The following is a 115343-nucleotide window of genomic DNA, read 5'->3' on the forward strand; positions in this document are numbered from 1 at the left end:
CGCCCGCGTGCTTGGTGAAGTCGGCGGTGCCAACGAAGCTGAAAGCATCGCGCAGCGTCGTCGCCGAATTGGCGTCGATCGCGCTGAGGTCGATCTTGTCGCCCTGGTCCGCGCCGAGCACCACGCTCGCCGAGGTCGCAGCGGTTGCGCCGAGGTTTCCGGGAAGGAAGCGATAGGTATCAGCCCCCGCGCCGCCGTCCATGACATCGCGCCCACCGCCGCCGTACAGCACGTCGTTGCCGGCATCGCCGAACAGCTGATCGTCGCCGGTGCCGCCATAGAGCGTGTCGTCGCCCGCGCCACCGCGCAGGATATCATTGCCGCCGCCGCCGGTCAGGATGTTGTTGGCGGAATTGCCGGTGATCGTGTTCGCCCCCGAATTGCCGGTTCCGTTGATTGCCGCGGTGCCATCCAGCCACAGCGACTCGACATTGTCGGACAGCGTGTAGGTGACGGTCGACCGGACGATGTCGTTGGTCCCCTCGCCGGGCAGTTCGATCACCTTGTCGTTGACGTTGTCGACGAGATAGGTGTCGTCGCCCGCACCGCCGTACATGGTGTCCGCACCAAGGCCGCCATCGAGGATGTCGTTCCCGGCATTGCCGTACAACGTATCGCTTCCGTCCCCGGCCCACAGATAGTCGTTGCCGGAACCGCCCGTCATGACATTGGCGCTGCTCGTGCCCATGCCGATGAAGTTGCTCGATCCGAGATAGCGTAGATTCTCGACGTTGTTCGACAGCATGTAGAGCGTGAGCGTCGTGTCGACCTGGTCGGTCCCGCCATTGGCGAGCTCGGTCACCTGATCCGCGTAATTGTCGACGACGTAGGTGTCGTTGCCTGCACCACCGGTCATCTTGTCGGCCCCGACCCCGCCGTTGAGATAATCGTTGCCATCCCCGCCAAGCAACGTGTCGTTGCCCGCGCCCCCGGTCAGCGTGTCGTTGCCCGCGCCGCCCGACAGCGTGTCGCTCCCGTCGCCACCGGTGATCACGTTGTCCGAGGCATTGCCCGTGCCGACGAAGGCGGCTGCTCCGGTGTAGGTCAGATTCTCGACGTTGTCGGAAAGCGTGTAGCTGGTCAGCGCGGTCCGGACCTCGTCGGTGCCGCCACCGCTGAGCTCGGTCACGACGTCGCCGGCATTGTCAACGACATAGGTATCGTTGCCCGCGCCGCCCGCCATCTTGTCGGCACCCGTGCCGCCGTCGAGCAGATCGTTGCCGGCACCACCGGTCAACGTGTCGTTCCCGGCACCGCCCGACAGCGTATTGCCGCCTGCGCCGCCCGTGATGACATTGTCGAGCGCGTTGCCGGTGCCCGTGAAGGCGGCCGAGCCGGTGTAGGTCAGGTTCTCGAGATTGTCGCCGAGGGTAAAGCTCGCGAGCGTCGTGCGGACGAGATCGGTCCCGCCGCCGGCCAGTTCGGTGACGACATCACCCGCGTCGTCGACGACATAGGTATCGTTCCCCGCGCCGCCGGTCATGCGATCGGCACCCGTCCCGCCGTCCAGCGTATCGTCGCCGTTGCCGCCGACGAGCGTGTCATTGCCTGCCCCGCCCGAAAGCACGTTGCCGTACTTCCCGCCGGTGATGACGTTGTCGAGCGCGTTGCCGGTGCCGGTGAACGCCGCCGCGCCACTGTACGTCAGGTTCTCGACATTGTCGCCGAGGGTATAGCTGGCCAGCGTCGTACGGACCTCGTCCGTTCCATCGCCCGCCAGTTCGGTGACGACATCGCCTGCATCGTCGACGATATAGACGTCGTTGCCAGCACCGCCGAGCATCGTGTCCGCCCCGCTTCCCCCATCGAGATAGTCGGCATCCCCACCGCCGACGAGCCGGTCCTGCCCGGCTCCACCGCTGAGCGTGTTCCTCGAGGCGCCGCCGACGATGACGTTATCGAGCGCATTGCCGGTACCGACGAACGCACCCGTGCCTGCGAAGGCGAGGTTCCGCGTGGTTGCGTCGAGCACATATTGGCCGAGCGTCGTCGCGACATCCATCCGGTCGGTCGAGAACACCGTGTCGGTCGGTGCCGCTGCGACCTTACCGGCCTTCGCGAGCGCAACCAGCGCGTCGTACTTCACGCTGCCGGTGTCGTAGGTGCTGGTCAGCGCGCCCCATTCGCCATACTTCGAGTCGTAACCGACGTTGTTGAACGCGTTGAGCAACTTGCCGCCAGCAGCGGAAAAGTCCGCCACTGCCTGTTGATAGGCCGTCGCCATTCGCGGATCCTTGCTCAGCTTCTCGAGGAAGGCCTGAATCTCGGGCTGCGCTGCGGCGGAATATTGATAGGACGTGGTGTGGACTCCAGCCTCGTACGAAACCAGATCCAGCCCCCATTTCGCTGCCACCCCCGCCTGATAGTTGACCGTCGATTTCAACGAGGTGATGTCGTTCATGATTGCAGCGAAACCTGCCGCGAGCCCGTCACTCCCGGCCCGCGCCCAGCCTAGCACCGTATCTTCACTGACGTTGCCGAGGTTGAAATAGTTGGTGATCGCATAGTCATCGAACAGCGTCGACACGTCCCCGACGCGCTGGACCCCCTTTATGATCGACGACTCCAGTCCGCGATAGCCGGTCTGCGTCGCCAGGACCGTACGGGCTCGCGTTGGGTCATCGCCAAAGACCGACTTCGCGATCGCTGCAATCTGCGCCGAACGATAGCCGTAGAATTGCACCCAGCCGTCGCTGACATGCTCGGCGGGGTTGTTGGGATCAATGACGCCGTCGCCATTGACATCCTTGCCGAACAGTTGGTCACCCATGCTCAAGGCGTAATGAGACTGCGAGAACGACCAATTCCAGACCTCGTTCGAATATTCGATTTGGACTTTTAGCCCTGCATCGAGATGATCATGGACATAGGACAATGTCTTGGCGACATAATCGTCATTGGCCTGGGTCGGGATGTTGATCCACATATCGGTACGTGTCTTGTTCGCCAGCGCGACCAGCACTTCGATCGGAGCGCTGCTCGTATTGCCGTTGGCGCTGTACGACGCGCTCGTTGGCGTTACGCGATCGGACCAGTTGACGACCGTCGAGTTGTTGGTGTTCGACCAGTCCATGTACCGCAGCGTTGAGAAAGGCTCGACTTTTTCGAGGAAAGCCGGGTTGAAGATTTCCCCAGAGTCGAACAGGGCAAGCTGATCCTGACGAACGATGTTGATTTTTGTAATCGGGTTTGCCGGATCGACCCCCCAGTTGGTCAACTGCTCCTGCCCGGTGCCCGAATATTGAAAGACGATCTCACCGGGCTTTTGACTTAAAATCTTGGAGTACAGGAACGTGAAGCTGGCATTTCCCGTGTAGCGCATGACATAGACGTCAGACGTAGCAAGCGCCGATGGGTCGAGCTCGAGCATCGTGTACTGATTCATGGCACCGGCCGCCAGCGCCGTCGGGTAGCCATTGGCATCCAGTGTCGGCCCGTTTACGGAAGCATATTTACTATCGCGCGCCACCCAGGTCGACGAAGTCTTGAACCGATCCAGAAACGGAAACTGATTGCCGTAATAGCTCAGGCCGTTCAGGTTCATACCGATTTCAGCAGCGGACATGGCTAAGACCCTCGAATAATTACGCTTTCTTCGTCGTTACACCAAGGTGTGTATGAGATTTGATAGTTTCTATGGTAAACAGTGGCTTAAGCACTGGCTTACAGCAATCTAAGCGATGGTACCGTTCGTCTCATTCCGATCCCCACGGCTGGCTCAGACAGCGCTTGGCTAGGCCTGCAAACCTCCTTAGGGTTTCCAGCAACGCCGCATTCCGTCGGCATCCGGATGATCGAGCGAACGCATGTTACTAGCTGCAAAGAACCTTGTCTATCTGCAAGCAATGCTTCTCATCGGCTGGTCGATATTTTACTATTCTCTGCAAAGTTCAAAGCGCTCTGTAGTAGGTCATTTTCCGGTTCTGGTACTATCGGCAATGTCTGCCGTCTTATTACTTTCACCCGTTTATAGCATTACGAGCGCAGTGTTTTTCCTGTTCCCGATCGTGGCATGCCGGACGCGCAAACAGCTACTGATCGTCATGACGATCGGCATGTTGGCCACCCCTGCGCTCCAGACCCAGGTTCAGGCGGGTGGGCTTTGGTTGTTCACCTGGTCGCTGCAATCGACGTTCGGCCTCGGTGGTTTGATTGCGCTGTTCACGACACGCAAGGACCCTGTAACGGGACGATCGGGGATGAACCTCGCACTCCTTCTGTTCTTGACATTAGTAATTGCAATCGCAACACGAGAGACCGCTGTCTCGAATTGGACGCGACAAACTGTTATGCTTGTCTGTACGTACGGGGTCCCGGCATTTGTCATTGCAAACTGCTTGCGGTCCGAGGTCGGTCGCCAAACGCTGCTTGTCACTCTAGCGGGCTTGGGCTGCATGTTGGCGGTGGAGCTTGTTTACGAAGCCCGCGCGCACTGGCCCCTCTACGCTGGCCTTGCAGACCGATACGGATTGGTTCGGGGCGGGGTATTCATCGTCAAGTTCCGGGGCGGGGCGATGCGGGCCTATGGACCAATGGATGAAGCAACCAACGCCGGCTTCACGTTGGTAATCCTCTTTGCAGCCGCGCTAGCGTGCAACACGCTCTTCAAAAAAGGTGGCTTCCGCTACCTCATTCCCGCGATCATATTGTTGGGCGTGGCAGCACCACAATCCCGCGGCGCCCTGATCGGCGCGGGCGTCGTCATCCTGGCACAGGCATTCTACCGTTACGGGGCTGCGGGGTTGGGCAAGGCGGTCGCGATCCTCGCTCCGATTGCAGCAGTCTATTATGCCCGGCGGTCTGCCACAGGACCGCTTACCGACGCCGAAAGCACCAGCGATTACCGATCACAACTGTTCACGCGCGGAATGCAGGAATTCTGGCATCATCCGATCGCCGGCGAGACGATGGCCCGTGTATACGCCCAAATGGACGATCTCCGCCAAGGCGAGGGAATCGTAGATTTCGTGAATACTTATCTGTATTTTGCACTGGCGACTGGTATCATCGGCTTTATTGCTTTCTGCTTTGTCCTGCTCCTGCCTATCGGACAATTGCTTACGAAGCGACGGAACTTGCTTGCAGACCCGGCAACGGGAGCATTTGCCGGCTTTGCCTTCGCTACTTTCGTCGCTGGCAGCGTGATGCTTATCTTCACTTCGATTCAACAGCATCCAATGATCCTGATGCTGGCGCTCGCCGGAGCGGTTTCCGCGATTCAGCGCCCGCGCAGTGTTTCTTTGGGCCGCCAGGCAACCCGCGCGCCAGCGATACAGGCCTGGCCGGTCCTCTAAACGTCGTCAGAACAGTCGGGCGCCGCGCGGTTAAATAATCTGGCATTCAACGGCGTCTAAACCGGCCGCCCACGGGACCAGACCTTTTACCGCTTTGACGATGGTCCGCCTGAGCGGGAGCTTCCCGCGGGCCGGCCGATTTCCCTGGCCTTCATGCTTTCACCCAAACTGGAGCCGGCACTCGGCCAATCAGAAATACAGATACCAGACCACGCCGCCCATGGCCGCGATCGTCGCCAGGCAGATCCCGTCGACCTTGCCCGAGAACAGCCCATCGCGCGCCGCGACATAGGCCACGTAGGCATAGCCGACGAAAGTCGAAACCGCGGCACCGACCAGCATCCCGACCACGCCCCCTGCATAAAAGCCCGCCACCGTCCCGAGGATCTTCGTGACCATGAAGACCGCCATGAGATTGGCATGCAGCCGCACCTTCCCCAGCGCCAGAAAGGCGCTCTGGTAGCCCGACGATACGACCGCGATGGGTCCCGTGACACAAAGCAGCGCCATGTATCCGGCGGCCGCGTGATAGCGGGAATCGTACAGCGTCCAGATCAATGGCCCCGACGCCAGCGCGAGCAGGAAAAAGACGGGGAGCGTCAAGAGAAGGACGCGCAACCGGATCTTGGCGAACGTCCCGAGAAACCGATCGTGCCCCTCCCCGCGCGCCTCCGCCAGCGCCGGGAAACCGACCACGCCTTGGACCTGGCCAGCCAAATCCGACGGCATTGCCGCAAAGGTCTGCGCGATCCCGAGGATGCCGAGCGTTTCGATCGGGATCAGGCCGCCTTGGATCGCACGCAGCCCCTGTCCGCCGAGATAGGTGAACATCGTCGAGACGAAGATCCAGCGCCCGAAATTGAAGAGGTTACTGACGGTCTTGGGGTCGAGATAGAAGCGGTGGCGGTGCCCCGGGAGCAACACGAAGCTCAGCACCGTCCAAATCACCGAGCCGATGATCGTGCCATAGGCCAACGCCCAGACCGAACCCATTTGCCATGCCAGCAGCGCGGTCACGATCAGCGTGACGAACTGGCCGACGACCTGAACGGTCGTCAGCGCGCCGAGATGCAGGCGCTTTTCGCGAACCGCAAGCATCGTCGACTGGAAGCCGGTGATGAAGGCGGACGACCCCATGACGATCATCAGACCAAACAGCGTCGGTTGCTTGTAGATCAGCGCTACCGGCCAGGCCAGCAGGCAGCATACGCCCCAAAGGATCGCGCCACGAATGACCTGAACCGTCCAGGCGGTGTTCAGGAAATTCTCCGTCGCGCCATCCGCACTCTGCACGATCGCCGGCTTGATGCCGACGTCACTGAACATCCCGAGCCCGATCATGATGACATTGGCCAGCGTCATCAGTCCGAAGGCCTCGGGAAACAGCAGCCGCGTGAGAATGATGTTGGAAGCGAGCTGCATAACGCGCTGCGTCCCGAACCCGGCCACGGCCCAGGCGCTGGCGATGGTGGCCCGTTGCCGCAACGTCTCCGCATTGGATACCAGGCTCGTCAACCGCGCTAAAATCATGAGGGAACCCGTCGCTGGAAGATGATTGGCAAGGCAACCGTCCGGCTCTGCCGTTCCACCCGCCCCCGTATCGGGCGTGCTGGAAAGGCAATGCGCACGAACGCCAGGATAGCCATGGAGGCCGCCCGCCTATATAGCCGGGGCATGGTCATCGATAGACGAAATATGCTGCGCTGGTCGGGTGCAGCCACGGGCGCCCTTCTTTTCGGATCCTGCGGCCGGGCGTCCGCGGACGGTTCGGGCTGGCCGGGCCCATCCGTCCCGCCGACCACGATACCGAAATTGCCGATCGGTATGAACCTTGCCGCCTTTTCGGACTATGCGGACGGCTTTCCCTTTCGCAACCTGATGTGGGGTGCCCGCCCCTGGATGACGCACAACGCCGACGGTAGCGGCGGCTGGAGCACCAATCAGGAAAGCACCGTCACGTTTGACGCCAATGGATATCCGCTTGAAATTCCTGTGAAGGGGGTTGGCGGACGTCCCCCGCAATCGGTCTTCACGCTTCTCCCGAATACCTTGAAGCCTGGCAAGTATGTCATGCTGTACGATGGCGACGGCAGCATCGCCGGAGTGATGGAGACCCGTGTCGTCAGCCAGAGCAAGGGACGAGTGCTGCTCCAGATGTCCCACAACCGGAAAATCAACGAGGGCATTTCGATCGCGCGCTCCAACCCGGCGGACCCGGTGCGCAACATTCGCATCGTGGCGCTGGCCGACGAGCATGTCGATTTGGCCGCGAATCCCTTCCTGCCCGAATTCGTCAAGTTCTGCAGCGCATTCCATGCGTTGCGCTTCATGGACTGGGGCGCGACGAACGGGTCGGTCGAGGAGGAATGGGCCAGCCGTCGCCGTCCGACCTTCTATACCATGATCGGGACCAGCGGCGACCCGGGCGAAACGGGGGAGCATGCGATGACCCCGTACCAGCGTCGCTTCTCCGGGGGTGCAGCGCATGAAGTGATGATCGCGCTGTGCAACAAGGTCGGTGCAGACGCCTGGTTCTGTATTCCGCACCGTGCGACCGACGAATATATCACCGAGTTCGCGAAGCTGATCCACGCAAAGCTCGATCCCAAGCTGAAAGTCTATATCGAGGTCTCGAACGAGATCTGGAACTGGCAGTTCAAGCAGGCGCACTGGATGCTGCACTCGCGACGTCTCGGCGACCTGGTTGAGGCGAAGGGCGGCAAGGCCTGGGATGATCCCGCCAAGACCAAGGGCGCGAACCATCCCGAGAGGATCGGCATGCTGTTCGGACATGCGTTGCAGACGTTTCACACCGCATGGCCCGCGCGCGACCGTGGTCGCGTGATCCGTGTCTGTGCCACGCAGACGGGATGGCTCGACGTCGCGTTGCGCACGATCGACACATGCGTGGCGAATGGCGGTTGCGATGCCGTCGCACAGACGGCCTATTTCGGCCCGGGCGGCCCCGAGTACGATCGCTGGCAGGCGCGTGGTGCGGCTTTGACGGGCGAAGAGGTCATCAACGACATGCGCAGCGTGGTACACCAGCAGACCCTGGGCGGCGCTGCCCTCGACGCCGCGCGGCATGCGCAGAAACTGGGCCTGAAATATATCGTCTACGAAGGCGGGCAGCATATCCAGCCGAAGGGGCAGGCCGACCTTCCCTATAATCCCGCATTGGGGGCCGCACAGTCGCTTCCCGGGATGGAGGATCTGTATCTCGATATCCTCAGGACCGAAGTTCATCTGGGCTGTTCGCTGTTCTGCGCGTTCAACAGTGTGGGCGGCTACGGGTCCCGGTTCGGGAGCTGGGGACATAAGGTCAGCTATGACCAGCCTGATTCCGAATCGCCGAAATTCCGCGCGTTGGTCGCCGCGAACGTTCCCCGCACCTAGCGGGGAACGGGTCGACGGTATCCGGCGCAGCGTCAGCGTTCGCGCAACGCCGATGTCCGCGCTTCGTCGATCGGGCTGGTAAGGTAGCTGAAGAAACTGCGATTGCCGGTCACGATATCGGCAGTCACCATCATGCCGGGGGTGACCGGCACGGTACGGTCGCCGCGCGAAATCGTCGTCCGATCGAGCGCCACGCGCAGCACATAGACCGGGCCGAGCTTCTCGTCGTCGACCGCATCGGGACTGACCCCGAGGACATGCCCGGGGATCAACCCGTAACGGGCGAACGGGAAGGCCTCGAGCTTGACCCCGACCTTCTGGCCCGCACTCACAAACCCGGCGTCGCGGTTGAGCAATTTGACCTCGGCGACGAGCTTCCCGTCGCCCGGCACGACCGTCATGATCGGCTTCGCCGCCTCGACCACGCCGCCTTCAGTATGCACCGAAAGCTGCCCGATCGTCCCCGCGACCGGGGCGCGTAGCGCCTGCAGCGTCGCGCGCTGAGTCGACTTGAGCAGCTCGTCCTGACGCAACCGCATCTCGGCGGTAGACTTGACCAGTTCGTCGAGCAGCGCGGAGCGCGCGTCAGCGCGCGCCTTTGCTGAGTTGCTCGCGGCCCCGCCCGCCTGCGCGGTTGCGCGGCGGATCGCCTGCAGCGCCGAATCGCGATCGCGCACCTGCCCGATCCGCTCGCGGCGCATTTCGAGCACCTTCATTTTCGAGACATAGCCCTTGGCGAGCAATTGCTCATTCGCCGCAATCTGTTCGTCGAGCAACGGGAGCGTTTCGGTCAGCTTGGCGACGGCTGCGCGTGCCGCGCCGATCTCCGCACTGGCAACCGCATTGCCCGCAACCTGCGCCTGGATCGACGCCTGCACTTCCGCCAGTTTGGCGCGCGCGAGCGATTCCTGCAGTGCCGCGGCAGACGGCTCGGTCCCCGCAGGTGCCGCAAAGCGGAAGCCCTTGCCATCGAGCGCATCGACCACGGCGCGCGTCCGCGCGACCTCGAAGGAGACCGTCTCGAGCGACTTGCGCGCCTGCGCCGCTTCGGTGGCGGAGACGGTTGGGTCGAGCAGCACGAGCACCTGCCCCTTTTTCACATGGTCCCCGTCATGGACGAGGATCCGGCGCACCACGCCAGCCTCGGCGGGCTGGACGAGCTGGACCGCGCCGGTCGGCACGATCTTCCCTTGCGCGGACGCGATGATGTCGGTCCGCCCAAGCGTCAGCCACAGGCCGAGCGCAGCCACACCGGCGAGCAGTACCTTGGCGGTGATCCGCGCGGTCGGCGACACCGGCCGCTCGATCACCTCGAGTGCAGCGGGCAGGAAGGCGGCGTCGTCGATCCGCAAACGGCCGGCGGAACGCGCCTTTTCCTCGGCGAGCGTGGCGGTGATCATCCGCCAGTTGGTGGTCAGCGCGTTCATGCGGCGATATCCTTCAGACCCGATTGGCGACGGTGGAGTTCGGCGTAGCGGCCGCCCAGCCTCAGCAACTCGTCATGCGTCCCGACCTCGACGATCTTGCCCTTCTCCAGCGCGACGATACGGTTGCAGTCGCGCACGGCGGACAGGCGATGCGCGATCACCACGACGGTGCGCCCCTTGGAGATTGCGCTGAGGTTGTTGCGGATGATCTCCTCGCTTTCGGCATCGAGCGCGGACGTCGCTTCGTCGAGGATCAGGATCCGCGGATCGGTGACCAGCGCGCGCGCGATCGCGATCCGCTGGCGCTGCCCGCCCGACAGGTTGACCCCGCGTTCGACGATCGGCGTGTCATAGCCCTGCGGCTGCTGCAGGATGAAGCCGTGCGCCCCCGCGAGGTTCGCCGCGCGCATCACGCGGTCGAGCGGCATCGCCGGATTGACCAGCGCGATATTCTCGCGGATCGAGCGGTTGAACAGGATGTTCTCCTGCAGCACGACGCCGATCTGGCGGCGGAGCCAGGTCGGGTCGACCTGCGCGATATCCATCCCGTCGATCAACACGCGACCGCTTTCGGCGAGATACAGCCGCTGGAGCAGCTTGGTCAGCGTCGACTTGCCCGACCCTGACGACCCGACGATCCCGATCGATTCCCCGGCCGCGATGTCGAGCGACACGCCGTCGAGCGCGGGCGGGCTGTCGACTGCGTAGCGGAACCGCACCGCATCGAAGCTGATCGCGCCCTTCATCGACGGGAGCGTAACGCGCGAGCTCGCCTGCGGCTCGACCGGATGGTTGAGGATGTCGCCGAGCCGTTCGACCGAGATGCGGACCTGCTGGAAATCCTGCCACAATTGCGCGAGGCGAATGACCGGCCCGGACACGCGTTGCGCGAACATGTTGAACGCGACCAGCCCGCCGAGCGTCAGCGCGCCGCCCATCACCGCTTTCGCGCCGAAGAACAGGATCGCGGCAAAGGTCAGCTTGGAGATGAGTTCGACCGCCTGGCTGCCGGTGCTGCCGAGGTTGGTGACGCGGAGCGACGCGGCGCTGGTCGCGGCAAGCTGGCGTTCCCAGCGGTCCTGCCACTGCGGCTCAACCGCGGCGGCCTTGACCGTCTGGATCCCGCTCACGCTTTCGACCAGCAGCGCATTGCTCGCCGCGCCGCGTTCGAACTTCTCCTCGATCCGCAGACGGAGCGTTCCCGTGACGGCGACGGACACCACGACATAGCCGACCAGGCTGACCGCGACGATGCCGAACAGCGGCGGCGAGTAGATCAGCATCGCGACCATGAACACGCCGATGAACAGCGGATCGACCAGCACGCTGAGCGACGCGGTCGTCAGGAATTCGCGGATCGTCTCGAGCTGGCGGACGCGCGTGACGGTGTCGCCGACGCGACGCTTCTCGAAATAGCTGAGCGGGAGCGCGAGCAGATGGCGGAACAGCCGTGCGCCCAATTCGACGTCGATCTTCTGGCTCGTCTCCGAATAGACCCGGCTGCGGATCCAGCCGAACATCGTCTCCCATACCGACACCGCGACGAAACCGATCGCGAGCACGTTGAGCGTCGTCTGCGCATTGTGCGCGAGCACCTTGTCGATCACGTTCTGGAACAACAGCGGGGCGGCAAGCCCGAGCAAATTGAGCGCGAAGGTGATCAGCAGCACTTCGCCGATCAGCCGGCGATACCGGACGATCTGCGGTACGAACCAGCTGAGGTCGAACCGCCCCTTCCCCGCGCCCCGCGCCTCGCGCGTGGTCAGAAGGATCAATTGGCCGTCCCACAATTCGTCCAGTTTCGCGCGATCGACCTTTTCGACTTGCTGGCCGGGGCGCTGGATCAGCACGCCATCGTCGACCAGCCGACCGATCACGAACCACCCCCCCGGGCCGCTGGCGAGGGCGGGCAGCGGCTGCCGCGACAGGCGACCGGGTTCGACCGTCACCGACTTTGCCTTCGCCCCATCCTGCCGCCGCGCGAGACGGACGATATCGCCGGCCGTCAACGGATCGGCGTGACCGAGCTCGTGGCGCATCTGCGCGGGATCGACCGAGACGTTGAGGATCGCGAACAGGATGGCGAGCGCGCGCGGCCCGGTCTCCGGATCGACCGCGGGTGCGTCCGCAGGGCCGTAAGCTTCGGTCAATCGACGTTCGACGCTATCGTGCAGTTTCATGGATGCGGACCTGACAACCTTGGGATGCCGCGGATGTGCCCGACAATGGTAAAGATTGCGGTAACGAAGCTGCCAGGCGGCACCTAAATACCGTATTTTTCGCGAGTCTTGAAGCGGCCACGACGGCCGGCGCGCGTGCGTGGGGCGTTTGCGCAATTTTATTTGCGAAATTGTCCTTTCCGGGCGTCGCTGGCTCTTTTCGTTTGAGGATCGATATGCCACGATCCGAAAACGGCGCACACAACGATGTACCGGTAAAGAAGTTCCTTTAGGAGAGTGAGAGAGTTGATGATGATGGCCGCCACGCTTTCGTGCCCGGGTCGCGCCGCTCACCGCATTCCAGCCGCGCGTCCCGCGACGCTTCGCAACGCTGATCGACAACCGATCGACATCTTCATCGAGAATCTCTCCGTCGTCGGCTTCGGCATGTCCACCACCGCGGATCTTTCGCTGGGAACGTTCGTCAGCTTGCAGCTTGCCGGCATTGGACGACGGGACGTACGGATCGTGCGCCGTCTGGGCCTGAGTTATGGATGCGAATTCGTGGCTCCGCTCGACGCCTCCGAACTCGCATCCGCGGTCGGGGCAGGCGCGGTGCTCAGCGGCAAGTTCGGCGCCGATGACGCCAGCGTCTCGGGGCGGTCACCGTCGACGCGGTTCCATCCGCTTGGTCGCGTGGCCGTTCTCCTCATGGTCAACCTCGTGCTGTGGAGCACGATCGTCTGGGGCGTTCGCACGATCCTCGTCTGATCGGTCGCGGGGGGTGGCCATTGCGTGTCCGTCCCCGTCGTCCGGTCGCGCTCGCCGACCGAGGCTGGACGCATTCCGCACCGGCGCGACATGGCACCCCAACAAAAGCGTGCGCGATCGGTGTGACAACGGTGTAGGCAGACTGCGTGCTTCTCTTCTGGATCCTCGCGGCCACTGCCGCCGCCTACGCCATCCTCGCCGCCTGGCGAATCTCGCTCGGCACCGGCACCGAGCGGGCACCGACGCTGGTCCTCGCGTTCGTCGGCATGTCGGTCTGGGCGGTCTCCGGGCTCGTTCAGGATCCGGTGGTCATCGTGCTCGCGCAACTGCTGCGCAACCTCGCCTGGCTTGCGTATCTTGCCAACGCGACCCAACCGCTGGCCGACGCACCCGGGAGCCGGTCTCACAGCGCAGCGCTGCTTGCGCTGCTCGCCGTCCTCGGTGCCGCGGCCGCGATAACCAGCGCGGTACAGGTCGCGGATTCGTCCAACGGCTTGCCCTGGCTGGTCGTGACGATCGCCCTTCGGCTGCTCTTCTCGATGGGCGGGGTCATCTACCTCCACAGCCTGTACAATGGCCTGACCAGCAGCAGCGGAACCGGCTTCCGGCTGATCCTGTTCGGGTTGGGCATGTTGTGGGCGTACGACCTCAATCTCTACACCGTAGGGCTGCTGAGGTATAAGGTCGCCGAACCGCTCGCGGCCGGGCGGGCAGTCGTCGCGCTGCTGCTGGTCCCGCTATTCCTGCTCGCGGCGCGCCGGCAGGAACATTGGAAGATCGCCCTGTCACGCAAGGTGACGTTCCAGTCACTCTCGCTGGTCGCGATCGGCCTGTATTTCGTCAGCATGTCGCTGATCGCCCGGTCCGAAATGCTGTTCCAGGGGTCGGCGGGGCCGGTCCTGGCGATTGTCGCCGTCGCCGCTCTGTCCGCGGCAGGCGCGTTGCTGCTGTTCTCGACCCGCGCGCGGGCGTGGTTCAAGGTCATCATCGTCAAGAACCTGTTCAGCCACCGCTATGACTATCGTGCGGAATGGCTGCGCTTCAGCGCGACGATCGCCGATTCCGCGGGGACCGCGCTATCGCTTGAGGAACGGGTCGTGAAGGCTGTCGCGGACGTGACCGAATCCCCCGCCGGGCTGCTGTTGCTGACCAGCGACCGCCGCAGCTTCGACGTCGCCGCCGCCTGGTGCTGGGGTCACCGTGCGCCCCCGCCGAGCGGCGCAGTCCGTTTTCCCGACGCCGAACAGGACCTGCTCGAACAGGGCCTGATCGTGACGCTTGACCCCGAAGCGCACCGCAGCGACGCCTCGGTCGACACGATCGCGGACGCCTGGGTCGCGGTGCCGCTGATCTGGATGTCGGCGATGATCGGCGTCGTCATCCTCGCCAAGCCACGGTTGCAGCGCGCCCTCGACTGGGAGGATTTCGACCTGCTGAAGGTCATCGGCCAGCAGGCCGCGGTCCATATCTCGGATTCGCACAAGCAACTCGAGCTGGAGGAAGCGCGGCGCTTCGAGGAGTTCAACCGGCGCTTCGCGTACATCATCCACGACATCAAGAACGTCGTCAGCCAATTGTCGCTGCTCGCCAGCAACGCTCAGCAACACGGCTCGAACCCCAAGTTCCAGGCCGAGATGAACCGCAGCCTGACCAGCGCGGTGCAGAAGATGAACGTCCTGTTGTCGCGGCTGTCGCCCGACCGGGTGCTGCAGACCGCGCCGCCCGCGAGCATCGATGTCGACGCGCTGATCGCCGCGGTCGTCGGCGGGCGAGTCGGGCAACGTTCGCTGTCGGTCGGCCCCCCTTGCGCCGCGCACGCGCGCGGGGATCTCGAAAAGCTCAAGCTCGCGCTAGAACACCTCGTCCAGAATGCGATCGAGGCGAGCCCGGTCGACCAGCCGGTCGTCGTCGCCGCGACGCGCAACGCGACGCACTGCCATATCACGGTCACCGACAGCGGCGTGGGCATGTCCGCGGACTTCATTCGAAAGGGCTTGTTTAAGCCTTTCGTGTCAACGAAGGGCGGCGGCTTCGGGATCGGGGCCGCCGAGGCGAAAGCGCTCGTGACGGGGATGGGCGGATCGTTGCGCGTGGCCAGTACCGAGGGCCATGGCAGCGTCTTCACGATCGAACTTCCGCTCAGCGACGCGCTCGATTAGGTAAGCACGGATATGGCCGACACGAGCGAAAAACAGAAGCTGCTGATCGTCGAGGACGACCTCGACCTGCAGGCCCAACTCGAATGGGCGTTCACCGAATATGACGTCGTCGTCGCCGGCGACCGCGCCGCCGCGCTGACCGCGCAGCGGACCGAGAACCCCGCGGTCATCACGCTCGACCTCGGCCTGCCGCCAGATCCCGACGGCACGTCGGAGGGCTTCGCCACGTTGCGCGAGCTGGTCGCGCAAAACCCGGCGGTCAAGGTGATCGTCGCCTCGGGGCACGAGGCGCGCGAGAGCGCGCAGAAGGCGATCGCGCTGGGGGCGTATGATTTCTACTCCAAGCCGATCAACATCACCGACCTGAGCCTGATCGTCGGGCGCGCCTTCCACCTCGCGCAGATCGAGCGGAGAATCGCCGGCTTGCCGAGCAGGCGGACCAGCTCGCGAGCGCGGAGGGGATCATCACCGGCGCGCCGCAGATGCTCACCGTCCTGCGCACGATCGAGAAGGTCGCCGACGTCGATGCCTCGGTGATGCTGCTCGGCGCATCGGGGACCGGCAAGGAATTGCTCGCCAAGGCGATCCACACCAAGAGCGCGCGCGCGCGGGGCAATTTCGTCGCGATCAACTGCGCGGCGATCCCGGAGACGCTGCTCGAATCCGAACTGTTCGGCCACGAGAAGGGCGCGTTTACCGGTGCGGTGAAGGCGACGGTCGGCAAGATCGAGATGGCCAATGGCGGCACGCTGTTCCTCGACGAAATCGGCGACGTGCCCTTCGCGATGCAGGTCAAGTTGCTGCGCTTCCTGCAGGAACGCGTGATCGAGCGAGTCGGCGGCCGCAAGCCGATCCCGATCGACGCACGCGTCGTGACCGCCACGCATCAGGACCTGACGACGCTGATGCAGGAAGGCCGGTTCCGCGAGGATCTGTATTTTCGGCTTGCCGAAATGGTGATCCGCATTCCCTCGCTCGCCGAACGGTCGGGCGATGCGGTGCTGCTCGCGCGCTTCTTCCTGCGCAAGATGAACACGGGGAAGCAGGCGCGGATCAAGGGCTTCGCGCCGGATGCGCTGACCGCGATCAACAACTGGCCGTGGACGGGGAACGTCCGCGAGCTCGAGAACCGGATTCGTCGCGCGACGATCATGGCGGAAGGATCGATGATCACCGCGCAGGATCTCGATTTCGAGCAGACCAGCGTCGCGATGGAGCGCACCGAATTGCGCGTCGCGCGCGAACGGGCGGATCGCTCGGCAATCGCGGCGGCGATCGCGCTCAACGACGGCAACCTGTCGGCGGCGGCGCGTGACCTCAACATCTCGCGCCCGATGCTGTACGATCTGCTCAACACCTACGGCATGGCGAAGAGCTAGAGCGGCCTCCCCCGTCACCCCGGCCTTGTGCCGGAGTGACGGGGGTTGGCGAAGCGCTTCGTTACCCGTTGCCGAGCTTTGCGCGCTCGAGCATCGGCTGCCACCACGCTTCGTTCGCAAGATACCAGCCGAGCGTATCGGCAAGGCCACCCGCGAAGTCGCGCGCCGGGGTGTAGCCGATCTCCGCGCGTGCCTTGCGCTCGTCGATCGCATAGCGGCGGTCATGGCCCTTGCGATCCTCGACGAAGGTCTTGAGCGTGTTCGTCGGCACCCCGCGCGCGGCGGGCGCATCGGGGTAACGCGCGGCAAGCGACGGGTCGGCGGCGAACGCCGCATCGACGCTGCGGCAGATCTCGTCGATCACGGTCAGGTTGGGCACTTCTTCCCCGCCACCGATGTTATAGACTTCGCCCGGGGTCCCGCGCTGGAGCGCCGCCTCGATCCCGCGGCAATGGTCCGACGTGTGGAGCCAGTCGCGCACGTTCATCCCGTCGCCATAGATCGGCAGGTTGCGCCCATTGAGCGCGTTGATCAGGAACAGCGGGATCAGCTTCTCGGGAAACTGGAACGGCCCGTAATTGTTCGAGCAATTGGTCGTCGTGACATCGAGACCGAAGGTGTGGTGGTACGCCCGGACGAGATGATCCGCGCCAGCCTTCGATGCCGAATAGGGCGAGTTGGGCGCATAGGGCGTCGTCTCGCTGAACGCCGGATCGTTCGGCCCGAGCGAGCCGTACACTTCGTCGGTCGAGACGTTGTGGAAACGGTGCGGCGTGCCGCTGCCGCTGTCGAGCCATACCGTCCGCGCGGCGCGGAGCAGGCTGTGCGTGCCGAGCACGTTGGTCGTGACGAACGCGTCGGGGTCGAGGATCGAGCGGTCGACATGGCTTTCCGCTGCGAAGTGAACGACCGTGTCGATCTTGTGGTCGCGCAGCAGCGACGTCACCAGATCGGTGTCGAGGATGTTGCCGTGGACGAACTCGACCGAATCGAGGCCGGCGAGGTTCTCGCGGTTGCCTGCATAGGTCAGCGCATCGAGCACGACGACCGCGTCGTCGGCGTGGTTCTCGCGCCAGTAATGCACGAAATTCGCGCCAATGAACCCGGCGCCGCCGGTGACGAGCAGATTAGCCATTCTTGCGGATCTCTTCGAGCATGAGGATCAGATTGTCGCGCCACGGGGTCGCCGGGCGACCGAGCAGCGCATAGGTGGCGGTGCAGTCGAGCACCGAATAGGCCGGGCGCTGCGCCGGGGTCGGATAGTCGGTGGTCGGGATCGCGAGGACCGGCACTGCCTTTTCGAGCAGACCCGCCGCCAGCGCTTCCTCCTGGATCGCGACCGCGAAGTCGTACCAGCTCGCCTGTCCGCCATCGCTGAAGTGATACAGGCCGGTCGTGCCCTGCGCCGCGAGCGACCACAGCGCCGATGCCAGCGCCGGCGCATAGGTCGGGCAGCCGATCTGGTCGCCCACCACGCGCAACTGCGGATGCGCCGCCATCAGGCGCAGCATCGTCCGGACGAAATTGCCGCCGACCGGGCCGTAGAGCCACGCGGTCCGTACGACCAGCGCCTCCGGCCCCGCCGCCTGTTCGCCCGCGCGCTTGGTCCGGCCGTAGACCCCGAGCGGAGACGCGGGCGCATCCGGCGCATAAGGCGTGGTCGCGCTGCCATCGAACACGAAATCGGTCGAGACATGGACGAGCCGGGCTCCGGCCGCCTTCGCCGCGGTCGCAAGATACCCGACCGCATCGGCGTTGACCGCCTGTGCGGTCGCCGCATCGCTCTCGGCCTTGTCGACCGCGGTATAGGCGGCGGCGTTGAAGATCACATCGGGCGCGACCGCCGCGACGAACGCCGCGACCCGCGCCGCATCGGTGATGTCGACCGTGTCCTGATCACAGGTGACGATCTCCACGCCCTCGGGCGCGGTCGCGACGAGCGCATGGCCGAGCTGCCCCCCGGCTCCGACGATCAGCGCCTTCATGCCGCAGCGATCTGTTCGAGCGTCCGGCCGACGCGGTCCTTCGCGGACAGGATCGGCTCGATCCCGTCGAGCGGCCATTCAATCCCCACCGCGGGGTCGTTCCACAGCAGGGCATGCTCATCCGCGGGCGAATAGGCGCTGGTGCACTTGTAGAGGAAGTCGGTGTTGTCCTCGAGGCAGAGGAAGCCGTGCGCGAGGCCCGGCCCGATCCAGAACATGCGCTTGTTCGCAGCGCTCAGATGCACCCCGACCCATTGGCCGAACGTCGGCGACCCTTTGCGGATATCGACCGCAACGTCGTACACCGACCCCGAAACGACGCGCACCAGCTTCCCCTGCGGGTTCGGCTGTTGGTAATGCAGCCCGCGCAGTACGCCGCGCGACGAGCGGCTGTGGTTATCCTGAACGAAGGTCCAGTCGAGCCCCGCCTCCTTGAACGACGCCGCGTTCCAGCTCTCAAGGAAGAAGCCGCGATCGTCGCCGAACACCTTGGGCTCGAGGATCAGCACGTCCGCAAGCGCGGTTTCGATGACGTTCACCATTGCGCGTGATCCTCTTGCAGCAGGCCGAGCAGATAGTCGCCATAGCCGCTCTTGCGCAACTCGCCGCCGAGGCGTTCGAGCTGGGCTGCATCGATGAAGCCCTTGCGCCACGCGATTTCCTCGGGGCAGCAGATCTTGAGGCCCTGGCGTTCCTCGATGATGCGGACGTAATTGCCCGCGTCGATCAGCGAGTTGTGCGTGCCGGTGTCGAGCCAGGCGTAGCCGCGGCCCATGATCTCGACGTTGAGGTCGCCCGCGTCGAGGTACATGCGGTTGAGATCGGTGATCTCGAGTTCGCCGCGCGGCGAGGGTGCAAGCTGATGCGCGAAATCGACCGCGCGCTCGTCGTAGAAATAGAGGCCGGTCACGGCATAGTTCGACTTGGGGTTCTTCGGCTTCTCCTCGAGGTCGATCGCTGCGCGCGTCTCGGGGTCGAACGCGACCACGCCGTACGCCGAGGCATCGCGGACATAATATGCGAAGACCGTCGCGCCGGTCGTGCGCGCGTTCGCCGCGTCGATCAGCCCCGGCAGGCCGTGGCCGAAGAAGATGTTGTCGCCGAGCACCAGCGCGGACGGCTTGCCGCCAACGAAATCGGCGCCGATCAGATAGGCCTGTGCGAGGCCGTTCGGCTCGGGCTGGACCGCATAGGTGATCGAGATGCCGAGCCGGCTGCCGTCGCCGAGCAACCGCTGGAACGCCGATTGCTCATGCGGGGTGGTGATGATCAGGACCCGCCGGATCCCCGCGAGCATCAAGGTCGACAACGGATAATAGATCATCGGCTTGTCGTAGACCGGCATCAGTTGCTTCGAGGCTGCCTGCGTCAGGGGATGCAGGCGCGTGCCCGAACCGCCCGCCAGGATGATGCCGCATCGTTCCGCCGTCATGCTGTATCTTTCTTCCGTTGCCGCAAGGCGGCGCCGCATTGGCGGGGCACACCGTTAGTTTGGGCCTATCCAAGAACGGCGCGGCGTCCAAGGCGATACTGCTTGGCGGTGGCGGAAAAGTGGCTGGTTCTGGCGGCGTCCGTCCGGTTTGAGACCCATTTCACCCGACGCTTGCGAATTGTACGGGTCCGGCGGTCTTCGCCGGTCAGGTCGGATCGGAAGTCCGCGGCCGCTTGAGCACGATATACAAGGCGCCTGCCCCGCCGTGACGCGGATGCGCCGCGCGGACCGCAGCGATGGCGGCGGCGTGGCGCGATCCGGCGAGCCAGTCCCCGGTCGCGGCGCGGATCGCACCACGGGCATGCGGTCGCTCGCTGGCTGGGCGCGGCGGCTTGCCGGTGACGAGCAGGATCGTGCGATCCCCGCTGCGGATCGCCATCGCCAGCGCCGCGTCGAGCAGGTCATAGGCACTCGCGAGCGTATGGCCGTGGAGATCGACCGTCCGATCGGGTGACACCAGCCCGCGCGACAGCCGCTTGTCCCACGATCCGTCGAGCGTATTCGACGGGGTGGCGGCTTTGGGCGGCGCAGGCCGGGCCGCGGTCGACCGAGCGGGCGGCGCAGGCTTAGCCGTGACCATGAGACGGTGCGGCTTGGGCGGAATGGTGGTCGGCGCCGCGGTAGCGACCGGTTGCTTCGGCGGCGGCGCAGGTTCGGCGGGGCGTCGGACGATCGGGCGGACGCCGGACATCACGCGCACCCAAAGCGCGGCTTCGTCAGGGCTGAGCGATCGGTGCCCCATTGGCCCTCTCCCCCGTCAGGCGCGCGATCGTGCCGATCGGTAATAGCAGGAACGCGGTGCCGCGCGCGGACATCCCACCCGCGGTCGCCTCGGCGTCCGGCCCTGCGCCCCAGAAGGTGTCGATCCGGTTCGCGCCCTTGATCGCGCCGCCGGTATCCTGCGCGACCCACAACCGGCTGGCGTCGGCGCGGTCCATCGAAAGGAGGATCGGCGCGCCCAAGGGGACGAATTTCGGGTCGGCGGCAGCACTCACTCCGCCCGTCACCGACACCCCCAGCGCACCCTTCGGCGCCCCCGTCTGTTCGCGGAAGAAGACGTAGCTTTTGTTCTCGCGCATGATCGCGGCGCCGTCTGCGGGATGGTCGTGGAGCCAGCCGACGATCCCCTGCATCGACGTCTGCCCCGGGCCGAGCAACCCGCGCTTCTTCATCAGCGCGCCGATGCCGGTGTAATCGCGTCCGTTCTGCGAGACATAGCCAACCCGGAGGATCGACCCGTCGGGCAAGCGCAACCGGCCCGACCCCTGGACCTGGAGGAAGAACAGCGCGACCGGATCCGCTGCATAAGCGATGATCTGGGCGCGACCGTTAAGCGATCCCTGTTCGATCGCAGTCCGGTCGTCATACGGTACCAAACCCGTTCCGGAGACCTTCCCGCGGACCTTGCGCCCCTTGAGCGTATCGCTGAACAGGCCGAGGTCGACTTCGATCAGGTCGCTCGGGCGGGCGTAGATCGGGACGTCATAGCCAGGCTGGCGATCGCGCGCCGCGGCGATCTCCGGCTCGTAATAGCCGGTCGCGAAGGCCTGACCGCTACCGACCTGCACCGCCTCGAAATATTGAAGGAAGAACGCGCGGGCCGCGCCATCGGCAACGCTCGCTGCCGCAGTGCAAGCGGGTTGCCAGTCAGTGCCCCTTGTCAGACTGGAGGCATCGGTCCGGCGCTGCAACGCGGCACAGGAGGCGCGGAATGCCGACAAGGCGCGCGCCGCATCGTCCTCGCGGATGGGCAGCGTGGTCAACGCGGGGCCGGCGACAAACCCCGTACTGGCTGCGTTCAGAGCGCCTGCAGTGGGGGTTGCAGCGATCGCCGGCAGCGGGGTCGCCGGAACCGGGCGCGCCACCGGCGCCGGTCGCGACAGCGGGGCCGGTCGCAAGACGCCGACCGGCCTTGCGACCTGCCCACCACAGGCAGCCAGCATAAACGCCAGGCCAAGCCCGAGCGCACGACGTCCCCCGGTCCTCACCTGCCTCACACCTCGTCGGTGTCGGCGAGCTTCCAGTTCGGATCATTGCTCTTGAGCGTCCGCATGAACGTCCAGACGTCATGCGTCTCGACCGCGTCGGTCATCGAGCCTGCGATGACAACCGAATCGGCATCGCGCGTGATCGCCGCAATATCGGCGTCGAACCGGACCGTGATGCGCGCGACCTTGCCCTCGAGCACGGCGTCCGCGATTACCGCACGCTCGATCGAGACCAGACGGTTCTCGAGGCTGTGCCCGGCATCGTCGCGCTCGGCGATTGCTGCGACGAACGCATCACGCACACTCCTCTCGGTCAGCCAGTCGAGCTGTTCCTGGTCACCCTGCCAGAAGGCCTCGAGGATCATGCGGTACGCGGCCTGCGCGCCTTGCAGGAAGCGCGCGACCTCGAACGACGAATCGGCCGCGATGATCGAACGAATCCCGGCCTCGGCCTTGGGTTCGACCAGACGGCTCGCGGGTTCGCGCGCGTCGGCGATCGCCTCGACCGGACGCGGGACGAGCGTCAGCGGCGTCCGTTCCTCGGCCGGCTTGGGCAAGGGCTGTTCGTGCCCGGTACGCTTACCGAGGACTCGATACAGTTGGAGCGCCATAAAACCGGCGATCATCGCGAGAATGACTAATAGGAACACGCGGCCTCCGGCGGGTTGGCAGACAGGGATACATAGGCGCAACGCACGAAGGTTTCAAATGATGCGCACTACCTAGCGGATCAGCGCCCGTTGAACTCCGCTCGCCCCCCTGCTACGCGCGCGGCTTCGACTGCGCCACCCGTGGCGACGTTATGACGGACATATTAAGGACGCGTTGCATGAGCGAGCAGGATGACGGCTTCATCACTTCCACCGGGATCTCCGGGGACCCCCTCGCCAATGGCGCCGATTCGGCCCCGGCTGCGGGCATGATCTCGCAGTACATCAAGGATTTCTCGTTCGAGAACCCGAATGCACCGGCGATCTTCCAGAACCAGACCGCGCCCGCGATCGACGTGCAGTTCAACATCGCGTCGGCGCAGGTCGGCGAGGACGTCTATGAAATCGTGCTGCGGATCGAAGTGAAGGCGGATGCCGACGGCCAGGTCGCGTTTCTCGTCGACCTTTCCTACGCCGGGCTGTTCGGCCTGCGCAATTTCCCCGGCGAGCATCTCCAGCCGTTCCTGCTGGCCGAAGCGCCGCGGCTGATGTTCCCGTTCGCGCGCCGCGTACTCGCCGATGCGATTCGCGACGGCGGCTTCCCGCCGCTGCTGCTCGAACCGATCGATTTCAGCGGCATCTTCCTGGCGCAGCAGGAAGCCGGCGCGACCGCAAACCCGCTCGGCTCGGCCTAAGCGGACCCTGTCCCCCCGGCACCGCGCCGGGGGGACCATCGGGCCGCGATTTCCCATGCTCCTCGAAAGCGCCCCGATCCGATGAACCTCACCCGCGCGCTCGGATCGATCGGCGGCCTTACCCTGGCGAGCCGGGTGCTCGGCCTCGTCCGCGATTCGCTGTTTGCGCGCTATGTCGGCGCAGGCTTTGCCTCCGACGCGTTCCTCGTCGCGTTCCGCCTGCCCAACCTCTTCCGCGCGCTGTTCGCGGAGGGCGCGTTTTCGGCGGCGTTCATCCCGATGTTCAACCAGAAGGTCGGCGACACGGCGGGCGACGGCCTGCCGACCGGGCTCGCCTTCGCGCGCGACGTGCTGTCGGTGCTGCTCCCGATCCTGATCGTCATGACGGTCGTGCTCGAGCTTGCCGCTTGGCCGGTCACCTACATGCTGTCGGGCGGGTTCAACGACGTTCGCGCCGACCAGTTCGATTTCGCGGTGCTGCTGTCGCGGCTGACGATCCCGTATCTCATGCTCATCAGCCTCGTGTCGCTGCTGGGCGGCATCCTCAATTCGCTCCAGAAATTCTGGGTCAACGCCGCCGCACCGATCCTGCTCAACCTCACGCTGATCGCCGCACTGTTGCTGTTCCACGCCAGCGACCCTTACGGCACCGCGCGCAACCAGGCGATCGCGGTGAGCATTTCGGGCGTGTTGCAGCTCCTGTGGCTGGTCTTGGCGTGCCGCGCCAACGGCGTCCGCCTCGGCTTCCGCCTGCCGCAAGTCACCCCCGACGTGAAGAAGATGCTGTCGCTGATCCTCCCCGCCGCAGCGGGCGCGGGCGCGGTGCAGATCAACCTCGTCGTCTCGACCGCGCTTGCGGCGTCACTGCTGCCGCACGGGTCGGTCACCTATATCTATATGGCCGACCGGGTGAACCAGTTGCCGCTCGGGCTGATCGGGATCGGGCTCGGCACCGTGCTGCTCCCGCTGATCTCGCGCCAGCTCGCGGCGGGCGAGGATGCGGTCGCGATGACGACGCAGAATCGCGGCCTCGAACTCGCGCTGCTGCTCACCCTCCCGGCGACCGTCGCGCTTGTGCTGTGCGGCGCGCCGATCGTCGCGGCGCTGTTCGAGCATGGCAAATACAGCGCGCTCGACACCTATTATACCGCACAAGCGCTTGCCGCCTTCTCGATCGGGCTGCCGAGCTATATCCTGGTCAAGGTGCTGACCCCGGGCTTCTACGCGCGGTCGGACACGAAGACGCCGGTCCGCCTCGCGACGCTGTCGATGGGGGTGAACCTGCTGCTCAACCTCGCGCTGATCGTGCCGCTCAAGCACATGGGTCCGCCGCTCGCGACCGCGCTTGCGTCGACCTTCAATGTCGTGCTGCTGTATCGCACGCTGCGCCTGCGCGGGCATTTCGAGCCCGACGCACGGCTCAAGCGGCGCGCGTGGCGGCTTGCGCTCGCGGCGCTGGCGATGGGGATCATCCTCTGGCTGCTCGAGGGGCTACTGACGCCCTATACGCATGGCGGCTGGGCGATCCGGACCGGCGCGATGGTCGTGCTGGTGGCGGCTGGCGGGCTGGTCTATGCGATCATGACCTTCGTCCTCGGGGCGTTTGCCCGCGACGACCTTTCCTTCCTGCGGCGCAAGCGCGCCTGACCTACGAGACCCTATCATGCGCGTCGTCTCCGGCATCCAGCCCACGGGCAATCTCCACCTCGGCAATTACCTCGGCGCGATCCGGCAATGGGTCGTGATGCAGGATGCGATGCCCGCGGGCGACGACTGCCTGTTCTTCCTGGCGGACCTGCATGCACTGTCGCAGCCGGTGGTCCCCGCCGAGCTCGACGCGAACACGACCGAGATGGCGGCGACGCTGCTCGCGTGCGGGATCGATCCCGCCCGCGCGATCCTGTTCAACCAGGCGCGCGTGCCCGCGCACAGCGCGCTCCACTGGATCCTGGGCGGGACGGCGCGGATGGGCTGGCTCAGCCGGATGACGCAGTGGAAGGACAAGGCGGGCAAGAAGGGCGAGACGCAAAGCGTCGGGCTGTTCACTTATCCCGTGCTCCAGGCCGCCGACGTGCTGCTGTATCAGGCGACGCATGTGCCGGTCGGCGAGGACCAGAAGCAGCATCTCGAGCTCGCGCGCGACATCGCGGTCAAGTTCAACGGCGATTATGGCAACACGTTCGTCCTGCCCGAGCCGTTGATCTCCAAAGCCGCCCCGCGGATCATGAGCCTGCGCGATGCGAGCGGGAAGATGTCCAAGTCGGATCCGTCGGATGCGTCGCGGATCAACCTGGTCGACAGCGACGAGCTGATCCTCGCCAAGTTCCGCAAGGCCAAGAGCGATGCGGATGCGCTGCCGAGCGAAGTCGCGGGGCTGGCGGAACGAGCCGAGGCGCGCAATCTCGTGACGATCTATGCCGCGCTCGAGGGGTCGACGCCCGATGCGGTGCTTGCGCAATATGCGGGTCAGGGGTTCGGCGCGTTCAAGCCTGCGCTGGCCGATCTGGCGGTGGCGACGCTTGCGCCGATTCGCGAGCGGCTGACCGCGTTGCTTGGGGATCGTGCGGCGGTGGGCGCGGTGCTCGCGGATGGCGCGGCGCGGGCGACGACGCTGGCGGCGCCGACGCTGGCGGCAGCGCAACGTGCGGTCGGCTTGCAGGTCTGAGGTTGAACGACCTCACTGGCGCTTCCCCGGCGAAGGCCGGGGCCCAGTCGAGGAACCGAAGAGTGCTGGCGACTGCGCGCGGTTACCGCCGCCATCGCTCCTGGGCCCCGGCCTTCGCCGGGGAAGTGTAGTGGGGGGAAGCACACGTAAGGCGCATGCTTCCGCACGCCTTACCCCTCGAGCTGCCGCATCAGCGTCCGCACCGAGCTGTCGATCTCGTGATCCTTGTCACGCAAATCCTCGATCCGGCGAACCGCGTGGATCACGGTCGAATGATCGCGCCCGCCGAACTTGCGCCCGATCTCGGGGAGCGAGCGCGTGGTCAGGCGCTTTGCGAGATACATCGCGATCTGCCGGGGCCGCGCGACGACGACCGCACGGCGTGCCGACACGAGGTCGATCGGCTTGATCTCGAAATGCGCGGAGACCGCCTTCTGGATCTCGTCGATCGTCACGCGGCGTTCCGCACCGCGCAGCACGTCGCCAAGCGTCGCGATCGCGAAGTCGAGGTCGATCTCGACATTGCTGAGCTGCGCATAGGCAACGACGCGGTTGAGCGCGCCTTCGAGGTCGCGGATGTTCGCGCTGATCCGCGACGCGAGCAGGTCGAGCACCGCGACCGGAACGCGCGCGCCCGGCATGTCGGTCAGCTTGCGGTCGAGCACGCGGCGGCGCAGCGCCAGATCGGGCGCCTTGATGTCCGCAACCAGACCGCACGACAGGCGCGAAGTGATGCGTTGTTCGACGCCGTCGAGGCCTTGCGGGCAGCGATCGGCCGAGATGACCAGGCGCTTCCCCGCGCCCATCACCTCGTTCATCGTGTGGAAGAATTCCTCCTGCGTCGCATCCTTGCCCGCGATGAACTGGAGATCGTCGATCAGCAGCAGGTCGGCGGCGCGCAGCCGGGTCTTGAACGCATGCGTCTCGCGCGTGCGGAGCGCCTGGACGAATTCGTACATGAACCGCTCGGCCGACATCAGCAGCACGCGCGCATTCGGCACCGCCGCCAGATAGGCCGCGCCGATCGCGTGCATCAGGTGGGTCTTGCCCTGCCCGGTGCCGCTGTGGAGGAACAGCGGGCTGAACCGCGGCACCCCCGGCTGCGCCAGCGCCATAGCGGCATTGTATGCGACCATGTTCGACGGATCGACCACGAAGCGGTCGAAGGTGAAGCGCGGGTCGAGCGACGGCTGCTCGATCGTCGGCACCGCGTCGGTGGATGCGACCGGCGCGGGTGCGGCGATCGTCTCGACCGTCACAACCTGCGGGGTGCGCGCGACCGTCTCGATTGAGACGCTGCGCACCGCCGGGATCAGGACGCGAAATTCCTGCAACAGCCGGTCGGCGTAATGATTCCGTACCCAATTCGTCATGAACGCCGACGGCAACCCGAGACGCACCGCGTCGAGATCGCTGCCGGGGATCAGAACGATGGGCTTCAGCCACTGATCGAACAACCGTACGCCGGACGATTCGCGGAGATTCGTACGGACCGTGGCCCACGCGTGTGCAACCATGTCGTCCTGCGTCGTGCTGGCGCTATGGTTGTTCGCGATCGCTGCCCCCTGCCCCAAAGATGCCACGACAAAACCCTTCCTCGGCCCCCCAGCGATGCCGGCGGAGCCCTAACGTATTAAAGACAAAAACCCCCACAGCCGGAATCAAGTCCGCCTGAACGTGCCATTCGAATTGAGTCGCGAGACGATCGTCTGCGCGGTGGAGGGCCAGTTATGAAGAACGGCCCGAGTCTATCAAGGCCTGCCCCTGTCAGATTTTTGAAATAATCAGCATTGACTCGGATTCAGCCAAGGATTCGCGTCAAAAATCGCATAACGCACAGAATTTACGCGATTAATTGTCGTTACACTTCCGTGAAGGTTATGCGAATCGCAGTAAAACGGGGCTTTCCAAAAACCGTCCCAAAGAAGTTCTTGAGATGTTCTTGATTAGCGGAAAAGTCACCTTTTTGCAGTGCACAAGGCACGACAAAAAGCCCGCCGGACACTGTCCGACGGGCGAATTGTTGCAACGGCGAAAGCCGATTAAGCGAGCGCGGTAAGGCGCTTCGTCAGGCGCGCGAACTTGCGCGACGCGGTGTTCTTGTGGAGCACGCCCTTGGCGACGCCGCGCATCAGCTCAGGCTGAACCTGCAGCATTGCGGCAGCGGCTGCTGCCTTGTCGCCGGACTCGAGTGCCGCTTCGGCCTTCTTGACGAAGGTGCGGATTCGGCCGACGCGGTTGCCGTTCACCAGTGCCCGTGCAGCGTTGCGACGGATACGCTTTTTCGCCTGTGGCGTGTTCGCCATGAAGCCCTCTGACTTTAGAAATAAGAAAGGGCGGGAGATGTCTCCCGGCCCCGGAAGCCGCTGCCCTTACCGAGAAGCGTGTCCCCGGTCAATCACTATGCACAGAATTAGCGTTGGCAAACCGGGCACCAGAACGTCGACCGCCCCCCTTCGGCATAGCGCTGAACCAGCCCGCCACAGGCGCAGGGCTGCCCGTCCCGGCCATAGACCGCGAACTGCTTGGAAAAATATCCGAGCTCGCCGTCGGGCTTGGCATAATCGCGCAGGGTCGATCCCCCCGCCTCGATCGCGGCGAGCAGCACCGTGCGAATCGCAGGCACGAGTCGCTCGAGCCGGGCGCGCGACACCTTGCCCGCCGCGCGCTTGGGCGAGATGCCCGCAAGGAACAGCGCCTCGCAGACATAGATGTTGCCCAGCCCCGCGACGATCCGCTGATCGAGCAGCATCAGCTTGATCGAGGCGATCCGGTCCTTGAGCATCCGGTGGAGGTAGGCCGCGGTCAGATCCGGCCCGAGCGGTTCGGGGCCAAGCGCGAGGAACGCCGGAAACGCGGCGATCGATTCGGTCGCGACCAGATCGACCGAGCCGAACCGCCGCGCATCGTTGAGCGCGAGCCGGTGCTGCGCGGTTTCGAGAATCAGATGATCGTGCGGCAACAGCTCCGCCGGATCGACTCGCCAGCGCCCCGACATGCCGAGGTGGAAGATCATCGTATCGCCGCGGGTCGTGTCGATCAGCCCGTATTTCGCGCGCCGTCCCAAGGCCGTTACCGTCGCGCCGGTCAGCCGTTGCCCGAGATCCTCCGGGAACGGCCGCCGCAGATCGGGGCGGCGCAGCTGGACCGCGGTGATGCGCTGCCCTTCGAGTACGGGGCGCAGGCCCCGCACGGTGGTTTCGACTTCGGGCAATTCTGGCATCGCAATCAGCTAGGTTGCGTTTGCCCGCGCCACAAGCACTGGCTAGAGCAGGCCGCATGACCGACCCCGCGCCCAACACCGTCTCCTTCGGCTACGAAGACATCCCCGCCTCCGAGAAGACCGCCCGCGTCGGCGGCGTCTTCTCGAGCGTTGCGGCCCGCTACGACATCATGAACGACGCGATGTCGGGCGGCATGCACCGCGTGTGGAAGGATCGCTTCGTCCGTCGCCTCAAGCCGCGCGACGGCGAGCAGATCCTCGACATGGCGGGCGGCACCGGCGACATTGCGTTCCGCATCGCCGAATCGGGTGCGAGCGTGACGGTCGCGGACATCAACCCACAGATGCTCGAAGTGGGCATGGAGCGCGCGGCAAAGCGCGGCATCGACGGTCTGGTATGGACCGAGGCGAATGCCGAGACGCTGACCTTCCCCGACCGCTTCTTCGACGCGTACACGATCGCGTTCGGGATCCGGAACGTGACCGACATCCCCAAGGCCCTGCGCGAGGCGCACCGCGTCTTGCGGCGTGGCGGGCGGTTCTTCTGCCTCGAATTCTCGACCACCGTGTGGCCGGGGTTCGCGGACGTGTACGACGCCTATTCGCACAAGGTCGTGCCGCAACTCGGCAAACTGCTCGCACAGGATTCGGAGAGCTATCGCTACCTGATCGAGTCGATCCGGCGCTTCCCCGACATGCCGACCTTCGAGGGGATGATCCGCGACGCGGGCTTCGTCCAGACCGGGGTCGAACCGATGCTCGGCGGGCTGGTCGCGATCCACCATGGCTGGAAGATTTGATGCGGCCGACCCTCAAAGCCCCTCCCCTTCAGGGGAGGGGTTGGGGTGGGGCCGTAGTGGGTCATCACGCCTACGCCTCGTCCACTACCCAGTCCTTCCCCACCCCCGGCCCCTCCCCTGAAGGGGAGGGGAGCGTCGCATGACCGCGCCTGCCGTCCATCTCTGGCGCCTGCTGAAATGGGGCCGCATTCTAGCGCGCCACGGTGCCCTGCAAGGCATCGAGCGCGACCTCAACACCCCTGCCCCGGTGCGCCGCCTCGCGCGGATCGCGCGGTTCGGTGCGCGCGTGCCGAAGGTGCCGCGCTATGCCGATGCGCTCCAGGCGATCGGTCCCGCCGCGATCAAGCTCGGCCAGACGCTGGCGACTCGCCCCGACATGGTCGGCGACGCCGCCGCGCTCGACCTGATGCGGTTGCAGGATGCGCTGCCCCCCGTCCCGTACGAGACGATCCACGCCGCGCTGACCCGCGCGTTCCAGCGCGACCCGGCCGAGCTGTTCCGGTCGATCGAGCCGGTACCCGTCGGCGCCGCGTCGATCGCGCAGGTCCACCGCGCGGTGACCACCGATGGCCGCACCGTCGCGATCAAGGTGCTCCGCCCCGGGGTCGAGGAAGATTTCACGCGCGCGATCGACACGTACGAATGGGCCGCCGCGCAGGTCGAGGCGATGGGCGGCGAACTGTCGCGGCTGCGCCCGCGCCTGACGATCGAGACGTTCAAGCGCTGGACCGCGCGCGAGCTTGACCTGCGGCGCGAGGCGGCGTCCGCGTCCGAGCTCGCGGATTCGATGGAAGCGGAGCCCGACTTCAAGGTTCCGACGATCGACTGGCAGCGCACCACCGGCAAGGTGCTGACGCTCGAATGGATCGACGGGATCAAGCTGTCGAACCGCGCCGCGCTGATCGCGGCAGGCTACGACCTGCCCAAGCTCGCCGACACGTTGGTCCACGCCTTCCTGCGCCAGGCGATCGCGGAAGGGTTCTTCCATGCCGACATGCACCAGGGCAATCTGTTCGCGCTTCCCGGCAACAAGATCGCCGCGATCGACTTCGGCATCATGGGCCGGATCGACCGGCGCGCGCGCGTCTGGCTGGCGGAGATCCTCTACGGGCTGATCACCGGCAATTACAAACGCGTCGCGGAGATCCATTTCGAGGCGGGCTATGTGCCCTCGCACCACAATGTCGCCGAGTTCGCGACCGCGCTGCGTGCGGTCGGCGAGCCGATGCGCGGGATGGCGGTCAAGGACATGTCGATCGGGATGATGCTCGACGGGCTGTTCAACATCACGCGTGATTTCGACATGCAGACCCAGCCGCACCTGCTGCTGCTGCAGAAGACGATGGTGATGGTCGAGGGCGTGGCCACCAGCCTCGATCCCGAGATCAACCTGTGGGATGCCGCCGCGCCGTTCGTGCGGGAGTGGATCCGCACCGAGCTCGGGCCGGAAGCGGCGGTCGCGGACCGGATCGTCACCGATCTGCGCACGTTCGCGCGGCTGCCCGACCTGATCCGCAACATCGAGCTGCGCTTCCCCAACCCGCCGGGCGCGCCGCCCGAGCCGCCGCTGCGGCACATCGAGATCGTCCGCTTCGGCGGCGGCTGGCGCTATGCCGCAGTCGCGATCGTCAGCGCCGCCGCCAGCCTCGGTATCGGATGGGTGTTGTGGGGGTAGCCACGCCCCCGCCGACGACCCCGCGGCCGCCGCTCTGGCTTGCCGGACCGTCGCGCTTCGCGATGCTGAACCGGACGCAGGCGCGCTGGGGGTTGGGGGCATTCGTGCTGCTGCTCGCCGCGACACTGCTGGCGCTGGCGAGCCCGCCGCCGGCTACAGTAGCGGGCGACACGACCCAGACCGACACGGCGTTATACGGTGCGATCGTATCGGGGATCCGCGGTGGCGGTGACTATTACAGCGTCACCGCCAACGCGCTTCGGCGTGGCGATTACCCGCTGCGGCCGTTCGTCACCTTCCGGTTGCCCGCGCTGGCGGTGGTCGAGGCGCATGTCCCGCAGTCGGTCATGGAATCGCTGCTCTACGCCCTGGTCGCGGGAACCGCCGCTGCGTGGTTCGTCCGGTTGCGCCCCGCCTTCCTGCGGACGCTCCCGCTGACCTGCGCGATGCTGTTGCTGGCGGGGGGCATGGCGGCGTTCGTCCAGCGCGACCTGATCGGCTTCCACGAAATCTGGGCGGGCTTGCTGATTGCGCTGTCGCTCGCGCTGCGACGCGATGATCGGTGGTCGGCCGCCGTCGCGATCGGGCTTGTTGCAATGCTGATCCGCGAGACGGCGGTCCTGTATGTCGGCATCATGGCGGTGCTCGCCTTTGCCGAGGGCAATCGCCGCGAAGCGTTTGGCTGGGGCGCGTCGATGGCAGTGCTGGCGCTCGTCCTCGCCTTTCATGCGCATGCCGTCGCCGACGTCGTCCGGCCGACCGATCCCGCATCGCCGGGTTGGGCGGGCCTGCTCGGATTCGGCTTCTTCGTCCGGGCGATGGTCGCATCGACCGCGCTCACCCTTGCGCCGCTGGTGGTTGCGGCCCCGCTGGTCGGGGTCGCGCTGTTCGGCTGGGCGAGCTGGGTCGAGCCGCTCGCGCTGCGCACACTGACGGTCTTCTGCGGCTATGCTGCGCTGCTCGGGCTGTTCGGGCGGGCCGACACCTTCTATTGGGGCCTGATGATCGCGCCCGTCCTTCTCGTCGGCCTCGCCTTTGCGCCCGATGGCCTGCGCGACCTCGTTTCGCGCGCACGCGACCGGCGGCGGATCACGGTCACGCGGCTGGTGCGATGAAGATCCTGCTGATCATCGGCGGCGGGATCGCGGCGTATAAGGCAAGCGAACTGATCCGGCTGTGCCGCAAGGCCGGCATTTCGGTCAAATGCGTGCTGACGACGGCGGCGCGCATTTCGTCACGCCCATGACGCTCGCCGCGCTGTCCGAGAACCAGGTGCACACCAGCCTGTGGGACCTGAAGGACGAGGTCGAGATGGGGCATATCCAGCTCAGCCGCGAGGCCGATCTGGTCGTCGTTGCGCCCGCCACTGCCGACCTGATGGCGAAGATGGCGGCGGGAATCGCGGATGATCTCGCGACGACGCTGCTGCTCGCGACCGACAAGCGAGTCCTCGCCGCCCCCGCGATGAACGTGCGGATGTGGCAGCACCCCGCCACCGTCCGCAATGTCGCGACGCTGCGCGGTGACGGGATCACGGTGCTCGACCCCGACGAGGGCGCGATGGCGTGCGGCGAATTCGGCCCCGGTCGCCTGCCCGAGCCGCCCGCCATTCTCGCCGCGATCCTCCAGTTGCTGAACGGCTGAGGGACCCTGGTCGCGATGCTGGACGGCAAGCATATTCTGGTCACCGCCGGCCCGACGCACGAGCCGATTGATCCGGTCCGCTATCTGGCCAACCGATCGTCGGGGAAACAGGGCTTCGCGATTGCTGCCGCGCTCGCGCGACGGGGTGCGCGGGTGACGCTGGTGGCTGGACCGGTGACCCTGCCGACGCCAGCCGGTGTGGAACGGATCGACGTGGAGACCGCGCTGGAGATGGCGGCGGCGGTCGCGGCCGCGCTCCCGGTCGATGCTGCGGTGATGGTCGCCGCCGTCGCCGACTGGCGCGTCGAGGGTGTTGCGCAGAAGATCAAGAAGGGGGCGGAAGCCCCCGTGCTGCGGCTGGTCGAGAACCCGGACATTCTCGCAACGCTTGCCAGGAGCCCGAACCGGCCGAGACTGCTGATAGGTTTCGCCGCGGAGACCGAGCGCGTGGTGGAACATGCCAGCGCCAAGCGACTGCGCAAGACGGTCGACTGGATCGTCGCCAATGACGTATCGGGCGATGTGATGGGCGGGGATGCCAACAGCATCCATCTCGTCACCGCTTCCGGGGTCGAAACCTGGGCGCGGATGCCGAAGGACCAGGTCGCCGACCGGCTCGCCGGGCGCATCGCCAGCGCCCTGCTTGCTCTGGATACCGCCCGCCGCCACCCCTGAGGTCAGGGATGGCGGTCCGGGCAGCCCGGGCTCAGTGCCCGAGCTTCTGCTTCAGTTCGTCGATCATCTTCGATGCATCGGCCTTGCTCAGGTCGGCGCTGGGGGCCTCGACCTTGGCTTCTTCGCAGAGGGTGGTGAGGTAGGATGCCTGCGCCCCGGTCATCGGATCACCGCCCGAGACCCAGTCCGCCGGATCTTTCTCGGTGTTCGAATCGGGATGTTCGTCGAGCTTCGGATTGTGCAGCTGTTCGGCCATGATGGGTCTCTCGATGTTTCTCGTATGTTCCGAACCCGCGAATGACTTTCCGGTTCCAGAATAACGCAGCGACGCGATTTCTTCGCCGCCACTCGGGGAATCCCGAGCCGCCGGTCGCGGGACGTCAGCGATAGCGGCGACGGGCACATCACCGCTGCCCCTGCCGGATCCAGATGACACGCATTCCGACCCTACGAGCCCCCGGCAGCCTGATCGGTGCGCCAGCGTGCTGATGGCGCAGGACCTGCGCCGTTGGCTGCGGCGGACCGTCGACGGCGCGGATGTCCAGCGTCATGTGATCGGCGCGCTGATCATGCGGGAAATCCAGACGCGCTACGGACGCGCCAACATCGGATACATGTGGATGCTGGTCGAACCCGCGATGCTCGCGGCCTCCGTCGCGCTCATCCACGTCGGCAGCGGCGGGACTGGCGGTGGGCATTACACCTCGGACCTGCGGCTGATCCCCTTCACGCTCATCGGATATTGCACCTTCATGATCTTCCGGTCGATCGTGACGCGGGCGGAGACCACGCTCGATGCGAACAAGGCCTTGCTGTTCCACCGCGTGGTGACGATCCTCGACATGCTGCTCGCCCGCGCGATCCTCGAACTGCTGGCGACGATGGCGGCGCTCGCCTTGCTTCTGTCCCTCGCCATCGCCTTCGGCATCGCGGACTGGCCCGCCCGTCCGCTGCGGTTGCTCGCGGGCATCGTGCTGCTGACCTGGTTCTCGCTCGCCTTGTCGATGGGGATCGCGACCGGATCCTATTTCAGCAAGGCCTTCAACAAGCTGGTTCATCCGGTGACGTATATCGCGATGCCGCTGTCGGGTGCGTTCTTCGTGCTGCAGTGGATCCCGCAACCCTATCGTGGCTATCTGTCGTGGTCGCCGCTCAACCAGATCTTCGAGATGGTCCACAGCGGCGCCTTCGGCAGCGTCGAGAGCCCGTATCTGGACCCGGCCTATGTCTTCGCATGGTGCCTCGGGCTCACCGTCCTTGGCCTGCTGGCGCTCCGCGTCCTGCGCCGCAACGTGCATCTGAGCTGATCCGATGACCTTCAAGACCGCGGTCGATCCTGCTGTACCCGAAGCGTCGCCTGATCCCGAGGATCGTATCGCGCTTCAGCCCCACGCGCCGGTCGTGCCGCGGCTGCTCAAGCGCCGCGCGGACCCGGAGGATGACGGATGGGGTGAGGACCTCGACCCGATCGACGCCGACCTGCCGGAGGTGGAAATCCCCCCGCACCGGCGGCGACGCTGGTTCCAGTCGCTCTTCCTGCTCCTCGTCCTGCTCCCGACGCTGGTAACCGTCGCGTTCGAATATCTGATCGTCAGCGACCAGTTCGAATCGGAAGCGAGCTTTATCGTACGCGCGCCGCAATCCGCGTCGCCGGGCAGCGGCCTCAGCCAGATCCTCGGCATGTCGACGGGCGCGGTGCCCGCCGACGCGCACAGCGTTGCGGAATATCTGTTGTCGCACGACGCGATCGATTCGCTCGGCCGCGGCACGTTGATCGCCATGTTCCGTCGCCCGGAGGCCGATCCGGCGACACGCCTGTGGTCGGCCGATCCCGCGCCGGAGACGCTGCTGCGTTTTTATCGCCATCAGGTCCATATCGCCAACGCGAGCGAAACCGGGATCACCGCGCTCCGCGTCCGCGCGTTCCGCCCCGCGGATGCCAAGGCGCTTGCGGACCGGCTGCTCGTTCTGGGGGAAATCCAGGTCGGCAACCTCAACCGCCGGATGTTCGAGGATGGCCTCAAGGTCGCGCGCCGCCAGATCGTCGAGGCCGAAGCCACGGTCGAACAGGCGCAGATCGCGCTCACCGCATTCCGCCAGGCGCGGCGCGACGTCGACCCGGAAAAGACCGGGTCCGCGCAGATCCAGACCGCCGCGAGCCTGCAGGAGCAGACCGCGCAGGCGCGCGCCAGCCTCGAGGCGATGGCGGCGACCGTCCCGTCGTCCGCACCGCAATACGCCGCGACGGCGCGCCGGGTCGCCGCGATGGAACGACAGGTCGCCACCGCCCAGGCCAGGCTTGCGGGATCGAACCGGTCGGTCGCGGGCGGGCTGGGGGATTACGAACATCTCCGGCTGCGCCAGGAATTCGCCTCCAAGCGCTACGAGGCGGCGGCGGCGAGTTTCCAGGCCGCCCGCGAGCAATTGCTGAAGCAGCAGTTGTTCATCGTCCCGGTCGTCAAGCCCAACCTCCCGGGGAAGGCGCTGTACCCCAAACGGCTCGAGACGGTCGCCACCGTCTTCTTCACCCTCGCCTTCGCGTTCGCGATCGGTTGGCTGATCCTCGCAGGTGTCCACGAACATGCAGAATGATGTGATGCTGCCGGTGCCCATGCTGGGCAAGCTCAAGATCCGGAAATCGAACGGTGTTCCGGTGACGTTCGACGTCCATCGCCTGCTCGCTGCCGCCAATACGGCGCGGGACCGGCAGCAATGGGAGAAGGCCGCAAAGCTGTACTGGCAGGCACTGATCCGGAACGACGCGCTGGCGCACATCTGGCTCCAATATGGCCACATGCTGCTGCAGTCGAAGGACTATGACCAGGCCGAAATGGCCTATTGCCGCGCCCGCGAACTCGACCCGGGATCCGACGTCGAGCTGCATCTGGGGCATCTCCACAAGGAGCGGGGCAACCTCCCCGCGGCGACCCGCGCCTATATGCGCGCCGCGCGCGCCTCGCCGGTCAACGGCGATGCCGTCCTGGCGCTGCATACGCTGATGGCGGCCGGATTCGACGTCTCTCCTCAAGAAATCATGAGTCTCCTGACGATGAAACAGCCGTTTAGCGAGCCCACGATGTTGTCCCCCTCCGCCACGGTGGACGCGACGACTGTCCTGTCCTTCCAGACGGACGATCCCGATGATCTCCTCATCGCCGACGATACCGCACGCTCGACCGGCACGTGCGCGACCACGATGGAGATCCTGCTGTCGGACGGGACCGCAGCGATCGTGTTCGACGCGTCCGACCTGATTTCCTACTTCCGCAATGCGCGGCTCCCCACCGGGATCCAGCGAGTCCAGATCGAGATGATCCGCGGCGCGCTCGAAACCCGGGAAGAGGGGACAGTGCGCGTCTGCGCCTTCCTCGACCATCGCGACGAATGGGTCGAGATCAGCCGCCCGCTGTTCCGGCATCTGTGCAGCATGAGCCTGGAAAGCGGCGATCGCACCGCCACGGACTGGATCAGCGTGCTCACGCAGTTGCGCCTCGAGATGACGATGGCGGACGCGCTCGTGTTTCCGCAGCGTGCGTATCTGATCAACCTCGGCACATCCTGGTGGCTCCAAAACTATTTCCTCTATGTCCGCAAGGCGAAGGCCGAATCCGATATCCGCTACGTTCCGTTCGTCCACGACCTGATCCCGGTGATGGCGAACGAGCATTGCGTGAAGGAACTGACGCAGGACTTCATCAGCTGGGTGATCGGCGCGTTCGACCATGCCGATTATTATTTGGTTAACTCGCTCTCCACCAAGCGCGACCTGGTCGCGGTCGGCGCGCGGCTTGGCCATGCGGTCGATCCCGAGCGGGTGGCGGTCATCCGGCTCGATGCGGATTTTAGAAAGCCCGCGACCTTGCCGAACGGCACAGCACGCCTCGCGCAATTCGGCGTCGTCCGCGAGAATTACATCCTTTTCGTGTCGACCATCGAGTCGCGCAAGAACCACCTCGGCGCGTTCGAGGCGTGGATCAGGCTCATCAAGACCTACGGCACTCGCAAAGTCCCCTACCTCGTCTGTGTCGGAAACCGTGGCTGGCTCAACGAAGCGATCTATGCGCGGCTGCAGTCGCATGGCGCCTCGACCTTTACCCCGTAGACCGCGGTGAACTGCGTGTAGAGGAAATAGGCGAGTGCCAGGACCAGCACACCGCCGATGCAATAGGCCAGGATCATCCCGCGCGACGTGCCGTCGAAGCGGAAATCCCCGGGGTCGGCCGGGCGGTCGACGTGGGTGGCGGCCATCAGTCGATCCCGCCCGACCGCACGCGCGATCCGCCTGCGTCCGATAGCGCGGCCCCCGCCGCCGCCATCACATGAGCCCCCCGCACGGCCATGTCAGTTCGCCGCGCTCGGCTTGCCGGTGACCAGGCCGACCTTGTCGAGGTCGAGCTGGCGGCAGAGGTCGAGCACTTCGGTGATCTTGCCATATTGCGCGGTCTGGTCGCCCTTGAGCACGATCGGGACGTCGGGGTTGCTCGCCTTGGCGGTGCGCAGCCGCGCCTCGAGATCGGTGAGCGTCACCGGAAAGGCATCCATGAAGATCTGCCCGTCGGTCGTGACGGTGATCGCGATCGTCTTGGGCTGGACGAGGCTTTGCGCCGCGCTCGCCTTGGGCAAATTGACCTTGATCCCCTGCACCGAGGCGGTCGCCATCAGGATGAAGATGACGAGCAGCACATAGGCCAGGTCGAGCATCGGGGTGATGTTGATGTCGTCATAGGCCTTGCGGCCGCCACCGGTTTGCATGGTCTGTCTCCGCTGTCTGCGATCAGGCCGGCTGGCCGGCGTGGAGCCGCTCGGCCGTCTGCGCGGCGGGCGGCGTCTTCGCGGCCTCGGCCTGCATTTCGGCGAGACGGGTGATCAGGCGATCGACGAACACGCGCATGTCGTCGGACAGCTTGGCGATCTGCGTGTTGAGGTAATTGTACCCGAACAGCGACGGGATCGCGCAGGCGAGCCCCGCGATCGTCGCCATCAGCGCCGCCGCGATTCCAGGCGCGATCGCATTGACGTTGACGTCCCCCGCCATCGCGACGCCGCCGAAGGTGTTCATGACGCCCATCACCGTGCCGAGCAGCCCGATGAACGGCCCGCCCGAAATCGCGATCGTCAGCAGCACCATGTTGCGGTCGAGCTTCTGATTCTCCTCGACCACGACCGCATCGACCGCTGCGCGCATCGCCTCGACCGCCTCGCTGGTGAGCGGCCGGTTGCCATAGAGGGTGCGGCGCACCTCGACCTCGTCGATCCCCTCTTCATAGATCCGCCCGAGCGGTGACCCGGCGACGACGGTGACCTCGCGCGGTGAGATCCCCGCGACGCTCTTCACGCTGACCAGTTCGGCGTGCATGTCCCGGAAACGCTTCATGAAGGCGGCGTTGGCGCGCTGCGCCCGGCCGACATAGCGCGCCTTGGCCGCCATCACCGCGAGCGCGACCGCGAGCATCAGCAGGCAGATCGCGATGATCGCGCCGTCGACCGCTTCGATCTTGCCGATGATGAACATCAGCGTCCCGCCACCCGCGCTCTGCCGCTCGGCCGCATCCGCGACGCTCAGCAGCTTGTTCGACGGGCCTTCGCCCTGCGCACTGGCAAGGATCATCGCCGCCGGCCGCGCGGTCCGCGACAGGCGCGTCTCGTCGAGCTCACCGCCGAACGGCCGCTCTGCCGCGCCACCGAGCGTCATCGGTCCATCGAGCGCGGGCAGCGCGCCCGCGCCCTGTGCGGCTTCGACCCCGTTGACGTACAGCCGATTGGCCGTCCCGTCGGCGACGAAGGCGAGATGCGCCCAGACGCCCGGCTGGACCGGCGTCGTTCCCTGCAGCCGCTGCCCGCCGATCTGCGCAAACGGCAGCCCGTTGGCGAAGCCGAGGACGAGCGCCCCCCGTGCAAAGGTCGCCTGCTCGCCGTCGAGTTTGTCGAGCTTGACCCAGCTTTCCAGCGTCAACGGCTTGCCCGCCGCCATCGTGAGCGAGGGGCTTGCCGGCACCATCAGTTCGCCCTGCCCCGCGAATTTCGCGGCGCGCGCGATGATGCCATTGTCGTCACGCCCCGGCGCGGCATTCTGCGCATTGTTCTTGTAGGCGGTCAGGTCGCGGACCGGCTGCCCGGCATTCTCGCTGAAGTGATAGGCCGCGATCGTGTCGGGATCATAGGTCCCCGCGACGTCGCTCGCGGCGGTCGCATTCTTGTTGCCGAAATAAATCCACAGTGTGCGCTTCTCGCCGCCCGACAGTTTGGGGACCGCAACCCACAGCGCGGCGATCCCGTTGGTCGCGTCGAACCGTTCGATATGGAACGGCAGCGGCGTCTTGCCGTCGCTGTCGACCACGCGGAGATCGGCGCCATTCTCGAGCGCGTCTGGGAAGGTGAAATTGCCGTTGTGGAGCCGGACCAGCAGCACCGTCCGCCCGATCGCGCCGCTCAGGTTCGCGCCCGACGGCGCGGTATCGACCGTCACCGCCTTGCGATACGGCCAGTCCTTGCTCCACCAGCCGCTGGCCTGCTGCGCATGCGCCGGTGACGCGATCGCACAGACTGCAAGCACCAGCGCCAGAATATATCGCCGCACGGTCGCTATCCCCCAAGTCAAAACCATGATCAGAACCCGCCCTTGATAGAAAAGCTGTAGCGCGGGTCGTACCGTCGCGAGACGGGCCCTCGACGCAATGGAACGCCGACCAGCGCTTCGCCGCTGATCGTCTTGAAGATCTGCAACCGCAGGCCCCCGCCGGTGCTCGAAAGGCGGAACAGATCGGCCTGGGATGCCAGCGGCGCGCGGATCCGCGCGTAGCCGGCGTCGCCGAACGCGAAGAGGCGCAGATCGTCGACGAACGACCCGAACACCGGCGCGAGACTTGGCGAGCGCAGTTCGAACGACGAGACGAAGCCGTCATCGCCGACCGCTTCGGACACGTAATAGCCGCGCACGCTGGACATGCCGCCGAGCGAGAATTGCTCGTTGGTGACGAGGCTCGCATCCGCCAATTGCCCGGTGAAGCGCAGCGCCGCCTGGATGTCGGAAGGCAGCAGGCGGGTGTAATTGAGGTCGAGGTTCCAGTGCAGGAAGTTCTCGCTGGCATCGACGCCGCGCCCGGTGAACTGGTCCGCGACGATCCCGGTCTTGCCGCCGCCGAGCGAACAGGTCGCGACATCGGCCGGGGGCGCGCTGCCGAACGGATTGTCGAAACAGGCGTCCCGCCGGACGACCCGCACCCCCGCGGTCGTCCCGAACGACAGGCCATAGCTCGACCGTTCGTCCGCGCCGGTCAGCGTATATTCCGCGACGACCGGGACATAGCGGATCGTGGTCGGCTGGAGCGCCGCCCCCTGGAACGAGATGTTTTCCTTGAACGCCTTGAAATCGGGGCCGAAGCTGATCTGCTGGAAGGTCTTTTCGCTCGGCAGCCGGTACGTCGCGCGCAGCCCGATCTGATAGCCGTTGCCGAGCACGTTGGTCCCGCCCAGCGCGGCGACATTGCTGTTCGAGCGATAGCCGTAGAGCAGGAACGACCAGGGTGAGCCGAGGATCGGCGCATTATACGATCCCGAGATCACCGCGCTCTGCCGCGTATCCTCCGGCGCGAGCGATCCCGTGACCGAGAGCGTATGCCCCAGCCCCAGGACGTTGGTGTAGCGCACCGTGCCGCTGAGGCGGAGCGGCTTGGTATTGGGGCTGTTGTCGTTGTTGAGTTCGAGCGAGGCGTGGACCGGCAGGCTGTCGTCGACCTTGAGGTCGACGTCGATCGTGCCGGGAACGCTCCCCGCCTTGAAGCGCGGGCTGATGAGGCGATCGGGGAAGCGGTTGGCGTCGCTGATGTCGCGCTGGAACGCCTTCAGGTCGATCGGCTGCCCCTCGACCAGCGACGGGATCTGCGCCCGCGCGGTCGCGACCGAATGATGCCGCGAGTCGACGACCTGCACCTTGCCGAGCGGCGTCTCGCTGACCGTGATCTGGACGATCCCGCGCGCGAACAGATCGTTCGGCTGGATCGGGATCGTGACGTCGACCGCCTCATAGCCGCGTGCGGCATAGGCCTCCTGCAACGCCTTTTGCGCGGCGATCACATCGGCATTGGTCCGGTCCGGGCCGAGATGCGGATAGATCAGCCGTTCGACTTCCGCCGCCGTCAGCTTCGTCACGCCGGACACATCGATCGCGCTGATCAGGAAGCGTTCCGGCGCGCTCGTCGGTTGCGCCTCGCCGTCAGAAGCCCTGGGCGGACCGGCTTGCGCGACCGCGATACCCGGTACCGCCACGGCGCAAACCGCCAGGAACAGCCCGCTGGAGATCGTCTGGAAATGGCGCATGTCAGGCCCGGATGGGTCCGGCGAAAACCATCGCCAGCAGCGTCGTCACCGTCGGACGGAGCGACCCGACACCTGCAACCCGGGCAATCGTCGCGCGAACAGAATGCGTAACCGAGCCGATCCACCGTGTTGCGACACCGCCGTGGCCAATCCCGCCCGTGACGTGACGCACGAACGCACTGCTCGATACCATGTGATCTTACCCCCCGGAACAAGCTCCTGCTGAAAGGACACGGCCAGGCAGTAAAATGGCAAAAGTTTTTTGTTACAAAATGGTGACGACAACTGGCCCGGACCGGACCTCAACGTGTTGCACTCTCTATATCTTTGACAGGGTTCTGGCGTATCGAGGCGGCTGACAGCACACGGTCTCTACAACCGCGGCAATCGATCTTGCCGGATCGCCCGGCGTCATCCAGGCGGCCCTCCGTTCCGGCAACGGCTGGTCCTCTTTTCATGGATATCGCGATCTTGTCTCGCCACAGGGTGCCCCGCCGCTTACCGTGTTCGGCGATGCCGCGCCTGAAGACCTTTCGCATGGTTGCGGGATCGCTGCTGCTCGCCGCCGCCGGCGACGCGACACTGCTGCGAGACGCAGCCGTAGCGCAGCAAGCCGCCTCCGATCGCGCGATCGCGTTCGACATACCGTCTTTGCCGCTCGACGCCGCGCTCGACCGCTATTTCCGCGTGACCGAGGTCCAGCTCCTGTATGATGCCGCGCTTGCCACCGGGCGGCGGTCCAGCCCCGTCCGCGGCAGCTATACCCCGCGCGAGGCGCTGCGCCGGTTGCTGGCGGGGACGGGGCTGATCCCCCGCTACACCCGGCCGAACGCCGCGATCCTGACGCTCCCCGCCGCATCGCCGCAAGCCGCACCGATTTCGCTCGGGCGGATCGTCGTGCGCGAACGCGTCGCGATCGGACGCCCCTCCCCGGTGGCACGGCTGGCCTATTACGGGATCCTCGAAACCGCGTTCGAGGACCACCTCCGCGCCGACCGCCGGACCAGCGGCCTCGCCTTCACGGTGCTCGCCGATCTCAGCATCGACGACCACGGGCACGTCGTCGGCATCCGGCTGGCCAGGGGAACCGGACAGACGCGCGGCGACCGGGCGGTGGCCGCCGTGCTCACCGATACCGTCGTGCCGCTCCCGCCCGACGGCCTCGCGCAGCCGTTGCGCCTCAGTCTCAGGGGCCGCACGCGCTAGTCGCCCCCGCGGCGCTGCATCCGACACCTGCCCGCCGCGCCGCCCTGCGGATTACCCCAGCCCGGTACTTGGTGATCAATTCTAGAACCCAGGCGCGGGCGGCCACAGCGCGGGGAAGGACGATCGGGACGTCATGATACGCTTACCCCAGAAGCACGAGGCCGACCCGAGCGGGGCAGTCGCGATGGGCCGCCGCACGATCGCGACCGAGGCGGAAGCGCTGTGGGCGCTCGCCCAGGGGCTCGATCAGACATTCGGCCGGGCGGTCCAGATCATCCAGACGACCGCAGGACGGCTCATCGTCTGCGGACTAGGCGGGGCCGGGCAGATCGCGGACAAGATCGCCTCGACTCTGATGGCGAGCGGGACGCCCGCGTGCTTCCTGCATGCCGGCGATGCGGTCCACGGCGATATCGGGACGATCCTGCGCGGCGACGCCCTGCTGCTGCTGTCCAACGCGGGCGACGCGCGCGAGCTCGGCATCATCGTCCGCCGCGCGGCCATGCTGGCGGTCCCGATCATCGCGATCACCGCCACCGGTCAGTCCGCGATCGCCGATGCGGCGGACGTCGTCCTGCTGCTCCCGGCGCGCCCCGAAGCCTGCCCGTTCGGCCGTTCCCCGACCACGTCGACCACGATGATGCTGGCGCTGGGGGATGCGCTGGCGGTCGCGCTGCTGCGGCTGCGCGGGCTCGACGCGCGGGATCTGGTCGACCTGCACCCGGGAAGCCGCCTGGGGCTCGATCTCGTCGCGGTCGAGGGGTTCATGCACAGCGGCGACGCGCTCCCGCTGGTCGCGCCGGATTGCCCGCTCCCCTTCGTCCTCGCGATGGTTTCGGAAAAAGGGCTCGGACAGGCGATCGTGATCGATTCGCAACAGCGGCTGCTGGGCATCATCACCGACGGTGACATCCGTCGCAACGCGCTGCGCCTGACCGACGCGACCGCCGCGGACGTCATGGTGCCGCGACTGCGGACGCTTTCGCTCGGCGCGATGGCGCGCGACGCGCTCGTGCTGATGGCGGGCGCGCGCATCACGTCGGTGGTCGTGATCGATTCCGAGGCAAGCGGCCGTGTCCGCGGGCTGGTGCATATCCACGACCTGCTGCGGCTCGGGATCGCGTGATGCTGACGCTGGTCGGCGGGAGCGATGTCCCGCCATCCCCACCGCGCGTCGCGATCGTCGTTCCCGCGCGCTTTGGCTCGACCCGCTTCCCGGGAAAGCCGCTCGCGCCGCTGCGCGGGGCCGGCGGCGCTGTCAAATCCGTGCTCGAGCGGACGTGGGAAGTCGCCTCCGGCGTCGGCGGGATCAGCGAGATCTGGATCGCGACCGACGATCACCGCGTCGCCGAGGAAGCGCTGCGGATCGGCGCCCGGGTCGCGATGACCGCGCGGTCCTGCCGCAACGGAACCGAGCGCTGCTGGGATGCGGTCCGGTCGGCGGGGATCGACGCGGACGTCATCGTCAACCTGCAAGGGGAAGCACCGCTGATCCCGCCGCTCGCGATCGATGCGCTGCTCGACACGATGCTCTCCGATCCGACGATCAGGGTTGCCGCGCCGATGGTCCGCTGCTCGCCGCTGATGGCCGCGCGGCTTCTGGCCGACGCGCGCGCGGGGAAGGTCGATGGCACGACCGTCGTTTGCGACCGGGCGTGCAACGCGCTGTATTTCTCGCGCCAGATCCTGCCGTTCATGCCGGATCGCCTGCGCGACCCCATCGTCCACGTTCCGCTGAGCGTCTTCGCCTACCGTCGCGCGGCGCTCGCCTGTTACGCCAGCGAAGCTCCCTCCGCACTCGAACTTGCCGAGGGGCTCGAGCAACTACGATTCCTCCACATCGGGATCACGATCCGCATGATCGAAGTGTGCGATCCCCCCGGGGGGTTGCGGGCGGTGAGCCACCCGGCCGATATCGCAAGCGTCGAGGCGGCCCTCGCCGAACGCCGCCTCGCCTGATCCGGCACCGCCGCCGAAGCGAAGCCCTCAGGCCTGCGCCGCGACGATGCCAGTGCCGAACGCAAGGACGACGGCGCGGATCTTGGTCGGCGCGCCAAGCTTGTCGAGCGCGTTGCGCAAGTGGAACTCGACCGTCCGACCCGAGATGCCCAACGTCTGCCCGCTCTCGTTGACGTTCTGCCCGAAGGCCGCGAGCCGAAGACACTCGATCTCGCGGTTCGACAGTTTCGGGCCATGTCCGACCCAATGCGCGACCGGGACCAGCGCCTTGGCGCGCGCGTGGAATTGCGCCGCGGTGAAGGCCAGTTCGGCCGCGCGCGCGTCGATGAGATCGCGGACGGCGGCCTCGTCGATCCCGAACAGGTTGAGATACGCGGGACACCCTTCGCTGTCCTGCACGGGGATCGTCAGCCCGGCATCGATCCCGCGACTGCGTTCGCCATCGAGCCACGCGCGCTGTTGCGGCGTCACGTCCTGCCCCGACCGCGTCGACCAGGCGAAGGGGGCGAAGGCGTTCCGGATCTGGCCGATCGACGGGTCCGCCCGGATCCATTGCTCGTCCTCGCGGTCCGCCTGGCTAGAGGTCGACAAATACCGGATCGGCTGCGCGCTGTCCGCGTCGCCAAGCCCCCAGCACAGCCGCCCGAGTTGAATGTAGCGCGCGCCATAGAAGCCGAGTCCGCGCGCGAACTTGAGCAGCCATGTCCGCAATTCCGCTGCCGTCCGACAGGTTTCGATGACAGCCGACGAGTCCTTCGCGGGCGGAACGGCGCGCGGGACAGTCTTCGCGATGAACACATTAGAGAATGTCTGCCCCACATCGTCGTGCGGTACCCGGCTTATCAACATTGCTGCCCCCTGACTGTTCCCCGCTTCAAGGACACGTCGAAAGCACAGGTTTGGCAAAAGTTTTTTACTGCAGTTTTGTTACGATACCGCCCGTTTGCGCGCGATCGTTCTGCCGATCATGTCAGTATGACGACATTGCCCGGAAGCCGGTAAATCGTGACGCCCAGACCCAGTTCCGCCTGGTCGAAGAAGGTGTCCAACCGGTTCATGGCGTACGTCCCGCTCAGCCGCCGGTCGGCAAGGCGACGGTCGGCCAGGAAGATCCTGCCGGCGCGGTAGCGGTTGAGCTCGACCACCACGTCGCGCATCGGCATGTCGTGGAAGATCAGCGTCCCTTTCTGCCACGCGGTGAGGACCGCCGGGTCGGCGCCGCGCTCGACCGCACCGATCCCGCTGCGATCGTACCGGACCGCTTCGCTCGGTTCGAGCTTCCGCGTCTCCCCGGACCAGGCGACCGCGACGGTCCCCTCGAGGCAGGTGATACAGACCTGGTCGCCGTCGCGCCGCGCGCTCATCCGGCCTGCGGTCACGGTCCCCCGCCCCGGCCCCGCCAGCACCGCGGCGCGCGCCGATGGTCCGTCCGCGATGATCGCCTCGCCGTCGATCAGGTCGATCGCAGGCATCCCCAGCCCGGTCCGCAGGCCGACACTCGTCCGCGTGTTGAGATCGGCCAGCGCGCCACCGGCCAGCCGGATCCGCCGCCGTTCGCCGGGCCCGGTCCGCACGTCTGCCGTGAAAACGGACGGTGCGGGAAGAACGTCGAGCGTCCGCCCCGCGAACACGGCGCCCCCCGCCACCGACGCGGCGAGCGCGCCGCCCAGGATGCCGCGCCGGCTTAGCTGCCGACCGAGGACCCCGCGCGACGCCACCACCGCGCCGTCGTCGTTCGCCGCCGGGCAGGTCCGGCTTGGCTGACCGGGCCGGGCGTGCGGGATCAGGCGAGTCAGGCGGATCGCGGAGCGAAAGGCTTCCTCATGCGCCGGGCTCGTCGCGCGCCAAGTGATGAAGGCGGCGGCGTCATGGTCGGTCGCCTCGCCCGAGCGAAGGCGAGTCAGATGATCGAGCCCCTCCAGCCGCAGGCGCGCCAGATCGTCTTCCCAATCCAGGCGTTCCGTCATCGTGACATGGTACCCAATCGCTCAAGGGCAAACGCGCTGCCAACCAGCATCGTACTCAATCCCTACCGTGATGACACCTGAGCGAGCCGTTTTTGCAACTCCGCCACACAAAAATTTGCGGTCGCGGCGTGAACGTAGCGGTTTGCGAGCAGCAATTCGTGCCGCACCGTCCGTTCCGACACGTTGAATTCGATCGCCAGATCCTTGTATCCGGATCCTTCGACCCAGAACCGCAGGAACATCGCGCGGCGCCGCGGGGCCAGTTCCCCCAGCGCGCGTTCGACCGCCGCGAGCTCGGACCGCGCCTCCAGCGTGCGCAACGCATCGGGTGTCTCGTCGGGGATATCGATCAGCGGATCGATCTCCGCCGAGGACAGGTGGCGCGCTTCGGAGCGTGTGTTGTTCTTCGCGATGTTGAGCGCGGTGACGAGGATATAGGAGCGCGGGTTGCGGATCTCGCCGAGATTCTCGGCACGGCTGAGCCGGATGTAGGTGTCCTGCAGTGCCTCGTTCGCAAGATCCGCCGAACCCAGCCGCCCCGCGAGCCGTCGCCGGAACTCGGGATATGCGGAAATGAGGAGGCTGACGAGCCCGTTGCGGCTGGTCGTCACGCCAGCGCTCCGGTCGTGCACGATCCCGCGAAAGAACAGGCACCGTCCATCGGCTTACCGTGCCGATCCGCTGGCGACCTGCTGGATGGCGGCGGAGTCGAGTTCGATCACGAAATCCATCCGCGCCGGTAGCGCCACCGGGATCGGCGGCAGGGGTTGCGCCCGCGTCAGCGCGTCGGTCGCGGCGGTGTCGAGCACGTCGGACCCCGAGCTTTCCTGAATCCAGCTGGTCAGCACGTTGCCGGCGCGGTCGAGGCGAAAGGCAAGCTGCGTCACGCCGGACAGATGCAGCCGGCGCGCGGCGGCGGGGTAGCGGCTGTTGCGCGCGATCGTTTCGTACAACTGCCGTTGATAGGTCGCCAGCGTGTCCTGCGCTGCGGCGCCATCCGGAACCCTGGGTGCGACGGGCGCGGTATCGGGCATGGAGGCCGCATCGGCCGCGCCGACCGGTGCGACGGTGGCATCCGGAGTCGCGCTTCCCGTTTCGGAACGGGGTGCCCCGGGGGGTGCGATGGCCGCCGGTGCCGCCGCGCTGCGAGTCGGCGGCAGGCTCCGCTGCGGCGCGGCGGCGCGCGGCACCGGGGCGAACGAAACCGCCATCACGGTACCGTGCGGCACTGGCACGGTCGCGCCATGCGGCATGCGATAGCCGGCGAGCAAGCAACCGCCAAGGATTGCCGCATGCGCCACGCAGGAGCAGACCATACTCAACAAGTTGATGCGGTTGGTGGCGGGCATGATTACTCGCATGGAGTCGCGGTGACACTCACTATCTAGACCATCGTTTGGGACGTTCGTGTGACATGGTGTAGCTGGTGACTTTCCCAGCTAGGGATTTACCGAGTTACGATTCCCCTTGTGCGCTGAAAACACCGGTCTCATCGCCATTGCCGAAGCGCCGGACAGAAACGCGGACGGCCCCCGTCGGCGGTTGGCCCGCCGCGGACTTGCCGGTATGGCACGCGCTGCACCACGGGGCCGCCAGCACCGCCGCCGCGGTTGGGCATGGGAACAGACACAGATGACAGACTCGGCCCGGATCGACGTCGAATTCGGATCCTCGACGACCGGCTCCACGGCTGGGGCCTGCCGCGCTACCAGACCGACATGGCGGCGGGGCTCGATCTCCACGCCTGCATCGCGGAACCGCTGACGCTCCAGCCACAGGCCCCCGCGGTCCTCATCCCGTCGGGGATCGCGGTGCTGATGAACGACCCCGGCATGGCCGCCATCCTGCTCGCGCGTTCGGGCCTCGGCCACAAGAAGGGGCTGATCCTCGGCCAGTCGGTCGGGCTGATCGACGCGGATTATTGCGACCAGATCTATATCAGCGCGTGGCTGCGAACGCCCCCCGGCTCCGAACCGCTGGTGGTCCAGCCGGGCGACCGGATCGCGCAGCTCGTCTTCGTGCCGATCCTGCGCCCGACGCTCCGCGTGGTCGACACCTTCAGCACCGAGACGACCCGCGGTCTCGGCGGCTTCGGCTCGACCGGCATTCGCCGCGAACCCTGAGCCGGTCGACCGTTCCGGGCCTGTTTCGGTCTCGGCTGAGCGCGCTATAGTGGAAAACCGCAATCGCGCGGCCGATATGGCGGATGCCCGCACGGGCAGATCGAAGGGACGATGATACTAGCCTTACTTCTGATGCAGGCGGAGCCGCAGCCCGCCCCGCCGCCGGCGCTGCCGTCCGACTGGTCGGCGATGATCCAGCTGCCCTATGTCGCACCCCGCCAGGTGACCCCGCAGGTGACGCGCTTCGTCGCGAGCGAGATCGCGGCGGGCCGCTGCGCCGCGCCACGCCCGGGCGACGGCCACTATGTCGTCCGCGTCGACGTCGCGACGCTGGTCGGCACCGACGGCGCGGTCCGCCGGATCGTCCCGCACGCAATCGGCTGCCCGACGGTCGAGCAATATGCGGTCGGCCTCGTCACCGGCTTCGCGCGCGGCAATCTGATCCCGAGCGGACGGACGGGCGAAACCTGGTATCGCACCTCCATCGTGTTCGACTGGCGCGAATGAGCACGCTCGAAGACGCCGAACTCGATCGCTACGCCCGCCACATCGTCCTGCGCGAAGTCGGCGGCGCGGGGCAGTTGAAGCTGAAAGCGGCGAGCGTCGCGGTGGTCGGCGCAGGCGGGATCGGCAGCCCCGCGATCCAGTATCTCGCCGCAGCCGGCATCGGACGGCTGGTGCTGATCGACGACGACCATGTCGACCTGTCCAACCTCCAGCGCCAGACGCTGTTCGGCGACGCCGACGTCGGCACCGCCAAGGTCGCAGCCGCACGCGCGGCGGCGGAGCGGATCACCCCGCACGTCACGATCGAACCGCTCCAGCAGCGCCTCGATCCGACCAACGCCGCGACGCTGCTCGCCGGAGTCGACGTCGTGCTCGACGGGACCGACAGTTTCGCCACGCGCCTCGCGGTCGCGGATGCGGCGCACGCGCTGCGCATCCCGCTCGTCTCCTCGGCGGTCGGGCAGTTCGAGGGCCAGCTCGGCGTGTTCCGCGGGTGGGAGCCGGACAAGCCGTGCTACCGCTGCTTCGTCGGCAACAGCGTCGACACCGCGGGCGACAGTTGCGCCGAACAGGGCGTGATCGGCGCGATGACCGGGGTGATGGGGAGCCTCGCCGCGCTCGAGGCGATGCGCAGCATCGTCGGCTTCGGCGAGGACAGCGCGGGCAAGCTGCTGCTGGTCGATGCGCTCGCCTTCCGTTTCCGCACGATCAAATTGCCGAAAGACCCCGGATGCCCGGGATGCGGTTAGCCCGACCTTAAGCGATCGCGGGTAAGCCGGCGGGATGAGCACTACTATCCCCCGCCCCCGTAAAGTTCTCGTTATCTTCGGGACTCGTCCCGAGGCGATCAAGCTGTTCCCGGTCGTCGCGGCGCTCGCCGCCAGGCCGGGGCTGGTGGTCCGCACCTGCGTCACCGCGCAGCATCGCGGGCTGCTCGACCAGGTCCTTGCGATCGCAGGACTCACCCCGGATATCGATCTCGACCTGATGGAGCCCGGCCAGTCGCTCGACCGGCTCACCGCACGGCTGCTCGTCGCGCTCGGCGAGGTGATGGACGCCGAGCGGCCCGACCGCGTGATCGTCCAGGGCGACACCGCGACCGCAATGGTCGGCGCGCTCGCGGCCTATTACCGCAAGATCCCCGTCGCGCATGTCGAGGCGGGCCTGCGCTCAGGCGACATCTATCACCCGTGGCCGGAGGAGGTGAACCGCCGGATCGTCGCGCCGATCGCCGACCAGCATTACGCCCCGACCGAAACCGCCGCCGCCGCGCTCCGCCGCGAGAACATCGCCCCCGCGACGATCCACGTAACCGGCAACACCGTCATCGACGCGCTCCACGCCACCCGCGCGAAGCTCGCCGCCGATCCATCGCTCGCAGCAGGCCTGGACGAGATCGCCACGAGGTTCGCGGGCAAGCGCATCGTCCTCGTCACCACACATCGTCGCGAGAATTTCGGCGGCGGCATGGAAAACATCGCGCGCGCGCTCGCGCGGATCGCCGCGCGCGAAGACACCGCGATCCTGTTCCCGGTCCATCCCAACCCCAATGTCGTCGCGGTGATGGACGCGCTGCTCGGGCAACGCGCCAACATCGCGCGGATCGACCCGCTCGATTACCCGCACTTCATCCGCGCGCTCGATCTCGCGCATATCGTGCTCACCGATTCGGGCGGCGTGCAGGAGGAAGCGCCCGCGCTTGCCAAGCCCGTGCTGGTGATGCGTGAGACGACCGAACGCCCCGAAGGCGTGGAAGCGGGCACCGCGCGGCTGATCGGCACCGACAGCGACCGCATCGTTTCCGAAATATCAACGCTCATCGACGACAAGGCTGCGTACCAGGCCATGGCCCGCGCCCACAATCCGTTCGGCGACGGCCATGCGTCCGCACGGATCGCAAAGGGTGTAGCCGATGGTTTCGGATTCTGAGCTTAACGTCGTCGTCGTCGGCCTCGGCTATATCGGCCTCCCCACCGCCGCGGTGATCGCGCGAACCGGCGCCAAAGTGCTCGGCATCGACGTGTCCGAACATGTCGTCGAGACGGTCAATTCGGGCAAGGTCCATATCGAGGAAGTCGATCTCGACGGGCTCGTCTCGGGGGTCGTCGCGCGCGGCTATCTGCGCGCCGCGACCCAGATCGAACCCGCCGACGTCTTCGTCATCGCGGTCCCGACGCCGTTCGCGGACGATCATGCCCCCAACATCGGCTATGTCCTGCGCGCCGCGACGACGATCGCCACCGTGCTCAAGGCGGGCGACGTGGTGATCCTCGAATCGACCTCGCCGGTCGGCACGACCGAGAAGGTCCGCGACCTGCTCGCGCAGTTGCGCCCCGATCTGAAGGTCCCCGGCAAGACCGGCGAGAGCGCCGACGTCGCGATCGCCTATTGCCCCGAGCGAGTCCTTCCCGGCCGCATCCTCGTCGAACTGATCGACAATGATCGCGTGATCGGCGGCATCACCCCCCGCTGTGCGCGCAAGGCGCTGCAATTCTACCGCCGGTTCGTGCGCGGCGCGTGCGTCACCACCACCAGCCGCGCGGCGGAAATGACCAAGCTCACCGAAAACGCGTTCCGCGACGTCAACATCGCCTTCGCAAACGAACTCAGCCGCGTCGCCGACACGATGGACGTCGACGTTTGGGAGGTGATCCGCCTCGCCAACCGCCATCCGCGCGTCAACATCCTCTCGCCCGGCCCCGGCGTCGGCGGGCATTGCATCGCGGTCGACCCGTGGTTCCTCGTCCACGCCGACCCCGCCAACACTCCGCTGATCCGGACCGCGCGCGAAGTGAACGACGCGAAGATCGACTATGTCGTCGCGCGCGCCGAGGCGATGGTCGCCGCCAATCCGGGGATGACGGTCGCGTGCCTCGGCTTGGCTTTCAAGGCGAACATCGACGATTTCCGCGAAAGCCCCGCGCTCAAGGTCGCGACCGCGCTCGCACAGCGCTTCGGCGACCGGCTGTGCGTGGTCGAGCCCTACACCAACGCGCTCCCCGCCACGTTCGACGGGACGGGCGCACGGCTTGCGGACATCGACACCGCGATCGAGACCTGCGGGATCATGATCGTGCTGGTCGATCACGACGTCTTCAAGTCGGTCCCGGTCGACGAGCGCGCGGACAAGCTCGTCTACGACACGCGCGGCATCTGGCCGGACCAGCCGCGGGTGGTGGCGCGGGCCGAGCCGATGCGGCTGGCGGGGTGACCGCGCACGATAAGAGACTTTCGCGAAAATCGTTCCGCCCCACGCCCGTCACCCCGGCGAAGGCCGGGGCCGTCTAGTTATCCACGCACAGCGGAATGGCGGAGTGCTATATCGCCGGTTGCGCCGCCTAACATGGCGGCCCCCGGCTTCGCGAGACCTCTGCGAAACCATAGCTGTTCTCCCGCGGAGGCGGGAGCCCAGGAGTTGCGAGAGCTTTGAGGTGTTGTTTTGCTTGGCTCTGGATTCCCGCCTTCGCGGGAAAACAGCAAACGGGGAGTCCGTAAACTGACTTCCGCAGAGGTCTCGCCTTCGCCGGGGTGACGGAAGGGGGCAGAAGCAAGACGTTTGCCCCAATCTCACACGGCGCTGACCGAACGACGTCGCTCGAAACAGACGGTTGCGACGACCGTCGCGGCCTAACCCCTCACCCCGAAACCGCGACCGCCTCCGCCCCGGCATAAGCGCTCTCGGTCTCCTCGATCCAGCCGCCACCGATCACCCGGTCGCTTCCGTACAGCACGGTCGCCTGCCCCGGCGCGACGCCATATTCAGGCGAATCGAACATCACCCAATCCCCGTCGCGTCGTGCCGGCACCGGCTTGGCGAGCGATCGCACCTTGGCGGTCAACGGCCCGTCATACCCGCCGCCGAGCCAGTTGATCCCGCTCAGCCGCGCCCCGCGCACCGCCAGCGCGGCGCGCGGGCCAACGACGACGCGCCGCGTGTCGGCTTCCAGCCGGATGACGTACAAGGGTTCGGGCGTTCCGCCGATCTCGAGCCCGCGGCGCTGCCCGACGGTGAAGTGGATCAGCCCCTTGTGCCGCCCGAGCACGCGGCCCGTCGCATCGACGATCTCGCCCGCGGTATCCGCCTCGGGTCGCAGTTTTTTGACGAGCGCGGCGTAATTGCCGTCAGGGACGAAGCAGATGTCCTGGCTGTCGGGCTTGCCCGCGACGCCCAGCCCGAGCTCGGCGGCGATTTCGCGCACGCGGGTCTTGGGCAGGCCGCCCAGCGGAAAGCGCAGATAGTCGAGCTGCGTCTGCGTCGTGGCGAACAGGAAATAGCTCTGGTCCCGCGCCGGGTCGATCGCACGGTGCAGTTCGGCACCCGTAGGTCCCTCGACCCGCCGGACGTAATGTCCGGTGGCGAGGCAATCCGCCCCCAGATCGCGCGCGGCGCTGAGCAGATCCGTGAATTTCGGCCCCATGTTGCACTGGATGCACGGGATCGGTGTGCGTCCGGCGAGATAATCGTCGGCGAACCGGTCGATCACCTGGTCGCGAAACCGCGTTTCGTGGTCGAACACATAGTGCGCGATCCCCAGCCGGTCGCACACGCCGCGTGCATCGCGAATGTCGCGGCCCGCGCAGCACGATCCCGCGCGCCCCACCGCTTCGCCGTGATCGTAGAGCTGGAGCGTGATCCCGATCACCTCGGCCCCGCTGCGCGCCGCCAACGCGGCGACGACCGAGCTGTCGACCCCGCCGGACATCGCCACGACGATGCGCTTGCCCGCGGTGTCGGGCCCCAACTGAAAGTCTGCGTCTGTCATGATCCATCCAGATAGGCGTTCCGGCCTGCACTTGCAAAATCAGCGCGAAATAAGCCCGGTCTTTACGCAGCCGTTAAGACCTTCTGTCTAAAGGTCAGCACTTGCCTCTTGGAAGTGCGTGCGTGGACCTGAGTTTTTCCCGATTTGAAGCAGACGGGCAGGTCGTGGCGCTCCCGCCCGATCTTGCCGTGCTGATGGTCGGCGTGGCGGCACGACAGGCGGCGAGTCCGACCGCGATGGTCCAGGCCGGGCTGCCGCGAATCCATCGCAGCGATCCGTTCGTCCCGGCGCACGGGGCGTTCAACGTCGCGGTCTGGGATCTGCTCGAAAAATGCGGCGAGCGGAGGAAAGCGTGAACGCGCCGTTTACCGAGACGCTTTAGCCAGCGTTCAAGTCCACCGTTTAAGACCGTAACGATTGAAATGCCGGGGCTTCCCCGCCCCAACACGAGGTCCTTTAGAATGATCGAGAACCAGAAGATCCGCCCGGCCAAGGTGATCGGACCGCTTGGAGAGCCGCTGACGCTCGACACGCTGCCGCCGCCCGAGACGACGCGTTGGGTCGTGCGCCGCAAGGCGGAGGTCGTCGCGGCGGTCAATGGCGGGCTGCTGTCGGTCGACGAGGTCTGCGAACGCTATGGCCTGACGGTCGAGGAATTCGCGGGCTGGCAACGCGCGATCGACCGCTCGGGGATGCCGGGGCTGCGCGTCACGCGGATCCAGCATTACAAGTCACTGTACGAGCGTCAGCAAAAATACTGATTGCCAAAGCGGCAACGGCTTTTGCTCGAACCGGGGCCGGAACAAAATTTGCTGGTTGAGAGTCTTGCTTCCGTGAACCCGGATGGACCCGGGCAACGGAGGGTAAAATGGTTGGACTTATTGTTTGGCTCGTCGTCGGTGGCGTGTGCGGTTGGCTTGCCAGCATGATCATGCGGACCGATGGCCAGCAGGGTATGGTGCTCAACGTCGTCGTCGGCATCATCGGCTCGGTGATCGCGTCGTTCCTGTTCGGTGCGGGCATCAATGAAGCCATCACCATCAACACGTTCATCTACTCGCTGATCGGCGCGGTGATCCTGCTCGCGATCGTCAATCTCGTGCGTCGCGGTACCGTTCGCTAACAGCGAACCGTTCGACCCGAACACGATGGGCCGCTGGGGAAACCCAGCGGCCTTTTTTGTGTTTTATCTTTCTATTTCAACAAGAAGCGCACTGATACCGAAACGCTGACCTGCGTTTCCCCGGCCGCGATCGGGGTCGATTCGCTGGCCTTCATCGCCCGCGCCATCGCATAGATCGGCGGCTGCGGGTTCGACCCGTCGTTCGCGCCGTTCTCGCTGATCGTCACGATCCGCGCGACGCTCAAGCCCGCCGCCTTGGCGTACAGCTCGGCCCGCGCGCGTGCGATCTTGACTGCGTTTGCCCGCGCCTCGTCCAGCGCCGCATCGGGCTGATCAAGCGACAGCGACGGTCCGTCGATCTGGTTCGCGCCCTGCGCGACGAGCGCATCGAGGATCGCGCCCGATTTCGCCACGTCGCGGAAGCGGATCGAGACGCTGTTGCTCGCCTGATAGCCGGTGACCGCGGGCGGCTGGTTCTCGGCGTAGCGATATTGCGGGCTGAGGGCGACGCTGGCGGTCCGGATGTCGCGCTGCGCGACACCCGCCTGCTTCAGCGCGGCGAGGACGCGGGTCATCCGCGTCGCATTCTCCGACAAGGCGGCGGCGGCGGTCTGCCCCTGCGTCACGACGCCAGCGCGGATCGTCGCGACGTCGGGAACCCGCGTGGTGCGCCCTTCGGCGGACACCTCGAGCACCGTCGCGTCGGGGAGGATCGTCGGCGCGGTCTGCGCCAGGGCGGGGGCGGCCACGCCCAGAACCGCGGGGGCCAGCAGCAACATCGTCGAACGCATCGTCATCTCCCAATATGCCAGGCGAACCGGCCCGGCGCAGCGCCCTGTTGCCAGCTTTGCCTGAAACGGGCGATGAACAATCGTAACGCTAGCGTATTCGCTCCGGGACCGGAACCGGGGCTTCGTCCGCGATCGCCGTGCGGGGCTGCTGCCCCCAGCTTTCGCGTCCGGTCAGAAAGGCGTGCCAGCCCCACACCGCGCCCGCATGCCGCAACAGCTGGAAACTGAACGGCTCGGCGATCGCCGCGACGAGGGCGGGTAGCAGCGACAAGCCATCGCGCTGCCCGGTCCAGCGCTTGTAGATGCCGAGCGACCACAGATGGAAACTGAGGTCGATCGCGATCTTGGCGACCATCACCGCAAGGATCGGCAGGGCGACGGCAAACCGTCCGGTCACCACCAGTCCGATCAGGATCGCGAATGCTGCCAGCCCGTAGATCGGCTGCAGCGTATCGAGCGCCTTGACCGGCAGCATCGCGGTGCCGAGCCAGCCGAACCGCCGCGCGCCGACCATGTCGCGGTTCCAATATTGCGTCTGGAGGAACCCGCCGAACCACCGCCGCCGCTGCCGCAGGAACGCCATCGGGCTCGCGGGCGCATCGGTCCGCGCCAGCGCGCCGCCGACCACCCGGACGCGCCAGTCGTGCCCGTGATCGACCGCATGGCGGTGAAGCCGGTGGATCAGTTCGTAATCCTCGACCATGCAATCGGGATCGAACCCGCCGACCGCGACCACCGCATCCCGCCGGAACGCGGCGAACGCGCCCGAGATGAGCAACAGGCTGCCCAATTGCTCCCACGCATGTCGCGACAGGAAGTTGCGGACATATTCGTAGCTCTGGAACCACTGGAACAGCCGGCCTTGCAGATCCGGTCCGCAGATCGGCGCGAGGACGCCGGTGGCCGCAACCAGTTCGGGCTCGGCGGCAAACGCCGCGCGCATCGCGGCAATCGCGCCGGGTTCGAGCAGCGTATCGGCATCGACCGTCAGCACGACCGTGGTATCGATCCGAAGCATCGCTTCGTTCAGCGCGCGCGCCTTGCCGCCGTGCGGCAACCGCAGCCACCGGAGCGCGGGGAGCACCGCTGACCGTTCGGAAATCCCGCCAAGCGGGGGCACCGCAAGTCCGTACCGCCGCGACAGTACTTCGGTGGTCGCATCGCTCGATCCATCGTCCGCAATCAGGATCAAGTCGGGCGACTGCGCCTGTCCGGCCAGCCGGTCGATTGCGGCGGCAATCACCCCCGCCTCATTGTGCGCGGCGACGATCACCCCGAAACTCGAATTCTGCACCGGCACTGCCGCCGGGGCATGCCGCAAACCGCGGATGTTCCACGCGGTGAACAGCAGCAGGGCAGTGTCGTACAGGATGTAGGCGATCCCGATCGACCACACCGCCACACCCTGTCGCTCGAATGCCTGGATCAGCAAGGCGATGAACAGCACCGGACCGACCGCCCCGACCGCCCGGCTGGCGAACGGTATGCGACGCGGGGTATGCCGCGGCGACTCGACAACAAGCGTCTGGGCAAGCGAGGTCATTCGGACGCGGATACCGATGGAGGATGAACGGTGGCTTACGCCGCTAGCGCACGCCTCTTCGCACGGCTAGAGTTGATCGATATTGTGCCTATGGGAGCGGTCGCTTGGTCCAACGCTATACCGGTATCGCGATGCTGCTCCATTGGGTGGTCGCGGCACTCGTCGTCCTCAACGTCGCGCTGGCGTGGAGTTGGGACGGGCTGCTGCCCGATGCGCAGGTCCGTCCGGCGATCAACCTGCACAAGTCGGTCGGCATCACGATCCTGGGCCTGGCGATCCTGCGCCTGCTGTGGCGGTTCGCACATCGTCCCCCGCCCTTCCCGCGCGGCTATAGTGTTTGGGAGGCACGTCTCGCGCATGGCACCCACTACATGCTCTATGCGATCCTGTTCGCGATGCCGCTGACCGGTTGGATCATGGATTCGGCCTACGAGCATGCCGCCACGACGCCGATGTACTGGTTCGGCCTGTTCCAGTGGCCGCGGCTCGGCTTCATCATGGCGCTCGATCCGGCGACCAAGAAAAGCGTCCATGACGGCTTCGGCGCGGCGCACGAAATCATCGCCTATCTCGTCTATGCCCTGTTCGTTCTGCACGTCGCGGGCGCGATGAAGCATCAGATGCTCGATGGCACCAAGGAGCTCCAGCGGATGTGGCCTGGACGGCCTTAACCGTCGCGGTTCATTTTGCGTGGCGCTGCTCGAACACCGCCTTGGACAGCGCGACGTGGACGCCCTTGTTACGATCGACCAGTTCCGTCACTTCGACATCCCCGGCGACGCTTAGCAGCATATACGCGTCGTCGCGGGTCATGCCCTTCTCCGCGACGAGGAAGTCGATCATGTTGCGCAGCGCCTTGCGCGTCGCATTGCTGAGATCGTCATCGAAGCCCATCGCGATATAGTGGGTCGGCGTCTCGGCGCGCGGATAGGCGGACGCCTTGCGCTTGTGCAGGATGAACTGGAGCCGCCCGGTGAGCGACGTCTCCAGCGCGGTGATATCGACCTCGCCATTCCCCTGCGCCGCATGGCCATCCCCAACCTGGAACAAGGCCCCCGGTGCGTGGACCGGCAGGAACAGCGTGGTCCCTTCGACCAGCGCCTTGTCGTCCATGTTGCCACCGTTGATCGTCGGCGGAGCGCTGTCATAGCGACCGAACGACGGCGGCGGCGCCACCCCCATGCTGCCGAAAAAGGGGTGGAGCGGCACCGTGATGCCAGGCCCGAACCGCGCGACCATCGCCTTGGCATCGAGCGGTACGATCTTGGTGCGCGCATAGGGGAAATCGTCGGTCAGGAACCCCGCACCGTAGCGAAACCCGTTATAGGCATAGGGGATCGCGAGATCGACCTTGAGGATGCGGACCTCGAGCGTGTCGCCCGGCTCTGCCCCCGTGATCGCGATCGGTCCGGTCAGGATATGCCCGCCGGGGCCCCGTTCGGATGCGGGTACGCCGGCAAAGACAGCACGCAACGCCGGTTCGACGTCGGACGGGGCGATGCCCGCCTTTTCCAGCCCGGTCGGGCTGTTCGTCAGCAGCGTGTGGACGATCACGGTATCACCCGAGTCGATCGTCAGGACCGGTTTGGACGTCGCATCGTAATGGCCCCAGGCGACCGTGGTAGGGGTCGCGGGCAATTCGACCGTCTTGCCCGCAAGCGGTGCCGCCACGACCAGCCCTACCACTGCCGTCAGATACCGCATCCGCCTATCCCCATTCGCTTTTCAATGCGAACGATGATGGCGGATGCTGTGGTCAGCGTCCAGCCAGGATCGCTTCGATCGCCTCGGCGACGCCATCGTCATTGTTGCTCGCGACGACATGCGTCGCCTTGGCGCGGACCGGTTCCGGCCCCTGCCCCATCGCATAGGAAATCGCGGCGCGCGCAAACATCGGCAGGTCGTTCGCCTGATCGCCGAACACCGCGATTTGGTCGAGCGGTACGCCCATCGCCTCGGACAAAGCCGTCAAGCCATTGCCCTTGTTTCCCGACAGTGGCGTGACGTCGAGATAATAGGTCTGCGACTGGACGATCGTCGCCGCATCGGCAAACCGGTCCATCCGCTTGCGCAGGTCGATCGCAGGTCGGGATCGTCGCTGACGAAGGTGATCTTGTCCGCCCGGTCGAGCAGATTGGTGAAGTCCGTTGTCACGACCGGCTGCTGGTTGGACGCGCGCCGCTCACTGTCGACGTGGCCGCCGACGTCGGTGGTCGCATACCATTGGTCGTCCGCAAATACCCAGGTGTCGACCGCGGCACCCTCCGCCGCCGCCAGCGTGCCATCGACCACCGCGCGGTCGATCCGGTCGGCGCTGAGCACCGTCCCGTCACGCTTGAACAGCGTGCCGCCGTTGAAGGCCCCCATCGGCCCGTCGATCCCGAGCGTCTCGGCTATCGGCATCATCCCCGAGCGTGGACGCGCGCTGATGATGCTGAACCCGATCCCCGCAGCGCGGAGCTTGGCGACCGCTGCCTGAACCCCGGGGGTTACCTCCTTGTTGCTGTCAACCAGCGTTCCGTCGACGTCAGAGACGACCAGCCGGATCGTGCCGGTCCCGTACCCCGAACCGCTCATTGCGGCATCTCGACATGGCCGCCGAAGCCGAAACGCATCGCCGACAGCAACTTGTCGCCGAACGTATGCTCGACCCGGCTGCGATAGCGCGCAAAAAGCGCCGCCGAGAGGACGTAGACGGGAACCGCTTCCTCCATCGCCGCCTGGACGGTCCAGTGACCCTCACCCGAATCCGCGACATGACCCGAGAAATGCTCGAGCGCCTGATCCTTCGCGAGAGCCGACGCCGAGAGATCGAGCAGCCACGACGAAATGACCGATCCGCGCCGCCATACTTCGGCGATGTCGGTCAGGTTGAGGTCGAAGCGCTCGTCCTCCGGAAGCTTGTCCGACGACTTGCCCTTGAGCACGTCGAAGCCCTCGGCATAGGCAGCCATCAGGCCATACTCGATGCCGTTGTGGACCATCTTGACGAAATGCCCCGCGCCGGGCGCGCCGGCGTGGATATAGCCCTGCTCCGCGCGGGGGTCTTCCTGATCGAGGTTGCGCTCGGGCGTGCGCGGGATCGTCCCCATGCCTGGCGCAAGTGCGGAGAGGATCGGATCGATATGGTCGACCGCGTCCTTTTCGCCGCCGATCATCATGCAAAAGCCGCGCTCGAGGCCCCACACGCCACCCGAGGTGCCGACGTCGACATACCGGATGCCCTTTTCCGCGAGCATCTTCGCACGGCGAATATCGTCCTTGTAGAAGCTGTTGCCGCCATCGATGACGATGTCGCCCGACTTGGCGAAAGCGCCGATCGCCGCGACGGTCTGTTCGGTCGGCTCGCCTGCCGGGAGCATGACCCAGTAGATCGCCGGACTGTCGAGCTTGCCCGCCATGTCTTCAAGCGAGGTCGCGCCGACCGAGCCGTCCCCGACGAGCTTCAGCACTGCCGCGTCATCGCGATCGAACACCACCGTCTGGTGGCCAGCACGCATGATCCGGCGCGCGATGTTGCCGCCCATTCGGCCGAGGCCGATGATACCGATTTTCATGTCGCGCGCACTCCTGAGGGGATCCGAGAAAGAAACGTCCGCCCCGGAAAGCTCCGGGACGGACGGCTAAACGTGCAAGGTGGCTTTAAGCTGCAACCGGATGCTTGGCCGCAATCGCGCCGAGCAGATCGTCGAACGCCTTGGAGAAGGAGGCGACCCCCTCTTCCACCAGTTCGTCCGTCACTCCGTCGAGATCGAGCCCGAGCCGCTCGGCCTCGGCCAAGACATGGCGGGCACCCGCGATATCCTGCGTCAGCGTCTCGGTCGCGGTGCCGCGGAGGCGGTAGGCGTCGAGCGTCTTGGGCGGGATCGTGTTGACCGTGTCCTTGCCGATCAGCGAGTCGAGATACAGCGTATCGGGATAGTCGGGATTCTTGGTTCCCGTTGACGCCCACAACAGCCGCTGGACCTGCGCACCCTTCGCGGCGAGCGCCTGCCAGCGCGACGAAGCGATGAATTCCTCATACCAAGCGTAGGCCAGTTTCGCGTTGGCGATTGCGACCTTGCCCTTGAGCGGCTTGGCCTCGTCGCCGCCGACACCGGCATCGATCTTGTCGTCGACCTTCGAATCGATCCGGCTGACGAAGAAGCTTGCGACGCTGGCAATCCGGTCGATTGGCTCACCGCGCGCGGCGCGCTTCTCGAGACCCTCGACATAGGCTTCCGCCACCGCCTGGTAGGCGCTCTGCGAGAACAACAGCGTGACGTTGACGTTGATCCCGGCGTCGATCGTCGCCGCGATCGCGGGGACGCCAGCCGGCGTGCCCGGGATCTTGATCATCACGTTGGGCCGGTTGACCGCCTTCCACAGCTTCTGCGCTTCGGCGATCGTCGCGTCGGTGTCGTTCGCCAGATACGGCGAGACCTCGAGGCTGACATAGCCGTCCTTGGCGTCAAGCCGGTCATAGACCGGGCGGAGCGTGTCCGCTGCCGCCTGGATGTCGAGGATCGCGAGATGCTCGTACCGGTCGATCGTCGGCGCATCGGGGTTGGTCTTGTCATAAGCGGCGAGCTCGGCGTCATACGCGTCGCCATGCCCCATCGCCTTTTCGAAGATCGACGGGTTCGAGGTCACGCCGGTCAGCGCGTCCTCGTCGACCATCTTCTTGAGGCTGCCCTCGGCGAGGAACTTCTTCTCGACGAAATCGAGCCAGACTGCCTGACCGAGTGCGGCCAGATCGTTAAGCTTGCCCATCAGTTCTTCTCCCGCAGTTCGTTGGCGATCTTCACGATGTTGTCGACCGTGAAGCCGTATTTGTCCTGAAGCTTGGTGATCGGCGCGGACGCCCCGAAGGTCGACATCGTCACGGTCGCACCGTCGAGCCCGACATAACGATCCCAACCGATCTCGCCCGCCATCTCGATCGCGATGCGCGCCTTGACGCTCTTGGGCAGGACCGATTCCTTATACGCCGCATCCTGCAGCTCGTAGCGATACCAGCTCGGCATCGACACGACTCGCGAGGCGACGCCGCTTTCCTTGAGCTTTTCGTGCGCGGCGACCGCGAGCGAGACTTCCGAACCCGTGGCGATCAGGATGACCTCGGGGTTCTCGTCGCCGTCGAGGACATAGGCGCCCTTCTTGACGCCATCAGCGCTCGCATATTTGCTGCGGTCGAGCGTCGGCAGCGCCTGGCGCGAGAGCACCAGCGCAGTCGGGTGGCTCGCATCCTCGACCACCGCGCGCCACGCGGCGGCGACTTCGTTCGCGTCGCCCGGACGGATCGTATCGAGCCCCGGGATCGCGCGGAGCGTCGCGAGATGCTCGATCGGCTGATGGGTCGGGCGTCTTCGCCGACGCCGATCGAGTCATGCGTGAACACCCAGACCGAGCCGACTTCCATGATCGCCGACAGGCGGATCGGTGCGCGCATGTAATCGCAGAACACCAGGAAGGTGGAGCCGTAGCCGCGCAGGTGCGACAGCGTCATGCCGTTGACGATCGCGCCCATGCCATGCTCGCGCACGCCGAAGTGGAAGTTGGTCCCGCCGTAATTGTCCGCCTCGAACGAGGGCGCTCCCTTGATGTCGGTCTTGGTCGACGGCGAAAGATCGGCGGAACCGCCGAGCAGCCACGGGAGCTTGGGCGCGATCGCGTTGAGCACCTTGCCCGACGAGTCGCGCGAGGCGACGCCCTTGGCATCCGCCTCGAACACCGGAATGTCGGCGTCCCAGCCATCCGGCAGGCTGTCCGACAGCATCGAATCGAGCATGTTGGCGAGTTCGGGATGCACCGCGCGATATTCGACGACCTTGGCTTCCCATTCCTGCCGCAGCGGGCCAGCGCGGTCCATCATCGACGCCTTGAACCGCTCGGCGACGCCTTCGGGGACGTAGAACTGCTTGTCCTCGGGCCAGCCGTACGCCTGCTTGGTCAGTCGGACGTTCTCGACGCCGAGCGGCTCGCCGTGGGCCTTTTCGCTGCCCGCCTTGGGGCTGCCATAGCCGATCACCGAATGGACGACGATGAAGGTCGGCTTGTCGGTGGTCGCCTTGAACGTCTCGAGCGCAGCGCTCAGCGCCGCCGTGTCGTTCGCATCATCGACGTGGATGACGTTCCAGCCATAAGCGACGAAGCGTGCGCCAACATCTTCGTCGAACGCGAGCGCGGTGTTGCCCTCGATCGAGATGTGGTTGCTGTCGTAGATCCAGCAGAGGTTGGACAGCTTGAGATGCCCCGCGACCGAAGCGGCCTCGGCGGTCACGCCCTCCATCATGTCGCCGTCGCCGCAGAGCGAATAGACGTCATGGTCGAACAGCGTGAAATTCGGCTGGTTAAACTTCGCCGCGAGCCAACGCTCGGCGATCGCCATGCCGACCGAATTGCCACAACCCTGGCCGAGCGGGCCGGTCGTCGTCTCGACACCCGTGGTGTGGCGATATTCGGGGTGGCCCGGAGTCTTCGAATCGAGCTGGCGGAACTGCTCGAGGTCGTGGAGGCTGAGCGCGGGCTTGCCGGTCTTGTTGCCCTCGGCATCGATCTCCTCGATCCCGGCGAGGTGGATCAGCGAATAGAGCAGCATCGACGCATGGCCGACCGACAGGACGAAGCGATCGCGGTTGGGCCAGTCGGGCGTGGTCGGGTCGTAGCGCAGGAACTTGGTCCACAGCGTCTGGCCGACCGGCGCGAGCGCCATCGGCGTGCCGGGGTGCCCGGAATTGGCGGCCTGCACCGCATCCATCGAGAGCGTGCGGATCGTATCGATCGCGAGCCGGTCGGCGCTGCCGTCTTCGTGGACGCCGGTCGCGGCGGTTTGGGTCTGGGTATCGGCCATGGAGCAGGTTCACCTTGTTGTTGCGCCCTGAACGCTTGCGCGTCGGTCGGGTTGCCGGAATGGGTGGGCTTTAATCCGCCGCGCGTTTGCGTTCCAGTCGCGTAACGACGCCATTTTCGGCGATATAGCTGGCAGAGACTTCGGAGAGAAACAGGCCGTGGCCGAGCGCGCCCGGGATCTGCGCGATCTGCGCGGCGAGCCGGGCGTGATCCACGCCGGGCGGAAAGCGGCAATCGAGGATCGCGTTTCCCTGATCCGAAACGAACCCGGCGCGCGGGGTCACCGTGCCGCCGAGTGCCGCAAGTCGCGCCGCGACAAATGCCTGCCCGAAGGGGAGGACCTCGACCGGGATCGCCGCGACGCCGATGGCGTCCACGCACTTGGACGAATCCGCGATCACGATCATCCGGGCGCTGGCGCTCGCCACGACCTTCTCGCGCAGCATCGCGCCGCCTGCTCCCTTGATCGCGCGGAACCGCGAATCGATCTCATCCGCGCCGTCAATGGTCAGGTCGATGTGGGCAGGCAAGTCGATCAGCGCGATCCCCGCCGCGCGGGCCAGCGCCGCGCTCGCCAGGCTGGTTGCGACCGCGCGGATATCGAGCCGGCGTTCCCCGAGCGCGGCGATCGCGAACGCGGCGGTCGACCCCGTCCCCAGCCCGACGACCATTCCGGGGCGGACTTCCTCGATCGCGGCGAGCGCAGCGGCGCGTTTGTCCGACTCGTTCATGGCCGCTGCCTTAGCACCCCGACCGCCGCCGGGAACCCCGTCTTCCCGCCTACGCCATATTTCCGCTGGCCCCGTGCCGCGGCACAGGGCAAAGCGCGGCCCCATGTTCGAAAAGATCCTGGCAACACTCGCCACCTTCACCATCTGGGTCATTTCCAGCGGCGGCTATGTCGGCATCGCCATATTGATGGCGATCGAATCGGCGTGCATCCCGCTTCCGTCCGAGATCATCATGCCGTTTGCGGGCTACCTGGTCTCGGTCGGACGGTTCAACCTGTTCTGGGCGGCGACCGCGGGCGCGATCGGGTGCAACGTCGGATCGATCGTCGCGTATGAGATCGGCAAGCGCGGCGGGCGCCCGCTCGCCGAACGCTGGGGCCGTTACCTGTTGATCGGTCCGGGCGAACTCGACACCGCAGATCGCTTCTTCGCGCGGTTCGGGAGCATCGCGGTGCTGATCGGACGCCTGCTCCCGGTGGTCCGCTCGTTCATCGCGTTTCCGGCGGGTGTCGCGCGGATGCCGCTGATCCCCTTCCACCTCTACACGTTCCTCGGCTCGTGGCCGTGGTGCTTCGGGCTTGCCTGGGTCGGCATGACGCTCGGCGACAAGTGGAACAGCGATCCGCGGATCAAGGCGGCGTTCCACAGCGCGGATCTCGTCATCGGCGTGGTTCTGATCGCGGCCATTGCCTTTTATATCTGGCACCGCGTCCGCGGCTTGAAGCGGCACTGAGCCGTCCCGACATCCTTTTTACGGCAGATCCGTAACTTCGCCGGCACCACCGGCGGATAGCGGACTGCTACAGAAAAGGTTTCTTGCGATGCTCAAGCCCGTTCTCATCACTGCTGCCTGCGTCGGCGCAGCCGCCTTCGTTTTTGCCGGCGGCGCGGCGCAAGCCGAACGTGCCGTCCCCATCCCCGCTGCCGCAGCCGACGTGACCGGCGTATCCGGGCCGCAGACCGTCGTTTTCGCAGGCGGTTGCTTCTGGGGCATGGAAGCTGTGTTCGAGCATGTGAAGGGCGTGCGCCAGGTCACCGCCGGCTATGCCGGTGGGACGCGCGACACCGCGACCTACGATCAGGTCTCGACCGAGACGACCCGCCATGCCGAGGCGATCCGCGTGGTCTACGATCCGGCCAAGGTCAGTTACGCGACGCTGCTTCGCGTCTATTTCTCGATAGCGCACAATCCGACGGAGTTGAACCGGCAGGGCCCCGACAGCGGGATCAGCTATCGTTCGGCGATCTTCCCGCAGAACGCCGCGCAACGGGGCGTTGCGGCGGCCTATATCGCGCAGCTCGGCAAGGCGCGCGTATTCCCCAAGCCGATCGTCACCAAGATCGAGACCGGCGCGTTCTTCCCCGCTGAGGCGTATCACCAGAACTTCTACGACCGGAACCCGAACCATCCGTACATCGTGACGTTCGACAAGCCGAAGGTGGCAGCGTTTCGCGCCGGGTTCCCGCAACTGGCGAGCTGAGGGAGGGAACGTACCGCCCATTTGCCGCTTCCCAGGCGCAAGCCGGGGCCCAGGAGCCAACCAGCCGAATATTTAACGCTGCGCTCGGTTACCTCGGCCATTTCGTCTGGGCCCCGGCCTTCGCCGGGGAAGGTAATCAGGAGCAGCCTTCCCTAAGCCGCCAGCCGGAACCGCAACAACCGGTCCTCGATCGGGATCAGCGCCTCGGCGCCCTTGCCCACCGCGCGGACGATCTCGGGGTGCTGCGCGTCCAGCCCCCCGGTCAGCGCACCGAACGCCGGGAGGATGAGCTTGGTCGGCGTTGCCACGAAGCACCGTCGCGAGACGTTCTGCCCGCGCACGCGGAGCCGCAACTTGGGATGGAAGTGACCGCTTAGCTCGGGCCGCGCATCGGTCGGATCGGCTTCGTGCCGCAGCACCAGTCCGTCGACCACCGCCTCGTCGACCACCGCCCCACCACACCGGTCGACCATCCCGCTATCATGGTTCCCCGTGATCCAGGTCCACCGCGTCGCACCGGTCAGCGCGCGGAGCCGGGATTGCGCCTCCGCAGGCAAGCGATCGCACCCTTCGTCGTCGTGATAGCTGTCGCCCAGGCACCAGATTTCCGTGGCACCCGTCGCCGCGACGACGTCTTCGAGCGCCTCGAGGGTGACGAGCGAATCATACGGCGGGAGCATCTGCCCCCGCTGCGCAAACCAGCTCGCCTTTTCGAAGTGCAGGTCCGCCACCAGCACTGCCCCGCGCCGCGGCCAGAACAGCGCGCCGCTACGGAGTGCTAGCAAATCATGATTGGCGAACGAAAAGGGAACCATGTCCGTCGCTATGACTTAAGGTTACGCTTCATGCAACGTTCACGAAAGCGCTTGCGCTGAGGGACCACAAGCGTAAAGCGCGCCGTCCTTATTGGCAGGTCGCCTTATTATCATGTCCGTTGCAACCGCCACCACCACGGCCGCAAACCCCCATGGCACGACGCCGCATCCGGCGTTGTTCGCGCTGACGATCGGCGCGATCGGGGTCGTTTTCGGCGATATCGGCACCAGCCCGCTCTACGCGTTTCGCGAAGCGCTCGAGCTTACCGGCAAGGACGGGCTCGACCCGGGCGAGATCCTCGGCGTGCTGAGTCTTGCGATCTGGTCGCTGATCCTCGTCGTGACGGTCAAATACGTCATCTTCCTGATGCGGATGGACAATCAGGGCGAAGGCGGCGTGCTGGCACTGACCGCTCTCGCACGGCGTGCGCTCGGCAAACGTTCGCTGATCGCCTTGGTGCTGGGGTCGGCGGGCGCATCGTTGTTCTACGGTGATGCGATCATCACGCCAGCGCTATCCGTGCTGTCCGCGGTCGAGGGGCTCAAGACGATCCCGGGGATGGAAACGGTCATCAGTGAGCAGGTGATCCTGTCGATGACGATCGTCATCCTGATTGCCTTGTTCGCGATTCAGAGCCGCGGCACCGCCAGCGTCTCGCGGTTGTTCGGGCCGGTCTGCCTCGTGTGGTTCCTCGTGCTCGGCGCGCTGGGGCTGTGGCATATCGCCGACGAACCTTCGATCCTGCGCGTCATCTCGCCGCATTACGGTGCGTTCTTCCTGCTCGATCACGGCGTGACGGGCCTGTTCGTGCTCGGCGCAGTCTTTCTGACCGTGACGGGCGCGGAAGCATTGACCGCGGACATGGGGCATTTCGGTCGCCTCCCGATCCGGATCGGCTGGTTCGCGCTCGTTTTCCCCTGCCTGATCTGCAATTACCTGGGCCAAGGCGCGTTCGCGCTCAACGCGCTGGAAGCCGCGAAGGCCGCCGGGCAGCCGTTCCATAATCAGGACTGGTTCTTTCTCATGGCCCCCGCCGGCCTGCGGCCGTGGCTGATCGTGCTGGCGATGGCGGCGACCGTGATCGCGAGCCAGGCGGTGATCACCGGGGCCTATTCACTGACGCAGCAGGCGATCCAGCTCGGGCTGCTGCCGCGGCTCCGGATCCGCCAGACATCGGCGACGCAGGCGGGGCAGATCTACCTTCCGTCGATCAACTGGCTGCTGCTGTTCGGCGTGCTGGTGCTCGTCGTCCAGTTCCGTACCTCGTCCGCGATGGCGGCGGCCTACGGGATCGCGGTGACCGGCACGATGGTCGTGACGACGCTGCTCGCGTACATCGTCGTGCGGCATCGCTGGAGCTGGAGCCGGCCGGTCGCGCTCGCGGTCATCTTGCCGTTCCTGACGCTCGACCTGATCTTCTTCGGGGCGAACATCCTGCGCGTGATCGAGGGCGGCTGGGTGCCGCTGGTGGTCGCGGGGGGGATCGGGCTGGTAATCTACACCTGGAACCGCGGACGCGGGATCGTCCGGGCGTTCGAGGCACGCCAGAGCGTGCCCCTGACCGACCTCGCCGCCGCACTCGCCAAGCGCCCGCCCGAGCGGGTCGAGGGAACCGCGGTCTTCCTCACCGCCAACCCCGACAGCGCGCCGGGCGCGCTGCTCCACAATCTCAAGCACAATAAGGTGCTGCACGAGAAGAACCTGATCGTCAGCATCCGCACCGCCGATCGCCCCTCGGTCGCGCCCGAGGAGCGTGCGGAGATCCGTCAGGTCGATCCGAATTTCACGATCGTCGTGCTGCACTATGGCTTCATGGAATCACCCGACGTCCCGCGCGATCTCGGTCTGGAAGCGACGTCGCACAAGAAGACGCTCAACCCCGCCAAGACGAGCTATTTCATCGGTCGCAACACGATCAAACCGGCGGCGGACCAGGGCATGCCGCTGTGGCAGGACCGGATCTTCATGTTCCTCCAGCGCAACGCCAGCGACCCGACCGACTTCCTCAAGATCCCGCCGGGCAAGGTGCTGGAACTGGGCGAACAGGTCACGGTCTGAGGCGATCCGGCTGCGCGCTGGATGCGGCAGTTTAGGGCACAGTCGTGCGATACGCGCTTTCAGTCTGCACGGTGCTGGGGAACGGCGCTGGTGCGCGGCTATTGATGCCCGCCTGCCCTGAAAAGCCCGAGATCCGCTTTCCGATCTCCGCGGCTCGTCAAACCCTCCGGAAAGGCAAGTCCCGTAACCCGGGGCCTTGCGGTGTCACAGAGGTACCGCGAGTTTAGCAGTGACCGAAGCGGAATATCCGACATACTATGCACTCTGCGATCGACTCTATTCCGAACATGGTGAGCCAATCTCTACAGCGAATGATCAACGTTTTGGTAATCCTGCGGTTTGGTTAATGTCTCCGCAACCTTTCACGCATGTTTAACGTAACTCCCGAAGAAACCTGCGCAAAGGCCGGTTTCAACAGGGAGAGTTGAGTCATGAAAACGGTATTCGCGTTAACGGCAGCGATCGCGGCATTGTCGTCCACCCAGGCGTCTGCAGCCCAATTCAATTTTAGCTTCGATACGACAAGCACGCTGTTCGGCGGCCCCGCCCAGACGGTTCGCGGCATCTTCAACACCTCCGACACCGCAGTTCAGCGCGATGGGCAGACCGCCCTGGCGATCACCGGCATATCCGGCATGATCAACGACGTTGCGATCAGCGGCCTGTTCGATGCGCCAGGTAACCCGACATATTATTACTTCACGACGGGTCCGACCTTCCTGGATGGCAGCGGTGTGCGGTTCAATGCGGGGGCCGCATCGAACATCGCATTCTTCCATCAGGATGGGGTGTCGGCTGACGTGTACCGCATCAACGGCAACGGAACCATCTCCGCCTTCGGCTCGGCTTCATCGAGTGCGGTTGTCGCCGCTGCGGTACCCGAAGCTGCAACCTGGGCGATGATGATCGCGGGCTTCGGGATGACGGGTGCCGCGATGCGAACCCGTCGCCGCAATACCCGGATGACGTTAGCGTAGCACTGCGCTTCCGCGTCGACGCCAAGCCGCCGGTCGAAAGGCCTCCGGCTTGGTGTCGGTGCGCTCCCCGGTCTGACATTGTCTCAACCACCGTCCCGGGTCACCCCACCATCGGGCCCACCCGGCGGGATTCGACGTCGATCCATAGCGATCAGACATAGTCGCCTTTGACCGCGCAGCCGCGGCACCATAAGCGCAGGACACCCGCCGGTCGGTCACGACCAGCTCCGCTCGCTAGGAGACGCGCATGTCCGACGATTACGACCGCGGTCGACGCGATGGCTTGCGGCTCGCACTCGCAATCCTGTCGGCGGAAGAAGCGAAATGGGCGGCCGTACTCGGCGAGAGCAAGTCGTGGCGGACCAACCAGATCCGCGAAGTCCGCCACAAGACGCTGCAGGTCGCGCAGAAGCGGGTCCAGACCGTGCTGAACCGCCTCTCGCCGAAACAGAACGCCGGCATCAGCGACGAACTCGCTGCCGCGCTCGACATCGCGGGGCTCTGATCAGCCCGCATACGCCTTGACCACGTCGAACAGGTAATCCCGCCCGTCATACAGCGACTTGACGTTCATCCGCTCGTTCAGCCCGTGCGCGCGGTTGATGTCCGAACCGATGAACAGCCCGGGGACGCCGTAAACCGGGATCCCGATCGCCTCGAAGAAGATCCCGTCGGTCGCGCCGGTCGACATCAGCGGCAGGATCGCGGTGCCGGGGAAATGCTTCGCCGCGACCGCCTTGGCCGGGTTGAGGATCTTGGGATCGAGCGTCGGCGGCACCGCGGTCGGGCGGACCGGCTGGTTCGCGGTGACCGTCACCTTGGGCCCGGCAAGTTCTTTCAATTTGGCGAGCGTGGCGTCGACCGTCTCGCCCGGGAAGATCCGGCAATTGACGTTGGCGGTCGCGCGCTGCGGCAAGGCATTCTCGGCATGGCCCGCATTCAACAGCGTCGCGACACAAGTGGTGCGGAGCATCGAATGATAGGTCTTGTTCGCGCTGACCACCGCATTCGCCGCGGCATCCGACGGATCGGCGATCAGCCGCTTGATCGCGTCGCCCGTTGGCCCAGGCTGCGCTGCGGCGTTCCCGGCGAAGAACGCGCGCGTCGTGTCGGTAAATCGGATCGGGAATTCATACCCCTGCACCGCCTTCAACGCATCCGACAGCTGATAGATCGCATTGTCGGGGGTCGGCTGCGAGCTGTGTCCGCCGGGGTTGGTCGCGAGCAACGTGAAGTTCTGCGCGGCCTTCTCGCCGACCTGGAGGAACAGCGTCTTGCGCTCGCCTTCCTCGGTCAGCAGCCCGCCGCCGCCTTCGTTGAGCGCGAACTCGGCCGCGATCAGCTCGGGCTTGTTCTTGGCGAGCCACTCGGCACCGTTGAAAGCGAAGGTGGTTTCCTCGCCGCACGTCAGCGCGAGCTTGATCGTGCGCTTGGGGTGATAGCCGCCGGTCTTGAACCGGATCATCGCGTCCGACCAGATCGCCGCCTGCGCCTTGTCGTCGGTGCTGCCGCGCGCGTAATAATAGCCGCCGTCCTCGACCAGCTTGAACGGGTCACGCGTCCAGTCCTCGCGCTTGGCCTCGACCACGTCGATATGCGCCATCAACAGCATTGGCTTGGCGCGCGGGTTGCTGCCTTTCAGGATCGCGACGAGGCCGCCTTCCTTGGGATGGTCCGGCACCGAGAAATAGGTGAGGTCGGCATCGGCATAGCCCGCCGCCTTCAACCGGGCGCCGATCTGCGCCGCAGCCTGCGTGCAACTTCCCGAAGACAAGGTGGTGTTGGTCTCCACCAGTTCCTTGTAGACCTCGAAGAACGCCTTCTGATCGGGCCGGTCCTGCGCTGCCGCGGGTGTGAGACCGGCCCCCGTTGCCGTCGTGCCGAGTAGGATTGCCAGAGTAATCGCGCGCATGGTGCCCCCCATTTGTTATGCGGCAGAGGCTAGCGCGGTATTGGGGGAACGCAACGGCTGTGTGGGCCCCTTCCCTTCCTCCTGTCACCCCGGGGTCTTGCTCGACCGTTCAGGGGATTCCCGGCACCGCCGCGGCCCTCGGCCGCGCCAGATGCAGCTCGCGATTGGCAAAGTCGATCCGCACTCGCCCGAACAACCGCAGCGCGTCCATCCCGAGCAGCAAGGCGGGACGGTCCGCCAGCCCGAGCCGCCGGAATGGCGCAGCGTCGGAAAAGGCGATCGGCAGATTGGCAAGGCCGATCTCGCCGACATGAACCCCCGTGACGATCCCATATTGCGCGTCGAGCATGGCACCGGTCACGCTCAGCAGACGGACTGCGATCAATGATCCGCTACTGCGTCCGACCAGTCGCTGCAGCGCGATATTGCCCATGCTGACGACCGAGCCGGTATCGATGACGACCCGGATCCGCCGCCCATCGTAGACCGCATCGGTAACGACGAGCTGACCGAGAACGTTCTTCGCGCGAATCACGATATCGTCCGGCCCGAACGTCTCACGTCGGGTCCGCCGCGTTGCGGGGAAGACCGTCATCACGTCCCGTGCAAAATCGATCTCGACGGCCTTGCCTTGCAAAGTATCGATGCCGACGAGACCGGCCGCACCAAGATTATGCGCGAACAATACGGGCGCTTCGATCCGTGTCGCGGTGAGGGATGCGCCCGCCCGGGGCGTCCCGACCACGATCTGCGGGACCGCCACGGTCGGCACCGGCACCGTGCCCGCCATCGCGGTCACCCGGACCATCGGCCCCGGCGTGAGGCTTAGCGTCGTGGCAACTTCGCGGGACACGACGGTTCGTTCCGATCCGGTGTCGACGATGAAACGATAGGGACCTGCACCGCCGATCGTCACCGGAACGGTCATGCGGGTCTCGTCGGTCGCGAAGGCGAGCTCGTCCTGCGGCGATGGCGGCGGATCTTGCTGCGCGGTCTGCTGCATTGGCGTCTGCTGCACTGGCGGCTGCAGCACAGCCTGTCCCGGTTCGCCCATCGAGAACACGGAAACCGCCAGGAACAGGGCCGGGTGCATGATCATCACGGTACGCCTGTTCCCCCGCACCAACAAGCGTGCCTAATCGAGCCGCATTGCCTCCGCCGCGAGCACCTCCGCCTCCGCCAGCAGCGCGTCGTCGGACATGCCCTGCGCGACTTTCTCGCGTCCGATCAGCGTCAATACCGGGACCGCCAGCGGCGATATGCGCGGAAGGTCGACATGCAGCATCGTCTCCGCCGCCCGGTCGAGCAGGCTGGCGAGCCGCCCGACGTCGGTCATCCGCGCGCGCGCATCCGCCCACGCCGCCTGCAGCAGAATATGCGCGGGCTCATATTTGCGGAGCACGTCGTAGATCAGGTCGGTCGAGAAGGTCACCTGCCGCCCGGTCTTGCGCTTCCCCGGGATCTGGCGCTCGACCAGCCCCCCGATCACCGCGACTTCGCGGAACGCGCGCTTGAGGAGGGCGGATTGCTGCACCCATTCGACGAACTCGTCCTCGAGAATATCGGGGGAGAACAACGCGGCGGGATCGGTGATCGGGTCGAGCCCGAAACACGCCAGCGCATAGTCGTTCGAGACGAAGCCGATCGGCCGCAATCCCTGCGTCTCCATCCGTCGTGTGACGAGCATCCCGAGCGACTGGTGCGCGTTCCAGCCCTCGAAGCTGTAGGCGACCATGTAATGCCGTCCCTCCCGCGGGAAGGTCTCGACCAGCAACTGGCCGGGGCGGGGCAGCGTCGAGCGAAGCTGCTGGACCTCGAGCCATTCGCGCACATCATCGGGGAACCGCGACCATTCGGACGGTTCCGCCAGAAACCCGCGAACCCGATTGGCGAGATTGGTCGATAACGGCATCCGGGATCCGCCATAGCTCGGGATCCGTGCCGGCCTTGCGGTTGCCCGCACGACAAGGTCCTCGGTGTCGATCCGCTCGACCTCGAGGCTCATCCCTGCGAAGAAGAAGGTGTCGCCCGGGCTCATCGTCGCGGCGAACGCTTCCTCGACCCGGCCGAGCGTCCTCCCGTTCTTGAAGCGGACGCTGAGCATCGTCGCCTCGACGATGATCCCCGCATTGAGCCGATGTTGCGCAATAAACCTGGGGTGGGTGATCCGCCACGTCCCGTCAGCGTCCTGCGTCAACCGCTTGAACTTGTCGTACGCCTGAAGCGCATAGCCGCCATCGCGAATGAAGCTGAGGACCTGGATGAAGGTCTCCTCGGTCAGCGCGGAATAGGGCAAGGCCGAGCGGATCTCGTCGAGCAGCCGCGCCTGATCGAAGGGTGCCGCACAGGCGCACGCCATGACATGCTGCGCCAGCACGTCGAGCGCCCCCATGCGAAAGACGTCCTCGTCCAGTTCGCCCGCCTCGACCGCATCGAGCGCGGCGCGTGCCTCGAGATATTCGAACCGATTGCCGGGGACGACGATCGCCTCGGACGATTCATCGAGCCGGTGGTTCGACCGCCCGATCCGCTGGAGCAACCGCGACGATCCCTTGGGTGCGCCCATCTGGATCACGCAGTCGACGTCACCCCAGTCGACGCCGAGATCAAGGCTGGCGGTCGCGACCAGCCCGCGCAACTTGCCCGCCGCCATCGCGCCCTCGACCTTGCGCCGCGCCTCGAGGCTGAGCGATCCGTGATGGACGCCCAGCGGCAGGTTCATCGCATTGGCCTTCCACAGATCCTGGAAGATCAGCTCGGCGAGCGCGCGGGTGTTGCAGAAGACGATCGTGGTCTTGTGCGTCTCGATCTCGGCGATCACCTGTTCGGCGGCATAGCGCCCCGAATGCCCCGACCAGGGAATGCGACCCTCGGGCAACAAGATCGCGATGTTCGGCGGCGCGCCGGGATCGCCCCTCACGAGCCGGACCGTATCGATATCGCCATCGGGTGCGAGCCACGCGCGATAGCCATCGGGGTCAGCGACGGTCGCCGACAACGCGACCCGACGGAGCCCGGGCGAAATCGTCTGGAGCCGCGCCATGCCGAGCGAAAGCAGGTCGCCGCGCTTGCCGGTCGCGAAGGCGTGGACCTCGTCGACGACGATCGTGCGCAATCCCGCGAACATCGTCGCGGCGTCGGGGTAGCTAAGCAGCAGACTGAGCGATTCGGGCGTGGTCAGCAGGATCTGCGGCGGGCGGATCCGCTGGCGCGCCTTGCGGTCGCTGGGCGTGTCGCCGGTCCGCGTCTCGATCCGGATATCGAGCCCCATTTCCTCGACCGGGGCAAGCAGATTGCGCTGGATATCGACCGCTAGCGCCTTGAGCGGCGAGACGTAGAGGGTGTGCAGCCCTTCGGCAGGCGTTTCGATCAGTTCGGTGAGCGTCGGCAGGAAGCCGGCGAGCGTCTTGCCCGCACCCGTGGTGGCGACGAGCAACCCGTGCGCCCCAGCGCGCGCGACGTCGAGCATGTCCAGCTGGTGGCGTCGCGGTGCCCAGCCCTTGGTGGCGAACCAGTCGGTCAGGACGGTGGGAAGAGACGACGCAGGTTGAGGCACTTGTGCCATATGGTGCGTGCGGTGCGGCGCGGCTAGGATCGAATTGGCCGGCCCGTGCAGGGCCTCCCTCGATCATCGCTGCCGAGAAGCGCTACCGGGCTGCTGCGCGAGCAGGTGCCCAGGGTTACGGTGCGCGATACTTATCGCAGCACGGGCTCGACCGTCAGCGATCCTGCGGGCAGCGGGACGCAGACGTCCGACGCGGGCGTTTCTCCCGACAGCCAGCCCGCCCAGTCCCGCCGCTCGACGATCACGATCTGGCGGTCGTGGTACGGTGCGATATCGGGTCCGGGCGGGCAGGTCAGCATGGTGAAGGCCTCCCCAACCGCGGGATGTTCGCGCCACAGTCCGGCGATGCCGAACCACGCCTCGCCCGTCTTACGGAAAGACCATTTGTCCTTTTTCTTATGCCGCGGATCGGCGGGCGCGGTGAATTCATAAAAGGCGTCCGCCGCGATCAGGCAGCGTCCCTGCGCGGCACTGTTGCGAAAATCGCGACTGTCGGAGCGATAATTATAGACCGGTTTGCCGGAGGGTCCGGGCCAGCTCCAGCGGCGCATGACGCCTTCCGCGGAAAATTCTTTGTCGGCGGCGCTACGGCTCAAGCGCACGATAAAGGTCGTGTCGGTGATGCGGAAGCTGTCGATACTCGCGAGGTTGGGGAGACTCTCCGGGAAACGCAGCGGGATGCGCAACGCGGTGAAATCATCCCGCATCAGGTCAAGCGCGATCCGGCGGGCTGCTTCGTTACACATGGCTGGATTTTACGCACATTTACCGGGGGGCGAAACCGTCTCGGGGCAATAGAGGGAGGGGACGCGCGGGGACGTGTTCCCGCGCGTCTGCCCATCAACGAACCGCTGCTGCTTCGTTGGCGACGACTTCGCCGCGCTGTTCGGGGGTCATCGCCTGCGCGTTGACGTCTGCCGCGCGGATCGCGTCGGCGCGCTCGTCGGCAGTCTTGCGCTCGGCCTTGGCCGCGGCCTGAAGGTTCTCGGCCTGCGCTTCCATCGCATCGGCGCGGTTGTCGCCGGCCTTCTCAACCTGCTTGGCAAGCTTGCCGTCACCGTTGCCACCACAGGCCGCAAGCGGGAGCGCGAGCGCAGCCAGCGCAACGAACATCGTCTTCTTCATCGGTTAATCCCCGTTACTCATGCCCAAAGTCGGCACGGACGGGAAAACCGGCGGTACGGAGAATCGTTCCGCCTCCGGATCGGGGCAGGTCATCGTGCATGACCTGCCCCGAACGCCGGGAACTCAGACGTGGATCGCCTTGCCGCGAACCGCCATCGCGGCTTCCTTCATCGCCTCGGCATGAGTCGGATGCGCGTGGCAGGTGTAGGCAATGTCCTCGCTGGTCGCGCCGAATTCCATCGCGACACACGCTTCCGCGATCATCGTGCCGCCGACGCTGGCGATGGCCCACACGCCGAGGACACGATCGGTCTTGGCATCCGCGATCACCTTCACGAAGCCGTCGGGCTCGTGGTTGGTCTTGGCGCGGCTGTTGGCGGCCATCGGGAACTTGCCGACCTTGACCTCGGCGACCTTCTCGCGCGCGGCTTCCTCGGTCAGGCCGACGCCCGCGATCTCGGGCCAGGTGTAGACAACCAGCGGGATCACGTCGTGATTGACGATGCCGGTCAGGCCACCGATGTTCTCGGCCACCGCAATGCCCTCATCCTCGGCCTTGTGCGCAAGCATCAGGCCGGGGACGACGTCGCCGATTGCCCAGATGCCAGGGACCGACGTCTGGAAGCGATGATCGGTCTCGACCTGCCCGCGCGCGTTGGTCGACAAACCCGCCGCCGAGAGGTTGAGGCCATCGGTGTTCGGACGTCGCCCGATCGACACGAGCACGGTATCCGCCTCGATCGTCTCAGGCGCACCACCGGCAGCAGGCTCGACCGTGATCGTCGCCTTGTCGCCTTCGACGGTCACGCCGGTGACCTTGGTCGACAACTTGAACTCGATCCCCTGCTTCTTGAAGATCTTGTTCGATTCCTTGCGGATCTCGCCATCGAAGCCGGGGAGGATCTGGTCGAGATATTCGACGCAGGTGACGCGTGCGCCAAGCCGCTTCCACACCGAGCCGAGCTCGAGTCCAATCACGCCGCCACCGATGACGACCATATGCTCTGGCACCTTCGCCAGCTCGAGCGCGCCGGTCGAATCGACGACGACCTTCTGGTCGACCGTCACGCCCGGCAGTGGGGTGACCGACGAACCGGTCGCAATGACGATGTTCTTGGCGCGGTAGGTCTTGCCCGCGACTTCGACGGTATCCGTGCCCGTGAAGCTTGCCTGGCCCTTGAGCCATTCGACCTTGTTCTTCTTGAACAGGAAGGCGACGCCCGCGGTCAGCTGCTTGACCGCATCGCGGCGCTGTTCGTGCATCGTCTCAAGGTCGAGCGAGACGTTGTCCATCTTGACGCCGAGCTTGGCCATCATGCCGTTCTTCGCGTCGTTATAAAATTCGGACGCGTGGAGCATCGCCTTGGAAGGGATGCAGCCGACGTTGAGGCACGTGCCGCCAAGCGTCTCGCGGCTCTCGACGCACGCCGTGCGCAGCCCGAGCTGTGCCGCGCGGATCGCCGCGACATAGCCGCCGGGTCCGGCACCGATGATCAGAACGTCGAAATCATAGTCAGCCATGGTGTGCTCCAGAGGGAAACGGCTTCGTCCGCTCCCCGTTCTTCGTCAGGGTAATCATTTGGCCCGCCGGCACGCCCGCTTCAAGCAGGGCGATCAGGCAAGTAACGGTTTGCTCTGCGGCACGATGCGGTAGCCGCGTGTAGAGAATGGTCTTCGGGGCCGGCAGTCCGTGATTGAAGATCAGGTCGCCGAAGTCGCCGTCGTTGGTGATCAGGATGAACTGAGCGATATCCGACCGAGCAAGGATTTCGGGGTCCAGCGCCCCGGGTGACGTCTCGCTGATCCATTCCAGCTCGAACCCGGCTTCCCGTAACCGCGTCACGACGGTGCGGTGCACGTTCTCGTCGAGCAGGAGCCGCACGCTTCAAGCGGCCTCTCTACTCGCGGCCGAGGCCTCCTTGACCAACAGGTCGTGGCTGAAGGCGATCGCCGCCAGCACATCCGCTTCCTTCAGCGATGGGTATCCATCGAGCACCTCGCCAACCGGCGCGCCTTCGGCGAGATACTCGAGGATCAGCTCGACCGATATCCGCGTTCCCCTCACGACGGGCTTGCCGCCGAGAATGTCAGGGTTCGAATGGATATGGTCGCGCCAGTTCATCGCATCCTCACAAGTCGATCAAGATCCGCGTCGGGTCCTCGATAGCATTCTTGAGCGCGACGAGGAACGTCACGGCCTCGCGGCCATCGATCAACCGGTGATCGTAGCTGAGCGCGAGATACATCATCGGACGGATCACGATCTGCCCGTCGACCACCACCGGACGCTCGTCGATGCGATGCAGCCCGAGCACTGCCGACTGCGGCGGGTTGATGATCGGGGTCGACATCAGCGAGCCGAACACGCCGCCGTTCGAGATGGTGAACGTGCCGCCTTTCATCTCGTCCATCTTGAGCGCGCCGTCCTTGGCGCGCTTGCCGAAGTCGCCGATCGTCTTCTCGATCTGCGCGACCGACATCTGGTCGGCATCGCGGATCACCGGAACGACCAGGCCACCCGGCGACGACACAGCGACCGAAATATCGGCGTAATCATGATAGACGATGTCATCGCCCTCGATCGACGCGTTGACCGACGGGATGTCGCGCAGCGCCATCGTCGCGGCCTTCACGAAGAAGCCCATGAAGCCGAGCCGAACGCCGTGCTTCTTCTCGAACAGATCCTTGTACTTGGCGCGCGCCGCGATCACCGCGGTCATGTCGACGTCGTTGAACGTCGTCAGCATCGCTGCGGTGTTCTGCGCTTCCTTGAGGCGCTTGGCGATCGTCTGGCGCAGGCGCGTCATGCGGACGCGCTCTTCCTTGCGGCCCGTCGACGCGGCGACCGAAGCCGCGACCGGCGGCGCAGCAGCGGCTGGCGCAGGCGCGGGGGTCGAAGCGGCGGCAGCGGCAACGTCGTCCTTGGTCAGGCGACCGTCCTTGCCGGTGCCCTTGACGGTCGAGGGGTCGACACCGTGCTCGAGCACCGCGCGGCGCACCGACGGGCTGAGTGCGGCGGGGCCATCGCTCGACGACGACGGGGCTTGCTGGCCCGCAGTCGCGGCAGGGTTGGCCTGCTCGGTAGGCGCTGCGGTGACCGCAGGCTGCGGCGCCGGGGCCGAAGCCGCTGCGCCGTCACCGGCGTCGATCGTCGCGAGCATCGCGCCGACCTGGACCGTCTCGCCGACCTTTACCGCATGTTCGCCCATGATCCCGGCGACCGGAGACGGCACCTCGACCGAGACCTTGTCGGTCTCGAGGCTGGCGATCGGCTCGTCTGCCGCGACCTTGTCGCCCGGCTGCTTGAGCCATTCGCCGAGCGTCGCCTCGGTGATCGATTCGCCGAGTACCGGTACTGTGACTTCGGTTGCCATATCTTGCTTCTTCCAACTGTGCTCCTGCGAAAGCAGGAGCCTAGGGTTGCTCTGCCGGACCCTGGGTTCCTGCCAGCGCAGGAACACAAGCTCCGTCGTTATACCTTCCGCGTGCGGCGGATTTCCTCGCGGACGCTGTGGCCGAGCGCATCGGCGACCAGCGCCGCCTGCTCGGTCTGGTGCCGCTTCATCAAGCCCGTCGCAGGAGAGGCCGAAGCCGCACGACCCGCATAGCGCGCCCGCGTCACCGAACTGCCAACGTCGGCGAGGACCTCTTCGAGGAACGGCTCGACGAAGCTCCACGCGCCATTGTTCTTCGGCTCTTCCTGCGCCCACACCACCGTCTCGAGGTTGGGCATGCGCTGCATCCGCTCGACCAGCGGTTCGCCCGGGAAGGGATAAAGCTGCTCGACCCGCACGATCGCGGTGTTGGTGTCGCCCGCAGCATCGCGTGCCTCGATCAGGTCGTAGGCGACCTTGCCCGAGCACAGGACGAGCCGCTTGACGTCGATGTCGGCGGGCGCCGACGGATCGCTCAGCAACCGCTTGAAGTGGCTGTCGCCGAGGAAGTCGTCGATCTGCGACACCGCCATCTTGTGCCGCAACAGCGACTTGGGCGTGAAGACGATCAGCGGCTTGCGGAACGAGCGGTGCATCTGCCGGCGCAGCAGGTGGAAATAGTTGGCCGGGGTCGTGCAGTTCGCGACCTGCATGTTGTCCTGCGCGCACAACTGGAGGAAGCGCTCGATCCGCGCGGAGCTATGCTCCGGCCCCTGCCCTTCGTAGCCGTGCGGCAGCAGCATCACGAGCCCATTTGCGCGGAGCCACTTGGCTTCCCCGCTCGCGATGAACTGATCGATCATGATCTGCGCACCGTTCATGAAGTCGCCGAACTGCGCTTCCCACATGACCAGCGTCTTGGGGTCCGCCAGCGCGTAGCCGTACTCGAAGCCGAGCACGCCATATTCGCTGAGCGGCGAGTCGAGCACCTCGAACCGGCCGTGCGGGATCGTCTCGAGCGGGCGATACTTGTGCTCGTCGGTCTGATCGACCCAGACGGCGTGACGCTGCGAGAACGTCCCGCGCCCCGAATCCTGCCCAGACAGGCGGACGCCATAGCCTTCCGACAACAGCGACCCGAACGCGAGCGCCTCGCCGGTCGCCCAGTCGAAGTTGCGGCCCGACTTGAACATCTCGCGCTTGGCGTCGAGCACGCGGTTGAGCGTCTTGTGAACCGCCAGATCTTCGGGGATCGTCGTCAGCGTGCGACCGAGCGAATCGAACAACTTCTGCTCCATCCCCGTATTGACGTTGCGGCGCTCCGTCTCGGCATCGGCGGGGGCATGAAGCCCCGACCAGCGCCCGGCGAACCAGTCCGCCTTGTTGGGCTTGTAGCTCGCGCCCGCCTCGAACTCGCCTTCGAGCAGCGTGGTGTACTGCTTGATATTCTCGTCGATCCAGGCCGCGTCGATGACCTTCTGGTCGATCAGCTTCTTGCCGTAGATCTCGCTGACCGGCGGGTGATCCTTGATTTCCTTGTACATCAGCGGCTGAGTGAAGCCCGGCTCGTCGCCTTCATTGTGACCGAAGCGGCGGTAGCACCACATGTCGATCACGATGTCGCGGTGGAACTGCTGACGGAATTCCATCGCCATCTTGGTGGCGAAGGTCACCGCCTCGGGATCGTCGCCATTGACGTGGAAGATCGGTGCCTGAACGCCCTTGGCAACGTCCGACGGATAGGGCGACGAGCGCGCGAACTGCGGGCTGGTGGTAAAGCCGACCTGATTGTTGATGATGAAGTGGACGCAGCCGCCGGTATTATACCCGCGAATGCCGGAGAAGCCGAGGCACTCCCACACGATCCCCTGCCCCGCGAACGCCGCGTCTCCGTGGATCAGCACGGGAGCGATGCCTTGTGCTCGGTGAGATCGTTCGCGATAGTCTGGATCGCGCGGGTCTTGCCGAGGACGACCGGGTCTTTGGCCTCGAGATGCGACGGGTTGGCGACCAGCGACATGTGGACGCTGATCCCGTCGAACTCGCGGTCGGTCGAGGTGCCGAGGTGATATTTCACGTCGCCCGAACCCGCGACGTCATCGGGGTTGTCCGACCCGCCGCCGAATTCGTGGAAGATGATGCGGAACGGCTTGGCCATCACGTTGGTGAGGACGTTCAGACGCCCGCGATGCGCCATGCCAAAGACGATCTCCTTCACGCCGAGCGAACCACCATATTTGATGATCGATTCGAGCGCGGGGATCATGCTCTCGCCACCGTCGAGCCCGAAGCGCTTGGTGCCGACATACTTCTTGCCGCAGAAGCGTTCCCACTGCTCGGCCTCGATCACCTTGTTGAGGATCGCCTTCTTGCCGAGGTCGGTGAACTCGATCGCCTTGTCCTTGCCTTCCATGCGGTCCTGCAGGAAGCGCCGCTCCTCGACGTCGGCGATGTGCATATATTCCAGGCCGACATTGCCGCAATAATTGGCGCGCAGCGTGTCGACGAGTTCGCGCACGGTCGCCCATTGCAGCCCCATCGTCCCGCCGAGATAGACCGGGCGGTCGATGTCGGAATCCGAGAAGCCATGATATTCGGTCTGGAGATCGGCGGGCATCTCGCGCTTGGAGAGACCCAACGGATCGAGATTGGCGGCGAGATGTCCACGCACGCGGTACGTGCGGATGAGCAGCATCGCGCGGATCGAGTCACCCGCGGCGCGGATGATGTCATCCTGGCTGACCGCGGGGGCCGCGGCAGGAGCTGGCTTCGCGCCGCCCTTGGCGGGCTTGGGCGCGGGCTCCATCTGGGTCGGGTCGAGCGCGGCGGTCAGGTCGTCGGTGGTCGACAGCGGCCACCGCGCCGACTGCCAGCTCGGGCCGCTGGACGAACCCTCGAGCCCTTCGAAAAAGCCACGCCAGGCCGGCTCGACGCTGTCCGGGGACGTGCGGAAACGCGCGTAGAGCGTCTCGATGAACGCGGGGCTGACGCCGCCTGCGATATCGCCGAAGTCCTGGTTCTCGTAGCCCATAGCGAGTCCTCGTCACCCCGGAACATTGGGGTCTCTAGTAGTGGGACACCGCCGCGCCCGACCGGACGCGGCGGCCCCGACCAACCGGCCGGGGCGACGTGCCTTTAACCCTTGAGCACTTCCAGCAAGGTCGTGCCCAGTTCGCTCGGCGAAGCGGAAACGCGGATACCCGCGCGCTCCATCGCCGCAATCTTGTCTTCCGCGCCGCCCTGGCCGCCCGAGACGATCGCACCGGCATGACCCATGCGACGACCCGGAGGTGCCGTACGGCCCGCGATGAAGCCGGCCATCGGCTTCTTGCGGCCACGCTTGGCCTCGTCGATCAGGAACTGCGCAGCCTCTTCCTCGGCCGAACCACCGATCTCGCCGATCATGATGATCGACTTGGTCGCGTCGTCGGCGAGGAACAGCTCGAGCACATCGATGAAGTTCGTGCCGTTGACCGGATCGCCACCGATGCCGACTGCGGTCGTCTGACCGAGACCAGCGTTCGACGTCTGGAACACCGCCTCATAGGTGAGCGTGCCTGAACGGCTGACAACGCCGACCGAACCCTGCTTGAAGATGCTGCCGGGCATGATGCCGATCTTGCACTCGCCGGGGGTCAGGACGCCGGGGCAGTTCGGGCCGATCAGGCGCGACTTGGACCCCGAAAGCGCGCGCTTGACGCGAACCATGTCGAGCACCGGAATGCCCTCGGTGATCGTGACGATCAGCGGGACCTGCGCGTCGATCGCCTCGAGGATCGAATCCGCCGCGAAGGGGGGCGGAACGTAGATCACCGACGCGGTCGCGCCGGTCATGGCGACGGCTTCGGCCACGGTGTCATACACCGGCAGGTCGAGGTGAGTCGTGCCGCCCTTGCCGGGCGTGACGCCGCCGACCATCTTGGTGCCGTATTCCAGCGCCGCCTTGGTGTGGAAGCTGCCGGTTTCCCCGGTCATGCCCTGGGTGATGACCTTGGTGTTCTTGTCGACGAGGATGCTCATGCAGCACTCTTCCTAAATAAGAGAATGCGGGGATCGCGCAGCCGCGCTCCCCGCAGAGAATATCAGTTGAGCGACCCGTCGATCGCCTTGCACGCGACGAGGAGTTCCTTGACCGCATCGACCGACACGCTGAGGTTCTGCTTCGCTTCGTCGTCGAGCTTGATCTCGATGACTTCCTCGACGCCGCCGGCACCGATCACGACGGGCACGCCGACATAGAGATTGTCGATGCCATACTGGCCGGTCAGGTGTGCAGCTGCCGGAAGGACGCGCTTCTGGTCGTACAGATAGGCTTCCGCCATCGCGATGCCGCTGGTCGCGGGCGCATAATAAGCCGAGCCGGTCTTCAGCAGCGCGACGATCTCGCCGCCGCCGCCGCGGGTACGCTTGATGATCGCGTCGATCTTTTCCTGCGTCGAACGGCCCATCGCGACGAGATCGGGAACCGGGATGCCCGAGACGGTCGAGTAAGAAATGACCGGGACCATCGTGTCGCCGTGGCCGCCGAGCACGAAGCTGGTGACGTCCTTGACCGAGACCTTGAACTCGTCCGCGAGGAAGTGGCTGAAGCGTGCCGAATCGAGGACGCCCGCCATGCCGACGACCTTGTTGTGCGGGAGCCCTGAGAATTCGCGCAGCGCCCAGACCATCGCGTCGAGCGGGTTGGTGATGCAGATGACGAACGCGTCGGGTGCGTTGGCGGCGATGCCCTCGCCGACGGCCTTCATGACCTTGAGGTTGATGCCGAGCAGGTCATCGCGGCTCATGCCGGGCTTACGCGCGACACCAGCGGTGACGATGATCACGTCCGCGCCTGCGATGTCCTTGTAATCGTTGGTGCCGGTGATGGTCGCATCGAAACCTTCGACGGGGGCACACTGGCTGAGGTCGAGCGCCTTGCCCTGGGGAACGCCTTCGACGACGTCGAACAACACGACATCCCCGAGGCCCTTGAGCGCTGCGAGATGGGCGAGCGTGCCGCCAATGTTGCCGGCGCCGATCAGCGCGATCTTCTTGCGAGCCATCCGGGATCCTTTTCGCTTAGGCCCGCCCAGGGCGTTAATAACTCAGGAGCGATCGGGCGAGCTCTGCCGGGCGCGGGCTTAGGCGGGTTTTCGCGTTTGGGCAACCCGTAAGGCAAAGGATTTGGCTTGTTATTGCAATTCATTCGCAAGTGCAATTAGCCTTTTCTGTGCTCCTGCGGAGGCAGGAGCCCAGAGTTACACGGCGCGACGCCCGTAACCCTGGATACCCGTCTTCGCGGGGAAACTGTTCGTTACACGGATCGGCTCAATCCCCGCCATGCCCCGCCGCGAGATACTCTTCCGACCGCATCTCTTCGAGCCGGCTGATCGTCCGGTCGAATTCGAACCGCCCGTCCCCACTTTCATACAGCTCCTGCGGCTGCGCATCCGCCGCCGCGAGCAGCTTGACCTTCTGTTCGTACAGCGCGTCGATCAGCGCGACGAAACGCGCCGCCTCGTTGCGATTGTCCGGCCCGAGCTTGGGAATGCCGACCACGATCACCGTATGATAGCGCCGCGCGATCGCGATATAGTCCGCGCTCCCGCGCGCTTCCTCGCACAGCCGCTTGAAGCTGAACACCGCGACGCCCTTCAGCGCCTTGGGGACATGGACGCTCCGCCCCTGCACGACCAGATCCTCGGACGGAACGTGCGCGCGGTCCTCGACCGGAAAGTCGGTCAGGCGAAAGAAATCGCCCGAAAGCAATTTGGTCGCCTCGGGGCCATTGGGGACCAGCCACGTATCGATCGACCCAAGCCGGTCCCGCCGATAATCCACCGGCCCGTTGAGCGTGATCACCTCCATCCGCGCTTCGATCAGCGCGATGAAGGGCAGGAAATGCTCGCGGTTGAGCCCGTTCTTGTAGAGATCGGCGGGCGGTCGGTTGGAGGTGGTGACGACGGTCACGCCCTCTTCCAGCAACAGCGTGAACAGCCGCGACAGGATCATCGCATCCGGACTGTTCGTCACCATCATCTCGTCGAACGCGAGCAGCCGCACCTCCTCCGCAATCGCTCTGGCGAGCGGCGGGATCGGATCGCCAAGTTCCTTGGCGCGCTCCACCGCAAGCCGCTGGTGCACCTCCAGCATGAATTCGGCAAAATGGACGCGCCGCTTGCGCCGAATGTCGAGCGCATCAAAGAACAGGTCCATCAGCATCGACTTGCCGCGGCCGACCCCGCCCCAGACATACAATCCGCGCGGCGCCTCCGGCTTGCGCCCCAGCACGCGCCACAGCATCGACCCGCGCTTGGGCGTCGCTTCCAGCGCGGAAGCAAGATCGGCAAGGCGGCGCGCCGCGGCAGCCTGTTCGGGGTCGGGCTTGAGTTCCCCCGAGGCGATCAGCGCGTCGTAACGCGCGAGGACATTCGTCATTCTGCAATTATACTCGCTCGGAGGCCGGGCCGGGCGGCGGTGGCGTCGACTTGCGCAGCGTCCCCGTAAAACTGGCGATGGTCGGCCGGTCGTCCTGAACGATCAGCCCGCGCAGGAAGAGCATGTTGCGTGTCTCGCGGAGCAGCTCGAGTCGCGCCTCCAGCGGAACGCCGATCGCGCCGCCGCCGATGAATTGCGCCGACAGGTCAAGCGTCACCGCCCCACCCGCCGACAACACGCCGAAGCCGCGCGCGGCGGCGAACAGCGCGACGTCCATAAAGCCGAGCAGCGCGCCCCCGTGGACGTCTCCGCGCATGTTGGAATGTTCGTGGCGCGGCAGCATCCGCACCCGCGCGATCTCGGCTTCGACCTTTACCAGCAACGGCTCGAGGAAGGCATTGTAGCGAGTCGCATCCCGGAACTGCCACCGCTTCCATCCCGGCTGATCGGGATCGTCCTCATAAATGAAGGGTGCGGTCAAACGGGGCGTTCCCTGGGGCCTGCCCCCGCCGCGGCGTCAGATCGAGCGCCGGGCGGGGGTGGCGAAGCTCAAACGACGCGTTCGGCTTCCATCTTCTTGATTTCCGCGATCGCCTTGGCGGGGTTGAGACCCTTGGGGCAGACATTCGCGCAGTTCATGATCGTGTGGCAGCGATACAGGCGGAACGGATCCTCGAGCTCGTCGAGTCGCTCGCCGGTCATCTCGTCGCGGCTGTCGGCGAGCCAACGATAGGCCTGCAACAGGATCGCCGGGCCAAGGAACTTGTCGCTGTTCCACCAGTAGCTCGGGCACGCGGTCGAGCAGCATGCGCACAGGATGCACTCGTACAGACCGTCGAGCTTCTCGCGCTCCTGTGGCGACTGGAGTCGCTCCTTACCCGCGGGGGGCGGGGTCACCGTCTGCAGCCACGGCTTGATCGACGAATATTGCGCATAGAAGTGCGTGAAGTCGGGAACGAGGTCCTTGATCACTTCCATGTGCGGCAGCGGCGTGATGCGGATGTCGCCCTTCACGTCCTCGATGGCGGTCGTGCAGGCGAGGCCGTTCTTGCCATCGATGTTCATCGAGCACGACCCGCAAATGCCTTCGCGGCACGAGCGGCGGAAGGTGAGCGACGAATCCTGCTCGCCCTTCATCTTGATCAGCGCGTCGAGCACCATCGGGCCGCACGAGTCGAGATCGACCTCGAACGTGTCGTAATGCGGGTTCGCGTTCGCATCGGGGTCATACCGATAGATCTTGAACTTCTTGATGCGTTTCGCCTCAGGCGCGGCCTTGTGGACCTTGCCGCCCGACTTGGGCTTGGAGTTGGCGGGGAGGAAGAATTCGGCCATCGCTTGCTCGCGTTTTCCATCCAGGAGGGCGGGTTACCGCCGGGTTGTGCAGATAGCCGTACACAAGCAACGCCCTTGTCGCAAACCCTTGCAGCACTGAATTGCTGCATGTGCGATTGCACGGGACGGTCTCGTCCGATCAGATGACGTCGAGCACCAGCCCCCGGTCGCGCGCTTCCTCGGCCTCGATATACCAGTTGGACGGTGCCTTCTCTCGCAGCTCCTCGAAGGTCACCTGGCTGTCGCGAACGATCGCGCGGAACCCCTCTTCCTCGATCTCGATCGAATGCTCGACTTCGTGGAGCGCGGCCTTGATCGATGCCACTACCATCCGCAGCGGTCCGTTGAGGTCGATTTGCTTTTTGATCTGCCGCTCGTGGAGCATCAACCGCGTGTGCCGCGTCAGGAACCGCCGCGAGACCGGAAACGCCGACATGAAGGTCGCCCCCGCCGAATAGACCGCGACCTTGCCGAGAAACAGGATTTCGCGCCCGTCGTGATCCTCGAGCAGGCGGATATCGTCCGCCATCGTCCGCGCGACCTCCGGGTCGCCCCCGAGCGTAGTCAGCGCAATGACGAGCGTCCCTTCCGCCGGGCAATTGCCAAGCTGGGCACGAAAGTTCTCGTACATCAACTGGTCGACGGTGCCGGACAAACGGATGTGCGGATTGGCGAGCAGGGGATAGCGCGGGTCTGACATGATCGCGGAAACCGGCGGGGCGGTGGTGGAGTTCCGGGAAAAGTGAAATTCGCGTGCGCAACCCTCTGGCGATACCGATTAGATTTTACCCTTGATGCCGGCCTGCTTGAGAATCGCCATCGCGGTAAATCGTTTGTGTGTTCCGGCATCGACCGTGAAATGCAGATCGGTGATAGGACTATATCAGATCTCGTGATCGCCCTTTCCATTGCGGACGAACGAACACCCATGCTCCCGTAGCAGGCGCTTCAAGTCACGGCCGTAGCCCGTAACCATCAGGCTGCGACCGGTATCGTACTTTCGTGAAACGCAACCAGCCGAAGCGCATGCGGTCCGGAACGGCGATCTTCGTCGATGAGATGCGCATTGTCGGAAATCAGTTCCGGCATCACCGCAGCGGCGCGGTCGCGCAGTCGTTCAAGCGTGTCGCCCTCGGTAACAAGACCCGGCACGTCGCAATCGACGGTGTACCAGATATGCGCCTCTGGGTCATAGGCCGCATGAAGAGTCCAAAGCGCCATCGGTGCCTCCGTAGATCACGACGATAGGCCGGGGAGCCGAAGCCTTCAAGCGAACAACCGGGAGGCCGCCGGTGGTTGCGGCAAACACCTGACTGGAAGGCTCCGTCAGAGGTTCGCCGCAACCATCTGTTCGTTCAATAAACGCGCTTCTTCGGCTTGATGTATTCCGCATCGTCGGTGAGCGTATAGTCGTGCACCGGGCGATAGCCCATCTCGACCTTGCCCGCCTTGCCGCCCCAGCCGCCGAACGTTGCGGTGGTGTGCTTCATCCAGTTCGCGTCGTCGCGATCGGGATAATCCTCGTTCACATGCGCGCCGCGCGATTCCTTGCGGTTCGCAGCACTCTCCATCGTCACGACCGCCTGCGCGAGCAGATTGTCGAGCTCGAGCGTCTCGACCAGATCGGTGTTCCAGATCATCGAGCGATCGGTGACGTGGACGTCCTGAAGCCGCTCGTAGGTCGCGGTGATCTTCTGCTGCCCTTCGGAAAGCAGCGCATTGTCGCGGAACACCGCGCAATGCTTCTGCATCGTGCGCTGCATCTCGATCCGGATCTGCGCGGTGGGCGAGCTGCCGTTGGCGTGGCGGAACGTGTCGAGTCGCCCGAGCGCCAGCTCCTCCGACCCCTTGGGGAGCGGATTGTGCGGCGTATCGGGCTTGAGCGTCTCCTTGAGGCGCAGGCCCGTCGCACGACCGAACACGACGAGATCGATCAGCGAGTTCGAGCCCAGGCGGTTGGCGCCATGGACCGAAACGCACGCCGCTTCGCCGACCGCGAACAGGCCGGGGACGACAGCATCGGGGTTGCCGTCGCGCAGGTGGACGACTTCACCGTGATAGTTCGTCGGGATACCGCCCATGTTGTAATGGACGGTCGGCGTCACCGGCAGCGGCTGGCGCGTCAGGTCGACGTTGGCGAAGATCTTGCCCGTCTCGGTGATGCCCGGAAGCCGCTCTGCCAGCACCTTGGGATCGATGTGATCGAGGTGGAGGAAGATGTGGTCCTTATGCTCGCCGACACCGCGGCCTTCGCGCATTTCCAGCGCCATCGAGCGCGACACGACGTCACGCGACGCGAGGTCCTTCGCCGATGGAGCGTACCGCTCCATGAAGCGCTCGCCTTCGGAGTTGGTGAGATAGCCGCCCTCGCCGCGCGCACCCTCGGTGATGAGGACGCCAGCGCCGTAGATGCCGGTCGGGTGGAACTGGACGAACTCCATGTCCTGCAGCGGCAGTCCTGCGCGGAGCACCATCGCATTACCGTCGCCGGTGCAGGTGTGCGCCGAGGTCGCCGAGAAGTAGGTGCGGCCGTAGCCCCCCGTCGCCAGCACGACCGAATGCGCGCGGAACCGGTGGATCGACCCGTCGTCCATGCACAAGGCGATCACGCCGCGGCAGACGCCGTTTTCCATGATCAGGTCGAGCGCGAAATATTCGACGTAGAAGTCCGCGTCATACTTCAGGCTCTGCTGGTACAAAGCGTGGAGCATCGCGTGGCCGGTGCGATCGGCGGCAGCGCAGGTGCGCTGGACCGGAGGCCCCTCGCCCATATTCTGCATGTGCCCGCCGAACGGACGCTGGTAGATCGTCCCGTTGTCGTTGCGGCTGAACGGCACGCCCGCGTGCTCGAGCTCATACACCGCCTGCGGTGCTTCGCGGACCATATATTCGATCGCGTCCTGGTCGCCGAGCCAGTCGGAACCCTTGACGGTATCGTACATGTGCCACGACCAATGATCGGGCGAATTGTTCCCGAGGCTCGCGGCGATGCCGCCCTGCGCCGCAACCGTGTGGCTGCGCGTCGGAAACACCTTGGTGATGCACGCGGTCTTCAGGCCGCTTTCCGCGATTCCCATGGTCGCCCGGAGCCCCGAGCCACCCGCACCCACGACGACGGCGTCATAGGTATGGTCGATGATCTTATATGCCTCAGGCATGCGGAACTCCGGTGGTTGCGGTGAAGGCGACCTTGAGGATCGCGAAGATGGCGATGCCCGCGGTCACGACGGTGAAGAAGTTGAGCGCGACCATCGCGAGCACCCGGCTCTCGGCGTGTGCATAATCCTCGATCAGCACCTGCATCCCGAGCCGGAAGTGGTAGAAGACCGAGGCGATCAGCAACGCCATCGGGATCGCCGCCCAGCTCGACGACAGCCAGGTGTGGACCGTGTCGTAATCATAGGCGGGCAACCGCAGGATCGCGATGAAGAACCACAGCATCAGGAACAGATTGGCACCCGCCGTGAGACGTTGCTGCCACCAGTGATGCGTGCCTTCCTTGGCACTGCCGAGACCGCGCACGCGGCCGAGTTCGGTTCCGTAGCGCATCTTATTTGAACCCCAGGAGATAGATCCAGATCACCGCGGTCGCCGCGACCGAGAAGACCATCGTGCCAAGCGCGCCGGTCCGGTTGCGCTTGAGCTCATAGCCGGCACCCGTATCCATCACGAGATGGCGGACGCCGCTCGCCATGTGCTGGAAGAACGACAGCGTCAGCCCGATCCCGAACAGATAGCCAAGCGCGCCCCCGGCAAATTCGCCGAACACATAATGGAACGTCGCATAGGTCGCCGGACCACCCGAGATCGCGGCCAGCCACCATACCATGACCAGCGTGCCGACCGTGGCCATGCCGCTGCCGGTGACGCGGTGGAGGATCGAGACCGTCATGTGCGGGCCCCATTTCCAGATGGTCAGGTGCGGGCTGAGCGGCCGTGCGCGTTTCGTCGTGGGGGTCGTGCTGGCCAAGGCGGCGTGTCCTCATCGGTTGCAGGGTCGATTGCGGGTCGATTGCGGGTTGGTGCCCTCTTAATCCGACGAGCCGATGATGCAAGGATTCTGCATGATGATGCAGATGCATGCGCTGCAATCATCCGAACGGGCGGTTACTCCGCGTTAACCAGAGGACGTTACGCCGTGCCCAGGCCGTCATGCGCGCTGGCCTTACCCGATACGGAGCGTCCGCCTTGAACCCCAGTGAATTGCCCGCCCCCGGTGCGGTTGCCGCGACGATCGACATTCGCGCCCGGCTGCGCGCCTTCGATTTCGACAATACCCTGGAAACGGCCGCGCGCGACGTGTGGACCGTGCTCGAACGCGACGCTGGCGAGATCGCGCTCGCCTTCTGGGGGCAGTGGCGGCGCGCCGGGCTCGGCGATCGCAGCTGGCAGCCGCACGAGGAGACCAAGATGGTCGAACTCGGCATCGCCTTCCTGCGCAACCGCTTTTGTGACGTGAGCGGGCGGGCGTGGGTCGAGTCGATGGAGCGCTCGGTTTCGGCCGGCTATGTCGCCGGGGTTTCGACGATGGCCCTGCTGTCGATGACCTGCGCAAGCGACCGCGCCGCCCTCGATATCCTGTTCAAACGGCTGAAGACCGACGACCCGCGCCTGCCCGTCTTCATCGACACGATCCTGCGGCTGACCGGGCTCGAAAGTGAGATCACGGTCGAAATCTACAACGCCTATTGCGCGCATAGCGCTGCGTGCGAACGCGACCGGCTGGCGGATGAATTCCGCGAGGGGATCGCGCTGACGGTCGAGCAGGCGACGCAGGAGTCCGGCGTGCTGCGCGGCCAGTCGGTCCGCACCTCGACATCGGCGCGCGGGATGCTCGGCAAGACGAGCGAAGTCGCCGCCGCGGCCGAGCAGTCCGCAGTCGCGATGCGCGAGGCGGCGCAGACCGCCGCCGGGCTGATCCGCGCGATCGAGGATGCGCGCACCGAAGTCGAAGCTGCCGCCGAAATCGCAAACCGCGCGTCCACGCAGGCGGGCGCAGCGGTCGGGATGTCCGAGACGCTAAGCGACCATGCAAAATCGATCGAATCGATCCTCGGGCTGATCCGCGACATTGCCGGCCAGACCAATCTCCTCGCACTCAACGCCACGATCGAGGCGGCCCGCGCGGGCGATGCGGGCCGTGGCTTCGCGGTGGTTGCTCAGGAGGTGAAGAGCCTCGCCAATCAGACCGCGCGTGCGACCGACGACATCGCCGCGAAGATCGCCGCGATCCAGTCCGCAACGCGCTCGACCGTCGAAACCAACGCGTCGATCAAGTCGACCGTCGCCGAGGTACAGGAAAGCGCGAACCGCATCCGCTTCGCCATGGAAGCGCAGGCGCAGACCGTCACCGCGATCACCGCAGCGGTCGACGAGACCGCGCTGGCGGCGGACTCGATGTCGAACACGATTACCGCGATCCGCGAGGATACCGAGACCGTGGCGTCCGAAATCGACAGGGTCGGGCGCGGGTTCGACTCGCTCGATCACAAGCTCGGCGCGCTGAAAAGCAGCGCCGGGGAATTCGTCGCGAAGGTCGCCGCGTAAGCCACCAATGCCAGTACCGCGTATTCAAGGATATCCCGCCATGGCGGATCATGACGGCCAACCCGCACGCGGCCTTGCCGTGCCCGGCGGCTGGAGCGGCGAGAACCGCTCCGCCGCGCAGCGCGTCGCGGACTATGACTGGGACAATACGATTCTGGCCGCGGGGGCGGAGATCGCCGAAATTATTACCGGGCAGGAGCTCGCGATTTCACGGACCTTCTGGAACCACTATCTCGCATTGCCCGTGTCCGCGCATATCCGCAGCCGCTTCGACGAGGACTATATGGCGGCACGCGTAGCGGATAGCGCTCGGTATACGCTCGTCAAATATGCCAGGCCCGACAAGGACGACTGGGCGCACATGGCGGCTTGCCACGTCGCCGAATCGCAGCATGCGAGCATCCCGCTGCAGGCGCTGCTGTCGTCGCTAAGCTTTGCGCACAGCTGCACGCTACGGCTGATCGAGGACAGGCTGGGCGCGGGATCGCCACGGTTCCGGGTGCTCGCCGACGCGGTTCAGCGGCTCGCTTTGGTCGAGGCGGACGTGATGGCCTCCTATCTGGGCACGCATGATGCCGAACGCGCGCGCATCGAGCGCCAGGGCCGGTCGAGCCAGTTCAGCGCAACGATTGCGACCGCGATCAAGGGAGCGGCGGCACTTGGTGACCGGCTCAGGGTCCAGGCGCAGGGGGCGGCGCGATCGACTCGCGGCATGATCGGCAAGACCAGCGAAGTCGCCGCTGCCGCCGAGGAATCGGCGCTGGCCATGCGCGAGGCGGCACAGACCGCCGGCGGCCTGATCCGCGCGATCGAGGATGCGCGCACCGAGGTCGAGGCCGCGGCCCAGATCGCGACCCGCGCCTCGACCCAGGCCGGGACCGCAGTCTGCATGTCGGAAACGCTGAGTGATCATGCGAAGTCGATCGAATCGATCCTCGGCCTAATTCGTGATATTGCCGGACAGACCAATCTCCTCGCACTCAATGCCACGATTGAGGCGGCCCGCGCGGGCGATGCGGGGCGTGGCTTCGCGGTGGTCGCGCAGGAGGTCAAGAGCCTCGCCAGCCAGACCGCGCGCGCGACCGATGACATCGCCGCCAAGATCGCCGCGATCCAGTCCGCCACTCGCTCGACTGTCACGACCAACGCCTCGATCAAGACAACCGTCGCCGAAGTGCAGGAGAGCGCCAACCGGATCCGGTTCGCGATGGAAGCGCAGGCGCAGACCGTGACCGCGATCACAGCGGCGGTCGACGAGACCGCGATGGCGGCGGATTCGATGTCACATACGATCGCCACGATCCGCGAGGATACCGAGCATGTCGCCGGCGAGATCGATACGCTCGAACGCGACTTCGGCGAGGTGGACGACGAACTGCGCAAGCTCAAGGGGGCAGCGGACAGCTTTTCCGCGAGCGTCGCCGCCTGACGGCGGGGCGTTTTCGCCGAACGGCGGGGGTTGGTCGCGGCGGTTGAAGCCGGTACTGCACGGGGATGACCAACATCCTCCTCACCGGCTCCTCGCGTGGCATCGGCGCCGCGATCGCAACCGCGCTCGATCGTCCGGGCGTCGCGCTCGTCGGGCATGGCACGCGCAGCGGAATCCCTGCGGACTTCGCCGATCCGTCGGCACCCCGCGCCCTGTGGGACGCTGCGCTCGACCGGCTCGACGGGACGATCGACGTGCTCATCAACAACGCGGGCGTGTTCGACGCCAATCCGATCGACCGCGCCGATTCCGAATGGGTCGCGGACTGGGAGCGCACGATGCGGATCAACCTGACCGCGTCGGCCGAACTGTGCCGCCTCGCGGTGCTCTACTGGCAGGCGCGCGGGGTCGGTGGGCGGATCGTCAACATCGCGAGCCGTGCCGCCTATCGTGGCGATTCACCCGCACACTGGCATTACGCCGCATCCAAGGCGGGGATGGTCGCGATGACCAAGAGCATCGCGCGCGGCTATGCCGGACAGGGGATCCTTGCCTTCGCGGTCTGCCCGGGGTTCACGATGACGGGGATGGCGGAGGAGTATCTGTCGAGCCGCGGCGGGGACAAGCTGCTCGCGGACATTCCACTTGGCCGGGTCGCGATGCCGGAAGAGGTGGCGGAGGTCGCCCGCTTCCTCGCGCTGGACGCGCCGCCGTCGATGACGGGCGCGGTGCTCGACGTGAATGGCGCAAGCTACGTCCGCTGAGGTCTAAACTCCCCCTACCCGCTTCGCCGGCGAAGGCCGGGGCCCAGGAGTGGCCAAGCGGTAAGGAGGCGCAGCACTCGCTACCCCGGCCCTCTCGACTGCGCCCCGGCCTTCGCCGGGGAAGCGATCAACGGAAAAATCACCGCAACGCGCGCAGGCGTTCCATATCCTCGGGCCGATCGATATCGAGCAGGTCCGCTTCGGGTGCAATCACATGCCGTCCGGCGCGGACCATCGCTCGCGCGCCCTCGTCGCCTTCCAGCGTCAACAGCGCCTCGAACTGATCCGCGCCAAACACTGCAGGCGGGCTCGGATGGACGCCATTGCTCGACGCAATCACTGCGTCAGGCCCCGTCACCGCCTCCAGCAATCGATAAATATGCGTCGCGGTGACGCGCGGCATATCGGCCAGTACGATCACCACGGCGGCACATCCGATCTCGCGCGCGGCCGCGACGCCGAGCTTGACCGACCCCGACATGCCGTCGCCGGGATCGTCATTGTGGATCACCCGATAGCCACGACTGCCGAAGTCCAGTTCGGACCCGGAGCAGACCGCAAGCCGAGCCTTGAACGGCACGCTTTCCAGCGCGGTGACGACGTGGAACGCAAGCGGCTTGCCAAGAAATGGCTGCTTGAGCTTGTCGGTATCGCCGAACCGCTCGGATCGGCCCGCCGCCAGCAGGACGAGAATGCATTCCTCGGCGGCGATCCCCATCGTCATCCCCTCTTGCGTTCGCCGGCGTTGAACGCGCCGACCATCGCCGCCGCAATCGACAGCGCAATTTCGGCAGGGCCGACCGCGCCGATATCGAGCCCGACCGGCGCATCGATCCGGTCGAGGTCCGCCTCGGACACGCCCGCCGCCGCGAGCCGCTCGCGGCGCGCGGCGTGGCTGCGGCGCGATCCCAGCGCGCCGACGTAAGCGGTCGGGCGCGCGAGTGCCGCGATCAGCGCCGGGTCGTCGATCTTCGTGTCGTGGCTCAGCGTCACCACCGCACTCGCGGGACCTGGATCGAGGGCCTCGACCGCCTCGTCGGGCCAACGATCGTCAAGCGTGACGCCGGGAAAGCGTTCCTCGGTCAGGAAGCGCGCGCGCGGATCGATCACGGTCGCTGCAATCCCGAGTTCGCGCACCAGACCGGCAAGCGCCTGTGCGATCTGCACCGCACCGACGATCAGCAGGCGGCGCGGCGGATCGTAGCGATTGACGAACGCCGCCCCTTCCTGCGGGCGGAGCGAGCTCTGCCCCGAGGCGAGATCGGTCGTGACCGCCAGCCCCTTGCCGGTATCCCGCGCTTCGGCGATGCGATCGAACAGTTCGGGGTCGAACCCTTCCGCCGATACCGGCTGGACCAGCACCGAAATCTCGCCACCGCACGGCAGCCCGACTTCCCAGGCGGCCGCATCGGCGATGCCGTAATTCTTGAGCTGGAACGGCGCGCCCGCGATGACGTCGGCGGCGGTCGCGAGGATATCGCTCTCGACGCATCCGCCCGAGACGGATCCCTCGAAACGGCCGTCGGCGTGGACGAGCATATGGCTCCCGCGTGGTCGCGGTGCAGAGCCCCAGGTCGACACCACCGTGGCAAGCGCAAGCGGCGCGCCTTTCCACTGGGTCGCTGCATTCAGGACGGAATCGTTATCGGCCATTTCACTCCCTCTCCCGCTTCCGGGAGAGGGCCGGGGAGAGGGGCGTGCCGATACCTGGCCGTCACACGTCTCGCACTGCCCTCTCCCCAAGCGATCACATATCCGGCAATCCGCCGAGGATCTTGTCGAGCGTCAGCGGAAAGTCGCGCACGCGCACTCCGCACGCATTGTAGATCGCGTTGGTCACCGCGGCGCCCGCGCCCGAAATCGACAACTCTCCAAGCCCCTTCACGCCGATCGGATTGGCATGCCGGTCGATATGCTCGACGAACAGCACATCGAGCGGGGGCACGTCGGCATGGCTCGGCACGTGATATTCGCCGAGGTCGCTGTTGACGAACGCACCGTGGCGCTGGTCGAGCATCGCGTCCTCCATCAGCGCATAACCGATCCCCCAGATCATCCCGCCGATCGCCTGGCTGCGCGCAAGCTTGGCGTTGAGGATTCGGCCGGCCTCGAACACGCCGAGCATGCGCCGAACACGGACCTCACCGGTCACGGAGTTGACCGCGACCTCGGCGAATTGCGCGCCGTGCGCGGCCTGACTGAAGGTCTTGGCGTTGCTGCCCTGGCTGATCTTGCCGAGCGCAACCAACGGTTCTTTCCCGACCAGCTCGGACAGGGGCACGCGGCGGTTGCCCGCGATCGCATGGCCGTCCTTGAGCGTCATGTCCTTCGGGTCCGCCTGCATCCGTTCGGCAAGCGTCGCGACGATATCTTCGCACGCCAGCGCCACTGACGAGCCTGCGCTCGCCGCGCCGAACGACCCGCCAGAACCTGCGCCCGGCGGAAGATCAGTATCGCCGAGGATCACGTCGACGCAGTCCATCGGCAGCCCGAGCGATTCGCCCGCAATCTGACCGAGGATCGTGTAGCTGCCCGTGCCGATGTCGGTCATGTCGGTCTCGACCCGCGCCCGGCCGTCGGGCGACAGCGTGACCCGCGCCTGCGAATCGACCAGCAGGTTGATCCGCACCGCTGCCGCCATCCCCATGCCGATCAGCCACTCGCCGTCGCGCACCTGCCCGGGTCGCGCGCCGCGCTTGGCCCAGCCGAAGCGTTCCGCGCCTTTATCGAGACATTCGACCAATGCGCGCGTCGAGAAGGGTGCGCCGGTCATCGGGTCGACCGGGGGCTCGTTGAGCTTGCGGAAATCGATCGGATCGCGGCCGAGTGCCTCGGCCATCTCATCGATCGCGGTCTCGAGCGCGAGCATGCCGACCGCCTCGCCCGGCGCACGCACCGCGCCAGCCTGCACCATGTCGAGCGTCACGATCTTGTGCGTGAAGTGCCGGACCGGCGCATCGTACAAGGCGATCGAGCCCAGCGCGACCGGCTCCATGAAGCCGCCGTCCGGGCCCTGACTCACCACACTGTCGTGCGCAAGCGCGGTGAGCTTTCCGTCCTTGTCGCACGCGAGCCTGATCCGCTGGTTCGTATCGGTGCGGCGATAGATGTTGTGGAACAACTGCTGTCGCGCCATCGCGATCTTGACCGGACGCCCGATCTTCTGCGCCGCGATCGCCGCGAGCACCGCTTCCGGTCCGAGCAACTTCCCGCCGAACCCGCCGCCGATATAGGGCGAAAGGATCCGCACCTTCTCCGCCGGGATCCCGACCGCCTTGGCGAGGATACCCTTGGCAGCATGGAGAATCTGCAGGCTCGAATGGAGCGTGAGCATATCGCCGTCCCACACCGCCACCGAGGCGTGCGGTTCCATCGCGGCATGAACCTGATTGGGCGTCGTGTAGACCTGATCGATCGTGACAGCGGCCTCGGCCATCGCCGCATCGATATCACCCTTGGCAATATCCTGCAGTCGCGAGTCCTTGGGCGGGCCGCTCGCGCCTTCGAAACCCGCCATCGTGTCGAAATGGCCCTGCTCGGGCTCGATCGTCATCGTCACCGATTTGGCCGCGTCGCGCGCCGCCTCGAAGCTGGTCGCGACCGCGACGCCGACGACCTGGTCCCAGTGATCGATCGCGTCATTGCCTGCATGCGCCGGCGTGAAGGCCGCTGCCTGTCGGGGAATGCGCGGATCGTCGACGATGATGTCGAGAACCCCCGGCAGGCTGCGCGCGGCATCAGTATCGAAGCGCGTGATCCTCCCCTTGGCAGCGGGGGCGGTGATCAGATAGCCGTACGCCACCTCTCCCGCGACGGGGTGCTCATAGCCATAGCGCGCGGCACCGCTGACCTTGAGCGCACCTTCGCTCCGGTCGAGCCCGGCGCCGAGCACCCCCTGGACGCCACGTTCCAGCGTGAGGCCGGAGTGGTCGGCGTCCATTTTGAAATCGGCCATGATGTTCCCCGCGCGCCGGCCTGCCGTTAAAGCTCGGGCAGGCCTTCCAAGATCTTGTCGAGCGTAAGTGGGTAGTCCCGCACACGGATGCCAGTGGCGTTGTACACCGCATTCGCAATCGCCGCACCCGCGCCCGAGATCCCCAGCTCACCAATGCCCTTGGCGTGCATCGGGTTGGCGTGGATGTCGCGTTCCTCGAGGAACTCGACCTCGAGCTGCGGGACGTCGGCGTTCACCGGCACGTGATATTCCGCGAGATCGCGGTTCACCAGCTTGCCGTTGCGCGGATCGTGGATGAGGTCCTCGGTCAACGCGGTGCCGATCCCGAAGGTCATCCCGCCAAGGCACTGCGACCGTGCCGTCTTGGCGTTGAGGATCCGCCCCGCCGCGAACACGCCGAGCATCCGGCGGACACGGACTTCGCCCGTCACCGCATTGACGCCGACTTCCGCGAAATGCGCGCCGTAGGACGACTGGCGCGTTTCCTTCTCCTGCTTGCCCGGCTTGATCGCGCCATTTGCCACGATCCCCTCTCCCGCCAGTTCCGAGAGCGGAACGCGGCGGTTGTCGGCGATCGCATAGCCGTCCTTGAGCGTCATCGCTTCCTCGTCGACGCCCATCGCCTTGGCGAGCTTCTCGCGAATTTCCTGCGCCGCGAGATACACCGACGTCCCGGCAGATCCTGCGCCGAACGAACCGCCCGACCCCGACGAGGTTGGGAAGTTGGTATCGCCGAGCTCGACGTCGACCTGGTCAAGCGGCAGACCGAGCACCTCACCCGCGATCTGGCCGAGGATGGTGTACGAGCCGGTACCGATATCGGTCATGTCCGTCTCGACCGTGGCACGCCCTGCTGCCGACAGCGTGATCCGTGCCTCGGATGGCTGCAGCATGTTCGCGCGCGCCGCGGCTGCCATTCCGATACCGACAAACCACTCACCGTCGCGACGACTGCCAGGCGTCGCGTTGCGCTTGTCCCAGCCGAAACTCTTTGCCCCGACGTCCATGCACCGCACCAACTGACGCGACGAATGCGGGACCTGCGTTTCCGGATCGACTTCGGGCTCGTTGATCTTGCGGAACTCGATCGGGTCGAGCCCCAGCTTCTCGGCGAGCTCATCCATCGCGCCTTCCAGCGCGAGCATCCCGACCGCCTCGCCCGGCGCGCGCATCGACCCCGACAACAGCCAGTCGAGCCGGACGATGTCGTGATTGATCTCGCGGTTTTCGGCCGCATACATGAAGTGCGTCGCCTGACCCGTCGGCTCGAAATAATCGTCGTCCGGCAGGTTCGACGTAAGCGTGTCATGCCCCATAGCGGTCAGCTTGCCGTCCGCGGATGCCGCGAGCCGGATGCGCTGCTCGGTGTTGGACCGACGGACGGTCGCGTCGAACACCTGCTGGCGAGCCATCACGGCCTTGACCGGACGACCGAGCGCCTTCGCCGCGAGCGCCGCCGCAACCGACTCCGGCGCGATCCCGAGCTTCGACCCGAAGCCGCCGCCGATATAGCGTGCGACGATCCGAACCTTCGACTTGCTGACGCCAAGCGCCGCCGCAAGCTGCTCCACGTCGTTACCCGGCATCTGGTACGACCCGTGAAGCGTCAGCATTCCGCTGTCGTCCCACGTCGCGATGCTGGCGTGCGGCTCCATCGCCGCGCTATTCTGGCTCGGCGTAGTGAAAGTGACGTCGAGCGTCACCGCCGCATCGGCCATCGCCTTGTCGAGATCGCCTTGCGAGAAATGCGCGGGCGTATCCGCGTCGGCAGGCTTCTCGGTCTCGTTCTTCAGTGCCTCGAAATCGAACCGGCCATCGTCGGCCGCGTCGAACTTCACGACCACTTGCTGCGCCGCATCACGCGCCGCCTCGAAGCTTTCCGCCAGCACGATCGCGACGAGTTCGCCAAAATACTGGACGTTCTCGACGCCCTGCGGTGCCTTGGGAGCAAGGCCCTGCCCCGGCGCGGTGAGGAACTTGTCGAAGTCGGTGATGACATCGATAACGCCCGGAAGCGCCTTCGCCACGTCCGAGTCGACGCCGGTGATCTTGCCCTTTGCGAACGGCGCGCCGACCAGCACGCCATAAGCGAGGTTCTCGATCTGATATTCGGCCGCATAGGTCGCCGCGCCCGACACCTTGAGCGGACCTTCCTTGCGGTCGAGCGGCTTGCCGATGATTCCCTGCGTGCTCGTATCGAGCAGGCTGTTGGGGACCGGCTTGTCCATCGTCAGGGCATTGGTGCTGCTCATGCGGAAACTCCCGTCAGCTCGCGCAGGCTCGCAATCAGCGTGCGGCGTGCGAGCGGAATCTTGAAATCGTTCGTACCGTAGCCCTTGGCGTCCTTAAGCAACGCATCTGCCGCCGCATTGAACGCCGCATCGGTCGGCGCCTGCCCGACCAGAGCCGCCTCGACCGCCGGGTTACGCCACGGCATCGGACCCAGGCCGCCGAACGCGAGCGAGGCCGAGGCAATCTTGCCGTCCTCGACCGAGACGATCCCGGCGACCGAAACAAGCGCGAACGCATAGGACGCACGGTCGCGCACCTTGCGGTACAGCTGTTCGCCCTTGGGAGGCGTCGGCAGTTCGACGTGCGTGATCAGTTCACCTGCCTCGAGTACGTTCTCGATCTGCGGCGTGTCGCCCGGAAGGCGATAGAATTCGCTGATCGCGATGCGACGACGGTCGCCATCTGCCTTCAACGTCACGATCGTCGCGTCCAGCGCCTGCATCGCAACCGCCATGTCGCTCGGATGCGTCGCGATGCAATGCTCGCTCGTCCCGAGGATCGCGAGGATCCGGTTGACCCCACCGCTCGCGGAGCAGCCGGTGCCCGGCTCGCGCTTGTTGCAGGCGGTCGCCTTGTCATAGAAATAATAACAACGCGTCCGCTGGAGCAGATTGCCCCCGGTCGACGCCTTGTTGCGCAACTGGCCCGACGCGCCCGCTAGCAGCGCCCGGCTGAGCACCGGATAGCCTGCGACTACACGCGGATCGGCGGCAAGGTCGCTATTGGGCACGAGTGCGCCGATCGTCAGGCCGCCATCCTCGCGCTCCTCGATCTTGGCGAGATCGAGCCGGCTGATGTCGACCAGCGATTCCGGCGTCTCGATCTGCAGCTTCATCAGGTCGAGCAGGTTGGTCCCGCCCGCGATGAAGCGACCACCTGCGGCGACCGCGGCTTCGGGGCTCTCGGCCCGGCTATAGGCGAAGGTCTTCATGCGTCCGCTGCCTCTTTCTTGGCGGGGGTGAGCCCGGACACTTCGGAAATCGCGTCGACGATGTTGGGATAGGCCGAGCAACGGCACAGATTGCCGCTCATCCGCTCCGAAATCTCGTCATTGTCGAGCGACACGCTGTCGAGCCTGTCGCTGACATGGCTCGCCCAGCCCTTCTTGACCTCGTCGAGCATCCCGACAGCCGAGCAGATCTGCCCCGGCGTGCAATAGCCGCACTGATAGCCGTCATGCTTGACGAACGCCGCCTGCATCGGGTGCAGATTGTCCGCACTGCCAAGACCTTCGATCGTCAGAATGTCATCATCCTGATGCATGACCGCGAGCGTGAGACACGAATTGATCCGGCGCCCGTTGACGAGGACGGTGCACGCTCCGCACTGGCCGTGGTCGCAGCCCTTCTTGGTGCCGGTGAGACCGACGTGTTCACGGAGTACGTCGAGCAGCGACGCGCGGATATCTGGCTCGACCTCGTGGGTTTCGCCGTTGATGGTGAATTGCATGGGGTATGGCCTCCCTTTCAGCACGGGTTAACGAATATGAACCGAATGGTTTCCGCTTATACCGGCGGTCTACGTCCTTTTTCGTACAGCCTTCGATCAAGCTTTCTGCATCTGGCCGTGCTGTCCCTTGTAGCCGGACCTCCGGCGATGGCCCAAAGTGCGCCGATGGCCACGCCCGCACCGCATCCGCTCTCCCCGCCAATCGTCATCGCGCATCGCGGCGCCAGTGGATTACGCCCCGAACATACCCTCGCCTCCTATTCGCTCGCGATCGAGCAGGACGCTGATTTCATCGAGCCCGACCTGGTTTTGACCAAGGACAATGTCTTCGTCGCACGCCACGAGAATGACATCACCGGCACGACCAACGTCGCGATCCACCCCGAATTCGCCGCGCGCCGCACGACCAAGCTGATCGACGGAGAGAGTCACACCGGCTGGTTCACCGAGGATTTTACGCTCGCCGAACTCAAGACGCTCCGCGCAATCGAGCGGCTGCCCAAGCTGCGCCCCGACAATGCCAAATATGACGGCCAGTTCGAAATCCCGACGCTCGCCGAAGTCATCGCGCTGGCAAAACGCCATTCCGTCGGCGGACGGGTCGTCGGCATCTATCCCGAGACCAAGCACCCCAGCTATTTCGCGAGCATCGGCCACCCGATGGACGAGCTACTGGTCGCGCAACTCAAGGCGGCGGGCTGGAGCAAGCCGAGCGACCCGGTGTTCATCCAGTCGTTCGAGATCGCCAACCTCAAGCGCATCCACACCATGACCGGACTACGGCTGATCCAGCTGATGGATTCGAGCGGCGGTCCCGCCGATCATGCCGCACCGAGCTATGCCGAAATGACGACCCCGGAGGGGCTCAAGGCGATCGCGCGTTACGCCTACGGGATCGGCCCCGGCCTCGCGATGATCCAGAATGGCGACGCGGCACCGACCACGCTCGTCGCGGATGCCCACGCTGCCGGGCTGCGGCTCCATCCCTGGACGTTCCGCGCGGAAAATGCGTTTCTGCCCAAGAGCCTGCAGGTGGGAACCGATCCGGCAACCCATGGCCATATCGACACCGCAATCCGACGCTATCTCGACCTGGGGATCGACGGTTTCTTCACCGACTTCCCGGGAATTGGGGTACAGGCCCGCAACGCCGCGAAGGAAAACCGATGAAATACCGCCTCTTGCTTGCCGCCACGCTGCTTCCGCTGCTGGCGGGCGGCTGTGTCCGCACGGCGGCGAGCATCGTCACCTTCCCGGTCAAGGCCGTCGGCAAGACGGTCGACTGGACGACGACCAGCCAGTCCGAAGCCGACCGCAACTATGGGAAGAAGATGCGCAAGCAGGAGGAACGCGAAGGCCGCGAGCGCAAGCGCGCGCAAAAGCAGTGCCGCGAGGAGCGCCGCGGGGACTGCTGAGGGAATCTTTTCGTTTGCCGAACGATAAGCCCCAACCTGGGGGAGAGGCTGTAACTAGGCTCGAGGTTTAGGCCTTGCGTCCGCTTTCCCCCAGCACGCGCGCAACCGCGAGCAGTACTTCCGGCCGCACCTGCACCAGCACGTGGCTGCTGCGGACCTCGATCGTCCGGCCATTCTCGTCATGGCAGATCATGCCGTTGACGAACCCATCGCTGCGGCTCCAGATCGCAGTCGACGGTACCGGCAGCGGCTCCGCCACCAACTTGCGCTGCGCGAGGACGCTCGGTGCGTCGATCTGCTCGCCCGTCAAAAGCTGGAAGCTGCGCCAGACGTTGGTCGCGCGCGGCGATCCGGCGAACGGTGAGCTGATCGTGATGACCTCGCGCACCAGATCGGGCAGGCGGTGCGCGGCGTAGCGTGCCATGATCCCGCCGAGGCTGACCCCGATCAACGTCACTTTCTCGCCCGTTTCAGCTTCCAGCGCGCGGACCCGATCGAGCAGCAAAGCGCCCTGATCGCCAACCGCGCGGATCCCGAAATTCCGACCGAGCCCCCAGCCCTCCGCGCGATACCCGAGGCTCGTCAGATACCGACGCAAGACCACGAGCGACCGGTCGCTGTTGATCAGCCCGGGCAGCAGCAACACCGGCCGCCCGTCGCCGCGCGGGGCCAGGCCAAGCCGTCGCCGCGCGCCGAGCAGCGACGCCAGCCCGAACGCCGCGCGCGGCAATTCCGCCGCCCACAACAGGCGTGACGGCGGCCTCATGCAGCGAGCCATTCGAGCACGGTGACGGGAAACGGCGTCCACGCACCGATCCGCACGCCAGCGGCGCGCAGCGCGTCGCCGGTCCAGCTGTTGCAGGTACGGATCGCGTCATAACGACCGGTCGCTGCGTAGAAGGCATCGTCCTGGCCGTAGCCACGACGGTGCCAGCCGCGCGGCGCAACGCTCGCGCGGACGAACGCGGCAAGCCGGCGATATTCTTCCGGGCGGAGCCTCACGACGCGCACCTGCGCGCCGGGTACGGGTTCTGCGATATGCTCGACATGCAATACCGTCTGCCCGCTGCCGAGCGCGGCGGACACGACCGTCATCGGTCGCACGTCTGCCCAGGTCGGTGTCTCGACGTAGAAACGCCGGTCACCCCAGCCGATCGCGACGTGATCGTAGCCTGCATAGCGTGGATCGCCGAGATCGTTCGCCGGGAAAAACCGACGCCAGTCGACCCCCGCCGCGACCTTGGGCAGAACCAGTCCGGTATGGATTCCATTGCTCTCGACCAGGATCCGTATCCCCCGCGCAGGCTGCGTCGCGGTCGCATTGGTCGGAACCATGCCTCCGATCATCCCCGCCACGCCATAGCCAATTTGCACTAACAGGAAGATAAATAGGGCCATTCCGATCCAGTGACGCAGCTGTGGCATTCGCTTCCTGTTTTATCCCTGACAAACGCTATGATAGAGGGTGCGGATGATGGAAGATACGCATGTTCTCGACACGCCCCCGGCCGGCGCCAATGCCGACTGGACGATCCCGCAAAACTGGTCGCTATTCACCGCCGAAGAACACCGTGTCTGGGACACGCTGTTCGAGCGACAGGCGAAATTGCTGCCCGGACGTGCTTCGAACGCCTATCTACGCGGGCTTGATGTACTCAAGCTGTCCAAACCCGGGATTCCCGATTTCGAGGAACTGTCCGAACGGTTGATGAAGCTGACCGGCTGGCAGGTCGTCGCCGTCCCCGGGCTGGTGCCCGACGAGGTGTTCTTCGACCATATGGCGAACCGGCGCTTCGTCGCGGGCAATTTCATCCGCCGCGCGGACCAGCTAGATTATCTGCAGGAACCCGACGTGTTCCACGACGTGTTCGGCCACGTCCCGATGCTCGCCGACCCGGTGTTCGCGGATTATCTCGCCGCCTACGGTCGCGGCGGGCAGCGTGCGCAGGGGCTGGACGCGCTCAAATATCTCGGGCGGCTCTATTGGTACACCGTCGAGTTCGGGCTGATCGCCGAACCCGAGGGGATGCGAATCTATGGCGCGGGGATCGTGTCGAGCTTCGCCGAAAGCCGCTTCGCGCTGGATGACCCAAGCCCAAACCGGATCAAGTTCGATCTCGAGCGGGTGATGCGCACCGAATATCGGATCGACGATTTCCAGCAGAATTACTTTGTCATTCCTAGCCTCGAGGATTTGCTGCGCGTGACGGTCGAGACCGATTTCGCGCCGCTGTATCGCGAGCTCGCGACGCTGCCGGATGTACCGGTCGCGGAAATCCTTCCGGGTGACGCAATGATCACGAACGGAACGCAGGCTTATGCGTTGAGCAAGCGATGACCGATACTCCCAAGGAAACCACCATGATCATCGTCAGCGTGATGTACGAGAAGGCAGAACGCTTCGACGAGGATTATTATCTCAACAGCCACATGCCGCTGGTGCGCGACCGGTGGAAGGCCGAACTATCGGGCACGCGCGTGCTCAAGGGCACGCCCGCGCCCGATGGCAGCGCACCGCCGTTCATCATTGTCGCCGAACTTTCCTTTGCGACGATGGGCGACGTGCAGCAGGCGATGAGCGGCGCGCATGCCGCGGAGATCTTTGGCGACGTCGCTAATTTCACCGATGCCAAGCCAAAGCAGATGATCAGCGAAGTAATCGGCTGACCATCCTGCGTCACCCCGGTTTGGTGCCGGGGTGACGCCGGATGGCGTGCGGGACCCGATACCGTCCTCCCCTTCGTTTCGCGCTATCGCGGCCCCTGCGCGAACGGACCGATCATCGTACCGACGAAGCCCCCCGCCTTGTCGGTGCTGAGGTTGGTCGCATCGACGTTCGCCGCAAGGGTCACCCACGCCTTGCGGACCGAATAGGCCAGGTCATACCGTCCCCCATGCGCCGAGATCCGGAACCGGAACGGCCCGCTCACGGTTATCGGTCGTTCCGCCACGGTGACCCCAATGCGTGGCTCGCCCGCCCCGGATCGGCGGGCGGCGCGGACATACGTCTTTCCGCCATGCCTGGTCAGCGCGATCGTCAGGAAGAAATTGTCGTTCTGCACCGCGGCAAGGCCCGCATCTCGCCTTCGGCCGGCGCGAAGCGCACCGAGGTCGAAAAGGTCGCCACACCATGCTCCTGCCGTCGCGCTACGAACGCGGGCTTGCCGAAATCGCCGATGCCGTCCGCTAGCGGATCGAGCAACAGGTCACCCTGTCCCAGCCGATACGGCGCACCGCGCATCGTCATCCATTCGAACCCGAGCCGTGCGCCCGCAAACTCTTCGCGCGTGCTAAAGCTGCCGGTCAGCGGCGTCGTCCCCGCCGTCACCATCGGCAGCGGCGCGCGCGCGATGCGCGGCACGGCCTGCCCCTTGGGGAGGATCACCGGCCAGCCACCAGACCAGTCGACCGGAAGCAGGAAGGTCTCGCGCCCGGTGTTGTAGAAATCCTTGGCATAGGGCCGCGTACCGAGGAAGATCGACCACCAGCGTCCGTCCGGAAGTTGCACGAGATCGGCATGGCCCGTTGCGCTGACCGGGTTCGCCCGGCCGACGGGCTGGTCGCGCTGGGTAAGGATCGGGTTGATCGCGCGCGGTGCCGGGACATATGGCCCCTGTACCGCCGGCGCGCGGAACACGACTTCGCTGTGGTTGACGCTCGTCCCGCCTTCCGCCGCCATCAGGTAATAGGCGTCCTTCACGCGGTAGATGTGCGGCCCCTCGATCCACACTGGTTTCGCCGCGAGATCGACCCCGCCGTTGACGACCATCTTGGCATTGCCGAGCATCTTGAGCCCTACGGGATCGAACTGCTCGATCCACAATGCGCGATGCCCATCATACGTCGAGCCGCCGACCGGCTCGCGGTTGTTGATCAGCCACGCCTTGCCGTCGGTATCGAAGAACAGCGACGGGTCGATCCCCTCGACACTCCGCAGGAACACCGGATCGGCCACGGCCCCGCGGGATTGGTCGCGGTGATCACGAAATTGCCCCCGCACCGGACGCAGGTGTTGACGATGTAAAACCGCCCAGCGTGATAATTGATCGCGGGGGCGAACACGCCCTCCGAAATTGCGCGTCCGGTAAAATCGAGCTGCCCCGGCCGGTCGATCGCATTGCCGATCTGGCGCCAGTGGACGAGATCGCGGCTGTGGAACACCGGGATGCCGGGAAACCAGGAGAAGGTCGAATTGACGAGATAATAATCCGCGCCAACCCGCACGATGCTCGGATCCGGATGATAGCCGGCGAGGATCGGGTTGCGATAGCTGTCCGCCGGCACCGCCGCGCCGTCGCTGCCGGAATAGGACACCCAGCCAAACCGCGCCGGTCCCGCCGCCTGCGCCGAGCCCGCGACCAGCGCGATCGCGCCGAGTGCCACCGCGCTGTAACGCCCCGCCGCTAACAGTGCCTGACCAGTACGGGCTATCGGCAAAATCGGTCGGGACATGGCGTGCATCCTCAGTCTCACCTTGCAGTCGGCGTCCGCAAACCCTATTATGTCTGAGTTATTATGGAAGGGCTTTTCGTGATCGATGGAGCAATTTTGATCGGCGCTGACGTTCGTCAGGCCGATACGCGGTTTACCGCGATCAACCCCGCGACCGGCGAAACGCTGGAGCCGAACTTCTCGGCAGCAGGCCCCGATGCCGTTGCGGAAGCCGCCGCGCTCGCAGAAGACGCATTCCCGGTCTATTCGACGACGGATCTCACGACGCGCGCGACCTTCCTCGAGGCGATCGCCGATGCGATCGTCGCGATCGGCGACGATCTCATCGTCCGCGCGATGGCCGAGAGCGGCCTGCCCCGCCCACGCCTCGAAGGCGAACGCGGTCGCACCGTTGGCCAGCTCCGCATGTTCGCGCAAATGGTCCGCCAGGGTGACTTCCTCGACGCGACGATCGACCCCGCGCTCCCCGACCGCGCACCGTTGCCCCGGCCCGACCTGCGCCGTATCAACCTCGCGATCGGCCCGGTCGCGGTGTTCGGTGCCTCCAACTTCCCGCTCGCCTTCTCGGTCGCGGGCGGCGACACCGCGTCGGCCCTCGCCGCGGGTTGCCCGGTGATCGTCAAGGGTCACCCGGCGCATCCGGGTACCGGCGAACTGGTCGCACGCGCGATCGCGTCGGCGGTCCAGTCGAGCGGCCTGCCCGCGGGCGTCTTCTCCTATTTGCCGGGTGACAGCAACGCGCTGGGCGGCGCGCTCGTCGCCGATCCGCGCGTCAAGGCGGTCGGCTTCACCGGCTCGCGCGGCGGTGGCCTCGCGCTGATGAAGATCGCCGCCGGGCGGGACGAGCCGATCCCGGTCTATGCCGAAATGTCGAGCATCAACCCGGTCATCCTCTTCCCCGCCGCGCTTGCCGCGCGCGCGAAGGAGCTTGGCGCGGCCTATGTCCAGTCGCTGACGATGGGTGCCGGCCAGTTCTGCACCAACCCGGGTCTGGTCATCGCAGTCGAAGGCCCAGATCTCGACACGTTCGTTGCCGCCGCTGGCGAAGCGCTGACGGGCAGCGCCGCGCTGACCATGCTCACGCCCGGCATTCACGAAGCTTATGAAAAGGGTGTCGACCTTCTCGGCGGCCATGACGCGGTCCGCACCGTCGCGCGCGGTGTCGCCAACACCGGCCCCAACCAGGCGATCGGCGCGCTGTTCGAGACCGATGCAGCGAGCTTCCTCGCCGACCGCGCGCTCGGGCACGAGGTGTTCGGCTCGTCGTCGGTCGTCGTACGCTGCAAGGACCTTGCCGAGGTCGGCCATGTCATTGCCTCGCTCGAGGGCCAGCTCACCGCAACCGTTCAGATCGACGCGGGCGATGCGGAAGCCGCCGCCGGGATCGTCCCGATCATCGCGGGCCGCGTTGGGCGCATCCTCGCCAATGGCTGGCCGACGGGGGTCGAAGTGAGCCACGCGATGGTCCACGGCGGTCCGTTCCCCGCCACCAGCGACGGGCGCACGACCTCGGTCGGCACGCTCGCCATCTATCGCTTCCTGCGCCCGGTCTCGTTCCAGAACCTGCCGCAGGCGATGCTCCCGGCGGCGCTGCGCGACGGCAACCCGTGGGACATCGCACGCCGGATCGACGGGGTGCGCGAGGCATCCGCACGATGATCGTCTCGCTCGTCCAGTTCGACGACGGCGCGCGTGGCGTTGCGGCGATGACTTCCGATGGCGCGCGCCGCGTCATCGGGGTGTCGACGATGCTCGAGCTCGCCGATCTCGCGGTCCAGTCCGAAATGGGGCTGGCCGCGCTGGCGGAAACCCGGCTCGGTGATGTGGTCGACCTGACGAGCGTGCGGTTACTGACGCCGATCGATCATGCAGATGATGCGCATCTGCTCGTCAGCGGCACGGGGCTGACTCATCTCGGATCAGCCGAGGGCCGTGACCAGATGCATCGCAAGGCGGCGGAAAACCCCGACCCGACTGATTCGATGAAGATGTTCCTGATGGGCGTCGACGGCGGCAAGCCCTTAGCAGGCGAGACCGGTGTCCAGCCCGAATGGTTCTACAAGGGCGACGGCGCGATCCTCGCTGGCCCTGGCGAGGAGCTGACAATGCCGGGCTTCGCGCTCGACGGCGGCGAGGAGCCCGAGATTGCGGGCATTTACCTGATCGCCCCGGACGGTACCCCAGTCAGGCTCGGCTTTGCGCTCGGTAATGAATTCTCGGATCATGTGACCGAACGCGGCAATTACCTGTGGCTCGCGCATTCCAAGCTGCGTCCCGCCGCGCTCGGCCCCGAACTGCTGCTCGGCGACCTGCCCGCCGACGTTCGCGGCACGAGCAAGATCGTCCGCGACGGGGCGACGGTATGGGAAAAACCGTTCCTGTCGGGCGAGGCGAACATGTCGCACAGCATCGCCAACCTCGAGCATCACCACTTCAAATATGCCGGCTTCCGGCGTCCCGGCGACGTTCACGTCCACTTCTTCGGCACAGCGACGCTGTCGTTCAGCGAAGGCTTCCAGACACAGCCAGGCGACGTGTTCGAAATCGCAGCCGCGCCGTTCATGCTTCCCGTGCGCAACCCGCTCGCGGTGGGCGATACTATCGTGCCACAGGTCCGCGCGCTATAAGCGTGTGCCGCTTCCGGAGCGCGGCGCGATCGGCTAGCATCGGCGCGACACGCAAGGGAGCGGCATGACCGGAGACGACGACCGCAGCTTCGCCCCGCGCATCCACGGGATCATCGCGCACGACATCGGCGTGGAGATCGTCAGCGGAGTGCGCCAGCCCGGCACGGTGTTCGGCGGCGAGATCGAGGCAAGCGAGGCGCTCGGCATTTCGCGCACCGCGTATCGCGAGGCGATCCGTATCCTGGCCGCCAAGGGGCTGGTCGAGAGCCGCCCCAAGGCCGGTACGCGCGTCACGCCGCGAAGCCGCTGGAACCTGCTCGACGTCGACGTGCTCGCGTGGACGTTCGAAGGCGAGCCCGACACCGACTTCATCATCGACCTGTTCGAGCTGCGCGGCGTGATCGAACCCGCAGCCGCTGCGTTTGCGGCGCGGCGGCGCGCAGACGCAAACCTCGCCGAGATGCACGACGCGCTCGAGGCGATGCGCCTGTACGGCCTGAAGGACGCGCGCGGGCAAACCGCCGACCAGCGCTTCCACCGCGCGATCCTTGCCGCGGCGCGCAACGAACCGCTCGCGGCGCTGGCGAACAGCGTCGGCGCGGCGGTGCGCTGGACGACGACGTTCAAGCATCGCAAGCACGCGCTACCGCGCGATCCCCTGCCGGATCACGAGCGCGTGTATGAGGCGATCGTCGCGGGCGATGGCAAGGCGGCGCATAACGCAATGGTCGACCTGCTGCGGCTGGCGCTGGGAGATATGGGGCTGGTCGAGCGCGAGTAAGGGGCTACCCGATGGGGCGGCAGCGCCGGCAGATTAACCCGCCCATACCTAAAGGGTGCTTCCCCGCCGAAGGCCGGGGGCCAGTAGCAGTGGTCATCGTTACTCGAGCGCAACTGCCCGTTACCACGACCTGCGCGACTGGGCCCCGGCCCCCGCCGGGGAAGTCTGGTTCGCTTCAGTGGTTATCCCGCGGCAACCCGCGCGTCTGGGCGATACGCTGATACGCCTCAGAGCCTTCGAGGATCGCGCCGGTCCCCAACTGCCCGACGACCGAACGCTGGATCTCCTGCCATGGCGTCTGCGACGCGGGATACTGATACCCCCCCGCCGCCGCCAGCGCTTCGCGTCGCGCAGCGATCTCGGCATCGTCGATCAGCACGTCGGCGGTTCCGCGATTGAGATCGATCCGCACCCGGTCCCCCGTGCGCAGCAGCGCAAGCGTCCCGCCGGCTGCGGCCTCGGGCGATGCGTTGAGGATCGACGGGCTGCCGCTCGTCCCCGACTGGCGACCGTCGCCGATGCACGGCAGCGCATGGACACCGTCGAGAATCAGATGCGCAGGCGGGCGCATGTTGACGACTTCGGCCGCGCCCGGATAGCCGATCGGCCCCGCGCCACGCATCACCAGCAGCGTTTCGGGGGTGATCCCGGTTGCGGGGTCGTCGATCAGCCGGTGATATTCCTCCGGCCCATCAAACACGACGACCGGCCCTTCGAACGCATCGAGGTTGCCCGGCGTGGACAGATAGCGTTCGCGGAATTCGGGCGAGATCACGCTCGTCTTCATCACGGCGTTATCGAACAGATTGCCCGACAGCACGACGAAGCCGGCCGCCTCCATCAACGGGGTCGCGAACGGACGGATCACCTTCTCGTCCTCGATCGCGACGCCACGGCAATTCTCGCCCATCGTCTTGCCGTTGACGGTCATCGCACCCTCGGCGATCAGCCCCTGGTCGATCAACTGCGACACGACCGCCGGAACACCGCCCGCGCGGTAGAAATCCTCGCCGAGATATTCGCCCGCGGGCTGCAAATTGACGAGCAGCGGAATGTCGAGCCCGTGCGACTGCCACGTCTCGACCGGCACGTCGACGCCGATATGACGCGAGATCGCGGTCAGATGGATCGGCGCGTTGGTCGACCCGCCGATCGCCGAATTGACCCGGATCGCGTTGAGGAAGGCGTCGCGGGTCATGATGTCCGAGGGCTTCAGATCCTCCGCGACCATGTCGACGATGCGCTTGCCGGTCAGATAGGCGACTTCCTGCCGATCGCGATACGGCGCGGGGATCGCGGCCGAACCGGGCAGCGACATGCCGAGCGCCTCGCACAGCGAGTTCATCGTCGTCGCGGTGCCCATCGTGTTGCAATAACCGGTCGACGGTGCCGACGAGGCGACAAGGCGGATGAATTCGGCGTGGTCGATCTCGCACGCTGCAAGCAGCTCGCGCGCCTTCCACACGATCGTGCCTGAACCGGTCCGCTCGCCCTTGTGCCAGCCGTTGAGCATCGGCCCGACCGACAGCGCGATCGCCGGGATGTTCACGGTTGCCGCCGCCATCAGGCAGGCGGGCGTGGTCTTGTCGCAGCCGATCGTCAGTACGACGCCGTCGAGCGGATAGCCGTACA

General features: G+C 65.8%; 102 protein-coding genes and 5 pseudogenes (2 of these 107 only partly in view). 42 read left to right on the forward strand and 65 right to left on the reverse strand.

Annotated features, from left to right (window positions below; genetic code table 11):
- A protein-coding gene (locus RI03_RS13560) for a beta strand repeat-containing protein (RefSeq protein WP_010217957.1) crosses the window boundary here: on the reverse strand, positions 1-3565 show its 5' portion. Its footprint begins 128 nt before the window's first position; 3565 of the gene's 3693 nt are visible here — the first part of the coding sequence; it begins with the start codon at positions 3563-3565; the stop codon falls past the left edge of the window.
- A 241-nt stretch (positions 3566-3806) separates the two neighbouring features.
- On the opposite strand from RI03_RS13560, the gene RI03_RS13565 reads away from it, so the two are divergent.
- A complete protein-coding gene (locus RI03_RS13565) occupies positions 3807-5294 on the forward strand; it encodes an O-antigen ligase family protein (protein ID WP_081504223.1) in 1488 nt (495 codons plus the stop codon).
- Positions 5295-5483: 189 nt separating this feature from the next.
- On the opposite strand, the gene RI03_RS13570 is transcribed toward RI03_RS13565, so the two are convergent.
- Positions 5484-6824: an oligosaccharide flippase family protein gene (locus RI03_RS13570; RefSeq protein ID WP_010160472.1), complete on the reverse strand. Its 1341-nt coding sequence runs from the start codon at positions 6822-6824 to the stop codon at positions 5484-5486.
- 282 nt (positions 6825-7106) lie between these two features.
- On the opposite strand from RI03_RS13570, the gene RI03_RS13575 reads away from it, so the two are divergent.
- Complete coding sequence (locus RI03_RS13575; protein WP_238542368.1) at positions 7107-8690, forward strand: hypothetical protein; 1584 nt, start codon at positions 7107-7109, stop codon at positions 8688-8690.
- 32 nt (positions 8691-8722) lie between these two features.
- Here RI03_RS13575 and RI03_RS13580 read toward each other — a convergent pair whose 3' ends face one another.
- Complete coding sequence (locus tag RI03_RS13580; RefSeq protein ID WP_010217960.1) at positions 8723-10117, reverse strand: HlyD family type I secretion periplasmic adaptor subunit; 1395 nt, start codon at positions 10115-10117, stop codon at positions 8723-8725.
- Positions 10114-12297 (reverse strand): type I secretion system permease/ATPase, encoded by a 2184-nt coding sequence (locus tag RI03_RS13585; RefSeq protein WP_010217961.1) that lies wholly within the window; start codon positions 12295-12297, stop codon positions 10114-10116. Before RI03_RS13585 ends, RI03_RS13580 begins: the two co-directional genes overlap by 4 nt.
- A 288-nt stretch (positions 12298-12585) precedes the next feature.
- Here RI03_RS13585 and RI03_RS13590 point away from each other — a divergent pair, with 288 nt between their 5' ends.
- The 3 genes and pseudogenes from RI03_RS13590 (at position 12586) to prsR (ending at position 16585) form a co-directional block, all read left to right on the forward strand.
- Entirely contained in the window at positions 12586-13047 is a 462-nt protein-coding gene (locus RI03_RS13590) for a PilZ domain-containing protein (protein ID WP_010217962.1), read from the forward strand.
- 146 nt (positions 13048-13193) lie between these two features.
- Entirely contained in the window at positions 13194-15206 is a 2013-nt protein-coding gene (gene prsK / locus RI03_RS13595; protein ID WP_010217963.1) for an XrtA/PEP-CTERM system histidine kinase PrsK, read from the forward strand.
- Positions 15207-15218: 12 nt separating this feature from the next.
- Positions 15219-16585 (forward strand): annotated as a pseudogene (prsR, locus tag RI03_RS13600) (PEP-CTERM-box response regulator transcription factor).
- 61 nt (positions 16586-16646) lie between these two features.
- On the opposite strand, the gene rfbB reads toward prsR, so the two are convergent.
- The 7 genes from rfbB to RI03_RS13635 form a co-directional block, all read right to left on the reverse strand.
- Positions 16647-17720, reverse strand: a complete 1074-nt coding sequence (rfbB, locus tag RI03_RS13605) for a dTDP-glucose 4,6-dehydratase (protein ID WP_010217964.1) — start codon at positions 17718-17720, stop codon at positions 16647-16649.
- The gene (rfbD, locus tag RI03_RS13610) at positions 17713-18570 is read right to left on the reverse strand and encodes a dTDP-4-dehydrorhamnose reductase (RefSeq protein ID WP_010217965.1); all 858 of its coding nucleotides are present in this window, start codon (positions 18568-18570) and stop codon (positions 17713-17715) included. Before rfbD ends, rfbB begins: the two co-directional genes overlap by 8 nt.
- On the reverse strand, positions 18567-19112 hold the full coding sequence (gene rfbC / locus RI03_RS13615) for a dTDP-4-dehydrorhamnose 3,5-epimerase (protein ID WP_010217966.1): 546 nt from the start codon (positions 19110-19112) through the stop codon (positions 18567-18569). The genes rfbD and rfbC overlap by 4 nt, the downstream gene beginning before the upstream one ends.
- The gene (gene rfbA, locus RI03_RS13620) at positions 19106-20002 is read right to left on the reverse strand and encodes a glucose-1-phosphate thymidylyltransferase RfbA (protein ID WP_010217967.1); all 897 of its coding nucleotides are present in this window, start codon (positions 20000-20002) and stop codon (positions 19106-19108) included. The genes rfbC and rfbA overlap by 7 nt, the downstream gene beginning before the upstream one ends.
- A gap of 205 nt (positions 20003-20207) precedes the next feature.
- Complete coding sequence (locus RI03_RS13625; RefSeq protein ID WP_010217968.1) at positions 20208-20804, reverse strand: Smr/MutS family protein; 597 nt, start codon at positions 20802-20804, stop codon at positions 20208-20210.
- On the reverse strand, positions 20779-22005 hold the full coding sequence (gene mltA, locus RI03_RS13630; RefSeq protein ID WP_010217969.1) for a murein transglycosylase A: 1227 nt from the start codon (positions 22003-22005) through the stop codon (positions 20779-20781). Before mltA ends, RI03_RS13625 begins: the two co-directional genes overlap by 26 nt.
- A gap of 50 nt (positions 22006-22055) precedes the next feature.
- On the reverse strand, positions 22056-22700 hold the full coding sequence (locus RI03_RS13635; protein WP_026046722.1) for a Tim44/TimA family putative adaptor protein: 645 nt from the start codon (positions 22698-22700) through the stop codon (positions 22056-22058).
- Positions 22701-22879: 179 nt separating this feature from the next.
- Between RI03_RS13635 and secB the strand changes: the two genes are divergently transcribed.
- From secB to trpS, 3 genes are all read left to right on the forward strand, one after another.
- Positions 22880-23395 carry a protein-export chaperone SecB gene (gene secB / locus RI03_RS13640; protein ID WP_010217971.1) on the forward strand — a complete coding sequence of 172 codons (516 nt, stop codon included), beginning with the start codon at positions 22880-22882 and terminating at the stop codon, positions 23393-23395.
- 81 nt (positions 23396-23476) lie between these two features.
- Entirely contained in the window at positions 23477-25042 is a 1566-nt protein-coding gene (murJ, locus tag RI03_RS13645; protein ID WP_010217972.1) for a murein biosynthesis integral membrane protein MurJ, read from the forward strand.
- Positions 25043-25058: 16 nt separating this feature from the next.
- The gene (gene trpS / locus RI03_RS13650; RefSeq protein ID WP_010217973.1) at positions 25059-26060 is read left to right on the forward strand and encodes a tryptophan--tRNA ligase; all 1002 of its coding nucleotides are present in this window, start codon (positions 25059-25061) and stop codon (positions 26058-26060) included.
- A 170-nt stretch (positions 26061-26230) separates the two neighbouring features.
- Here trpS and dnaA read toward each other — a convergent pair whose 3' ends face one another.
- From dnaA to mutM, 3 genes are all read right to left on the reverse strand, one after another.
- A complete protein-coding gene (dnaA, locus tag RI03_RS13655; RefSeq protein WP_010217974.1) occupies positions 26231-27634 on the reverse strand; it encodes a chromosomal replication initiator protein DnaA in 1404 nt (467 codons plus the stop codon).
- Positions 27635-28102: 468 nt separating this feature from the next.
- On the reverse strand, positions 28103-28366 hold the full coding sequence (gene rpsT, locus RI03_RS13660) for a 30S ribosomal protein S20 (protein WP_010160493.1): 264 nt from the start codon (positions 28364-28366) through the stop codon (positions 28103-28105).
- A 107-nt stretch (positions 28367-28473) separates the two neighbouring features.
- Entirely contained in the window at positions 28474-29283 is an 810-nt protein-coding gene (gene mutM, locus RI03_RS13665) for a bifunctional DNA-formamidopyrimidine glycosylase/DNA-(apurinic or apyrimidinic site) lyase (protein ID WP_010217975.1), read from the reverse strand.
- A gap of 56 nt (positions 29284-29339) precedes the next feature.
- Here mutM and RI03_RS13670 point away from each other — a divergent pair, with 56 nt between their 5' ends.
- The 4 genes and pseudogenes from RI03_RS13670 (at position 29340) to coaBC (ending at position 34077) form a co-directional block, all read left to right on the forward strand.
- Positions 29340-30083 carry a class I SAM-dependent methyltransferase gene (locus RI03_RS13670; protein WP_010217976.1) on the forward strand — a complete coding sequence of 248 codons (744 nt, stop codon included), beginning with the start codon at positions 29340-29342 and terminating at the stop codon, positions 30081-30083.
- 139 nt (positions 30084-30222) lie between these two features.
- Entirely contained in the window at positions 30223-31758 is a 1536-nt protein-coding gene (gene ubiB / locus RI03_RS13675; RefSeq protein WP_010217977.1) for a 2-polyprenylphenol 6-hydroxylase, read from the forward strand.
- A complete protein-coding gene (locus RI03_RS13680) occupies positions 31749-32873 on the forward strand; it encodes a hypothetical protein (RefSeq protein WP_010217978.1) in 1125 nt (374 codons plus the stop codon). The genes ubiB and RI03_RS13680 overlap by 10 nt, the downstream gene beginning before the upstream one ends.
- Positions 32870-34077, forward strand: a pseudogene (gene coaBC / locus RI03_RS13685) (bifunctional phosphopantothenoylcysteine decarboxylase/phosphopantothenate--cysteine ligase CoaBC). Before RI03_RS13680 ends, coaBC begins: the two are co-directional and overlap by 4 nt.
- Positions 34078-34108: 31 nt before the next feature.
- On the opposite strand, the gene RI03_RS13690 reads toward coaBC, so the two are convergent.
- Complete coding sequence (locus RI03_RS13690) at positions 34109-34333, reverse strand: DUF3072 domain-containing protein (protein ID WP_010160498.1); 225 nt, start codon at positions 34331-34333, stop codon at positions 34109-34111.
- Positions 34334-34565: 232 nt separating this feature from the next.
- Here RI03_RS13690 and RI03_RS13695 point away from each other — a divergent pair, with 232 nt between their 5' ends.
- The 3 genes from RI03_RS13695 to RI03_RS13705 are packed head-to-tail and all read left to right on the forward strand — an operon-like array spanning position 34566 to position 38179.
- Positions 34566-35384 carry an ABC transporter permease gene (locus tag RI03_RS13695; protein WP_010217979.1) on the forward strand — a complete coding sequence of 273 codons (819 nt, stop codon included), beginning with the start codon at positions 34566-34568 and terminating at the stop codon, positions 35382-35384.
- Between the two features lie 4 nt (positions 35385-35388).
- Positions 35389-36669: a capsule polysaccharide transporter gene (locus RI03_RS13700; RefSeq protein WP_010217980.1), complete on the forward strand. Its 1281-nt coding sequence runs from the start codon at positions 35389-35391 to the stop codon at positions 36667-36669.
- A gap of 4 nt (positions 36670-36673) precedes the next feature.
- Positions 36674-38179, forward strand: coding sequence for a tetratricopeptide repeat-containing glycosyltransferase family protein (locus RI03_RS13705; RefSeq protein WP_170318380.1), 1506 nt, complete (start codon positions 36674-36676; stop codon positions 38177-38179).
- Here the strand turns inward: RI03_RS13705 and RI03_RS13710 are convergent.
- The 4 genes from RI03_RS13710 to RI03_RS13725 form a co-directional block, all read right to left on the reverse strand.
- On the reverse strand, positions 38134-38325 hold the full coding sequence (locus RI03_RS13710; RefSeq protein ID WP_010217982.1) for a hypothetical protein: 192 nt from the start codon (positions 38323-38325) through the stop codon (positions 38134-38136). The two genes, RI03_RS13705 and RI03_RS13710, sit on opposite strands and share 46 nt — an antisense overlap.
- Positions 38326-38418: 93 nt before the next feature.
- Positions 38419-38829, reverse strand: coding sequence for an ExbD/TolR family protein (locus tag RI03_RS13715; RefSeq protein ID WP_010217983.1), 411 nt, complete (start codon positions 38827-38829; stop codon positions 38419-38421).
- A gap of 22 nt (positions 38830-38851) precedes the next feature.
- On the reverse strand, positions 38852-40654 hold the full coding sequence (locus tag RI03_RS13720; protein ID WP_026046724.1) for a DUF2341 domain-containing protein: 1803 nt from the start codon (positions 40652-40654) through the stop codon (positions 38852-38854).
- Positions 40655-40683: 29 nt separating this feature from the next.
- Entirely contained in the window at positions 40684-42393 is a 1710-nt protein-coding gene (locus tag RI03_RS13725) for a ShlB/FhaC/HecB family hemolysin secretion/activation protein (RefSeq protein ID WP_010217985.1), read from the reverse strand.
- 537 nt (positions 42394-42930) lie between these two features.
- Here RI03_RS13725 and RI03_RS13735 point away from each other — a divergent pair.
- The 3 genes from RI03_RS13735 (at position 42931) to kdsB (ending at position 45558) form a co-directional block, all read left to right on the forward strand.
- Positions 42931-43599 (forward strand): STN domain-containing protein, encoded by a 669-nt coding sequence (locus RI03_RS13735; protein WP_238542369.1) that lies wholly within the window; start codon positions 42931-42933, stop codon positions 43597-43599.
- A gap of 133 nt (positions 43600-43732) precedes the next feature.
- Positions 43733-44725 carry a KpsF/GutQ family sugar-phosphate isomerase gene (locus tag RI03_RS13740; protein ID WP_026046726.1) on the forward strand — a complete coding sequence of 331 codons (993 nt, stop codon included), beginning with the start codon at positions 43733-43735 and terminating at the stop codon, positions 44723-44725.
- A complete protein-coding gene (kdsB, locus tag RI03_RS13745) occupies positions 44725-45558 on the forward strand; it encodes a 3-deoxy-manno-octulosonate cytidylyltransferase (protein WP_010217988.1) in 834 nt (277 codons plus the stop codon). Before RI03_RS13740 ends, kdsB begins: the two co-directional genes overlap by 1 nt.
- A gap of 27 nt (positions 45559-45585) precedes the next feature.
- On the opposite strand, the gene RI03_RS13750 is transcribed toward kdsB, so the two are convergent.
- The 4 genes from RI03_RS13750 to RI03_RS13765 all read right to left on the reverse strand — a co-directional run bounded on the left by RI03_RS13750 (position 45586) and on the right by RI03_RS13765 (position 48826).
- A complete protein-coding gene (locus RI03_RS13750) occupies positions 45586-46356 on the reverse strand; it encodes a helix-turn-helix transcriptional regulator (RefSeq protein ID WP_010217989.1) in 771 nt (256 codons plus the stop codon).
- A gap of 167 nt (positions 46357-46523) precedes the next feature.
- Positions 46524-47525, reverse strand: a complete 1002-nt coding sequence (locus tag RI03_RS13755; RefSeq protein ID WP_010217990.1) for a FecR family protein — start codon at positions 47523-47525, stop codon at positions 46524-46526.
- Positions 47526-47587: 62 nt separating this feature from the next.
- Entirely contained in the window at positions 47588-48136 is a 549-nt protein-coding gene (locus RI03_RS13760) for an RNA polymerase sigma factor (protein WP_010217991.1), read from the reverse strand.
- 54 nt (positions 48137-48190) lie between these two features.
- Positions 48191-48826: an energy transducer TonB gene (locus RI03_RS13765; protein WP_138995667.1), complete on the reverse strand. Its 636-nt coding sequence runs from the start codon at positions 48824-48826 to the stop codon at positions 48191-48193.
- Between the two features lie 315 nt (positions 48827-49141).
- On the opposite strand from RI03_RS13765, the gene dut reads away from it, so the two are divergent.
- The 5 genes from dut to wecC all read left to right on the forward strand — a co-directional run bounded on the left by dut (position 49142) and on the right by wecC (position 53366).
- The gene (gene dut / locus RI03_RS13770) at positions 49142-49648 is read left to right on the forward strand and encodes a dUTP diphosphatase (RefSeq protein ID WP_051007271.1); all 507 of its coding nucleotides are present in this window, start codon (positions 49142-49144) and stop codon (positions 49646-49648) included.
- Positions 49649-49759: 111 nt separating this feature from the next.
- Positions 49760-50155, forward strand: a complete 396-nt coding sequence (locus tag RI03_RS13775; protein ID WP_238542370.1) for a hypothetical protein — start codon at positions 49760-49762, stop codon at positions 50153-50155.
- Positions 50152-50904: a HesA/MoeB/ThiF family protein gene (locus tag RI03_RS13780; protein WP_010217995.1), complete on the forward strand. Its 753-nt coding sequence runs from the start codon at positions 50152-50154 to the stop codon at positions 50902-50904. The genes RI03_RS13775 and RI03_RS13780 overlap by 4 nt, the downstream gene beginning before the upstream one ends.
- 34 nt (positions 50905-50938) lie before the next feature.
- On the forward strand, positions 50939-52084 hold the full coding sequence (gene wecB / locus RI03_RS13785) for a non-hydrolyzing UDP-N-acetylglucosamine 2-epimerase (protein WP_010217996.1): 1146 nt from the start codon (positions 50939-50941) through the stop codon (positions 52082-52084).
- Positions 52068-53366 (forward strand): UDP-N-acetyl-D-mannosamine dehydrogenase, encoded by a 1299-nt coding sequence (gene wecC / locus RI03_RS13790; protein WP_010217997.1) that lies wholly within the window; start codon positions 52068-52070, stop codon positions 53364-53366. Before wecB ends, wecC begins: the two co-directional genes overlap by 17 nt.
- A 424-nt stretch (positions 53367-53790) precedes the next feature.
- Here wecC and mnmA read toward each other — a convergent pair whose 3' ends face one another.
- Positions 53791-54918, reverse strand: a complete 1128-nt coding sequence (gene mnmA / locus RI03_RS13795; RefSeq protein WP_010217998.1) for a tRNA 2-thiouridine(34) synthase MnmA — start codon at positions 54916-54918, stop codon at positions 53791-53793.
- A 164-nt stretch (positions 54919-55082) separates the two neighbouring features.
- Between mnmA and RI03_RS13800 the strand changes: the two genes are divergently transcribed.
- From RI03_RS13800 to RI03_RS13810, 3 genes are all read left to right on the forward strand, one after another.
- Positions 55083-55274, forward strand: coding sequence for a hypothetical protein (locus RI03_RS13800; RefSeq protein ID WP_010160515.1), 192 nt, complete (start codon positions 55083-55085; stop codon positions 55272-55274).
- 105 nt (positions 55275-55379) lie between these two features.
- Positions 55380-55679, forward strand: a complete 300-nt coding sequence (gene sciP, locus RI03_RS13805; RefSeq protein ID WP_010160517.1) for a CtrA inhibitor SciP — start codon at positions 55380-55382, stop codon at positions 55677-55679.
- A gap of 107 nt (positions 55680-55786) precedes the next feature.
- Positions 55787-56041: a GlsB/YeaQ/YmgE family stress response membrane protein gene (locus tag RI03_RS13810; protein WP_010217999.1), complete on the forward strand. Its 255-nt coding sequence runs from the start codon at positions 55787-55789 to the stop codon at positions 56039-56041.
- 71 nt (positions 56042-56112) lie between these two features.
- On the opposite strand, the gene RI03_RS13815 is transcribed toward RI03_RS13810, so the two are convergent.
- A complete protein-coding gene (locus RI03_RS13815; protein ID WP_010218000.1) occupies positions 56113-56838 on the reverse strand; it encodes an SIMPL domain-containing protein in 726 nt (241 codons plus the stop codon).
- An 82-nt stretch (positions 56839-56920) separates the two neighbouring features.
- A complete protein-coding gene (locus RI03_RS13820; protein WP_010218001.1) occupies positions 56921-58375 on the reverse strand; it encodes a glycosyltransferase family 2 protein in 1455 nt (484 codons plus the stop codon).
- Positions 58376-58479: 104 nt separating this feature from the next.
- On the opposite strand from RI03_RS13820, the gene RI03_RS13825 reads away from it, so the two are divergent.
- A complete protein-coding gene (locus tag RI03_RS13825) occupies positions 58480-59046 on the forward strand; it encodes a cytochrome b (RefSeq protein ID WP_010160521.1) in 567 nt (188 codons plus the stop codon).
- A gap of 10 nt (positions 59047-59056) precedes the next feature.
- Here the strand turns inward: RI03_RS13825 and RI03_RS13830 are convergent, their stop codons facing one another.
- From RI03_RS13830 to rpiA, 7 genes and pseudogenes are all read right to left on the reverse strand, one after another.
- Entirely contained in the window at positions 59057-60079 is a 1023-nt protein-coding gene (locus tag RI03_RS13830) for an acetamidase/formamidase family protein (protein WP_010218002.1), read from the reverse strand.
- Positions 60080-60131: 52 nt separating this feature from the next.
- Positions 60132-60437 (reverse strand): HAD hydrolase family protein, encoded by a 306-nt coding sequence (locus RI03_RS25095; protein ID WP_274517560.1) that lies wholly within the window; start codon positions 60435-60437, stop codon positions 60132-60134.
- Positions 60344-60952, reverse strand: a complete 609-nt coding sequence (locus RI03_RS13835; protein WP_010218004.1) for an HAD family hydrolase — start codon at positions 60950-60952, stop codon at positions 60344-60346. The genes RI03_RS25095 and RI03_RS13835 overlap by 94 nt, the downstream gene beginning before the upstream one ends.
- The gene (gene gnd, locus RI03_RS13840) at positions 60949-61932 is read right to left on the reverse strand and encodes a phosphogluconate dehydrogenase (NAD(+)-dependent, decarboxylating) (protein WP_010218005.1); all 984 of its coding nucleotides are present in this window, start codon (positions 61930-61932) and stop codon (positions 60949-60951) included. The genes RI03_RS13835 and gnd overlap by 4 nt, the downstream gene beginning before the upstream one ends.
- Positions 61933-62017: 85 nt before the next feature.
- Complete coding sequence (gene tal, locus RI03_RS13845) at positions 62018-63127, reverse strand: transaldolase (RefSeq protein ID WP_010218006.1); 1110 nt, start codon at positions 63125-63127, stop codon at positions 62018-62020.
- Positions 63127-65207: pseudogene (gene tkt, locus RI03_RS13850) on the reverse strand (transketolase). Before tkt ends, tal begins: the two are co-directional and overlap by 1 nt.
- Before the next feature lie 70 nt (positions 65208-65277).
- Positions 65278-65937, reverse strand: a complete 660-nt coding sequence (rpiA, locus tag RI03_RS13855; RefSeq protein WP_010218007.1) for a ribose-5-phosphate isomerase RpiA — start codon at positions 65935-65937, stop codon at positions 65278-65280.
- 103 nt (positions 65938-66040) lie between these two features.
- Here rpiA and RI03_RS13860 point away from each other — a divergent pair, with 103 nt between their 5' ends.
- Both RI03_RS13860 and msrA read left to right on the forward strand, forming a co-directional pair.
- Positions 66041-66670 carry a DedA family protein gene (locus RI03_RS13860; RefSeq protein ID WP_010160528.1) on the forward strand — a complete coding sequence of 210 codons (630 nt, stop codon included), beginning with the start codon at positions 66041-66043 and terminating at the stop codon, positions 66668-66670.
- A gap of 88 nt (positions 66671-66758) precedes the next feature.
- Positions 66759-67418 (forward strand): peptide-methionine (S)-S-oxide reductase MsrA, encoded by a 660-nt coding sequence (msrA, locus tag RI03_RS13865; protein ID WP_010218008.1) that lies wholly within the window; start codon positions 66759-66761, stop codon positions 67416-67418.
- Positions 67419-67570: 152 nt separating this feature from the next.
- On the opposite strand, the gene pdeM is transcribed toward msrA, so the two are convergent.
- Positions 67571-68233, reverse strand: a complete 663-nt coding sequence (gene pdeM, locus RI03_RS13870; RefSeq protein WP_010218009.1) for a ligase-associated DNA damage response endonuclease PdeM — start codon at positions 68231-68233, stop codon at positions 67571-67573.
- Between the two features lie 112 nt (positions 68234-68345).
- Between pdeM and RI03_RS13875 the strand changes: the two genes are divergently transcribed.
- The 3 genes from RI03_RS13875 to RI03_RS13885 all read left to right on the forward strand — a co-directional run bounded on the left by RI03_RS13875 (position 68346) and on the right by RI03_RS13885 (position 71774).
- Positions 68346-70292 (forward strand): potassium transporter Kup, encoded by a 1947-nt coding sequence (locus RI03_RS13875; RefSeq protein ID WP_010218010.1) that lies wholly within the window; start codon positions 68346-68348, stop codon positions 70290-70292.
- Positions 70293-70723: 431 nt separating this feature from the next.
- Positions 70724-71269, forward strand: coding sequence for a PEP-CTERM domain protein (locus tag RI03_RS13880; protein WP_010160532.1), 546 nt, complete (start codon positions 70724-70726; stop codon positions 71267-71269).
- Positions 71270-71516: 247 nt separating this feature from the next.
- Positions 71517-71774, forward strand: a complete 258-nt coding sequence (locus tag RI03_RS13885) for a hypothetical protein (RefSeq protein WP_010218011.1) — start codon at positions 71517-71519, stop codon at positions 71772-71774.
- On the opposite strand, the gene RI03_RS13890 is transcribed toward RI03_RS13885, so the two are convergent.
- The 20 genes and pseudogenes from RI03_RS13890 to sdhC form a co-directional block, all read right to left on the reverse strand.
- Complete coding sequence (locus RI03_RS13890; protein ID WP_010218012.1) at positions 71775-73181, reverse strand: M20/M25/M40 family metallo-hydrolase; 1407 nt, start codon at positions 73179-73181, stop codon at positions 71775-71777.
- A gap of 109 nt (positions 73182-73290) precedes the next feature.
- Complete coding sequence (locus tag RI03_RS13895; protein WP_010218013.1) at positions 73291-74280, reverse strand: retropepsin-like aspartic protease; 990 nt, start codon at positions 74278-74280, stop codon at positions 73291-73293.
- Positions 74281-74316: 36 nt separating this feature from the next.
- Positions 74317-76746, reverse strand: a complete 2430-nt coding sequence (locus RI03_RS13900; RefSeq protein WP_026046729.1) for a ligase-associated DNA damage response DEXH box helicase — start codon at positions 76744-76746, stop codon at positions 74317-74319.
- A 131-nt stretch (positions 76747-76877) separates the two neighbouring features.
- Entirely contained in the window at positions 76878-77492 is a 615-nt protein-coding gene (locus RI03_RS13905) for an SOS response-associated peptidase family protein (protein ID WP_010218015.1), read from the reverse strand.
- A gap of 94 nt (positions 77493-77586) precedes the next feature.
- Positions 77587-77871, reverse strand: coding sequence for a hypothetical protein (locus RI03_RS13910; protein WP_010160539.1), 285 nt, complete (start codon positions 77869-77871; stop codon positions 77587-77589).
- 123 nt (positions 77872-77994) lie between these two features.
- Positions 77995-79392 carry a dihydrolipoyl dehydrogenase gene (lpdA, locus tag RI03_RS13915; RefSeq protein ID WP_010218016.1) on the reverse strand — a complete coding sequence of 466 codons (1398 nt, stop codon included), beginning with the start codon at positions 79390-79392 and terminating at the stop codon, positions 77995-77997.
- The gene (locus tag RI03_RS22285; RefSeq protein ID WP_010218017.1) at positions 79385-79753 is read right to left on the reverse strand and encodes a DUF5615 family PIN-like protein; all 369 of its coding nucleotides are present in this window, start codon (positions 79751-79753) and stop codon (positions 79385-79387) included. The genes lpdA and RI03_RS22285 overlap by 8 nt, the downstream gene beginning before the upstream one ends.
- Positions 79754-79756: 3 nt before the next feature.
- Positions 79757-79993, reverse strand: a complete 237-nt coding sequence (locus RI03_RS13925) for a DUF433 domain-containing protein (protein ID WP_010218018.1) — start codon at positions 79991-79993, stop codon at positions 79757-79759.
- A gap of 7 nt (positions 79994-80000) precedes the next feature.
- A complete protein-coding gene (gene odhB / locus RI03_RS13930) occupies positions 80001-81245 on the reverse strand; it encodes a 2-oxoglutarate dehydrogenase complex dihydrolipoyllysine-residue succinyltransferase (protein WP_010218019.1) in 1245 nt (414 codons plus the stop codon).
- A gap of 98 nt (positions 81246-81343) precedes the next feature.
- Positions 81344-84276: pseudogene (locus tag RI03_RS13935) on the reverse strand (2-oxoglutarate dehydrogenase E1 component).
- 104 nt (positions 84277-84380) lie between these two features.
- Positions 84381-85265 carry a succinate--CoA ligase subunit alpha gene (gene sucD, locus RI03_RS13940; RefSeq protein ID WP_010218020.1) on the reverse strand — a complete coding sequence of 295 codons (885 nt, stop codon included), beginning with the start codon at positions 85263-85265 and terminating at the stop codon, positions 84381-84383.
- A gap of 62 nt (positions 85266-85327) precedes the next feature.
- Positions 85328-86290, reverse strand: a complete 963-nt coding sequence (mdh, locus tag RI03_RS13945; RefSeq protein WP_010218021.1) for a malate dehydrogenase — start codon at positions 86288-86290, stop codon at positions 85328-85330.
- Between the two features lie 265 nt (positions 86291-86555).
- Positions 86556-87665, reverse strand: coding sequence for a cell division protein ZapE (zapE, locus tag RI03_RS13950; RefSeq protein WP_010218022.1), 1110 nt, complete (start codon positions 87663-87665; stop codon positions 86556-86558).
- 7 nt (positions 87666-87672) lie between these two features.
- Positions 87673-88146 carry a PaaI family thioesterase gene (locus RI03_RS13955; protein ID WP_010218023.1) on the reverse strand — a complete coding sequence of 158 codons (474 nt, stop codon included), beginning with the start codon at positions 88144-88146 and terminating at the stop codon, positions 87673-87675.
- Between the two features lie 68 nt (positions 88147-88214).
- On the reverse strand, positions 88215-89000 hold the full coding sequence (locus RI03_RS13960) for a succinate dehydrogenase iron-sulfur subunit (RefSeq protein WP_010160550.1): 786 nt from the start codon (positions 88998-89000) through the stop codon (positions 88215-88217).
- 139 nt (positions 89001-89139) lie between these two features.
- Complete coding sequence (locus RI03_RS13965) at positions 89140-89700, reverse strand: ATP-dependent Clp protease proteolytic subunit (protein WP_010218024.1); 561 nt, start codon at positions 89698-89700, stop codon at positions 89140-89142.
- 275 nt (positions 89701-89975) lie between these two features.
- Positions 89976-90221, reverse strand: coding sequence for a DUF1902 domain-containing protein (locus RI03_RS13970; protein WP_010218025.1), 246 nt, complete (start codon positions 90219-90221; stop codon positions 89976-89978).
- 134 nt (positions 90222-90355) lie between these two features.
- On the reverse strand, positions 90356-92158 hold the full coding sequence (sdhA, locus tag RI03_RS13975; RefSeq protein WP_010218026.1) for a succinate dehydrogenase flavoprotein subunit: 1803 nt from the start codon (positions 92156-92158) through the stop codon (positions 90356-90358).
- Positions 92151-92549, reverse strand: a complete 399-nt coding sequence (sdhD, locus tag RI03_RS13980) for a succinate dehydrogenase, hydrophobic membrane anchor protein (protein ID WP_010160555.1) — start codon at positions 92547-92549, stop codon at positions 92151-92153. The genes sdhA and sdhD overlap by 8 nt, the downstream gene beginning before the upstream one ends.
- 1 nt (position 92550) lies before the next feature.
- Positions 92551-92970 (reverse strand): succinate dehydrogenase, cytochrome b556 subunit, encoded by a 420-nt coding sequence (sdhC, locus tag RI03_RS13985; protein WP_010160556.1) that lies wholly within the window; start codon positions 92968-92970, stop codon positions 92551-92553.
- Positions 92971-93203: 233 nt separating this feature from the next.
- On the opposite strand from sdhC, the gene RI03_RS13990 reads away from it, so the two are divergent.
- The 3 genes from RI03_RS13990 (at position 93204) to RI03_RS14000 (ending at position 96740) form a co-directional block, all read left to right on the forward strand.
- Positions 93204-94547 (forward strand): methyl-accepting chemotaxis protein, encoded by a 1344-nt coding sequence (locus RI03_RS13990; protein ID WP_010160557.1) that lies wholly within the window; start codon positions 93204-93206, stop codon positions 94545-94547.
- A 40-nt stretch (positions 94548-94587) separates the two neighbouring features.
- Positions 94588-95976, forward strand: a complete 1389-nt coding sequence (locus RI03_RS13995; RefSeq protein WP_010218028.1) for a methyl-accepting chemotaxis protein — start codon at positions 94588-94590, stop codon at positions 95974-95976.
- 65 nt (positions 95977-96041) lie between these two features.
- Positions 96042-96740, forward strand: coding sequence for an SDR family NAD(P)-dependent oxidoreductase (locus tag RI03_RS14000; RefSeq protein ID WP_010218029.1), 699 nt, complete (start codon positions 96042-96044; stop codon positions 96738-96740).
- 139 nt (positions 96741-96879) lie between these two features.
- Here RI03_RS14000 and RI03_RS14005 read toward each other — a convergent pair whose 3' ends face one another.
- The 6 genes from RI03_RS14005 to RI03_RS14030 all read right to left on the reverse strand — a co-directional run bounded on the left by RI03_RS14005 (position 96880) and on the right by RI03_RS14030 (position 104436).
- Positions 96880-97464 (reverse strand): nucleotidyltransferase family protein, encoded by a 585-nt coding sequence (locus tag RI03_RS14005; RefSeq protein WP_010218030.1) that lies wholly within the window; start codon positions 97462-97464, stop codon positions 96880-96882.
- The gene (locus tag RI03_RS14010) at positions 97461-98393 is read right to left on the reverse strand and encodes an XdhC family protein (protein WP_010218031.1); all 933 of its coding nucleotides are present in this window, start codon (positions 98391-98393) and stop codon (positions 97461-97463) included. Before RI03_RS14010 ends, RI03_RS14005 begins: the two co-directional genes overlap by 4 nt.
- 94 nt (positions 98394-98487) lie before the next feature.
- Entirely contained in the window at positions 98488-100695 is a 2208-nt protein-coding gene (locus tag RI03_RS14015; protein ID WP_010218032.1) for a xanthine dehydrogenase family protein molybdopterin-binding subunit, read from the reverse strand.
- Between the two features lie 26 nt (positions 100696-100721).
- Entirely contained in the window at positions 100722-102947 is a 2226-nt protein-coding gene (locus RI03_RS14020; RefSeq protein ID WP_010218033.1) for a xanthine dehydrogenase family protein molybdopterin-binding subunit, read from the reverse strand.
- Positions 102944-103918 (reverse strand): FAD binding domain-containing protein, encoded by a 975-nt coding sequence (locus RI03_RS14025; protein ID WP_010218034.1) that lies wholly within the window; start codon positions 103916-103918, stop codon positions 102944-102946. The genes RI03_RS14020 and RI03_RS14025 overlap by 4 nt, the downstream gene beginning before the upstream one ends.
- A complete protein-coding gene (locus tag RI03_RS14030) occupies positions 103915-104436 on the reverse strand; it encodes a 2Fe-2S iron-sulfur cluster-binding protein (protein ID WP_010218035.1) in 522 nt (173 codons plus the stop codon). The genes RI03_RS14025 and RI03_RS14030 overlap by 4 nt, the downstream gene beginning before the upstream one ends.
- Positions 104437-104601: 165 nt before the next feature.
- On the opposite strand from RI03_RS14030, the gene RI03_RS14035 reads away from it, so the two are divergent.
- Complete coding sequence (locus RI03_RS14035; protein WP_010218036.1) at positions 104602-105606, forward strand: glycerophosphodiester phosphodiesterase; 1005 nt, start codon at positions 104602-104604, stop codon at positions 105604-105606.
- A complete protein-coding gene (locus RI03_RS14040) occupies positions 105603-105851 on the forward strand; it encodes a hypothetical protein (RefSeq protein ID WP_010160568.1) in 249 nt (82 codons plus the stop codon). Before RI03_RS14035 ends, RI03_RS14040 begins: the two co-directional genes overlap by 4 nt.
- A 67-nt stretch (positions 105852-105918) precedes the next feature.
- Here RI03_RS14040 and RI03_RS14045 read toward each other — a convergent pair whose 3' ends face one another.
- Positions 105919-106617, reverse strand: a complete 699-nt coding sequence (locus tag RI03_RS14045; RefSeq protein WP_010218037.1) for an esterase/lipase family protein — start codon at positions 106615-106617, stop codon at positions 105919-105921.
- Positions 106614-107249 carry a TIGR02117 family protein gene (locus tag RI03_RS14050; RefSeq protein WP_238542371.1) on the reverse strand — a complete coding sequence of 212 codons (636 nt, stop codon included), beginning with the start codon at positions 107247-107249 and terminating at the stop codon, positions 106614-106616. Before RI03_RS14050 ends, RI03_RS14045 begins: the two co-directional genes overlap by 4 nt.
- A gap of 73 nt (positions 107250-107322) precedes the next feature.
- Here RI03_RS14050 and phhA point away from each other — a divergent pair, with 73 nt between their 5' ends.
- Positions 107323-108189, forward strand: a complete 867-nt coding sequence (gene phhA / locus RI03_RS14055; RefSeq protein WP_010218039.1) for a phenylalanine 4-monooxygenase — start codon at positions 107323-107325, stop codon at positions 108187-108189.
- On the forward strand, positions 108186-108518 hold the full coding sequence (locus RI03_RS14060) for an EthD family reductase (protein WP_010160572.1): 333 nt from the start codon (positions 108186-108188) through the stop codon (positions 108516-108518). The genes phhA and RI03_RS14060 overlap by 4 nt, the downstream gene beginning before the upstream one ends.
- Before the next feature lie 83 nt (positions 108519-108601).
- Here RI03_RS14060 and RI03_RS25100 read toward each other — a convergent pair.
- Together RI03_RS25100 and RI03_RS25105 are read right to left on the reverse strand one after the other, a co-directional pair.
- Positions 108602-109806, reverse strand: a pseudogene (locus RI03_RS25100) (family 43 glycosylhydrolase).
- Positions 109725-110303, reverse strand: a complete 579-nt coding sequence (locus tag RI03_RS25105) for a family 43 glycosylhydrolase (protein WP_274517562.1) — start codon at positions 110301-110303, stop codon at positions 109725-109727. The pseudogene RI03_RS25100 and the gene RI03_RS25105 overlap by 82 nt, the downstream one beginning before the upstream one ends.
- 78 nt (positions 110304-110381) lie before the next feature.
- Between RI03_RS25105 and RI03_RS14070 the strand changes: the two genes are divergently transcribed.
- The 3 genes from RI03_RS14070 (at position 110382) to RI03_RS14080 (ending at position 113711) form a co-directional block, all read left to right on the forward strand.
- The gene (locus RI03_RS14070) at positions 110382-111962 is read left to right on the forward strand and encodes an aldehyde dehydrogenase (NADP(+)) (RefSeq protein ID WP_026046732.1); all 1581 of its coding nucleotides are present in this window, start codon (positions 110382-110384) and stop codon (positions 111960-111962) included.
- Positions 111959-112930, forward strand: coding sequence for an AraD1 family protein (gene araD1 / locus RI03_RS14075; RefSeq protein WP_010218044.1), 972 nt, complete (start codon positions 111959-111961; stop codon positions 112928-112930). Before RI03_RS14070 ends, araD1 begins: the two co-directional genes overlap by 4 nt.
- Positions 112931-112994: 64 nt before the next feature.
- Complete coding sequence (locus RI03_RS14080; protein WP_010218045.1) at positions 112995-113711, forward strand: FadR/GntR family transcriptional regulator; 717 nt, start codon at positions 112995-112997, stop codon at positions 113709-113711.
- A gap of 175 nt (positions 113712-113886) precedes the next feature.
- Here the strand turns inward: RI03_RS14080 and RI03_RS14085 are convergent, their stop codons facing one another.
- Positions 113887-115343 carry the 3' portion of an IlvD/Edd family dehydratase gene (locus RI03_RS14085; RefSeq protein ID WP_010218046.1) on the reverse strand. It continues 340 nt past the right edge of the window, so 1457 of the gene's 1797 nt are visible here — the last part of the coding sequence; its start codon lies beyond the right edge, outside the window; it ends in the stop codon at positions 113887-113889.

It is taken from the genome of Sphingomonas sp. PAMC 26621 (assembly GCF_000251145.1).
GTDB lineage: Bacteria > Pseudomonadota > Alphaproteobacteria > Sphingomonadales > Sphingomonadaceae > Sphingomonas.

Coding starts and splice junctions, on each gene's coding strand:
- RI03_RS13565 (WP_081504223.1), top strand. CDS start 3,807: ATGTTACTAGCTGCAAAGAACCTTGTCTATCTGCAAGCAATGCTTCTC.
- RI03_RS13570 (WP_010160472.1), bottom strand. CDS start 6,824: ATGATTTTAGCGCGGTTGACGAGCCTGGTATCCAATGCGGAGACGTTG.
- RI03_RS13580 (WP_010217960.1), bottom strand. CDS start 10,117: ATGAACGCGCTGACCACCAACTGGCGGATGATCACCGCCACGCTCGCC.
- RI03_RS13585 (WP_010217961.1), bottom strand. CDS start 12,297: ATGAAACTGCACGATAGCGTCGAACGTCGATTGACCGAAGCTTACGGC.
- RI03_RS13590 (WP_010217962.1), top strand. CDS start 12,586: ATGATGATGGCCGCCACGCTTTCGTGCCCGGGTCGCGCCGCTCACCGC.
- rfbB (WP_010217964.1), bottom strand. CDS start 17,720: ATGGCTAATCTGCTCGTCACCGGCGGCGCCGGGTTCATTGGCGCGAAT.
- rfbD (WP_010217965.1), bottom strand. CDS start 18,570: ATGAAGGCGCTGATCGTCGGAGCCGGGGGGCAGCTCGGCCATGCGCTC.
- rfbC (WP_010217966.1), bottom strand. CDS start 19,112: ATGGTGAACGTCATCGAAACCGCGCTTGCGGACGTGCTGATCCTCGAG.
- rfbA (WP_010217967.1), bottom strand. CDS start 20,002: ATGACGGCGGAACGATGCGGCATCATCCTGGCGGGCGGTTCGGGCACG.
- RI03_RS13625 (WP_010217968.1), bottom strand. CDS start 20,804: ATGGGGCACCGATCGCTCAGCCCTGACGAAGCCGCGCTTTGGGTGCGC.
- mltA (WP_010217969.1), bottom strand. CDS start 22,005: ATGCTGGCTGCCTGTGGTGGGCAGGTCGCAAGGCCGGTCGGCGTCTTG.
- secB (WP_010217971.1), top strand. CDS start 22,880: ATGAGCGAGCAGGATGACGGCTTCATCACTTCCACCGGGATCTCCGGG.
- murJ (WP_010217972.1), top strand. CDS start 23,477: ATGAACCTCACCCGCGCGCTCGGATCGATCGGCGGCCTTACCCTGGCG.
- trpS (WP_010217973.1), top strand. CDS start 25,059: ATGCGCGTCGTCTCCGGCATCCAGCCCACGGGCAATCTCCACCTCGGC.
- rpsT (WP_010160493.1), bottom strand. CDS start 28,366: ATGGCGAACACGCCACAGGCGAAAAAGCGTATCCGTCGCAACGCTGCA.
- mutM (WP_010217975.1), bottom strand. CDS start 29,283: ATGCCAGAATTGCCCGAAGTCGAAACCACCGTGCGGGGCCTGCGCCCC.
- RI03_RS13670 (WP_010217976.1), top strand. CDS start 29,340: ATGACCGACCCCGCGCCCAACACCGTCTCCTTCGGCTACGAAGACATC.
- ubiB (WP_010217977.1), top strand. CDS start 30,223: ATGACCGCGCCTGCCGTCCATCTCTGGCGCCTGCTGAAATGGGGCCGC.
- RI03_RS13690 (WP_010160498.1), bottom strand. CDS start 34,333: ATGGCCGAACAGCTGCACAATCCGAAGCTCGACGAACATCCCGATTCG.
- RI03_RS13695 (WP_010217979.1), top strand. CDS start 34,566: ATGGCGCAGGACCTGCGCCGTTGGCTGCGGCGGACCGTCGACGGCGCG.
- RI03_RS13700 (WP_010217980.1), top strand. CDS start 35,389: ATGACCTTCAAGACCGCGGTCGATCCTGCTGTACCCGAAGCGTCGCCT.
- RI03_RS13705 (WP_170318380.1), top strand. CDS start 36,674: ATGCTGCCGGTGCCCATGCTGGGCAAGCTCAAGATCCGGAAATCGAAC.
- RI03_RS13710 (WP_010217982.1), bottom strand. CDS start 38,325: ATGGCCGCCACCCACGTCGACCGCCCGGCCGACCCCGGGGATTTCCGC.
- RI03_RS13715 (WP_010217983.1), bottom strand. CDS start 38,829: ATGCAAACCGGTGGCGGCCGCAAGGCCTATGACGACATCAACATCACC.
- RI03_RS13725 (WP_010217985.1), bottom strand. CDS start 42,393: ATGCGCCATTTCCAGACGATCTCCAGCGGGCTGTTCCTGGCGGTTTGC.
- RI03_RS13735 (WP_238542369.1), top strand. CDS start 42,931: ATGGTTGCGGGATCGCTGCTGCTCGCCGCCGCCGGCGACGCGACACTG.
- RI03_RS13740 (WP_026046726.1), top strand. CDS start 43,733: ATGATACGCTTACCCCAGAAGCACGAGGCCGACCCGAGCGGGGCAGTC.
- kdsB (WP_010217988.1), top strand. CDS start 44,725: ATGCTGACGCTGGTCGGCGGGAGCGATGTCCCGCCATCCCCACCGCGC.
- RI03_RS13755 (WP_010217990.1), bottom strand. CDS start 47,525: ATGACGGAACGCCTGGATTGGGAAGACGATCTGGCGCGCCTGCGGCTG.
- dut (WP_051007271.1), top strand. CDS start 49,142: ATGGGAACAGACACAGATGACAGACTCGGCCCGGATCGACGTCGAATT.
- RI03_RS13775 (WP_238542370.1), top strand. CDS start 49,760: ATGATACTAGCCTTACTTCTGATGCAGGCGGAGCCGCAGCCCGCCCCG.
- RI03_RS13780 (WP_010217995.1), top strand. CDS start 50,152: ATGAGCACGCTCGAAGACGCCGAACTCGATCGCTACGCCCGCCACATC.
- wecB (WP_010217996.1), top strand. CDS start 50,939: ATGAGCACTACTATCCCCCGCCCCCGTAAAGTTCTCGTTATCTTCGGG.
- wecC (WP_010217997.1), top strand. CDS start 52,068: ATGGTTTCGGATTCTGAGCTTAACGTCGTCGTCGTCGGCCTCGGCTAT.
- mnmA (WP_010217998.1), bottom strand. CDS start 54,918: ATGACAGACGCAGACTTTCAGTTGGGGCCCGACACCGCGGGCAAGCGC.
- sciP (WP_010160517.1), top strand. CDS start 55,380: ATGATCGAGAACCAGAAGATCCGCCCGGCCAAGGTGATCGGACCGCTT.
- RI03_RS13810 (WP_010217999.1), top strand. CDS start 55,787: ATGGTTGGACTTATTGTTTGGCTCGTCGTCGGTGGCGTGTGCGGTTGG.
- RI03_RS13815 (WP_010218000.1), bottom strand. CDS start 56,838: ATGACGATGCGTTCGACGATGTTGCTGCTGGCCCCCGCGGTTCTGGGC.
- RI03_RS13820 (WP_010218001.1), bottom strand. CDS start 58,375: ATGACCTCGCTTGCCCAGACGCTTGTTGTCGAGTCGCCGCGGCATACC.
- RI03_RS13830 (WP_010218002.1), bottom strand. CDS start 60,079: ATGCGGTATCTGACGGCAGTGGTAGGGCTGGTCGTGGCGGCACCGCTT.
- RI03_RS25095 (WP_274517560.1), bottom strand. CDS start 60,437: ATGGACCGGTTTGCCGATGCGGCGACGATCGTCCAGTCGCAGACCTAT.
- RI03_RS13835 (WP_010218004.1), bottom strand. CDS start 60,952: ATGAGCGGTTCGGGGTACGGGACCGGCACGATCCGGCTGGTCGTCTCT.
- gnd (WP_010218005.1), bottom strand. CDS start 61,932: ATGAAAATCGGTATCATCGGCCTCGGCCGAATGGGCGGCAACATCGCG.
- tal (WP_010218006.1), bottom strand. CDS start 63,127: ATGGGCAAGCTTAACGATCTGGCCGCACTCGGTCAGGCAGTCTGGCTC.
- rpiA (WP_010218007.1), bottom strand. CDS start 65,937: ATGAACGAGTCGGACAAACGCGCCGCTGCGCTCGCCGCGATCGAGGAA.
- RI03_RS13860 (WP_010160528.1), top strand. CDS start 66,041: ATGTTCGAAAAGATCCTGGCAACACTCGCCACCTTCACCATCTGGGTC.
- msrA (WP_010218008.1), top strand. CDS start 66,759: ATGCTCAAGCCCGTTCTCATCACTGCTGCCTGCGTCGGCGCAGCCGCC.
- pdeM (WP_010218009.1), bottom strand. CDS start 68,233: ATGGTTCCCTTTTCGTTCGCCAATCATGATTTGCTAGCACTCCGTAGC.
- RI03_RS13875 (WP_010218010.1), top strand. CDS start 68,346: ATGTCCGTTGCAACCGCCACCACCACGGCCGCAAACCCCCATGGCACG.
- RI03_RS13880 (WP_010160532.1), top strand. CDS start 70,724: ATGAAAACGGTATTCGCGTTAACGGCAGCGATCGCGGCATTGTCGTCC.
- RI03_RS13885 (WP_010218011.1), top strand. CDS start 71,517: ATGTCCGACGATTACGACCGCGGTCGACGCGATGGCTTGCGGCTCGCA.
- RI03_RS13890 (WP_010218012.1), bottom strand. CDS start 73,181: ATGCGCGCGATTACTCTGGCAATCCTACTCGGCACGACGGCAACGGGG.
- RI03_RS13895 (WP_010218013.1), bottom strand. CDS start 74,280: ATGATCATGCACCCGGCCCTGTTCCTGGCGGTTTCCGTGTTCTCGATG.
- RI03_RS13900 (WP_026046729.1), bottom strand. CDS start 76,746: ATGGCACAAGTGCCTCAACCTGCGTCGTCTCTTCCCACCGTCCTGACC.
- RI03_RS13905 (WP_010218015.1), bottom strand. CDS start 77,492: ATGTGTAACGAAGCAGCCCGCCGGATCGCGCTTGACCTGATGCGGGAT.
- RI03_RS13910 (WP_010160539.1), bottom strand. CDS start 77,871: ATGAAGAAGACGATGTTCGTTGCGCTGGCTGCGCTCGCGCTCCCGCTT.
- lpdA (WP_010218016.1), bottom strand. CDS start 79,392: ATGGCTGACTATGATTTCGACGTTCTGATCATCGGTGCCGGACCCGGC.
- RI03_RS13925 (WP_010218018.1), bottom strand. CDS start 79,993: ATGAACTGGCGCGACCATATCCATTCGAACCCTGACATTCTCGGCGGC.
- odhB (WP_010218019.1), bottom strand. CDS start 81,245: ATGGCAACCGAAGTCACAGTACCGGTACTCGGCGAATCGATCACCGAG.
- sucD (WP_010218020.1), bottom strand. CDS start 85,265: ATGAGCATCCTCGTCGACAAGAACACCAAGGTCATCACCCAGGGCATG.
- mdh (WP_010218021.1), bottom strand. CDS start 86,290: ATGGCTCGCAAGAAGATCGCGCTGATCGGCGCCGGCAACATTGGCGGC.
- zapE (WP_010218022.1), bottom strand. CDS start 87,665: ATGACGAATGTCCTCGCGCGTTACGACGCGCTGATCGCCTCGGGGGAA.
- RI03_RS13960 (WP_010160550.1), bottom strand. CDS start 89,000: ATGGCCGAATTCTTCCTCCCCGCCAACTCCAAGCCCAAGTCGGGCGGC.
- RI03_RS13965 (WP_010218024.1), bottom strand. CDS start 89,700: ATGTCAGACCCGCGCTATCCCCTGCTCGCCAATCCGCACATCCGTTTG.
- RI03_RS13970 (WP_010218025.1), bottom strand. CDS start 90,221: ATGGCGCTTTGGACTCTTCATGCGGCCTATGACCCAGAGGCGCATATC.
- sdhA (WP_010218026.1), bottom strand. CDS start 92,158: ATGCCTGAGGCATATAAGATCATCGACCATACCTATGACGCCGTCGTC.
- sdhD (WP_010160555.1), bottom strand. CDS start 92,549: ATGCGCTACGGAACCGAACTCGGCCGCGTGCGCGGTCTCGGCAGTGCC.
- RI03_RS13995 (WP_010218028.1), top strand. CDS start 94,588: ATGGCGGATCATGACGGCCAACCCGCACGCGGCCTTGCCGTGCCCGGC.
- RI03_RS14000 (WP_010218029.1), top strand. CDS start 96,042: ATGACCAACATCCTCCTCACCGGCTCCTCGCGTGGCATCGGCGCCGCG.
- RI03_RS14005 (WP_010218030.1), bottom strand. CDS start 97,464: ATGACGATGGGGATCGCCGCCGAGGAATGCATTCTCGTCCTGCTGGCG.
- RI03_RS14010 (WP_010218031.1), bottom strand. CDS start 98,393: ATGGCCGATAACGATTCCGTCCTGAATGCAGCGACCCAGTGGAAAGGC.
- RI03_RS14015 (WP_010218032.1), bottom strand. CDS start 100,695: ATGGCCGATTTCAAAATGGACGCCGACCACTCCGGCCTCACGCTGGAA.
- RI03_RS14020 (WP_010218033.1), bottom strand. CDS start 102,947: ATGAGCAGCACCAATGCCCTGACGATGGACAAGCCGGTCCCCAACAGC.
- RI03_RS14025 (WP_010218034.1), bottom strand. CDS start 103,918: ATGAAGACCTTCGCCTATAGCCGGGCCGAGAGCCCCGAAGCCGCGGTC.
- RI03_RS14030 (WP_010218035.1), bottom strand. CDS start 104,436: ATGCAATTCACCATCAACGGCGAAACCCACGAGGTCGAGCCAGATATC.
- RI03_RS14035 (WP_010218036.1), top strand. CDS start 104,602: ATGGCCACGCCCGCACCGCATCCGCTCTCCCCGCCAATCGTCATCGCG.
- RI03_RS14040 (WP_010160568.1), top strand. CDS start 105,603: ATGAAATACCGCCTCTTGCTTGCCGCCACGCTGCTTCCGCTGCTGGCG.
- RI03_RS14045 (WP_010218037.1), bottom strand. CDS start 106,617: ATGAGGCCGCCGTCACGCCTGTTGTGGGCGGCGGAATTGCCGCGCGCG.
- RI03_RS14050 (WP_238542371.1), bottom strand. CDS start 107,249: ATGGCCCTATTTATCTTCCTGTTAGTGCAAATTGGCTATGGCGTGGCG.
- phhA (WP_010218039.1), top strand. CDS start 107,323: ATGATGGAAGATACGCATGTTCTCGACACGCCCCCGGCCGGCGCCAAT.
- RI03_RS14060 (WP_010160572.1), top strand. CDS start 108,186: ATGACCGATACTCCCAAGGAAACCACCATGATCATCGTCAGCGTGATG.
- RI03_RS25105 (WP_274517562.1), bottom strand. CDS start 110,303: ATGTCCCGACCGATTTTGCCGATAGCCCGTACTGGTCAGGCACTGTTA.
- araD1 (WP_010218044.1), top strand. CDS start 111,959: ATGATCGTCTCGCTCGTCCAGTTCGACGACGGCGCGCGTGGCGTTGCG.
- RI03_RS14080 (WP_010218045.1), top strand. CDS start 112,995: ATGACCGGAGACGACGACCGCAGCTTCGCCCCGCGCATCCACGGGATC.